Here is a 114,998-nt window from a genome sequence, read left to right on the forward strand (position 1 = left end):
CAAGTGTACAACTCCTTCCAAACTATAACTGTATTATAACGAAAGAAACTTTCTTTCGCTATTTAACGAATCCTTCCACACATAACTTGGGACAAAGCGCCACAAACTACAGGTGTCAGGATTGTGCAACCTCGCATTGAACTGGATGTACAATTCTCAATATGATCTGAATAAAGGAGGTATAACACCATGAATTTTCTGGGACATGTCGTGCGATTTATCATCGCCGCAATTGTATTGATGGTCGTCAGCTGGATCGTACCCGGGTTCTCCGTCGGTGGCTTCTGGAGCGCCCTGATGCTAGCTCTGGTTATCGCTCTGCTTGGCTGGGTTGTTGAAGGCATCTTCGGTAAAAGGGTCAATCCCTTTGGCCGCGGTATTGTCGGCTTCATCGTCAGCGCACTGGTGATCTGGATTGGTCAATATATCGTAGATCATGTGCATGTCAGCCTGCTTGGTGCTGTTCTGGCTGCATTGGTCATCGGGATTATTGATTTGTTCATCCCGGTTTCCACCCCTTTTGATGCTGGAAGAAGATCCAGAGATCACGCATAGGCTCAACCTATCTACTCTCCATAGGCTTCCCCTAAACCTCTGATGGCTTAAACGCCTGACGAGGTTTATTTTTTTGGGGTTAAATGCATACTGATGTTCAAAAAAACGACATAGGCAGCATGTACAGGCATCGTCAATTTGCGGTATGATGACTGAAGAAATCATTCAAATTTTATCCATATCACGCTTTTTAAGGAGGCACATCATGAAAAAAGGCATGGCATGGCTTGCAGCCTGTATGCTGATCCTGGTTCTTGCTGCATGTGGTGGAACTGGACAATCCGCAGGATCAAACAGCGAGTCCGAATCGGGTGTAACTGCAAGCGAAGAACTGGTAATCAAAGCAAGCAACTATGAATTTGACCAACCTGAATACCATTTGAAAAAAGGTGTCCCGGTTAAGATTGTTTATGAAAATACAAATGGTAACCATGGCGTTCTCGTGCCCGAGCTGAACCTTCAGCTGGACACCAAGAACAGTTCCAAAGTGATTACTCCTGACAAAGCAGGGGAATTTGAAATGTCCTGTTCTGTCTATTGCGGGAGTGGTCACAGCAGTATGATCTCCAAAATTATTGTTGAAGAATAGTGTTCAAGACAAGGAGCCCCCGTAGCGACGGGAGCTCTTTCTTCATTATAACAAATTGTACAAGAGTGCGCTGTCCAGGATTCCAGTTATGACGTAATCATCAGCTAGGTCTGATCCTGCTCAATCAATTCAATCCATTCGTTATATTCCGTCTGCAATTTCGTATATTCATCCCGCAATTGGCGGTAATCCGTATTCAGTTGCTCCGCCTTCTCCTGCTCCATCTCACGTTCAACTTGCAGCAAACGCAGCTGGTTAGCCGCAACTTCATACCGCTCACCGATCTCCAGCAGTTCATTCTCCATCGTCTGCTTTTCTTCGATCGCTTCTGCACGCTGCTTGTCAAGCTGCTGCCGCTCATGTTCCAGCTCTTCTACCTTCTCCACACTGGCAGCACTTTCTTTCTGCCAAAGATTCACTTCATTCTCCAGTGCAGCCCATCGTTCCTGCCAGGATTGCTCCTGAGCCGCCCATTCATCCGCACGCCGTTGCCAAACCTGCTCTTGTTGTTCCGCATGTTGTTCTGCTTGTTCTACCCTGGAGCTCAGCTCAACTTCCCGAGCAGTGAGCTCTTGCAGGCGTGAGGAAAGCTCTGCCTGTTTGGCAGACAATTCTTCATGCTTAATCTGCCACTCAAGTGCTTCTTCTTCTGTCTGAGTCAGCAAGCTGCCTTGTTTATCGATCCTCGCAGATAGCTGATTGGCATTCTGCCTGGATTCTTCAAGCGCACGCACAATTTCTTTCTTTTCTTCGCTCATTTCATTCAGTTTGCGAGTATAGTCCTCTTCACGCTGCAGTGCATCACCATAATCCTTCCGGATTTGTTTATAACTTTCCTGCAGCTTGTTCAGTTCTTCACGTGCTTCATTCAATTCACCATCAAGCTCTTTATGCTGCTGCTCCAGACGACCTGCTTGTGCAATATAATGTTCAGCTTCTTCGCTGGCGTGACGAGCTTCTTCTTTAACGACGGATAATTCATCATGAAGGGACTGTACGCCAGACTCCAGCGTTTCATTCTGTTCCGCAGCTTCGAGTACCTGCGTCTCCAGTTCACCGATTTCGATCAGGCGTTGTTCAGCCTGCTCTTTCCAGGACTGCTCGCTCTGCGTCAGTGTGCCGAGTTCATGTTGCAATGTCCGTACTGCCGCATGAGCCTGCTCAAGCACTTTTTGCAGCCTGCGCTGCTCATCCTCGGACTTCACTTCGGCTTCACGGAGTTTCTTGATCTCCTGCTCAAGCTGGCCGTGCTGTTCCTGTACTTTACGCAGCTGTGCTGTCAGAGAAGATTCACGTTCAACGGTCTCATTATACTGCTGTTTCCACTGCTGCTCCGCTTCCCGGGACTGCTCTACCTCAGCTTCTGTGTTGCGAAGCTGTTCAGTCAGCTGAGCACTATCTGCTTTTAATTGTTCCAGCTGCTGCTCCAATTCCGTAATTCGACGAAGCTGAACATCCTGCTCCTGTTTGTATACGGCTTGTTCACTGCGCAACGTTTCCGTTTGATTACGCTCGTGTTGGAGCTGTTGTTCCTGATCCACAACAACCTCTTGAGCATTCTTGAGCTGCTTACGCACCTCGGCTAATTGGCCTTCAACATCGGTTAAGCGCAATTTGGCCTGTTTACGTTCTGCTTCCAACTGCTGCTTCAGCTTGCCTCGTTCTTCTTGCAGCAAAGCCTCAGCAGTTACCAAAGCTTCATTCGCTTGAGTCTGGGCTGCCTCATGGATTTGCTGAAGCTGCTCCTCATAAGCCGCTTCTTTTTCCATCCACTCCAGTTCCGCCTGTTCGGATGACTCCTTGAACGTTGATTTCAGCTGCTCTATCTCAGCCAGTCGCTTCTGCTCTGCTTGCTGCTGCAGTGCGGCTTGTTCTTCTTTTGCCTTTTCAGTCAGCTGTTGAGCCTGATTCACGGCAGCTTGCTCAGCCTGCTGTATACGCTGTTCCATCTCGGATTGAAGTTCACGGTATTGAAGCTGGGCTTCTTCCTGAACTTGCTGCAATTGGGCCTCGGCTTGTTCCAATTCAGACAAGATTGCAGCTTCTGCTTGTTCCTTCGCCGTTTGTACTTGCTGTGCGGCCTGAACCTCAATTTTTTGACGTTCTGCCACAGCCCGTGCTTCTGCCTCTTTCAGTTGAGCTGCCGTCTTGTCCTGCAGCTCCTTATATTGTGCAGCCGCTTTGGCTTGGGCCTGCTGCAACTCATTTGCTGCACGTGTCTGTGCTTCCTTCAGCTGGGCTGCCGCCTGCGTCTGTGCATTCTTGATTTGATTCGCTGCTTTTTCTTCTGCTTCTTTCAGACGCGCCTGCGTCTTCTCTTCCGCCGCTTTCAGCTGCGCAGCAGTTTGGGCCTGAAGCTTTTGCTCACGACCTGCTGCCTGAGTGCGTTCCTGCTCCAGCAATGTATTCAGCTTGGCTATTTCTGCCTGCTGATCCTTCTGAAGCTTCGCGATGGTCTGTTCCGCCTCAGTCTTAAGCTTCGTTGCTTCAGCGATTGCTTGGTCACGACGTTCCAATTCCTGTTGATGTTCATTTTGTATGGCGTTCAACCGGTTCAATTCGTTTCTCAGTTCTGTACGTTCTCCAGTAAGCATCTTCAGTTCATTCCGAATTTCATGAGTCTGAAGAGACTGTTCAGCCATATGTACAGCCGCCAGCACCGCAATACGCGGAGTATCCAGACGGGAATTTTGCTTGGAGATCGCGCTCATACGCTCATCTACCAGGTTAGCTACTTGTTTCATATAGTCGGCACTGCTGCCAACCAGTTTATAGGAAGTCCCGTAGATCTCTACGGTGACGCGTGTACGATCAGGTGTAGTCACAGTTGTGCCCTCCTTCAAGTCTGTATGTTGATTCTAAGCTGTAATCACAAAAAAGTCACATCGATCCTCTAATGCTAAGGATTCGATGTGACTTCAAGCAATTCCTGCTAAACTTTGTTCAAAAAATTGACTTATGTTCTATTTACGCAATTCGGCTCCAAATTGCTCCTCCAGACGAGCAACAACACGAGCATGAACCTCGGTAATTTCCTCATCTGTCAATGTACGTTCACGATTGCGATAAACGAGAGCCATCGCTACACTCTTCTTGTCTTCACCCAATTTGCTGCCTGTGAATACGTCGAATACCTGTACGGTTTGCAGCAGCTCACCGGCAGATTCACGAATCGCACGGAGCATATCCCCAGCTTCGATATCTTTACTCACAACAACCGCGATATCCCGCTCAACTGCAGGGAAACGTGGAAGCTCACGATAACGGATATCCGTATCAGCGTCACCATAGATGGCTTCAAGCCCGATCTCAGCAAGGTATACATCGTTCAGATCATATTGCTGCTGCAGTTCAGGATGCAATTGCCCCATCGTACCAATCAGTTTGCCTTCTCCACCATCTTTTGCTTCCAAATATACCGATGCGGAGCGCCCAGGATGGAAACCTTCTGGACTGTTTGCCACCAGGCGAATACGCTGCTCCAGACCTACATAGGCGAACAGGTTCTCAAGTGCACCTTTCAGATCGAAGAAGTCCACTTTCTCTGCTCCCACATTCCACTGCTGGGATGCACGGTTTCCTGTGAGCAACAAGCTCAGGACCGGAATTTCATGCGGCTGCTTCGTCAGCTTCTCTTCTTCAGTGAAGAAGACACTGCCTACTTCGAATACAGCCAGTGAATCATGCTTGCGGTTCATGTTATACACCGCTGCATCCAGCATTTGCGGCAAAATGCTCTTGCGAAGCACACTGCGATCCTCACTCATTGGCATAGCCAGCTTCACAGCTTTACTGCCTTCTGTCAGAGCAGGGAACAAGGAAACTTTATCCGGGTGTACGAACGAATAGCTGATCATTTCCTGCCAGCCACTACCTGCAAACAGGCCACGAATGGTACGGCGCATCGCTTGCGAACGCGTATAAGCCCCCGGTGTCGTTGGTCCTTCAATCAATGTGGTTGGAATATTGTCGTATCCGTACAGACGGGCAACCTCTTCAAACAGATCCACATCAAGTGTAATATCCCCTCTGCGGCTTGGCACTTCAACATCCAGCAGGCCCTGCTGCGCATCACCACAAGCAAAGTGCAAACGAGCGAAAATGGTTTTCACTTCAAGCAGGGACAACTCGGTTCCCAGATAGCGATTCAGTTTCTCCAGCGACAGCTGTACAATGCGTTTATCCGCAGCAGCTGTTCCTGCTTCCACAATTCCCTGATGAACTTCGCCTTCTGCATAACGCTGGATCAACTCAGCCGCACGGTTCAATGCCGTAATGACAGCAGCCGGGTCGACTTCCTTCTCAAAACGCATGCTTGCTTCGGAACGCAGCCCCAGTTGGCGCGACGTTTTCCGAACAGTTCCGCCATCAAACTTGGCGGATTCCAACAACAGATTCACAGTGGTTTCCGTTACCTCGGAATTCTCGCCACCCATTACACCCGCGATGGCTACCGGTTTCACGCCATCGGTAATGAGCAGCATATGCGGCTCCAGCTTGCGCTCCTGGCTATCCAGCGTCACGATCGTTTCGCCTTCTTTGGCCATTCGCACTTCAATATGGCCCTTCTCCAACTTATCTGCATCAAAAGCATGCAGCGGCTGTCCGTATTCCAGCATGACATAGTTCGTGATGTCGACGATATTATTGATCGGACGGATGCCAGCAGCCATCAAACGGTTTTGCATCCACTGTGGGGAAGCTCCCAGCTTGATCCCTGTTACATAACGGGCTGCATAATGACTGCATTGTTCGCCAGCCGTAATCTCAACCGAAATATGGTTCGCAGCCGCATCACCGATTTCTACCAACTTTTGAGTCGGATCAGGCAGTTTCACTTCACGACCGAGAATGGCACCCACTTCATAAGCTGCACCAAGCATGCTCAGACAGTCGGAGCGGTTCGGTGTCAGATCCAGTTCAAGCACATGATCATCTAGACCAAGCACCTGGCTGATTGGTGTGCCAATTTCCGTTTGTGCAGGTAGAACAAGAATGCCTTCCTGTTGGTCCTTCGGCAGCAATTTGTCGTTCATGCCTAATTCTTTCGCAGAGCAGATCATGCCAAGGGATACAACACCGCGCAGCTTGGCTTTTTTGATATCAAGTCCACCAGGGAGCTTCGCTCCAACCAGGGCAACAACTACTTTTTGACCCGCATCCACATTTTTCGCACCACATACGATCTGCAGATCTTCTTCCTGTCCGGCATCAATCACACATACATTCAGCTTGTCCGCGTCAGGATGCTTCTCCTTGCTCTTCACGTAACCGACAACCACTTTATTCACGCCCTGGTTCCGGTTCTCCACTACATCAATCTCTATCCCCGCACGGGTGATTTTCTCTGCCAACTCCTGCGGTTCAACGCCTTCCAGCGCGATATAATCAGACAGCCAATCTGTCGATACTCTCATGGACGTTCACTTCCTAATCTATGAATTGGTGTTGCAAATGAAGGGCGTTCGCCCTGTATGCTACTTCGGTAATTACAAGCGTCCAAATTGTTTCAGGAACGCCATATCACTGTTGTAGAAATGACGAATATCATCAATGCCATATTTCAGCATGGCGATACGCTCTACGCCCATTCCGAATGCAAACCCACTGTATTTCTCCGGATCGTAACCGCCCATCTCAAGTACTTTCGGATGAACCATACCGCCGCCCAAAATCTCAAGCCAGCCCGTCTGTTTACATACCCGGCAGCCACTGCCACCACATTGCACGCAAGTGACATCCACTTCAGCACTCGGCTCGGTGAACGGGAAGAAGCTTGGACGGAGACGAATTTCAGTGTGTGAACCGAACATTTCGCGTACGAATTGCAGCAAGGTGCCTTTCAGGTCACTCATGCGAATATTCTCACTAATGACCAAACCCTCAACCTGATTGAACTGGAACGAATGCGTCGCATCGTCATCATCACGACGGTATACTTTACCCGGACAGATGACTTTAACTGGCACTTCACCTTTCATGCTTTGCATGGTACGAACTTGAACCGGTGACGTATGCGTACGCATCAACAGGTCTTCTGTTACATAGAAGGAATCCTGCATATCACGTGCCGGGTGATTCTTCGGCAGATTCAATGCTTCGAAGTTGTAATAATCCATCTCAACCTCAGGACCTTCTGCTACACGATATCCCATACCGATGAAAATATCTTCGATTTCCTGTACCACTTTGGTCAGTGGATGCAATCCGCCTTGACGTCCGCGACGTCCCGGCAGGGTCACATCAATTTTCTCGGATTGCAGACGTTTCGCTGTCTCTTCCTTCTGGAACTGCTCCTGCTTGCTGTCGATGACTTCTTCAATTGCGCCGCGAACATCATTGGCGACCTGACCAATCACCGGACGTTCCTCTGCACTAAGCGCACCCATACCGCGCAAAATCTCAGTCAGTGCACCCTTTTTCCCCAAATACTTTACACGCAGATCACTCAGCGTCTGTGGATCGTTCACGCCGGACAGTTGTTCCAGCGCTTCGATCTTTAATGCCTCCAAACGTTCTTTCATGTGTAAATGCCCCCTTTATGTGGTGTTAATGCAACAAAAAAAGGCCTTCTCTCCCCTGAAGGGACGAAAAGACCGTGGTACCACCCTTGTTAGACATTCAGTGCTGCCCGGCCCTTCCGGCCTGCAACATGTTTGCCTCACTCTATACGGAATAACGACCGTTAACCGTTACCCCCTACTAACTCCTGCGATGGATCGCAAGATATGGTTCAGGGAACCGCTCCGGAGTGAATTTCAGCAGCCTTGTTCTACAGAAACGCTCTCAATCTACGGCGCTTCCTCCCTGTCCAGAGGCACTGCTTACTTGTCTCCATCATCACGTTTTCATGTCAGAAAAAAACTTCAAATTTACTGATGATCGTCCATTATTATATGCAAAATCGCTCGAAATAGCAAGCCGTAAAGCCGCTTGATCCATCGTTAAGCCCAAAAGCAAAACGACAAAAGCTTAATCAATGGATTACTTGTGTTTTCTCAGCTCACGCAGCTGTTTCAAACGACGTTGAATTTCGCGAACCTCGGCAACTTCAGCCGCCCGCTCAATCACATCATCAGGATTAGTCAACACCTCATTGCTCGCACTCCTCATAGGAGATAACAACTCAGACAAACGCATTTCAAGCCGTAACCGTTCATCATCTGACTCCCGAATCTCAAGGGCGGATTCTCGCAGTTTGATGGATTGCTCCCAGTCCTCCACACCACCGTCAAACAGTGTAGCCTTTCCACCCGGCTCCAGATCAAGCAAGCGGTTGGCGAGTACTTTGGTCAGCATACGATCATGGGATACGAGTACCAGTGCTCCGGACGCCTGCTTCAATATATTCTCCATCACTTCCTGTGTGTCAATATCCAGATAATTGGTCGGTTCATCCAGCACCAGCAAGTTGGCTCCACCGAAGTACAAACGCAGGAACGCAACTCTGCACTTCTCCCCCATACTCAAATCCCCAATACGTTTGAACACATCATCTCTCGAAAATAAAAAGCATCCCAGAATGGTGCGTGCAGCACTTTGTGTCATGGATGGAAGACTGAGCAAACTGTCCAGAAGCGTCTGACTTTCCGGTAATCCCTCAAGCTCTTGCGAAAAATAACCAACCTTTAGCTGCGGATGACGTGTCACCTTGCCCTGCGAAGGCTCCAACTCCCCAATCATCAGCTTGAGCAGTGTTGTCTTACCTGTACCATTGGGACCGCGTACAGCAAGACGATCTCCGCGTTCGACCGCAATCCGGAGATTGTGAAGCAATGTCGGGCTTCCCGGATAACCAAAAGTGGCATCTTCCAGTGCAAGGAGCTGGCGGGCAGCCAGCGTGTTCACTTGCAGCTCCATGTTCAATTTCGCAGCTTCGCGAGGTTTATCCACCCGCTCTTTCTCCAGACGCTCCAGTTGCTTTTGCTTGGCATGGTAGCGGGAAATGTTCTTGTTGGCTTTGGCTTTGTAAAAGCTCTGGGTGATTTTGACCTCCACATCGGACGCTGAATTATGAGCCTGATGAAACCACTGCTGATAATTGCGGATCGTCTCTTCTAGCGCTTTCCGTTCCAGTTCCTGCTTGCGATAGGTTGCTTCCTGCTCACGCAATTCACGTTCCTTATGGCCTTTGTAATTCGTGTAACCCCCCTTATATTTGGTCAGGGCACCCGGGCTAAACTCAATCACACCCGTTGCCACCTGATCTATAAAGGTCCGGTCATGAGAGACAAACAATAATGTTCCTGCATAGGTGGACAGCCATTCTTCAAGCCAGCGCATACTCTCTTCATCCAGATGATTCGTCGGTTCATCCAAAATCAGAAATTTCGGTTTACTGACCAGTAATCCCGCGAGACGAGCCTTCGTTTTTTGACCACCACTCAAGGAATGATATGGCCTGCTCCAATGGTCCGACGATAACCCGAGACGTGTCAGTACCTTCTCTACCTCAGTCTCCCACATATACCCGTTCAGTTGCTCATATTGTTCCATCGCTATTGTATAAGCTTCAAGCAGCCGCTGCTCATCTGCCGCTCCACTCTTGCCCATACGCTGTTCCAATTCTTCCAGTTCACACTTCACCTCGTAGATCCGTCCACTTTCCTGACGGACGGCATCAAGCACATTCGTCTCCGGCTTGATCAAGGAGCGCTGACGCATGAATCCCCACTCCTGTTGCGGAACGTGGCGTTCGATTCGTCCACCGCCATCTTCTTCTCCAAGAATAATGCGTAACAAGGTGGTCTTGCCACACCCGTTGCGACCCAGAATGGCGAGCCGCTCGCCTTCATTTATTTCCAGATTCAATCCTGCGAATAATTCATTCCCGTTCCACTCTTTCGATACTTCATGTAGGCGTACCATTGTCATCATGAGGCCTCATCCTTCCTGCAATTCAAAATAAAAAAAACCGCTGGCATCAGCCGGCGGTCTGGCAATTCAGGATTGGATAAAGCGTCAAAAAACAAGCATAAGATACCCATGGCATGAACAAATAACCCTAAAAGGGTACACACAAGCCAGAACAGCCTGCCTGTTTCCATACCTGATCCCATAGCTGAATTTGGACACACGAATCCCCTCATTGCTCAGCCGCTTTGGCTGACTGCGTCAATACACTCTCTGCAGTTACTGGGGTTGAATTCATGTGTTTTACTTCATGGGACGTATGGTTACCTCTCATTCATGTGTAGTATCGATATCTCCGTTATTGTACCAGATGATGGGGAAAAAGCAAAGGTCTTGAATTTGGAGTCAGTGATACTCTCCCTCCCATTGCGACTAGGAAAACACTAACCTCGAAAAAAAAGAAAAAACCCTTGTTTCCACAAGGGTTTCAGGTGTTGCATTAGTTAAGCGGGTGATGGGAATCGAACCCACGCTATTAGCTTGGAAGGCTGATTCTGTTCACATTCCGCGATAGTCTTACACAATCAAAAGATTGCTAGATTGGCATTTTCAAAAATAAGGGGTAGTCATGAGCAGTGTGTACAATCACTGAATACACAATTAACTGCCCCATGAATGCCCCTTATTATATAGAAGGAATAATTTTAGTTGGATGATGGTAAGCAATCGATAACAGAACATTAGTTCTTGTTTCGATTTAAAATAATTTGTATGATAAGAACATCTAAATACACAGGGAAGGACATTCACCATGAACCTATATAAGTTTGAGATTACGGTAAACGGATTCTTGCTCCGTACCCATTTCAGTTCGAGCGAGGCAAGTGGACTAGCTTGGTGTAAAAGATATGCTTCGAAGTTTCAAAAAGAGGTTGCTAACCTGGAGATCAAAGTGGCCATACACAAAAGAGAGAAGCAGAAGAACAACTGGGAGTATCACGGAAAGCCCTACATATATGATCGGACGATGAAGAAGCCGCCACGTAAGCCTAAAGAGAAAAACCCACCGGAATGAGCTGGTGGGTTCAAATATTCATTCATATGGTCTATACTTCTCACGCAACTGTTCCGCCTCTCGCTTACGGTCCTCAACATCCGATTTGAGAAAGAGACGAACTGACCCGGACTCTTTTATAGGAAGCAGTTTCTTACGTTTCACCAATGAAGAAAGGTTCTGCTTTGATCCACCAAGCAGCTCCACCGCTTCGCTTGCTGTTAGTACGTTCTCTTGTATAATGCGGATCAGATCGTCCCGTTCCATCAAATCACCTCGTAATCAATATTACCATTGTAGCGACACTTAGACCCAGCGAAAGCAAACTGATGATCAAAGTCACTTTAGTTATTTTTGACATACTCATGATTATACATGCTCCCTTCTTGTCATGCTATACTAAGGGAAGAGAAGGATTAAGGAACTCACACGGTCGGCCTTTGGGATTAACCGACCGTGCTACCCTCAAGTCCCGCCTAACGGCGAAGGACTATGATGAGGTTGACTACTGCGGTAAGCAAGCTGACAATGGCCGTGAGAAGCGTAACCAGCTTGTCCACCGGGAGTTCCTTTTTCTTTCTCCTTTTTTTCTTCATCCTTGTTCTCACCTCCCATAAATAATATACCATATCTGTTTACTTTAGTCAATAGGTTATTGATTCATTGTCTTTGTCTTTATGAACGCAAAAAAGGCCCCGCCAGATTAACTGGTAGGGCCTTTGATATTTCCAAGCGATTGGGATTATTCCTGAGTTGCTTCGATTTGTTTCAAGCGTTTGTCCAGGTCGGTGACATTTACATTTGTAGTTGCAAGCAAGGCAAGGAAATTTTTCCTTAACCGATTAATGACTACCGCCGTTTCTTCCCTCGTGATCTGGGCCCCTGGACGTGTCCCGTCAAAATACCCATTGGCGGTTACCTCTGTCCATGCTGTCTCTGCCCACTTGCTGGGCACGTTGATATCACGTCCTGTCACTGGTTGTGTCACTGGATTGTCCTCCTTCACGGGTTCATTCTTCTCGGAATACTTGGCCCTCAACTCGGCAACTGTGCCGTCAAACTCATTCAGATCCACGGCACCACCGATACCGTCAACCTTCCGGTTCCCTCGTGGCAGATAGGCCCCTGCTGATCCGTCTGAATATTGCCAAAAATCCCACCGTGTCCAACCGGAAGCATCGGCAGGCGTTTGTGTGCTGTATCTCGCAATCCAGAGCGGATATGAGGACAAGCCTGTAAAGTTGCCAATGAACGCGGGGTATGTATACACCAGCGGTTTAACTCCGGTCAGCTTGTGGATCTCCTCCAGGAACGTCTTCGCAACGGCCGTAATCGTCGCTTTGCTATGGCCGTTTTTGTTTGATTCATAGTCCATGACGGGCGGCAAGTCAAATGTGCTTATCCCGCCAGCATCCTGGATAGCATTATAGAAGTTGGCTGCCTCAGCTTTTGCAGCAACCACACTGCCAGCAGAGTCATCCACGTAATGGTATGCACCGATCAGCAAGCCAGCCGCCTTGGCATCTTTGACAAATTGCAGAAACTTGGATGACCGGAATGTCTTGCCCTGAGTCGCTTTGATAAATACGAACGAAATCCCGTCCGCTGCCACTTTTTTAAAGTCTATAATTCCGTTGTGATGGGATACGTCAATCCCCTGAGCATTACCTGTTTTACGCGCTTGCATCTGCATCAGCTCCCTTTTTTGTCTGCTTAACCAACTGATTACCATAAACCGCCACAGCGCCCACTAGAACGCCCTGTACCACGCTCTCCACGCTCAGGCCAAGCATCAGGATAGAAAATACAATAGCTACACCGGAAACGATATAAATGATGGTCCAATCCTGTACCTTGGGCGTTTTCTTGAGAACGTACCCGATCACCCAGCAGGCTGCCAATACGATCAGCAGCCTGCCATCAATCAACCCTTGAATAATGTCCCATTCCACACTACATTCCCCCTAACTTGATTCCGGCCCAAACAGCCGCAATGAGAAGCCCCGTTATGCCTGTTAATGCTGCACCGTACACCGTACGTTTCAACCAAATTTGATCCGCGTCATGCTTATCTAATCGTGACAACGCATCCGCTGCATTTCGTTTGGCGTCATGAGCAACGTCAGCGACCTTCTTCAGCTCCGCTTCGACCTCAACAATACGAATGGCCATTTGCTGTGCCGTCTGCAATGCTTCTTTGGAAATTTCTCTGACCTCTGCCAAACCTGGAGCCAAAGCCGCCAGAGGTTTCAACGCTTCCTCGATCCGTGCCAGTTGAACCTTCAAATCCACAATCGTATTTACATCCTGCACCTGCATGTCCTGTACACCTCCTGGTATGGCTTCCATACGCCAATCCCCCGTCTCTATCTGAATATATTGAAAAGCCCTCTGACCACTCCAGAGGGCATAAAAATAGCGCTCCTAATTGGAACGCCCGTTACACGATATTACCGTTTTGGTCCATATCTCCTTCAGCCAGTGCAGCAGCTACTTTATCCCGGCTGCCTGCTGGTACTTGCTCCAGCTTAATCAAGCCTTTATGAATCATCATCACGTATACAACTAACATAGTCTCACCTCCCCTCATGAGTGCTACGGCCCAGCGGATCAGCAGCCTTGCAAGCTTAACTCTCATCAGGCAACACGTTCAGGAGCATCATGTGTAGTTCCATGAGTGCTAGTTGATTAGCGTTGCTTTCATCTGACAATCTTTGATTCTCTCGCTTTAAGGATTCAAATTCTTCCTGGGGTACGGTCACAAGAATGGTAGGTGACGGTGGGATTTCATCTGCAAAAACTAAAAAATTCCCATCAATTAAGTTTCGTTCTTCTAGCAAATGTCTGCCAACGTTCTCCGCTATGATCCGTTCACGCTCAGCCTGATCTTTATATTCATAGACATTATTCATCGTCAGTCCCTCCTACTCTTTAGCTATCGTAAACAAAGTAGATCCGTACGTAATCGTTTCAAGTGTGCCTGAACCTGCGCCACCTGTCCATAAATAAACCGATATGCGATCACCAGACGCAAATGTTATATCTTCGGTATACGTCGTAACTGAGGTGGAGTTGTTGCTTCTCAGTGTGCCAAACGCTACGCCGTTTTTGTATATCTGTGCTCTCCCGCCTCCGCTAGAGTCGGACCGTAATCCAAAAGATATTCGGATCGTCCCAGAAACGTTGAAGACAATACCTACAATCTCCAATGGGGTACTCTGTGAGACGGTAATATACGTAGTTCTCCGCCAGATTGGTCCTGCACCAGGAGATATTGACCCCGCGAAATTTCCCACGACACCGTATATGTTAACTCCGTTTTTAATATTGGAAGCAATCAAATCAGGATCTCCTAAAACTTCTCCGCCCAAAGTGTAGCCCTCTAAAATCGGTTGGTTGGTAGTACCCGGAGTAATGGTCCCGAGTGCACCACGATTGGGCATGGTTCCAACTTGATCCCCGTTATCATTTCCGAACGTCTCTCCTGCTAAAACTTGAGCGGGTTGAGCTGTACCGCTACTCGACCCGCTATCTGCCAAAAAATCCGTTCCTACCTTACGAAACGTATAAGGCCGTCCGGCAACCAGTTTACCAGCAGCATACGCTACACCTTTTTGGTCCTTTAGCGCAACCGCACCAAGACCGTTAACGTTGAGGGTAGGATTTGCTCCGTTTGCAACGTGCGGCACAATCGTAATTCCAAATCCATCAGGTAGAGATGCAGGCGCCGGATCAAGCGCAGCTGTGTACGCTGTTGCCGTGCCAGTAGTAGCCGCATATCCGGGCTGCCGGATATAATCCTGCACGATTGCGCTATAGTCATCTGTATTGAGGATGCGCTTGAGAATCGGCGTAAAGGATGCGCCTGCTGTTGTAGCGATTGTACCCATGTCAAACATCCAAGCGCCTTGTAAACCCGCTCCAAGCCGGAATACGATTCCCCGTGCACCCATGTTGGCGTGAGTGTTACGGTAACGATATACAACACCAGCGGCATCCAGATAACAGTTATGTCCATACAACACATATCCTCCGCTACTTGCGCTGATATCTCCCCAGCTACTTATGCGTAGCGGTCCTGTCAAAGCACCGCCTGCACGGGGCAAACTCACATCTATTGCGGCCTGTTTAGCTGCATCTGCCTTTGCTTGCGCTCCAGTTTTACTCTCGCCATCTTCACGAACAAATTTGGCATCTGACCCACTCATGAGTCCACTGGCACCGCCTGTCACGGCATCAGGGATCACGTCAGACCCACCAGTAACGTGGGATGGTGCATGAGCACCAGGAGTGGCGGTTCCCGTAGCGGTGACCGTTACCTGTTTGTTAGACGGGTTCGTTGTAACTACAATCCCGGTACCACCCACAAAAGTAACAGTATCAGTCTTGCTGGAAGCTTCCACGTCATTCACCTTGGCAAATGCGTTTTGGTTAACCTCAGCGCCTGCCTGGATGTTTTGCAGCTTGTCATGCTCAGCCTGGGTCACATGCTTAACCGTATCGGCTGCGTGGCTGTCCAGATTGGTTTGTACGGCGTCTGTCTCTGCCTTCCGGGCAATGTCATCCGTTGCTGCTGGAGCGGCTACCTTGGCGCGGCCTGCCCCATCACGTTGTAAGAGCGTGTAAGGTGTTGCTAAGCCTGTACTGGTATCAAGTTTGAGCTTGTCAGCAGCACTCATGAATCCTGCTGCATTTCCCTTTGCCGTGGGATGCTCATCAGCTCCGCGTGCCTTATGAGCTGCTAGGTCAGCAGCCGCCGCCGCAATAGCTGCCTCCTTGGCTGCATCGGCTTTAGCCTGGGCATCTGCTGGAGTACCCTTGGTATCCATTTCAGCCTGCACACGGTCAAAACCGATGTTAATATTCTGGAAATCCTCACTTATCTTTTTGCTGCCCTCCAGATTCGCGAACCGGTTCGCCATTCGTAACAACTCCCTTCAATAAATTTTCAACGTCCTGGTGAATAGTCCGAAGGAATGCCACCTGTGATTCGAGGGTGGGCAGCGTCTCCAGCATGGCACGGATTACTAATGGGCTCTCGCGGAAAATATCACTTACATCCACGGATAATTCAAGAACCTTTTTAACTCTCACCAGTCACACCCCGATTCATATTCTTGAGGATTTCAAGCATGGTGCCCTTCATCTGATCATTGACCCGAATCGTCACTGTCTCGGCTTTAATCCGTTCATCATGGGCCTTTAACTCTTCGCGGATAATCTCACGTAATCGCTGTTCGTCCATGGTGTTCACTCCTTTTTAGGCAACAAAAAAAGAGCCCATGTGTATGGACTCTCATTTGAATTATTTAATTCATTAACGGCTACGCTCGATAGCCCTAATTAACTTCTCATTCCGTTTATCTGCCTTATGAGTATGAACCACTAAGAATGCGTGAATCACACCAGGAATATAACCGAAAAATGTAAGAATGATATTTAAGATAAATGCTCCCGGTTTCCCACAAAACAAAACGGCCAATGGCGGTAAAAAGCAAAGAAAGTATAGCAACTTATATCCCCCTAAGTAAATTATAGGTATATACTACCATGATTTCACTAAGGCGGGTGATTTATTTCGCTATCGCCAAGGCTTCGTCGATTAGCTTCAGGCCTGCCTCTGCATCTGCTAGGATTTTGTCATAAGAAGCAAGTTGTTTTTCTTTATCCGCTAGAACCGGAACCGAAATTCCACTAGCCTTTGTTTCTTCAAGAGCTGCTATTTCTTTAAGCAGACTTTCTCTGCCTTCTGTTGCAGGCTTGATGGTATTGTTAATAACGCTATCTCTTAAAGACTCAAGGCTAGATTTAGATCCACCAATATATTTATTACTTGATGAAGAAGGAGAACTTGGAGTTGATTCTTCTGATACCGTAGTACCGGAACTTTCTTCTGAGGATGTAATGGTTATAATTTTACCCGTCACTTTGACATCAGCTCCTAGTGCCTCAGACAACGCTCGCGCCGGAACGTTCGCTCGGGAGTCAATCACAGCGCCCTTGTCCGACAATTTTTTTCCATCAACAATGACAGTATATTCACCTGTCACCTTTTTACCAACTAAACTCTTAACCGAGTCTGCAAAAGCGCCTCCTGCTGTCGAAACAACCACTCCAATCAAAATACCTCCTGCGATATATGCGACCTTTTTCATTATTTAACCTCCGTAATGGTGCAATTTACCTATTATGATACATTACGGTGTCGAGGTCGTAAAGGTTCCACCACCTGTATTCGGATTGTTTGCGTTATTACCGTGATTATGATGAGCAGTAGTAACAGTATGTCTATGGTTGTTGAGAGTGTAGTTTAATGAATTAATTTGATTTTGCAGAGATTGTAATTGATCCGGCAGACCATTGATTTGGCTGATTCCCAAATTTAGTCCGATTACATTCCCATTAGTGAACTGGACCACACCTTGCAGTGTAGTTACTCCCGCTGTGGAACCAAGACGCAAACCATTATTACCAATCACAGCTAATTCACTTGAGTTGGCGTAAATCAGACCTTGAGATTGACCGCTTGCGTTATAGTAGGTGTGTCCCGAAATGTTTGCCGATGGATTGGTACCCAGAGTGACCCGGCGTGCATTGCCAGAGTCATAGAATGTGAATCCGTTCGGATCTAACTCGATCCGGTCGCCACTAGCTGCTGTCCTAATTTTACTACCCAGGATGTCAGCACCTTGAATGTACGAACCAATTATCTCGCCACCCTCAACCCGTCCAGCAATCAGCGTGCCGTGGAATGTTCCATTAGCTGCCTGGAGTGTTCCGCTGAACGTCCCATTCACACCCTGCAATGTTCCGGTGAATGTACCGCCCGCCGCTCGAAGGTCTCCTGTAAAGGTACCACCTGCCGCTTGCAAGTTCCCGCTGAATACTCCATCCGTGGCTTCCAGTGTGCCAATGAATTTGTACTTGCCTGCAACCGGATCGAAGTACAACCGATCTTGACCATTGGCCTGGAAAGAGAGCTTGTCACTGTTCAGGATAACTTTGCTCTTGTGGTCCTCGCGCTCTATGATCAATCCCTCTGTACGGGTGATGGTCGCCCCATAATAGGACTTGCCTTCCTTGATGGCATCCTTATTCAGCTTATTAACTTGTTGCGTCAGGCTGCCTTCAACGACAAACTCACTACGTTGTTCGGATACAGATGGAGCTTCTAGGCTCATCTTCAAGCCGCCTGCAAAATTGAATACTTGATGCAGGATGATTGTTTTGTATCTGACAACGCCATCCCAAGGGATATTCGTATTCTGCCAGGTTGAAACCGTCTCATCCCATGTGGTGCCTTCCTGCTGTTCAAAGCCGATGACGTCACCCTGTTCAAGCTGCGGGTATCCTCTCGCATCCATCGTAAGAGGTAGATAAGAAAATCCATTCAACGTTGTCAGAAGGCCATTCGTGACCGCCTGCGTAGCAAATGGATTTTCTACGTACAATGTATGGTTCTCATCTCCGGTACCCGCTTCATATTGCAACTCGTCCTCGGTATTGTACGTGACCACGACCCGTGTATACGTCTTTACTGGATTCGTTTGTTTGACCGTCACATAATCAGCCGTTGTCATATCGAACACAGGGTTTTCGGAAGCTGTAAAACGTTTGAATTTGAGCGTACCCGCTTTATCGATATAAATGCTTGCGCTATTGGCAGAAGCAATATAAGCCAGTACCTGGCGCATGGTGTACCCCGCTGGACCAGCCTGAATTCGGTATGCTGAATTAATGACCACGCTGCTATCATACGTCCAACCCAGGCGCTTACAAATCTCATCGAACACTGCTTTCTGGGTAGTCGGGTATGTCAACGACGATATATAAGCTACATCAGCCATAACCAACTTGTCATAACAGGTGAATGTCCAAACGTCATTGACCTTTTCCCGGTCATCGACAAAGAACTCTCCCAGGGGCAACCAGTCTGTCCCTGAGCCTGTCCACGTTAGGTTCATGTCTTTCCATGGATACTGTGCTTCAAGCCACGTCAGGCCAGCCAGAGACAGGGACAGGTACGGCACGATACGGGCATTCGCTGGAATGATTTCATTTGTTCGTAGCTTAATAGTCAGTTTAGAAGGAATGGCCGTTCCGATCTCAAAACCATCGGTCAGGCTCAAACTGTTTTCTATACTGAAATCCACGATTCTACTGCTGTTGTATTCCTCACTGCCCACCAGAGCCTTGACGATAAATTCCCGGTCTGGCCGTTTTAAATAATCCTTGTAAAGTGGCGATATAGGAAACATCCAATCACCTCTCCGTCAGCGTCAATTTGAGCCCGTTCCAGTACATGACGCCGCCACTCATCACACTGAACGGTGCGGGCCGATTGCCGACATACATCCGTTTGGTTTCATGCTTACCTGTCATCGGATCAGGATAGGTGCAGTCAAAAAACACATTGGACATGGATTGGAGGATGGAGGACATTTCAGCCCAGGTCAGCATCCCCCAAGTCATGTCGATCTGCCGTTTGACCGCTATCCGGTCCCGGTTCAGCGTGCCGTTTGCTGTACGTACCGATGAATTAGCGTCATCCAAGTCAAGCACCGTCACCTGGTACGTGGAGGGATAAGCAGCAATCTCTTGACCATTAATTTTGATTTCCAATTGTCATCCCTCCTATGTCGTTAATGGCGAACGGCCTGTACGCCTTGTGATGTCGTTTATGGCAGTCACAGTAGCACGCCCCAGCTCCGTACCATTAAGCTGGATGACGGTCTGTTTATCTCCGTTTCGGATTGCGTCCAGAATCAGGAGCAAGATTTCCACCATCGGCTGATTGTTCCCGCCTATCATGTCCTGCAACTTGGACAGCGGCGTTACAACTTCCGGGTCAACAGAGGCTCCCCGGTTATCCCCGACCATGGCAAGCGTAGGCCCGTAGGCCAAACCACCTTTTGCCAACTTCGGTATCTTAGGTATCTGCGGTACCCCAATGTTGCCCCCGCCAACCTTCTGACCAAATACCTCAAACTCAGGAATGCTTACGCTCAGGCTGTTAAACCCTTCAATAACCTTGTTGATACCGTCTATGATCAGGTTCAATGGAGCTTTGACAAGGCTATACAAGGAATCGAATATCCCGCCAAAAATATCTTTTACGCCTGTCCATGCCTTCTTCCAGTCACCTGTGAAAGCACCAGCCACAAAATCAATGACCCCGCCAAGCGTTTTCAGAAGCCCTTTGATGATGCCGCCTACGCTCTCAATCACGGTGGTTACGATGTTCAGAACGATGTTGAAGCCCTTCACAAAACCAGGGGCCAACTTGTCTATCACATAGCTGATCAATGGCACAATGAACTTGTTGTAGATGTCCAGCGCCGCCGTTACCAACTTCATGACAACCTCGCCCACTTGCTTGATGATCCCCTTGAGAGTGCCGTCCCAAATTTCGTTCAACTTTTTAAGGAACGGTTCTATGATCGGTTTCAGGATGTCATCCCAAAGCTTCTGGAACAGATTCCGTGTATTGGTCATGAACTCCGTCAGCTTCGTAAGCAGTTCGGCCCCATATTTGTTCCAAAGGCCCTTAATCGTCTCCAGCGTGTCCAGAACGATTTTCTTGATCAGATCGAACACAGGCTTGAGTACCGTATTGTAAATGTCATTGATCAGTTTGACAGCCCATTCAAACGTGTTGGCTGCTTCCTTGAAAGCCCAAACCAATGTGTCTGTAAATACGGGTACCAGCGTATCAATAACCTTCGCCGCAATCGGGATAATGAAGTCATTCAAGGCATAATCCACAAACGGCTTTATCGTACCATTCAGCAAGTCAGAAAATGATTTCCCGATCTGCGGAATGATGTCCAAGAACATATCCCTGAACTTCTCCAATGCTGGATTCAACGTCCCCGACCACAAATCGTTGATATGGTTGACCGCATTCGTAAACGTCTTGGTGAACAAGTCAATGGCCCAAACCAACGTATCTGTAAAGATGGGTACCAATGTCTCAGCCAGCACCGTGGATACCGGGATAGCAAAATCATTCAGCATGAAGTCTGTAAATGGATTAAGCGTCCCATCCAGCAGGCTTTGTAAAGCTGCCGCAATTAACGGCATGTTGGTAACGAAGGCGTTCTTCACCTTCTCCAGACTAGGCAGCCATACAGTATCCCACAGCTTAATTGCCTGATCGGTGGAATTACGGAATGTCTTGTCGAACATGTCAAATGCCCAAACAATCTGCTTCGCAATAACCGGGGCAAAAGCTTTCACAAAGCCAGTAACGATGGATGGAATGAAATCGCCCAATACATATTTAGCCATGGGCACTAGAACCTTGTCTTTCAGATCCAGGAATGTCTTCCCAATGTTATCAACTGACTTCCGAATGGGAACCATCATGTCGATGAACGGTTGCAATGCTGGCCGCATCTCACCCCAGCCAGAAGAGATATACGCCCAAGCTTTTGAGAATCGGGATTTGATATCCTCCAGGAATGCAGCAACCTGTTGTTTGATCGGATCGACGTCAATCGAAGGCGTACCCAAGTCCAGGTCACCAAACCCGGCCATACTGCCTAGGCCGCCAATTCCTTTGCCAGCTCCTGCAGCTTTTGACCCTGCATCATCCAAAGCAGAAGCTGCCGATTGTGCCAGCGTATTGAGCTGGTCGAATCCGGCCAGGCTGCCCTTCATGTCTTTTCCGGCTTTCTTCGCCTTCTTGCCTGCCTTCTCAGCCGCTTTACCCGTATCCTCGACGGCAGGAGCTGCGGCAGCCGCTGCATCACCCATGCCGCCCATGGCATCGGTAGCCACGGTTATTCCGGCTCCACCAGCGTTCACTGCGTCACCAAAGACCAATTCTGTGAATGCCTTAAAATAGGCTGCTGCAACCTGTAACTTGGCTATGATCCAATTGAGCCCTTTTAGGATCGGCGTCAGAATGTTAATGAATCCCGCACCCATCGTGCCCTTGAAGATGTTCCATTGTTCCGACATCATACGGACTTGGTTGGCCCAAGATTGGCCGTTACGTGCAAAGTCACCCTGAGCATCGGCGGTTACCTGTAGCAAATAGCCATACCGGAGCATGGCCTGTTCTGATTGTGTCATGGCTAACCATGATTTTGTGATGCCCTGTGACATAGCGTATGCTTCCATGTTGACCACGGACATGTTAACGCCCAATTGTTTCAATGGCTCAGTCTCACCGACCATACCGGAGAAAACTTTGTAATACGCTTCGTCATTCGTGATGTTATAAAAAGAAGCCATGTCAGCAGACAATTCCGTCAACCTGACGGACATCTGTTTCATGGCTTCACCGGAAATACCGGATGATTTCAGCATGGCACCCATAGTGGATGCATATCGTTTACCGGACAACTCGGACAGACCGAACGACTCAATCAGGTTCGATGACCAGTTGTTAATCTGGTTTGTCATTGATCCGAACGTGACGTTAACCACGTTCTGGACCTCTGCCAAGTCGGATGCCAGGTTAATGGCTTCCTTACCAAACTCTTTTAAGCTATTGACAGCAAAGGCTGCGGCAACGATCCCGCCCAGCTTCTTAAAGGCCCCACCCACCAGGTTGGTAGCGGTACTGGAGATACCGTTGAGCTGCTGTTGAAAGGCTCCGTAGTTCAAGCCCAAGTCTAAATCTACGCGGCCTGCGCTTGACATCTACTCACCCCCAAACGCCCGGGCCATTACGGCTTCCAGACTCTTCATGTCCTGTGCGTATTTCAGAGGGTCTTCTAATTGTTTATCTGACTGCCGCTTTCGCCACTCGTTATAGATGCGGCGCTGATCGGAGTTGAACCCCTTAATGGTCTTGGGGTCTTGCTCCGCCCGGATCGACACAATACTCCCCAGCGGTGTATCTGGCATAAGGCCCCCGACCAGAGTACAGAACTCTTCCCACGGCATATCCCCGTGTTGTCGGATGCGGATTCCATATTGCTTGGCAAGACTGGCTTCGATTAGCCCCCAATCTTCGTACAGGTCATACCATCCATCAGGACTGGACTTCCCGCTGAAATCGCGCATTCGCTTCCTCGTAGGTGATGTTCATCATTGCCGCAAGAACTGCCGATGCCAGAACCATGATATTCCCCATGCTCATGTCCTCTACTCCCATTTCCTTAAATGCCTTTTTGCCAAACGCACCTTCCAAGGCTTTCAGGATGCCAGCAATTCCACCCGTTGACGCTTCTTCAAACGCCAACATGGCTGAAATACCGTTATTGACCGGATACAACTTCTCGCCAAGCTGAATTGATGGTAGATCATTAGAAAACTTATCTGTGATATTAATAACTTTTGACATGGATGAATCCCCCTTGGTTTATGAATTATGGTGTAGTTGGTGCTTTCTCAAATTTCGGCTTACCGTCAGACAACAACTCAAATTCCAGACCGTCAATGTTCGTCGAATCTCCACCCGCTGGCGTGGTCAAATTAATGACGCAATCCATAGTCAGCTTCGCGCCGGATGGCATCGTCCATTCGAAAATCGTTTCCACTTCTTGCCCCGTTCCAAGCAGCAAACCCGCAACATAATCGTTACCTGGATCGCCATAGTTCCGTTTACCTGAAAAGCTGAAAGACAGGGATTTACCCGTTACCGCACGTCTCGTCCAGCCCCCTTGGTCCATCGAACTCCATTCCTCAGTATTACCGTCGATAGCTGGCGCGAAATTCTCCAGATCCTTGATCATCATCATTTCTGAATCCTTGGAAGCGCGGCCCTTGATACCAACTTTAAAAATATTGTTATGAACCGGAAAAACACCTGTTGTCGCCATTCCATTCCCCTACCTCTCGTAATAAATCGTTGTCTCAATCACATATTCGTATATCCCTGCATCATCGGTACCAACATCAATAGGCCATGGTGTCCGCATCTCAAAAGCAATGACACGGTGCCCTGCTATCTCGCCATCAGAACGACCAAATAGCGCAGCATAGACCTCATGGGCCTTACGCTCCGCTGTATCTGCATTCTTGGACCAGTGAACCAGGATGGATATCGACTTGCTGGCATAGCTGGTGTTCTCCAGCCCTCCGATGGCAATGTAAGGTTGTCCAGTGTTCAGGTTGTAAATCCCAATGGACTGTTCCTTCTTCCCATCGATATTGCCGATGTACCAATTTGGGGAATCGATCTGCGTTTTCAGCCAATCCCGAATCTCGGACAGCATCATTTGATGAACCCACCCCCAAACTTCTTGACCAGCTTTTCAAACGTCTTACGTATCCAGCCCTTCTGTTCCTTCTGCCAGGCTTCCAGCCACAACCCCTGAGCATTAGCATTCTTGTCCCTACGGAAGTTGTATTCTGGGTGCCAGTACAAGCGGCGGGCATATGGCGTGTCATAGACAATCTTCACCTGGCCTTTTTTCAGCCCTGTTTTGTCTACCCAGGCGCTTCGCTCCAACTCTCCTGTCTGTTTCGGAACAACACCAGCATTGGCAATCTCGGTCAAGATACTCTGTTCCTTCCCGTTCACCACAACTTCAAGCGCTTCGATGGGTGCTTTGGACAGCTTTTGCATGGCCCTGGGATCCATCGTCACTTTAACCTTCATGTCAGCTCAGCTCCAATTCCGTAGAAAAGACGCTGCCGTCTGGATGCTGCGGCCGCGATGCGCTGAATATGATCCGATCCGAACCGCCAACCCGGACAAAGCCCTCAATCAGTTCTCCAGGCAAAATGTCACCCCGGATAATCACCTTGCCGGACAGAGTAACCAAACGGCGCTCCTTATCCAGCTTCTGACGCATCTTCTCGTCATAACAAGCAAGCCCGTCAAAGATTAATTCCTCGACAGGCTCCCCGTCTTCTGACAGCTTGGTGTGAAACACTTGAACCGGTGTCTTCAATATCCAATGTGGAAACGGAAACTTACCCCGCATCAGCGCAGCCCCCTATTCATCAACCCTGTGGCTCTCAGCAGGCTTGTAACACCTTCGGTAGTCTTGACCCCTCCGGGACCGTCAACGGCCTTAAATGACACGCTGACGCTGCCTGCGGAGTATCCAGAGAGAGGGAAGTCCAAGTAATCCCCATATTGGAACTGAAAATCCGCTTGCTGGCATACTGCCTTAACCACGTTCCCTCGCTGGAAGGCTGTCAGACCGTCCAGATTGCGTTGTACGATGCGATTATAGGTCAGGGCGTCTATTTGGTCGGATGCCCGACTGAGAGCCTTATTCAAGTCCTCAGCCGGAATCATGCCGTCCCCATACAGTTCATATTCTTCTGCCGTTACGTATGACATGCCATCACCTACTTGTCATCAGGTGTAGTCGTGGTCGCAAGCTGCTTTTTAAGTGATTTAATTTCCTTGTTCGCGTCATCCAACTGGGTTTTCAGCCCTGTCAGTGCTTCCGGTGTACCAGACCCGGATTCCGCAATCTGATTCCTCAACTCTTCGTTCTCTCTCACCAAGGCTTCATATTCCTTCCAGGCCACTTTTTTGCTTGAAGAATTCTCAACCACCTCAAGTGTATTTCCCGACTGTTCAGCGATATCGTAGCCGAGTTTAAGATAGGTATCCCGGTCAGCATCGTCAATCTTCAATTGTGTATTTCCCTTTACTGCAATCAACATGTGATTTGCCCCTCTCTATTGGCTGTTATGTTTAGGCTTGAACGTTCATTTGGATTGCTGCAGCTTTGCGCTCGATCAAGAACAGATCCGTGTAACGGCGGTTTTGGTACAGATACCCATCACCTTGTGTATGGCTACCTGGCTCCCACAGATAAACCGCACTGTGTTTGATCGGTGCCAACACGCACTCAGGATGAACAAGGATCAAGTTAATCTGTTTTGCACCCACACCCGCCACAGCACCGTTTGTGAAGTCATATACCGTCTTCATGCGGCTGGAAGGTACGGATTTCAACACAACCTCATCCAAGCTTCGTACTGCCCGGTCAATCACGCCGCTGTTCTGACCCACGGTGACGATCTGGCGAAGCTTCTCAGCGGATTTCAGCAGCTTCATATAGGTTGGCGTTACATACATGATTCGGCCTTCCTGCGGTACCTCTGCCTCGTCCATGTTCATCATCATTTCGTCGAACACTTCCAAGGCATTAGCAGCATCCAAAACGGTTGTATCAGGTGTGTAGCCCATCGCCACATAGTCTGCATACATTTTGGAGAAGCGATATTTATCAAGCTCAGGAATGGCCTGTTCCTTCTCAAATGTGGCAGTCAGATTAGCAGCAGCCACGACTTGATTCGTTTCATCTACGTTCATCGCGTCAACGAAGAACTCGACGTCACGGTCAAAATCCAAGGTCAGGTTCACGAAGCTATTGCTCACTGCCTGACGGTTCCAACCCCCAGAACGGTTGTGGTTCTTATAACCCGCTACATCCAAACTCGGCACCTGAATTGTTTTGGTGTTCACCCAGATCGCATTTTGCGTGGTCAGGGCATCGGAAGCCAACTCTTTCGTATACTTTTGCTGCAATGTGGTCAAAAAACTTTCTACATAGTTGAACGCCATGTGTTCATCTCTCCCTTAAATTAGTAAAATGGTTTATTACTTCGTTTCAGCAACGCCGAAAATACTTGCCAGTTGATCATTCGTGGCTTGCCCGGTTCCTTGCCCTGGATTACCAACACGGAAACCACCAGCACCTCCACCGTTCCCCCCCCCTGCTTCATCAGGCTTGAACAAGTAGGCATCCGATGTTTGGAGCCCCTTCAATTGCTCATCCAGCCCAACCACCTTGCCGTCATCACCAATGACCAACTTGGCTTTATCGATCATGCCCGTAACCACCTTCTCGTTATGGACTTTTCCGTTAAGCGCAGCAGAAATCGCATTGTTCATCTGAATATCCTTCAAATCCGCTTCGTACTGCTGCTTGGCTGCGGTATTCTCCCCCTGAAGGCGGGCAATCTCAGCCTTGAGTGTCTCGGAAGCACCTGCATCCTTACTGAGCGTTTCAAGCTGTGTGTCTCGATCGGTGATATCCTTTTCCAGCTTCTTCTTCACGTCCGATAAATCGTTATACTGTGATTTGGGAACAAAATGTTTTGGAAGCTCCTTGCCAGCATCCGTTACGATCCCGTCAATCTTTGAATCATCCAATCCCGCATTCTTCAACAACGTTTTCAGCCAATCCATATATCATCAACCTCCATAGATTTGTATAGCTGCTCTCCAGCTAAGGGAGTTAACCGATATGCTCCGGTTACTGAGCGGTGAGCCCCAAAAGTCTCATTTGGAGCCCATAGAAAAAGCACCCTCTGTGTAAGAAGGTGCTAATTAGGCGGTATTCTGAGTTTTTCACGTTTGGAATCCCTACGTAAGTAATCATGTTCTCTCAGGTGCATCCGCAATTGGGCTTGCCACTGTCTAACCTTGGCCTTGTAGTTCGCTTGATTCTCTTCATCCACGCTACCCGCTTCCAGACGCTTGTATTTGCGTATCTGGCGTTCCATGTACCGTTGCTTCTGTTCTGCTTGATAGTTGGATAGGGCTTTCTCATCGTCAACTGGCTTAGGCAATGAGCTGGTTCCCACAATGAAGGTCGTCATGTTATGACGACAGTTCGGATGGAATAACCCCCCAGCAATGGCGGTACTCAGCAGCGGATACTTCCCATCTGCAGCCGTTCCACCAGAATACACATCGTCAATGAACACCTTGCCCTGATATGGCAGGCATAGCTTTGAACAGTTGCCGTGTGAAGATATGACCACGGTTCGAATGCCGAGTTGATCCCGCTTGGCACCCTCTCCAGCAAACACCGCACGCTGGGAAGAGGTACGCAACGCCATTTCTGCATAAGAAGCAATGTTCACTCGCCGTCCATTGGCATAAGTGATATTGTCAAACCCCTTTTCCAGAAACTCCTTCGTCGCCATATCTATAGCCTGATTCAGCGAAACAGCACCACTGTTTAGATACACCTGGGACTTGTAGATAGTCTGTCTGTACACGTCATCCGCTTGTCTTAGCATGGCATGACGGGCAATTTGCAAATTGTTCTGTGCTGCATCTGCCAGAGCGTTAACCCGCTTCTCGTTGAGTTTGAAGAAGCTGCGGTCTGAACCATCCTCAGGCTGTATATCCGGCTTTTTGCCCGTGATCTTGTTCCACAGGCTCTTTACCGTGTCCTTCACCCGATCAGCCCCACGCCGCCAGGAGCCTTTAACCTCTTCCTCGGCTGCCTTCTTCACTTCTGGCTCATACTTCTTGGATATCTGGCGCGTCTCCTTGCGGTATTGCTGGATGTCTTGCAGCTTGCGTTGCTGCCACTGCTCCCAATCCTTGCCTTCCTCTTCTTCGGCAAGCTCATGACGTTTCAGGTTACGCTTCATGGACTTGATCAGATCCATTTCCATGTCAGAAAAGATTTGACGGATGTCGTATTTCTTCATTCGTCATCAACTTCTGGCTCTTCATCGTCCTCGTCATCAGGATCAGGCGGGGCATCACGATTTAGAGCCGGTTCATTTAAAATGTATCCTTGTTCTGCCTTCAAGCGTGCTACCTCAGCAGCCTTTTCTTCATCCGTCCAGGTATCACCGTACATTTCTTCAATCGCACGTTCTACGCTCATCACACCGAACGTCCGGGCCTTGCCCACCGTCTCTACCACGGCGTCAAAGGATGGACTAGCGTATTCACCGAACTTAACCGATACTTCATATTCGCCTGCTGCCCGACTCTGCATCGTGTCATGCACCTTCAATACCGTTTCCACCAGACGGGGCAACACCTCATTCAGCGCATCAATGATCTTGCCACGGGTGTATAGTGTGGCTTTCTCCTTCTCCCGCTGCGCTTCTGCGTTGTCGGTCTTCTTCAAGTCAATGCCCAGCGTGGATGGCGACATAACGCCCTGCAAGCACATATCCAGAGCGCTGGCATAGGACCCCACGAATGCTTCATACAGGATTTGCGGTTGCAACATGGTGATTTGGTCTTTACCGTCCTCAGCCATGGAGCTGCCAACCTTGATGAACTGATTATCAAATGGGTTGGCACGCATTGGCGCCCCAGTCTCAGGATTCTTAGGAACCAAGTCATCTGGAATGTACTTCTGCACCCGTCCAGCCCGAATCGCATCCCACCATTGACTGACCACCTCATCCAATGCGTCAAAGTTGTCTGACTTGCTATCAAACAAGGATTTCCCTCGTCCCTCCCACTTGGAGCTGCGGAAGAACATCAGCGGCACGGCCATAATAAACTTGCCATCGTATTCAATGTTCGCCAGTGCTGCCGTCTCAGGCAATACAGTAAGCGGCACGCCTTTCCCGTAAGAATCATAAAGCTGATACCGGATGTAACCAAGCCCATAGGTTTCTTCCAAGCGGTAATCCTTGCCCTTTAGCGTGTAATCCGTAAAGAAGACAACCTCCTGCAGCCTGCCGCGATTCCGTATGTACTCCACCTGATCCCCACTGTAGAACTCAATGATCGGGTATTTGGTAACATCAGTATCCACGGTGATTTTATATGCTCCATCCCCGGCCACCAAAGCGTCTATGATGTTTTGACCAAGCAACTCAGCAAAATCATTGTCCTCACTGATATCATCCCATGCGGTTTCCTTATCCACCTCAACGGCTTCCAGATCAGCAACGACGATATCCGATAGACGCTCTGCAATCATGGCGGGCATACCAGAATGAATTTTCCTAATCGTCATGTTCTGACTGGGTACCGCTGCCCAGAACCTTGCCTTGCCCACTGCATCTGTCCCTGTCTGCTTGTAAAACTGATCCAGCTCAGAAGCATCACCACGGAACCATAAGCGGTTACGCAATACATTCGTCCGATATGATAGCGGCTCAGTGATGTTTACAATTCGATTCTCCGGCGCTGGGTTAATACGCAGCATTTTCATGACCATATTCTTGATCCACCCCATTTCTATACCTCCAGTCTCTTCTTGAACGGCTGTACGGCGTATTCGCTACTATCCAAGCAGTCCACTGGGTAACTTCCGTCATCCGTCCGCACCCATTCACCCTTCTGGCGTTCTGTCTCGTCCCAAGTGGCGTTCTCTATGGCTTCAATCCAATGTTTAAGATGGGCCATGATTTTGTACCGCCCTTGGTTAATTAGGACGTTCGTCAATCTGATCCGGTCAACAATGCCCTCTTTCTTATAAGCAGGCACCACAGGAATGTGTATCCCCCTGCGTTTAAGCTCATTTGTCAGCGCCTGCCGGAACAGCTTGTCAGCAGATTCAGCAAAGATATGAGCACACGACAAAAAGGCCGGATAAGTTTCCGACCACTGGACTATCTTCTCAACGATTTCCTTTGCGTAACGGTCATGTGTATAGCCGTTCTCCTTGCCCTGCTTGTGGTAGAAACCATCCAGCAGCATAACCGATCCATATCGCGGCGTAAATCCAGTGAGCGTGGCAACCGTGGCGTCAGTGCCCCCGACGTCTATGCCAATCGAAAACTCAATGAACCGTTCAGCCCTTATCTGCTCCCGAGTGACGATGACATCCTTGACGGTGTAACCCGTGTATATCCGTCCTGTAGCTGCCGTCCGCTCACCCTTGATTTCTGACTTGTACCACAGACTGGACTTGTCATACGTCAATAGCAACGTCTTGAGCCGATCGTCAGGTATGCTCAGATTATCGAAAACGGTGAAGTGCTGATAATTGTACCCTGCGTTCTGCCCTTGCTTTAACAACTCATCCTGAAAGTCCAGAATGTCCGCATAGAACCAATGGGCTGGCGGCTTGGGGTTGAGGTCGAAGAACAATTGCCGCTTCGTGGATGCCAACGTCCGGTCAAATACTTCCTTCACGAACGATGGATGGCACTCGTTGACCTCTGTTACATAAGCGGTGCCGTAAGAGTTACCTTTGATCAGTGCGGCGTTGTTTGCCTTACCGCCGCCTGCAATAATAACGATCTTCTCACCTGTCTTAGTCTGAATGAAGAGCGCTGCACGGTCCTTGTATTCGCCTTCACGGCAACGGCCCTTGAACAGCCATTGCAGCCCGAATCCATTGGAGTCTATGGCGTTCATCTTCGTGGCTGCCATACTCACACCAGCAACCAAATGGAGCTTGTCCGGGTGAACCTCCAAGCACATGGCATAGGCAATCAGGTTAATGATATTCTTGCCTGCACGCTTGCCGCCCTCAGCCACGTTCAACCAGGAGTCCTGGCAACGCCGGATATATTCCGACTGCTTCGTATTAAATGGAGCATATGGAATCAAGGCTGTGTCAGTCATGGTTAATAAGGATAGTTGCCGGGCCTTCTATGGAAACAGGAAGATCGAACAATCCTGTTAAACTTGCCTTTGCTTCAGGCGTAAGGGCAATTTTCCTTACCCCCTCACGCTTCTCCAATTCTGCTGATAAAGCCTTTGTTGAAACTTTGCTCAAATCCATATCACTCACCCCCTATTCATCATCTATTACTCTTTCCGGCACAGGGTTGTTAATCAAATCAGCTAATGCGGTAATTTGCTGGTTTAGATCAAGCTTACTGTTATCTGGAACCTTGCCACGCATCACGGCAATGCTGGCCTTAATCTGCTCCAGACGCTGCTTCTGGACTTCGTTCACCTCATCGGGAGAAGCCAACCGCAAAACATCCTCATACTTCTTAATGGAGCCGACCAGCGCCGTCCAAGCAGCAGCCATGGCTTTCATGCTATTCGCGGATCGTTCCCACGCAAACTGGAATTCATATTCCTGTTCGGTTATGATTTGCTCAAGGTTGGGTTCCTTCTTGGTTCCCGTGTTATGGACTTCGAATTTCTGCTTTTTGATCTCTTTAATCATTTCATCCTTGCCCGTTACGTGCTGGATCTTCAAGGCATGTATGATATTCGTGAGCTGGATGCGTATGCCTTCCCACATAATGTCCGCCGTGGAAAGGTCCGCTGTTGTGTCGTAAATCTCTCGCGTTTCTTCATCATCTGGCAGGAACTTGCGGAATAGACCATGCTTGACGGCTTTGTCATTGCCGTATGGTCCGCCGTGCCCACCTCTATTGCCTATCGCATTCTGATTGCCCTTGGGCGCTCCTGGACGTGGCTCAGGCAGTTCGTCCCATTTCTCCATGCTCTTCCACTTCCGAACCATTCCGGCGCTGATTCCAAGCTTCTCGGCAATCTCGGCTGGCTTCATTTCCCTACCACTGGCGAACCACATCGCTAATGCTTTCTTGCGGTCCGGGCTTCTCTCTCTCGCCATTACATAATACACCTCACCCCTGACATCGTTTATGCAATATTTATGCAAAGACATGTGTTCAAAACCCGGTCTTTTGTACATATGTACTTTCCCACAACCACGCCGAAAACCCTGATTTGACGGGCTTTTTGATAGCTAACTGAATTGTGCGAATATACATAGTTTATGCATAAACCCGAAAACCCGCGTCATTACTGGATTTTTCGATTTTGCCGATTTTGATTATTTCCCGGCTTATTGCCCTCAAATGGGGCGTTTATTCATCGGTTATACAGCCATAATTGAGTCGGTTTTCTTAGAATCAGTCTAAATAGACAAACTTCTAATTCTTTTTCTTCAAATCAAGCCCAAAATAAAAACCATTTTTGATCCATTTCGAACCAAATTAAGTAAGTAGAGTGAAACATAACTCTATTTCTGTTGCACTGGAGAAAGTTAAAGAATCTGATAAGATCAAGCTTTGTCCCATCCCCACGTTTGAGTGCAACATTAGCCGGATTGTGTAAAACTCAAACGGCGTATTGCATCATCCATGGCGTCCTGGGTGATACCCAAATACATCAGCGTGGTTGCCATATCCTCATGCCCGAACATCTCCATTAGTAACGCCAGATTGCGTGGATCGTCGTTATAAAGGTGATAACCCCACGTCTTCCTGAGTGAATGGACACCGATGTCTGTGAGCCCAAAGCGCTTGGCTATGCCACTAATCATTTTATAGGCTGTTATCCTATGGATTGGCTCTCCCACGGCTCCTGTGAGCGTCTTCCTTTGCCTACTGGGGAACAAATAGTCATCATCGTCCATATCTGCAATGTAAATCATTAGATCATCGTAGATATCAGGGTGAATGATGAACTTTTTCCGCTTACGCTTCTTGCGTTTCCGGTTCTTCGTTTTCTGAGCCACATAATTGATGTGCTCCTGATCACGAACCGCAACCACCTTGAGCTGCAACAAGTCGGATACACGTAATCCACTATGAACGCCCATACTAAAGAAAATGTAATTACGGAAACTGGTTACCTTCAGGTAATTTTTGATCTGTTCAACAACCGCTTTGTCCCGGATCGGTTGAACCTCATTCATGTCACCACCTCACATTTTAGACATATAAAAAGCACCCCGAAGGATGCTTATTTGTTCTCTTTTTCTTGCCAAACTTTTGTAACTTTCAGATCAATTTCGCCCTCTTCACCTTTGTTATCTACTTTGATACGAATTTCATTAACACTAGATTCTGTTAAACGCTTGTAGTTCTCAACCAATTTAATATCTGATCCATCCAGTTTCAACACCTCCTCTCGACAATATCTTTGACACATAGGAAGGATTTCCCTCTTTTGGTGTCGAAAGTACTAGGACGGAAGGAGGTGTCATCTATGGCGACGTACATCGTTAACACCGGACCCAACAAAGAGGTCCATAGATCTGCTCATGTTGTATCTGCTTGCAACATCGCACTGATTAGCAAAGAAAATCGAGTAGATACCGATCAGGACTGGACTGTTCTTTATCCAGCTACTTATGACGGTTGTAAACACTGCTATACCTCAAAACACCGTAAATAGCTTTTAGAGAGGAGTTCGCAGCTCCTCTCGTTTATCCCAATCTGCGCAATCTAATTCTGTTAAACATCCGGTTTGCAGGTACATCTTCCACACCCCGTGTTGCTCTCCATCAGCATAAATATACGGGAACGGTCGGTACCCTATAGCTTCAGCTCTTTTCTTGCTACCTTCTGTAATAAGTACGTGCGGCGGATCCACATAACCCTTCCATCGACCGAATCCATTTTCCCATTCGGCAATTTGCCCGGCTCTGCCATGTCCACAACAACAACTGAGTGTTACTATGCCGGACATGTTAAGGTGCTGTACTTCTACAGCGATACAAGCATCCACAGGGACGATCTTGCGTCCTGATTCATTAGCCTTGCATAGTCTCACATCAATGGTTTGTTCTTTACACATGGGCTTCCCACCTCACTTTGGTACAAGTCTATGCCAATTTATCCGCATTTAATACTCCTCAGCAACGGCTTCGTGCCACCTGAAGAACAGGCTTTCGATTCAGAACCTGGTGTCTCATCGGCAGTGCCTTCGGTAGATCGCGCAAGCGAAGCGGCTTCGTCTTGACTGGCTGCTCATCATATGACTCGATTAGTTCCAGCAATTCGACGACTCCCTGACGCTCCTGGATCGCATGGGCCATGATTGCGAAAGCTTCGCTTAAGCGCACAAATGCTTGGCGCATTGTTTCAAACATGTGCTTATGCCGATCATTGATCCGATCCATATCGCTATTCATTCCGTGCTATCGCAGCATTAGCCCAAAACACAGCCTGTTCTAAATTCGTCATCGCAAGCGACTGCTCACGAGACTTAGGCGTCTGCTTGTCAATCAAAACGGCCAGTTCCTTTGCTTTGGCTCGAATAGCTTCATACTTGGCTGGTTGGCCCTCTTTAGGTGAATGATAGCTAAAGTTATTTTCGATTTGCTGATTCATGAAATCGACCTCCTTAATAGTGTTTTGAAACATAAAAAAGGACCAGCATCATGTGCCAGCCCTTTTTTTATGGTAAGGAAATGTTTCCTGCTCTGTTTAACTACTCGCTTGCTGTCCTCCAATTTCCACAATACAAATATATCATGCCTAAACCAAAACGGCGTGCCAATTTGCGGCCAAAATCCTGCCAATTATGTTTCACTTAGCGGCCACTTTTTTTTCTTCGAATCCAGTTGTTTCTAATGGATCAATTAGCACTTCAAGGCGAAGGGATAGCGATAGCTTATATATAGCCCTGGCTTTCATTCGACGGAAGGAACGTTCTCCCATATTCATTTCCCCGCATACATTATAATCAAATACGTCCTCGTCTTCTAAAAAGCGCCGTTCAATCAGTTCCCTTTCTTTCCGGCTCAACTTCTGGAGAGCACGATCCAACATAATTGAATGTTCCTCCAGCTCAGCTTCCTTATCTACATTCCAAATGGCCGTGTCCTGGGTAGCCATGCTAATTTGATTGGTGCCCCCGTGTTCTCTTGGAGAATAGTTCGGGGTGGTCCCAATTTCTCTGCGTGTCATGCCGATCTGCCGATAGATGCGAACAGTTTCTAAACGGTCCTCCACATTGCGGCGGGTTTGTTCACTATCCAGTGCCGGCAGACCCAAAGTTAATTGTACGGTTTTCTTTGTCATATAATCCCCTCACCTGTGGTATAATTTGGTGAGATATGTATAACAACTCCCCCGCCTGGCCGCCAAGCTTGTGGGGGAGTTGTTATTTTATTGGTTGTTTATAGTAAAAGGTAATTTCATCCCAGCAGGCAGCACCCAAAGATGATACATATTAGCTTCATCCACAAGTTCAGTAGCAGCAGGGAATACCTCAATGGCTGTCCGATCCCTCCCTAATAACTCATCCTTAATCCGTTGTTTCTCTGCCCAAGGAATGTCTGTACCTTCCACATTCCGAATGCAGGCGTGAATTAATTGGCCCCATTCGGTTGCTACTGGACGTGTCATAACGGCATACTGACCATCCTCACTGCTGTACACCCGATCCAATTCCTTAAACCAACCATTGCCCATTTTCATGCTTTTTGGAGATGGTCGTCCGATCCACTTTCCCACTGGCATTTCCTCCCTCACATTCCGACTATGAACCTGTCTGAACATTTAACGAATTTCTTAATTTAGCTCTATCAAAATAACATTGAAGGTCAGAGCGGTTCTTAACTGTATATTGTCGTGAATACTGCGTCTTAATTATGGATCTCACTTCACGTTTAGCCTGGCTAAATTCATGTAGCAATCCGAGTTTTACGACTACTTCATACAAGGAGCGCCACTGCTCATTCTCTTCTTTTGCCTGTCTCCGTCTTCTCCTGTTGTCCTGGTACTGCCAAAGAAGTTCTGTAGGGTCAATCTCTTCCGGACCTAATAATTCAATGGCGTGTGTCAAATCCATTGCTTCTCCATCACAGAAGCCGATCGTTCCCGCCGTTTCGTCAAACCCAGCTTTGATATACTTAACAATCTCATGAAGATTATTAGCAGCTTCTTTGGGAGTCATATCAAGCGCCTGCTTTCTCCAGTTTGATAAAATAAATTCCATGCGTTTCATCGAATTGAAGCAGATACCTCTTCCGAGCAACTTCTTTACTTTCAAGCCACCGTCCCAAACGCTTATTATTTAAACAAACATTCCCTCTGCTGCCGTATGCCTGAGAAAGTTTTTGTCCTTCTTCGCTTTTGAATATGATCAAACAAAACTTTTCTGGATTGAATCCAACTTTTAAACGATCACCTTTGACAACCGAAATCATTTTAGATGCAGAGACATTCAAATGTATGCCTGTGGCATTCACTCCGACGCTGGCTTCAGCAGCGCTGACGGCAGTGTACCACTCTATCCCATCCATTAAAGTTTTAATCCCATGTTGCTTAGCTTCTTCTTGGCTTACTTTCCGTGTAGTCACATTGCTTGTCATTGATTTTTCCTCACTTTCGGGAATCCCCAAGTATTGTTTATAGTTTCTTCCAATTTTCATCGTCATCCGAGATACGTATGATTGAGTGACACCCAACACCTCTGCTATGGAGTACTGTGTAGTTCCGGTTAGAATCATACGAATTAGTTTTTGTTCTCTTGGCTTTAAAGTATTGATAAACTCTTCCACAAATAAATAAGTAGCGTCATCTTCTGTAGGGATCAGTCCAAGTAGTGTATTGGATTCAGATTGATCAGATGTTACGAAATCAAGAGAGGATACTTGCTGGTTATCCTTATAAATTTGTGCTTGCTTTACTCTTTTCAGTGAATATCCGGTCTTCTCCACAATTTCAGATTCAGGAGCGTCCCATAAGTCCAGTTCGCTGATTTTCCGTGCCACCGTTATGACACTCCTTGGCGTCCGAACCGTTGCTCCTTTTGTCGATAGAAATGTTTGAATGTACCCTTGAATCATCCGAGCGGCATACGTCGAAAATTTAATATCTCCTTCAACCTTTGTGGGGTCAAAATATTCAAAAGCTTTTATTAAACCGATGGAACCTTCCGATACCAAATCGTCATAACCTGAGCTGGCGTTGATCCTTCCTCGGAATTTCTTGGCAATGTGGTGAACCAGCCCTAAATTGTCATTGACCACATCACTCAAATACCCTAAATGCGGGTTATAATCGGGCGTCATGTCCTGCCCTCGCTTTCTTTGAGCTGCATACACAGCCCATCGTATTTTTCCATGGCAGGCATTCGGCGTGGATCATCAGGAGCAAGGGAATCAATGAACTCAGCACCCTTCACAATCCTTTCTCGCAACCGATCTTGGTAGTAAGTGACCAGTTCCCGGAAGATACCTTCGAAGTGGTCCAAGATTTCATCTCTTGTTAGATAAATGCAACCTTGACTCTTTAAGCGAGCAGCCGTATGTTCGTCCACCTGTCCGTTGTTCAAAGATGTTTCAATATGTCTGACCAAAATTGTTTGGTACTGCATAATGAGTCTCACGTTGTTCTCTAACTCCAGATGTTCTGACGAACCCGACATTTTATCCCGCCTTTCTCGTCAATAATTGATTCGTGCTAAGTTCGTAAACTTGCTAAAGTTCTTCAAGTACGCCATTTCAACAAGTCCGGTACCTGTATTCCGTCCCTTGGCTACGATGATTTCAACAATATTTCTCTTTTCCGTCTCGGCGTTGTAGTAATCGTCCCTGTAAAGAAAATCAATTTCGTCCGCATCCTGTTCAATGGAACCGGACTCACGTAGATCAGACATCATCGGACGCTTGTCCTGACGCTGTTCTACGCCCCTGCTGAGCTGGGAAAGAACTTCTACAGGACAATCATTGTCTCGGGCAATCTGCTTTAAGTAGCGGCTGATATAGGCGATTTCCTGTTCACGACTTGAAAACTTTTTGCCAGAGCTGATCAACTGCAGATAATCAATCTGAATGAATATTTCGCCGTATTCCTTTTTGAGTTGTTTGGTCTTAGCAGCTATCTGCTGGATGGTGATCCCCGGTGTATCATCGATGACAATGGGTAAGCCGCTCAGAAGCAAACGAGCGTTTGTGTAGTCCCCCCATTTTTCTGGGCTTAAAAGACCTGTACGAAGCATTGTTCCATCAATGTTCCCTATATTTGCAATCAATCGTTCGCCTAATTTCTTGCCGGGCATTTCCAAGCTAAATATTCCTGTGGTTACACCGTGACTTGCAGCAGCCTTGGAGTTATTCAACATAAAAGCTGTTTTACCAACCGATGGCCTTGCAGCTACAATGATTAAATCTTGCTTCTGTCGTCCGCCTGTGAGCTTGTTCAGATCATCCCCGCAAGTGGGCACCCCTGTAATCCCTTTGGATTTACTCCGCATGTCCAAATCATCGTCATGACCGTCCATCACTTCGCTAATTTTGATCATCCCACGTTCAGAAGGAGAGCGGCCGGATAACTCTTCAGCCCCAGCTTTTATATTCGCCATTACTTCAAGGGGGTCGGACGTTTCTTCAAGTTGTTTCCTTTGCTCATCCAAGAGAAGAATTGCCTGACGCTTCGTTCCAAGAGTCTGGACAATAGAAATGTATTCCTTAGCATTTGCTGCGGTCGGTACTGAGTTAACCAAATTGCCGAGATAGTCAATTCCACCGATGTCTTCTGCGACACCTCTCTTCTCCAAATCCGCGTAGAGTGTAACCAGGTCAATAGGCTTCTCAGATTCATGTAACACGATTACCGATTCAAATATAATCCGGTGCTGTGAAGAAAAGTCTTGAGGGGTCAGAAGCGCTACCGACAATGTTGTGTTGTCTTCTGATCGATCTAGAAGCAGGCTACCTAACACAGCTTGTTCAGCTTGCAGGTTGTAAAGGTTATTCATTTGCTTCACCGTCTTTCAGAAGCGGCACAACGCTTTTCTCCCACGATTCCATTAGGGCAAAGCACTGTTGCGTTTCTATCCGAAGCCGATCCGTGTTCGACGCTGTTGGGTTTCCGTATATCTGTGAAATGGCTGGTGGGAAATGTGATGTCTTGATGTGGTGCGATAAGTTTTGTTCAGCTTGTGCAAAAGGAACATCGTGAAGCATTCGTTCCCAAAGCGTGACCATTTCTTCAGTGAGTTCCACTATGGGGTAAGCTGTAGCCACCACCGCCAGAATGCGTATTACCTCTTGTCTGTTCATTCTGCTTGTCCTCCATTTGCAGTTGTTGTAAAAGTTGTTTGTTCCTGCTGAACCGACTATTGCTTGATCCGTTTGGCAACGGGACAATTGCTGTCTGCTTTGGAGCTTCTTCGAAATCGGCATACCGTTCGTTTTTCGGGTTTAAAAAGGTTGAACCATGAAGGATAAATTCGTCATCTGCTGCCTTGGCCTTGCAGTATGTCGCATAGTTCGCAGCGCAGCGGGTAAGGAGATTGGGATCAACCTTGGCCTTTAATGCTTTATCCCACATGTTCTGTGCAGCCTTCTTTCCAACCTTGCGTGGGTAAGCCGTCCAAAAATCGTCGAATGAGCATATGCTTTTAAAATCTTTTAAATTTTTAAGATCTTTAGAATCTTTAAAGCTTTTTAAAATAATATGCTCATCGTCAAATGTCAAACTTCCCATTTCGGTAACAACTTCCCCTTGCGAAATTACCGTTTCAGTAACTTTTGAATGTCCGGAATTACTGTTTTGGTAACTTCCGTTTATCTCTACATCCAAAACTTCCTGTTTCGGTAATTTTTCCTCATCAGAAGTTACCGTTTCAGTAATTCCAAAATCCTGTTTCAGTAACTTTTTATCGTTTGAAAAGTTACTGTTTCGGTAACTTTCGTCATGTGTTTTCAGATCTGGTTTAGTTACCGTTTCAGTAACTTTTTTGATGCCTTTGGTCTTACCATTTCGGTTCATTAGTACTAACTCTTCGAACCGATCTATATCCCATCCCCGATTGGGGGTTACTTGCCATGAACTATGATCCTCGTTAAAACAATACTCTGTGCCTGCCCTGCTGATCACCTGGCACGTTTCCAAGAGTTTTAGCTCCACTCCTATGTGACCAGCTCCAACGCCGCACAGGGCAAAATCCTTCTGTTTAGGAATGATAGCAACTGACTGGTCACAGCCGTAGGACAAGCGCCAGATAAAGAACAAAATGTCCTTCTGGCGCTTACTGAAATCCCGACGAATGACCTCATCCCATATCTCGTTAGCAATAGTAATGAATCCTTTTCTTCTGCGAGAATCGGTCACCCGTCTCACCTACTCTTTCTTTCCATGCTTATTCAATCGGATTTAGTTCCGAACGCTGTATCAAGAAACTTGAATAAATCATATTCACTTGAACCTTTTCCAAGCCAACGATACAAACATTGGGCCGCAAACCTTAAATAGTCTTCCTTTGGTATTTGCCCTTTTAATTCGCACAAAACGACTTCTAATACTTCGAACGAATCGGTTGACCGTGATTTCCATTGATCATAATTTAAATTGCTGAATTCCCCTGCGAATTCGCTATCTGGGCGCCTTGGATTCCTACCAAGAAGTTCAAGCATTTCCTGAGGCGTTGTTAACACAGAGCATCCCTCCCGTCCTCATACCATCCACAGGTCACTTCTGTTACCATTCGACCATGATGTTCTACTGGACGCGCAAACCACATTGCGTAATGATCCTGTTCCTCTGATGAAGCAAGTATAAAAGGAATGTCCGTTCCTGGTTCAATACCGGCAGACGCGGAAATTTCAACACCTGCAAAATGGGGTATATTCTGAACTACTATCGCTGTAGCGTTAAGAAGGAAATGAAGATATCTCTCTTTCTCGTCACTTGAAATGTCACTTTGGACTTCAACGGCTTTCTCCCAGGATTGCAACGTATAGGAAACACCATGTTTCGTAATCAATTCTTTCGCGCATATCGCCAGTTCACGAAGGGTTTTATTACTTACATCGGTTGACATTTGTATCTCTCCCTTATGGAGAGCCCTTGCGCTTTTTGAAAATATGATGTTATAATGTGCGCGAAGGGACTTCTCCCTTTGATTTTGGTTGCCTTAACGCCCTCGACCAAAAGATTGTTAAGGCCAACTATGAGTGATTATCTAAGATGACTGACAGAAGCTGTGTACGCCGCTGTAATGGCTGACATGGCTTCTTTTTCGCGTACATCGACAAGAGTAAGGATTTGAGCGAGATCGTTGTTGATCCGGTCACGGGGGTAATATTCTTCATTCGAAATCGTAAAGATGATGTCCAACAGTTGCTTTTTCATTTCCCAATATGCCATGAGTTCCGTGTGTTGCTCACCTGTTACCAATGGGGTTACATCCCTTGAACTAAGTTTTACTCCAACAAACGTAGCGTACATCGGTGCGAATTCATCGGCTGAAACATCTGCCGTATCTTCATACCCACGAAGACGTTCCACAGGCATTGCTAATCTGGACGCCACTTCCTCAAGCGAGAAACCAAAATTCTCACGAAAATCTTTAAACGTTAATTTTTTTCCTGTGTTCATTTCTTAGCAGCTCCTTCTTCTTGTTTTTGAATGTTCCGTACAATGATGGCATGTTGCAGCGGGTTCCCAAACCACAGTCGGGCCAGTTCTGGAAGAGTCATGAACTCACCTTCCCAACGTAACCTACCGTCAGTATTTGATTTCCGTCTCCCAACACTTTCACGCTCTTAATGACACGACCTTCGCGGATCAAGTTCGTTAAGAACTGGAAAGCATCCTCGAAGTCATCAGAGGTAATTTCCATATGAATGATCTTGTCATCAAATTCAGAATCATACTCCCGTGCTGAATCCAGTGCTTCCTTCGTCATGGCTGCTGTGCTGAACCAAGCTGCATGGGTTTCTGAGGAAATGCAAATGTCGATTTGGTGATCGGAAAATACATAATCAAAACGATGCCCTTTCAATTCGAATGCGAATTCCGCTTCCCCAAGATTCACGATTAACGATTGATCTTCAGGAGCGCAATCAAGGATACGATCCACCTTCACTGGCTGGTAACTGATTCCCATCAATGGATCTGCTTGTCCTCCTTTCAATTCCAAGCTGCACAATACGTTATGTGATTGCATTACATTGAACAGGTGAAAAGCAAATGCGGGGGTTGTAGGCAATAATGTTGACATTTTAGACATTTCTCCTTTTTAAGGGCGTATTTTTTGAAGGAAGTTAAAATACCTGTCATACTCATAAATTCGTAATACATGAAGATGAGCCAACGTATTGTCTACGGCCATCCACCAGTTATGTTCATAACGTTTATAGAAACTGTCTGATCCCATTGTCAGGGCATCAAACATCAACTTTTCGCAATCATGTCCATCCTCATAAAGAAACTCGAACCACTGAGACAGCCTTTCAATTCTGCTTGGTTTAGGCAGTATGTTAAGCACAAGCCATTCCACACCGTCTATACCCTGAGACAGCTTATCCGCAATAATCTGATTTTCCATTTCAAATGCCGCCCTGTTATCTTGATACCAATCAGTAAAACTTTTGATCATGTTGAGTCTCCTTTCTCATAGCTTCGTTCCAATACATTGTTGCGGTGAATTTTCGTTACATAGTTCCAGTACGCTGTTGCCTAAAAGATCCTATCCCGTAGAACTGGATTTCTCCTTCACTTCCAACCATTTGTCTAATGCAATCTGGCGGAAGTGAATTAATGTTCGATTCCTAATGAACGGAATCTCACCATTTTTGACCATGCGCCGTAAAGTGGAGTCCGAAACTTTCAGATACCTGCAGGCTTCTGAAAAGTCGAACACGTTGGCGTATAAGAGACGTTCAATGTCTGGTTTAATCTCAGCCATGATTTCATCTCGTAGTTCCTGCTTAATATCCACCCGAAGGGCTTCAATGAAATCTGTGGTAGATGCCATCATGATACAACCTCACTTCCCAGTAATATCCACTCAACTTCACTAAAGGAAATAATCTACAGATACCCCGAAGTAGTCTGCCAAAACCTTTAGTTTGTTAACTTTTGGCGTGTACTTCCCTTTTTTCCAACTTGTCAATGTGGCAGTAGTTACACCTGTGTCTTTAGCGACACGGTAGGCCGTTTTTTGCTCCCTGTCCAATAAGACTTGGAATTTTTCATACATTTTCCATACCTCCCCCCAACAAAAAAAGGTAATAGCGTTGACACAAGCTAAGTTTTCTTATATATTATAAGTGTCAGTTAAGTTATAAAAGAAAACAGAGCTTTTTTTGTAACTCGCTAAGTTTTCTAGCTATGCTTGTATAATAGCACAGCTTTTTAAGCGAGTCAACGAAAAATAGCTTAATTAATTAAACTATTTTTTTGAGGTGGGTAACCTATGTACGAAATATTAGAAAGATTGTTAAAGGAACACGATATGACAGCTTATCGACTAGCTCAGGAAACCGGCGTCTCTACTGCAACACTTACAGGCTGGAAGCAAGGAAAATACACGCCAAAAAGAGACAAATTGCAGAAAATCGCTGATTATTTCGGCGTAAAGGTTGGCTATTTAACAGGAGAAGAGAACAGAGAAACTGAGACTAACAGTGATGCTCCATACCACGAACTGAATACGAAAGATGAAATTGACATTGCAAAAGACCTGGAACGTATCATGAATAATCTGGAAAGCAATCACGCTTTGGCTTTTTATGGTGAAGAGGCCGAATTTGATGATGAGGCAAAGGAACTTCTTCGCATCCAGCTCGAACAGACTATGCGCATGGCAAAACAAATGGCAAAGAAAAAATTCACACCTAAGAAATATCGCAACGATTAAGCCAGTTGGAGGTTCCATATGACAATTAAGCACAAAGTCAGCAGACTTACTCGAAAATATAAAACAAACGATCCGATACACATTGCTACTCAGATGGGAATCCAGATTGAATATCGCAATCTTGTTGGAATGTTAGGATTCTTTCAAATTTACTGCCGTATACCGTTTATACATGTCCATCAGAATCTTCCTGAATCAATGATTCGTTATGTAATTGCTCATGAGTTGGGACATAGAATCTTACACCCTAAAGAAAATGTTCCTTTTTTAACGACATATACACTTCTGTCCATAGATAAGATTGAAAGACAAGCAAATGAGTTCGCTGTAGAACTCCTGATACCTGATGAATTAATTCTGAACGGTCTTACTATCTTCGAAGCTGCTTTACATTGCGGCGTTCCAAAAGAAGTGGCACATCTAAAAAGAGTGCATACGAAGTAAAACTCATAATAATTATTCATACCTCATGCAATAGCAATGTAGGATAGCTTTGTGTACATAAAAAAAGAACATACGTTCCTTTTATGGGGGGGGGTGATTTACATGTAAATGGAAATTGTTGTATCCGGATCAAAACTCAGAGAGGAAGATAAGCATGGCTTGGAGTGAGCATTTAGGAGGTAACAAGTATAAGATCGTCGAGCGAGATCCCTCAAAGGCATCCAAACCCAAAAGGTCTGTTACCGTATATATGCCAGAAGAGATTGCACGTTTGAAGTCGGATAAGAAGAAAGAAGCCTGGCTGATAGTCCAAGAAGATAAATGGAGCGAAGCCGTCACAACGGGTAAGTACGAAGACAAAGGCAAAAACCGCAGCAGAGCAAATAAAAAAACATTCGCTGAGTTTATACCCACGTGGAAACAGATCTACGCTGTTGAGAATATGAGCGGCGGGACAATATTCTTTACAGAGAACATTTTGAATAGCCGGATCATACCGGAATTTGGTGACTACTGGATTGATGAAATTACCACTCTCCAATTAGTCCAATGGTTCTCAGCGCAAAAGAACAAGAAAACTGGAGAAGCTTTGGCTACCAACTCCAAACTAAATATTTACAAAGCGCTAAAGTCCATCTTTGATAAAGCCCATGACTGGGGCGTAATTAAAGTTAATCCAATGGATGGATTTGAACGCCCGTCTGCAAAGAAGCAGGAAAAAAAGCGGATGAAGGATGTCAAACAGAACTACACCAAAACTGAGGTCGCTGAGCTACTGAATGCCATGTATGAACTGCCAACAAGATGGCGGCTATACTTTACGGGTGTAATGCTTGGCGGATATCGACGTGGGGAATTCTTAGCTATTGAATTGACTGATTTAGATTATGATCAATCCATGATTTACATTGAAAAACAAATCACTGTAGATCAAGATGGCCAGAAAGTGGAGACAGAGGTTAAGACCATTGAGTCCGAGGGATGGGTGCCTATGCCGAGGTGGTATATGGATGAGCTCAAACATTATGAGCGACAATGGAAGAAGGAAAAGCTGCTCTGTAAAAAATGGCTGGGTGAAGATAAGCAATACCTCTTCCATGGAGGTAAAGGCGTGATGTACTTCCCAAGTACAGCGACAAACACCTGGTCTAAGTTTCTGAAAAAACATGGATTCCCCCATGTGAAGCTTCACGGGCTTCGTCATACTGCAGCTACATTGCTTAGGGAACATGGAGCTGATCAGCGAAGCATACAGATGTTCCTTCGGCACTCTAAGCTCGAGACGACAAACCGCTACACTCATGAAGGAGTCTCAGTCAATCGCGGTCTGATAGACCATCTCGAGGACTTAAATCCAAAAGTGAAGAAATTTGCCCCATGACTGCCCCATGGAGCAAAAGTCACCTGTCTCATGTCGAATTATATACAAAGAAAAAACCCCGCAGGAACGGGGCTTAAAGGTAACACATCATACTAAGCGGGTGATGGGAATCGAACCCACGCTATTAGCTTGGAAGGCTAAAGTTCTACCATTGAACTACACCCGCGCGAATGACGATCGGGACGACACGATTGGAACATGCGACCCCCTGGTCCCAAACCAGGTGCTCTACCAAGCTGAGCTACGTCCCGTCAAGTTCCGGGGAACATTAACATGAATTTTACAAAATTAATATACCATGATCATCCAACGCTTGCAACTTCTTTTTACTATTTCTCCCTCCCCGTTTCGGAAAATCAAAAAGACAGAAGCGTGTCTGCGCCCCTGCCTATCCTTAACCTGTGGGTTTATCCACATCTCTCAAAAACTTTTTTTCAAAATCGGCTGCCAAAATCGGTTTGCTGAAAAAGTACCCTTGAGCCTCATGACAATGCTGATCACGAAGGAACGAAAGCTGGTCCTCATTTTCAACGCCCTCAGCCGTTACCTTCAACTGCAAGTGATGCGCCATCGATGTTATGGTCGATACAATCGCCGCGTTGTTACTGTCCTCCATCACTTCATTGACAAAGGAACGGTCAATCTTGAGGCGGTCAATCGGCAGATCTTTCAGATAATGCAGCGAGCTGTACCCGGTGCCAAAATCATCAATACTGATGTGCACACCAATTTCTTTAATTTTACGCAACTGTTCAAAGGCCCGATCTTTATCAAACGTCATGCTCTCGGTAATCTCCAGTTCAAGCCACACCGGTTCCAAGCCCGTTTCCTTGAGAATGCCGCTGATGTTATCCAGCAGATGGGAGTGTCTGAACTGCCTCATGGACAAGTTAACCGACACACACAGCTTGCGGTAACCCGCTTCCTGCCACCGTTTATTCTGAGCACATGCCTCACGCAGTACCCATTCTCCAAGCGGTACGATCAGCCCACTCTCCTCAGCAAGAGGAATAAATTCCGCAGGGGATACTGACCCTCTTAGCGGATGCTGCCAGCGCACCAAAGCCTCCATACCTACAATCAAGCCACTCTCCAGATTGACCTGCGGCTGATACACCAGATAGAATTGCCCGCGATCCAGCGCTTTGCGCAAATCATTCTCAAGCTGCAACCGTTCCTGGGCTTTCATCTGCATCGCATGGGCATATCGGTTTAGCTCCATTCCCTGCTCTTTGGCATTATGCAGTGCCGTATCCGCATTCTGAATGATCTCCTCCGGTGAGTCCCCGTCATGCGGGAATATTGCCATACCAATACCCAGCGTGAGATGATACTCGTTTCCATCTACAGTTACAGGCTTTTCGAACAGCTGCAAGATTGATCTTGTCCGCCGCAATGCCGTATCTGTTGTGCTGAAATCTGTCATTGTGAGTACGAATTCATCTCTTCCCAGTCCGAATACTTCCTCTCCCGGGAGCGAAGAATGCTTCAAGCGCTGTCCTACCTGACGAAGTACACGGTTAGCCGCCTGTTGGCCCAATGAATCATTAATTGTTTTGAATCGGTTAATATTTAATACTAACACCCCGACAAGCTGCTCCTCTACCATAGCTGCATCCATCATCACTTTCAGTCGTTGAGAAAGGCGACGGCGATTGGGCAGCCCTGTCACATCATCATGGTGAGCAATAAAGTTCATTTTTGCCTCAGCCACCTGCTGCTTGAGGAAAGGCGTATCCACCACAGACGAATACAGCCCCTTCTGGATGAAGAAATAGCCAAAACAATTACTTAATAGACCCAGCAACAGATTGAGATCATTAATTTTCGTAGCCGAAACAAAGTAACATTCTCCATAGAAAAAACAGAGGATGGCGCAAAGGACGGTAGATAGATCACGATCTTTTCCTTTTTTCCATTGAATGAATAACACGACCGCAGTCACGCCATACAGAATGCCGACCAGGAAATGAAATCGGGTAAACATGCCACCAAGCACATTCCCCTCCAGCAAGTTCGGAAGTACAGCCCATTCCTGAATAGCAAATGTATACAAAACAATAAAAATACCCAGCGTTCCCCCGAACAGTAAAAATTTGCGTGGTAACGCAATTTTCCTCTCGCTGACTGCATATATGAACAGCAAACCAGCCGCACAAACAAGAGATCCAAGCGACATCATCTTCAGCGAGAACTCCGACTCCACCATCGCACCATTCGGCATCTCTTCCGCAAAAGAAACAATGTGAACCAATTCAAATAAACCAATCAATAAAAACAACGTTGTCATAAGGACCCTTCGGAGGGTCAGTCTTTGAATCTGAAATAACCAGCTTTGATTATAAATGCCGATACAGGCCGCTGCCGCAGCGAACCCACCCAAGAGTGTCAAAACCGGGTAACCCGATATGATCAGATCAGAGCTTGCAGAGGAACGAAACCATTGATTTGCGAGGAAACACAATAAGCCGCCTATCGCGACCCAACCTATTTTTCTCTGATCTTGCTGATTAGCCTTCATGCCGTGTTTTTCCTTCCCGGGATCACCTATCCTGAAATAACATTAACGATATAAATCTACTTTGTTACAATTTTCGACATTTTATTATATCTACCAACGTTCAATTCACATGTGAATACATGCTATCTGGTACATAATAACATTTATTTCCGCAGACGTGAACAAAAAAATGAGCACTCCTAGGAATATTTATTCATAGATATGTAGAAAAACAAGGCAATAAGAACTAAAAAAACATGAACCCCCCATCGGAGTTCATGCTTTTTTTGAATTTGCAACTGTATTTTAGACTATTTTTCGTCTTACGTGCACCATTCGACTTAAAACGCTAATGCGCTAAAGTTATAGACGTATTAGATCCAACTCTAGTTCACTGGAACTCCAATTCAACAATGATGCAACCTGTTTATTTGTCAAAATTCACTTCTGGTGTTGTCAATTTATCATAGAAATCAACAACTTTGTCTTTGTCTTCGGACGAACGCAGTGCCATAGCCGAGCGAGGATGCTCGTCCAACGTACCTGTAATCATGTAAGGCAAAATGTAACCCCATTCTTCCTTCTCACGGAGAGGGACCATCAATTGCTCCAACACACCAAGGACTGGACGCAGATTGTATTTCGTGCCTTTCAGATGAGCAACGAGCAGTTCAGTCGGGCAGTTCCCTGCAGCACGTCCCATGCCATATACGGAAGCATCCAGCAGTTCAACGCCAAGCTCTGCTGCTACCAATGTGTTGGAGAAGGCGAGCTGCATGTTATTGTGTGTATGAACACCAAGACGTTTGTTCGGCAGATGAGTCTTGAACTTCTCCACCAGGTATTTCACATCGTTATGATCCAGGCTACCGTAGGAGTCTACTATGTATACAACATCCACAGCGCTTTCCTTAATCAGTTCAAATGCTTCCAGCAGTTCATTTTCCATTACATTAGACAATGCCATAATATTCAGCGTTGTTTCATATCCACGATCATGGAACGTTTGAACCAGAGCTAGAGCCTTATCTACATCTTTGCTGTAGCAGGCTACACGGATCAGATCCAGCATGCTTTCGCTGCGTGGCAGAATGTCATTCTCGTCCACACGTCCAACGTCAACCAGTGCAGACAATTTGGTGTTGCCTTTTTGAGGAATAACTTTGCGCAGGAAATCATCATTCAGAAAACGCCATGGTCCTGCTTCTTCCGCACCTTTCAAGAGCTTAGGTGAGTTTTTGTATCCAATTTCCATATAATCAACGCCAGCTTCATTCAATCCAGCATAGAGCTGTTGAACAAAGTCCACGCTAAAGTCCCAGTTATTTACCAATCCGCCATCACGGATTGTACAATCTACTATTTTGCAATGATTTGTCTTCATTAATGTCTGCTCCTTTTCTGACCAACTTGTGTATTCCTCTCATGATACTTGAACGTAACAAGAAAAGTAAAGGGATTCCCGACTTATTTACTTCGATAAGATTTCCATATCCGATCCATCTCACTCATCTCGGAATCTTCTGGAGATTTCTTTCCATAGCGCACAGCGTTATAGGTATCTGGCAGCATCGCAGAGAGCCTCTGTTCATCTTCTCTAGCTCCGTGCTGAACAATCGTCTCCGCAGCCTCCAGTGGCGTATGTGCACGCTGTATATCCACACCCCGATGTGCAGCTCTGTCGATCCACTTCCGATAATAATATCGAATACGTTCAGCTTCCTGGGAGGGCAGCGGCTCCTTCTTGCGGAACCAGGATTTGCGTGTTTTTGCCGGCGCCTCTAACGTTTCGCTGATGTCCACATACTCCGTCCTGGGTTCTACCTTCTTCTGACCTGGCTGCAGCAGCCCTTTGAAACGCTCCAAAAGTTTATTTATGGCCTTTTGCCCCAGACGCAGGATAAGCCACAGAATAACAACGGCAACAGCCCCCATGACGACCCAACCCAGGATATCCCAGAAAATAGAGGGCTCCCCTGGTTGTTCCATTCCTTCAGGTAGCATCGGCGGTTCATTTGGAGCTGCAGGCGGAGTAGGAGGCTCCTGATTGGAACTCGAACCTATTAATCCTCTGATCCATGCAAGCAGACGGTCACGCAGTGGACCTAGCCAGGCAACAAGACTGGGAAAAGCGCCGATCCCTGCGATCACAAACAGCATCCATAACAGACGTTGGTGATTCGTCCGGGCAAACTCACGCAGCACAATCCTTCTTGAGCCATCATTTAATGTCGCCCGATCCAGCTGCACACTGTACTGACCTACCAACCATCCAGCAAAACTGATGACTCCCGCTGTATATATGGTTCCAGTGTACATCAGGAGGGGTTGCATGAATTCAATCCCATTGGCTGCCCCACTGAGCACAATTGCACTGACCACACCCCAAATCTGCAAGCGCCAAATTAAAATCGAACGAAAGACCGGTTGAAAATTCAATCCAATATAGGATGAGATCACACCCCATACCACTGCCGTGAGCAAATCTGGTAAAGGAAGAACGCCTACTATTGCAATAACCAATGAGACCAGCAGCCCCATAACCAGCGCTGCACCCCATCGAATAAAAGTGTTTTTTTCGCTAATGGTTGGTAACCTGTGCTGAACCCATTGACCTAACCAACCAGCTACAACAAAGATACTCATTAGTGTATACGGCAAAGGTCCGGTTGCATAAAGGGCTGTTAGGGTCAGAAGCGGATAAAGATATAAGCCGATCAACAGAACGGCCGACATGGATAAAAGCACTCTTTCTTTGGTACTGGTACTGTTGGCATCATTCATGCACTCACCGCCTTAGCATCGCTTTTCCCACCCTCTACCGGGAGTATGGTCACACGGTGGCCTTGCTCATGCAAACGCGCAATTTCATGCTCCATGGCTGGAGATACATAGGACGTAATTAAGAGATAACTGCGAACCTGCTGGGCTTCTTCATTACGTTCTACTTCATCACTCAGAAACTGCTCCATAGGAACCATGCATTTTAACTCCGTCTCCGCCATAGCTTCCAGCAGCATTTCCAGATGTGGACTGCCGTAATCCGGCTCAATTCGTAATGGTTCACGCCCTCCACTTACACGGTAGCCATTATGAGCAAATCCTGCGGGCAACCCTCTTCCAATCGCATCTACCGCTGCAGTTGCCGCATAACGGAGTGCCCGTTCGATCATCTCCGGACGGGTCACGACGCTCCACATATCCGCGGACTCCTGAATGTTGACCACAATCCAGGATTGAGGGTCCGCAGTCCATCCTTGCTTGTACACCTGCAATTCACCCGTACGTGCACTCGCTTTCCAGTGAATACGATTCATTGGGTCGCCTGAACCATACGGACGAACGCCAAGAATGAGAAAGGGATCTTCAACAATCCAACGGGATACCTCAACCTCACCCTGCCATACCTGATAGATCGCAGGCAGATCCTCCGCATGAACAAGTGATGGATATACAACCATGGACAGATGAACGGGGATTGGCTTCGAGGTACGCCAGAGGCCAAACAGATCCCCTCCGGTCATTGTCACGGTGTTCAACGTATATATCCCACGTCTGCTGCATACAAAAGGATGCTTGCGGGTAATACGAGTAAACGGTTTCAAAGTGAAGATACTTTTATGATTCTGATAGATATCTCCCTGGCTGATATCCATACCCGAGCCGGAACGAAATACAAATGATACTGGCATCATAGCTTCAAGTCTAAGCCATGGAACCGAAATTCGTTTTTCATTCGCAATGGTCTCTACCATCTCCAGCTCATCTCCGGCGTAACAGCGCGTTTTGCTGAACTGTCGGGTATACTTCAGCTTGCGTAAAGCGGGACGTCCAAACCATATGCCGTGTACTCCAATAACAATACCTCCAACAATGACAAGCCATAGTAATGCCATAAGTTATCGCCCGTTGCCTGCAGCAAGATTCTCCGTTGGCACTTCAATCTGACTCAAAAGTTCCTGAATAATGCGTTCCGCCAAGCCTTCTTGCTGCCTCACCCGGTTGCGGAATACAAGTCGATGGGCGAGGACAGGCTCTGCCAATATTTTAATATCATCAGGGAGCACAAAGTCTCTGCCATGTAATGCAGCCCAAGCCTGACTTGCCTTGAGCAATGCCTGAGCTCCACGTGGACTTACGCCAAGTGAAAGCTCGGGATGCTGCCTCGTAGCTTCTGTCAGATGAATAATATAGCGCAACAGATCTTCGTCAATCTGGACCGATGTATACGTGTTCTGCGCCTCAAGCAGCTGCTCACGACTAATGATCGCGGACAGATCAGCAACAGAACGGCTCGCTACCGTACGTCTCAGAATCTCCACACTTTCTTCACTGCTTGGATAGCCCATTCGAATCTTCATCATGAAACGATCCATCTGTGCCTCCGGTAATGGAAAGGTTCCCTGGTTATCTACCGGGTTTTGCGTAGCAATGACGATAAATGGTCGCTCCAGCTGTCTGGTCGAACCATCAATACTAATCTGCCGTTCCTCCATACACTCCAGCAAACTCGACTGAGTACGCGGTGTAGCCCGGTTGATCTCATCGGCCAGCACCAAATTGGCAAACAGAGGGCCAGGTCTGAACTCAAAGTCACCTTCCTTTTGGTTGAAGAAATGAATACCCGTCAAATCGGAGGGCAACAGATCCGGTGTGAACTGAATACGCTGAAAGGTGCAATCCAATGAAGAGGCTACCGATTTTGCCAACATGGTTTTCCCCGTACCTGGCACGTCCTCCAGCAGAACATGTCCTGAAGCAATGATGGCTGTCATCACAAGCTCAATCGTTTGGTCTTTCCCCACAATGATCTTCCCTACATGATCCATTAGCTGCTTGTTCATTTGTTCCAATCCCTGGATATTCATAATTGGTTTTTCCTCCCGTGAATTGAGCATATGTATTCGCATTCATTCTAACTATAACCCTAATCGTCCCAACAAAAAACAACAGGAACCGGCGGGTAGCCAATTCCTGTTCGTTCTGCTTTTGCCTTTACACCAAGGGAAGCATAATGATGAACCGGGTACCTTCCCCTTTTTTGCTATCCACTGAGATGTTGCCTCCGTGATTCTTAATAATGCGATAACTCACGGAAAGTCCCAGCCCTGTTCCGCTCTCCTTAGTGGTGAAAAATGGGTCAAACAAGCGTACAAGCGTGTTGTTGTCCATTCCCTGTCCATTGTCGGCAATGGAGATCTGCACATACTTGTTCTCGGTTCCTGTGGAGATCCGAATCAGACCTGTGTGCTCTTCGCCCACATCCTCGATGGCATCCATCGCATTTTTGACCATATTCAAAATTACCTGCTTAATCTGTTTGACATCAATGGACACATTTAACGGGACTTCTGCTTCATCCAGGGTAATCTCGCATCCCTTCATTAATCCTTCGCTTTCTGTCAGCAGGACCACCTCTTTGAGCAAAGAGTTAACAGACATAATGGTCTTCTGAGGAGCTGACGGTTTCGAGGAATTCAGAAATTCGTAGATAATGTCGTTCGCCCTGTCAATCTCCGTTAGAATGATTCGAGCGTACTCGTCTTTCCCCAATTGCAACAAATGGGGCCGAAGCAACTGGATAAATCCGCGGATAGCCGTCAAAGGATTGCGAATTTCATGAGCAATAGATGCCGAAATCCGCCCCAACATTGCAAGTTTGTCATTTTGATAAGCGGTCTGCTCAATCTGTTTATAATCGGAAACATCCTTCACACTGAATAGGAAGTCTCCATCCATCTGATCCCCGTACGTTACTGTAACTAACCAATGCCTGCCATACTCGTCAATCAATTCATGATAGCGCTTACGATGAAAGATGGTTTCCCGATAAATCCGTAAAATTTTCTTTTTCTTGAATCGGCTCATCTGTGGATGATGCAGCATTTGCATCAGGGTGCAGCCGCTCAACAGACTTCTAGGAAGCTCCAACAATTTTGCCATCTGAACGTTAATAAACGTCAGTACACCATTACTGTCAAACAACATAATACCGCTATCCAGATGCTCCAGGACATTCTCATACTTGTTGTTATCCAGATGTACAGGCGGGAATCCATTCGTTGGTCGAGGCACTGTATCCTGAAATTCACTAATCATGTCAGGTTCCTCCTTTTCACGTAAATGATAAACTTGCCATTCGGACATCATATCATCACAGAAACAGGAAGGGCCGATTTTTATTCATTACCGGTGCCCTTTCATTAGGGGGCTGAGCCGAAAATATGGATGGCATGTCCGGAACCCAAGCTGGTCTATTCCGGGTAACCAAGAGTCGATCCGGAAAACATTATACGTCTGTTCCATTCTAAGCTTCTCCTATTCCCAAACACGAACATTTTTTGCTCCGCCTCCTTTTGCAAGTCTGTTTTTATCATAGACAAGTTTATAGAAGGGAGTCAATCGGAGAAAGTGTCGAATGGAAATTATTTTAAGAAAAACCGTGAATTAGTTTCTCCACACAACAAAAACGAAGCTTTTTCGCTTTATTGGCGAATCAGCTTCGTTCGTATAGTTTAAATTTTAAATAATTCAATTCAATCTATAGTCCACTCTTGTTATGCTGAATTTTGAGTCTGCGCTGACTCATGACGGCTAACCGACGCTTGAGTTCGCTTTCCCATTTCTCATCCTTCATTTCCTTGGCAAGCCGAAGTAGATCCAGAGACATGTCGATCTGACGCTGTACAATGACCATACCATCCTCGCTTTCACGATTCACGCAATTTTCAAAAATCGCATCTTCATCTTCCGTCACGTAATCTTGAAAATCAATCTCCGACGCACCATCTCCATGCGCATATTCAGCCAGAATTTCATATTCATTTTCCACTTTATAATGCACTTCTACCCGGTGACATACCGGACAAAACAGCAGGGGAACATTATGAACCTGGGTGCGGTAATGCTTCAGCGTGCCCTTTGTTCCCACCATACTTGCCCCACAACAGTAACTCATTTTTGTTCACCCTCCTTATAACGTGCCGAGACTTTTTAATGGACAGCAGTCCCGTACACTTCAAGCACTTCCAAAAAAGGAATAGTTCCATCAGTGTATCACATTCATGTACAAATTATAAATGCAGAGCACCGGAATATTTACCGGGTTTCCATACCCTATTCGCCTTAAGGCCCTTCGATTCCTCTTTCCAAAGATAAAATGAAGGCATTCTTCTATTACATCATTACCACGTTTACGTCCCTGCTTAAACACTTTTCTTCCTTTAGGGCTTATATTCTGGCAAAAGGGTGCAAAAAGCCCTCAATCCCATGAGGGATGAGGGCTTGAACTATAAATGCTCAAGTTAAATCAGGCTTACAGGTTGTTGTCGCCTGGTTTCCAGTTCATTGCACACAATCCACCGGATTGCAGAGCTTGCAGTACGCGAAGTGTTTCTTCAACACTGCGGCCTACATCATTGTGGTTAACTACTTGATATTTCAGTTCGCCTTCTGGATCAATGATGAACAGGCCGCGCAGTGCAACGCCTTCTTCTTCGATCAGAATGCCATAATCTTTAGCAACTTGTTTCGTGATGTCGGACGCCAATGGGAAGTTCAATTGACCCAGGCCATTGCTGTCTTTAGGTGTGTTGATCCAAGCTTTGTGGCTGTGTACGGAGTCAACGCTCACGCCAAGAACTTCAGTATCCAAAGCTTTGAATTGCTCAGCAGCATCACTCAAAGCTGTAATTTCAGTTGGGCACACAAAAGTGAAATCCAAAGGATAAAAGAAAAATACGAGCCATTTGCCACGATAATCGGACAGTTTTACGGAACCAAAGTCTTGTCCATCTCCCGATACTGTTTCCATTGCAAAATCCGGTGCGGGTCTACCAACCAAACGTTCTGCCATAACTAACAATTCCTCCTTTGGGATTATGTAAGCACTCAAGTTGAATGCTCATCATTAAGAAAAACGTGAACGTTTTTCTTCTAATTAAAGTAATATTGTTACTTGATAACAAGTACAAGTAAAATGTTATCATCCGGACTTCTCAAAGTCAAGATTATAATCGTTGTTTTTTTATAATAATTATAAATAAGGATTTTTCGTGGCAAAAATCATAAAGGAACAGCCCTCTGCAATTCCGGATCGGAGCAAAGAGCTGTTCTGTTATTCCTATTATTAAGCCTGTTTCTGAATTGCCGCGACGATCAGATCGCCCATTTCCGTCGTGCTGATCGCTTTGCTCTTGTCTACAGCGATGTCACTCGTACGATGTCCTGCATTCAGCACATCAGACACAGCTGCTTCAATTGCGTCAGCACCTTCCGCATAACCAAAGGTTGTACGGAACATCAACGCCAGTGAAAGGATTGTTGCGATCGGGTTCGCCAGTCCTTGACCTGCGATATCCGGTGCTGAACCGTGTACTGGCTCATACAAACCAAAGCTGCCTTCACCCAGCGATGCGGATGCCAGCATGCCGATTGAACCTGTCAGCATCGCTGCTTCATCACTAAGGATATCCCCGAACATATTTTCAGTCACGATTACGTCAAAGCTGGATGGACGACGCAGCAACTGCATTGCACAGTTGTCAACAAGTACATGTTCCACTTCAACATCCGGATATTCCGGTGCTACACGGTTAACGACTTCTCTCCAAAGACGGGAAGTTTCGAGCACGTTGGCTTTATCTACAGAAGCCAGCCTTTTGCTGCGTCCTTGAGCAATTACAAACGCCTGACGAACGATGCGCTCCACTTCGGTTACATTATATACACAGGTATCCACGGCTTCCTCGCCTTGTGCACCTTCACGTCTGAACTTTTCACCAAAGTAGATTCCTCCGGTCAACTCACGCACGACCATCAGATCCGTACCTTCCAGCACTTCCGGTTTCAAGGTGGAAGCATCCTTCAAGCAATCAAATACGACTGCCGGACGCAGGTTCGAGAACAGTCCGAGTGCTTTACGAATGCCAAGCAAGCCTGTTTCCGGACGCAATTCCTTGCTGTTGTTATCCCATTTTGGACCGCCAACGGCTCCAAGCAGCACAGCATCCGCACCTTTACATACGGTCAGTGTTTCTTCAGGAAGCGGTGTACCTTTCTCATCAATGGCGATTCCACCAAACAGTGCATGCTCTGTCTCAAAACGGTATCCGAACACTTCCTCCGTACGTTTGAGAACTTTTTCTGCCTCGGCTACAACTTCAGGACCGATTCCGTCGCCTGCGATTACTGCAATTTTTTTCACGTCTGCCATGGGTTGTCCACTCCTTATATCGATTCATTCGATTGTTCGCTTCAATAATTAACGTGTCATTTTTAACTCTCTCTTTTGTATCATATTCAGAGGTCATTTGACCAAGATATACAATCTATGACTTTAATAGTTTTTGCCTATAAGTGGTTTTGAATTGGTTGTTCTGTACCTCTGACTGAGTTAAAATAAAGCCTGAAGACAAATTCAGGTAACTCAGGAGGGATTGCAATCATGCAATACACGTACTTGGGAAAATCAGGTCTTAAAGTCAGCCGGATCTGTCTCGGCACGATGAATTTTGGACCTGCTACAGACGAAAAAGAGGCATTCCGTATCATGGATGCGGCACTCGATGCCGGTGTGAACTTTTTTGATACCGCTAACATTTATGGCTGGGGCGAAAATTCGGGTCTCACCGAGGAGATCATTGGACGCTGGTTTAAACAGGGCGGCGGCAGACGTGAAAAAGTCGTTCTGGCGACCAAAGTCTATGGCTCCATGCACGATGATACAGACGGTCCAAACAACGATGCCGGTCTCTCCGCTTACAAAATCAGACGTCATCTGGAAGGTTCCCTCCGCCGCCTGCAAACCGATCATGTTGAACTCTACCAGATGCACCATGTTGATCCTGCTATTTCGTGGGACGAGCTGTGGGGCGCATTTGAGAACGCTGTTCATCAGGGCAAAATTGGTTATGTAGGTTCAAGCAACTTTGCTGGATGGCAGATTGCCATTGCTCAAAGTGAAGCCAAGAATCGTCATTTCCTCGGGCTTGTATCCGAGCAGCATAAGTACAGTCTCAACTGCCGTTTGCCTGAGCTCGAAGTGCTGCCCGCAGCGAAAGAGCTGGGCCTTGGTGTTATTCCGTGGAGTCCGCTTGATGGTGGGTTACTTGGACGTAATGCGCTCCAAAAGCTGGAAGGTACACGCAGTGGTGGCATTGCTGAACGGATTGAGTCCCACCAAACGCAGCTGGAACAATTCGCGGCACTTTGCCGTGAACTCGGCGAACCACAGGATACCATAGCTTTGGCCTGGGTTGCCGCTAATCCGGCAGTTACCGCACCCATTATTGGGCCGCGTACGCTGGAGCAGTTTGAAACGGCACTCAAATGTTTGGATGTTACTTTGGATGAAGCGGTCCTCAAACGTTTGGATGAAATCTTTCCGGGTCCGGGAGGACAAGCTCCGAATGCATATGCTTGGTAAAAGCTTAACGGCTTAAACTGAATGCATCTTTTTAACGAAAAATGCTCTATATATAAATCAATTATCCTATGATATGACAACAAAAAAAGTCCGACCTTCACATGTTGAGGGTCAGACTTTTTATGTACCTCACTGCACTGACATACCCCGGCTGGGAACTCCATCTCAGCTTCTCCAGCCAGACGAATTTCAGTCCAATGAAGAGCTTTGCTTGCTGCAAATGATATGTTACAGGTTCACATTAACGCGATTCGTGTAAGTCTTGCGTTTCTCTATCAATTTGTTCAAGCCATCTACATAAGCACGTGCACTGGCACCCAGAATATCGGTACTTACGCCACGTCCTTGTACAGATATTTCGTTTTGAGTAAGTACGACATGAACCTCACCCAATGCATCCTTACCATGCGTAACCGATTTGATCGAGTAGTCGGATAGCGTTACCTCTTCTCCGCTCACTTGGTCAATCGCATTATAAATGGCATCAACAGACCCATTACCTTCAGCTTTTTGTTCCACCGTATCACCCTCAAGTGTAGCAATACGAACTTTAGCCGTTGGAATGGATTCATCACCATACGTCACAAAGATGGATTCCAGTTTAAACACTTCAGGTGCATCCTGCAATTTCTCTTCGATGACCGCCAGCAAATCCTCATCTGTCACTTCTTTTTTCTTATCAGCCAGATCTTTGAATTGGGCAAAAGCACGGTTCAATGCTTCATCTTCCAGTTCATAACCAAGCTCAATCAAGCGCTCACGGAAGGCATGACGTCCCGAGTGTTTACCCAAAACGAGCTTGCTTTCCTTCAGACCGATGGTCTCTGGCGTCATAATTTCGTAGGTTGTTTTCTCCTTCAGCATGCCATCCTGGTGAATTCCGGATTCGTGTGCAAACGCATTCGCACCAACAATCGCTTTATTCCCAGGCACAACCATACCCGTCAAACGACTCACGAGACGACTGGTCCGAGCAATTTCAGAAAGCTGCAGCGAAGTTTTCGCCTGGAAAAATTCCTGACGTGTCTCCAGTGCCATGGCAATTTCTTCAATCGCGGTATTACCTGCACGTTCACCAATGCCGTTGATGGTGCCCTCAATCTGATCGGCTCCGTTCAGAATCGCTGCGAGTGTGTTGGCAGTTGCCATCCCCAGGTCGTTATGACAGTGTGCACTCAGCTGCACCTTATCAATGTTGTGTACGTTTTCCTTGAGATGTTTGAAAATATTTCCGTATTCGTATGGGCTCAGATAGCCAACGGTATCCGGGATATTTACAACAGCTGCGCCTTCTTCCACAGCCATATTCACCATCTCAACGAGGAAATCATACTCGGTCCGACCTGCATCCTCCAAAGAGAATTCAATCTTCGAAAAAGTATTCTTTGCATAGCGAATGGCTGACCGAGCTGTATCAAGAACTTGAGCTCTGTCCATGCGCAATTTATGCTGGCGATGAATGGGTGAAGTTGCCAAAAAGATGTGGATACACGGGTCTTGAGCGCCCTTCAACGCCTCTTTCACCGCATCGATATCCTGCTCTCTGGAGCGGGATAAGCCAATAACAGTAACATTTTTGACCGCTTTGGCTACTGCATTAACTGCCGCCAAGTCGCCTGGAGAGGCCGCGGGGAAACCGGCTTCCATCCGGTCAATACCAAGCCGCTCGAGCTGGTGCGCAATTTCCACCTTTTCACGAGTGTTCAGATTGACCCCCGGGGATTGTTCTCCATCACGCAGCGTTGTGTCAAATACATAGATTTTACGCACGCCTCGCACCTCCTAGACTTGTATTTTATGTTCCTCTAAACCAGTAATAGCGGCACACGCATATGCACGGCCGCTATTCCCGGTTAAAGCTGTAAGTTTACTTGATTACCTTAAAGCCGATGCTTACTTCTTGATCCAGTGCATCATCTCACGCAATTGTCCGCCAACCACTTCGATTGGGTGTTCAGCTTCATTGCGACGAGTTGCTGTCAGGAACGCACGGCCGGATTGGTTTTCCAGGATGAAGTCACGTGCAAATTTACCTTGTTGGATATCTGTCAGGACTTCTTTCATTGCTTTCTTCGTATCTTCAGTTACCACACGAGGTCCAGTTACATAGTCACCGTACTCTGCTGTGTTACTGATGGAATCACGCATGCTTGCAAGTCCACCTTCATACATCAGGTCAACGATCAGTTTCAATTCGTGCAGACACTCGAAGTATGCCATTTCAGGAGCATAACCCGCTTCTGTCAACGTTTCGAATCCAGCTTTTACCAGGGCACTTACACCGCCACACAGAACAGCTTGCTCACCGAACAGGTCTGTTTCTGTTTCTTCACGGAAGGAAGTTTCGATAACCCCTGCACGCGTGCAACCGATACCTTTGGCATAAGCCAGACCGATATCTTTTGCTTTACCTGTTGCATCTTGCTCAATTGCGATCAGGCCCGGTACACCGAATCCTTCCACGTAGGTACGACGTACCATGTGGCCAGGGGACTTAGGAGCTACCAGCAATACATCGCTGTCTTTTGGAGCAACGATTTGACCGAAATGAACGTTGAAACCGTGGGAGAAGAGCAATGCTGCGCCTTTTTTCAGGTTTGGTTCGATTTCGTTTTTGTATACAGATGCTTGTGTTTCGTCAGGGAGCAGAATTTGAACTACATCTGCACGGCTAGTTGCTTCAGCCGGGGACAGAACTTCAAATCCGTCATTTTTTGCAGTGTCAAAAGATTTACCTTCACGAAGTCCGATGACTACGTTCAATCCACTGTCACGCAGGTTTTGAGCTTGGGCATGGCCCTGGCTACCGTAACCGATGACCGCAATCGTTTTTCCTTTCAATACGCTAAGATCTGCATCCTGTTCATAATAAGTAGTTACTGGCATGTTTATAAGTCCTCCTTTGTATTGTAAAGAACCCTTCATTAATGAGCGGGTGTCTCAAGGGACCGGTACGCTTTTCCTGCTATAGCGTCTCTGGTCTGATCCGATCCGTTCAGACACCCGCCCATTAATGCGGGTGTGTGGCTATATTGTCAAGCGTTACATCACTAAAATGTTAAATTGCAACTTGTACGGGACTGGTACCTCATCTAAGAATAACGGTATATTTCAACTCCGTGCTGCTAACATACCTTTGTCGTTCCATTGATAAGCATCAGACCATCGCTTTTTTAATATGACTGTTTAAACGTTACCTCGTACCAATGCAGTTATTCCTGTACGTGACAGTTCGCGAATGCCATAGGGCTTAAGCAATTCTATCATCGCATCAATTTTATCCGTATCTCCGACCACCTGTACAATCAGGCTGCCTGGACCAACATCTACAACAGAGGCGCGGAACGTCTCCACCACACCCAGAATTTCTGGACGTTCGGATGGCTCTGCCTTTACCTTGATCAATGCAAGTTCACGGGCAACCATCGGTTTTAGACTAAAATCAACCACTTTGATGACATCAATGATTTTGTACAGTTGCTTTTCAATCTGTTCCAGCGTTTTGTCATCACCGATCGTCACAATGACCATCCGTGACAAACCCGGTTCCTCGGATTGACCCACCGTGATGCTCTCAATGTTGAATCCCCGTCGACCGAACAACCCTGATACCCGCTGCAGGACGCCAGGCTGATCGTTGACCAATATCGAAATCGTATGTCTAATCATTCCTCAGCATCCCCCATCAGCATTTGATCGATTGTCGCTCCTTGCGGAACCATTGGATAAACATTTTCTTCCTTGCGAACTACGAATTCAACAACGACCGGTCCTGGTGTATCCAGGGCTTCTTGCCAAGCACGCTCGGCTTCTTCCTTGTTGGTTGCACGCAATCCTTTTACCCCATAAGCTTCAGCAAGTTTCACAAAATCAGGGCTTCCTGCCAGATCAATATGACTGTAACGGTTCTCATAGATGATCTCTTGCCACTGACGTACCATTCCAAGCACCTGATTGTTGATAATAACAATCTTTACCGGGATGTTGTTAATGGCACAAATCGCAAGCTCCTGAGAACACATCTGCATGCCGCCGTCACCGTTAATGGAAATAACAAGTCTGTCCGGGTTAGCCATTTGAGCACCGATTGCTGAAGGGAATCCAAAACCCATCGTTCCCAGTCCACCGGAGGTTACCCATGAACGCGGTTTGTTGAATTTATAATATTGAGCTGCCCACATTTGATGCTGTCCAACGTCTGTAGTCACGATTGCTTCGCCCTTGGTTGTATCATTCAGCATTTCCACAACCCACTGTGGTTTCAATACTTCCTCTGAATCTGTGTAGCTGTAAGGCTTCTCTTGTTTCCATTGTTTGATCTGGTCTCTCCATGCGTCTGCACGTTCAGCGCGTTGAACCTCTTTGTTTGTTATTTCCAGAACCGTCTTCACATCACCAACGATTGGAATGTCCGTTGCAATGTTTTTGCCAATCTCAGCCGGATCAATGTCAATGTGCACAATTTTGGCATGTGGAGCGAATCCGTCCAGTTTGCCTGTTACCCGGTCATCGAAGCGTGCTCCGATGTTAATCAGCAAATCCGATTTTTGAATCGCCTGATTGGAAGTGTATGTTCCATGCATCCCCGGCATCCCGGTCCACAATTCGTGACCACTCGGGAATGCTCCAAGTCCGAGAAGTGTTGTCGTGATTGGAATGCCTGTCTTTTCCACAAATTCGAACAGCGCTTCGTGTCCACCGGAGTAAACTACACCGCCGCCTGCCAGAATCATCGGACGCTCTGCTTCCTGAATCGCCTGAGCCAGACGATCAACCTGAAGTTTGTTCGGTACTGTCCGTGGGTTGTACCCTCTCAATATAACAGGTTCAGTCACGGGTTCAAACAACGTTTTGTTAGCCGATACATCCTTCGGAATGTCGATCAATACGGGACCTTTACGTCCTGTATTCGCAATATGAAATGCCTCATGAATGACACGTGACAAATCTTTTACGTCTTTTACCAGATAACTGTGTTTGGTAATTGGCATCGTGATTCCGGTAATATCCGCTTCCTGGAAAGCATCAGAGCCAATCAGACTGGAAATGACATTTCCCGTAATGACTACGAGTGGTACGGAATCCATATACGCTGTTGCAATACCCGTAACCAGATTCGTTGCTCCAGGTCCGGAGGTAGCGATACAGACACCCACTTTTCCGCTCGCCCGTGCATATCCGTCAGCTGCATGAATGGCGCCTTGTTCGTGACGGGTTAACACGTGCTTGAAATCCTCGAAACCATACATCGCATCGTAAATGTACAATACTGCGCCGCCCGGGTAACCAAAAACACACTCTACACCTTCCAGCAACAAGCTTCTCAGCAGAATTTCGGAACCGCTAATGACCTCCGGCTTCATCCATTTTTCACGTAATTCATCTGTCGATCGTACTTCTGGAATTTGAGCTCCCATCAGTCATCCTCCTCTCGGAATTTACATCATTCTGACATTTAAAGTTACAAAAAAAACCTTCCATCCCTGCAAACAAGTTCATGCTTGCGAGGGACGAAAGGTTATTGCTTCCGTGGTACCACCCAACTTTGTCCGAAATTTCGCAATAACGGACCTTACCAGGTACAAAAAATGATAGACCAAACGGACATACCCGTTCTCCATACCTGTTGTCTGTAACGCAGACATACGATTTTCCCTAATAACCCAATGGAGTGACATCCAATGCTTTTCAGGAAAACAGCTCCGAGGTGAGCTCGTATATAAGGGATAATGGTGGTGGTTTCAGCAATTCCAGCCACTCTCTGAGCAAAAGAGCCCTTAAAACTTCGTCCTCTTCATAGCCGATGAAATATTCTCGTTAAATGTTAGGAACATTATATGATTCCTCCAACCGATAAGTCAATACCCCTTTTGTATAAAAATTCAGAACATCCCTAATCCTTCATCCTGAATCTTTAACGTTACCCCAATCCCTGCGCTTCATTCAGTCACCTTTCAACTTCCCTCAGGCATAGGATATACGAGCAGCACGACTGGTCCTGAAAGGAGGCTTCCGATGGTGCTTCGGCAACGTAAATCCAAGCTGGATGATGCCGCCATAATGAGGCTGATTGACTCTCAACTTGTTCCTCTATCTCATATGAGTGAAAGTGAAATCAATAAAATACGCAAAGAACTACCCCTGCGAATGAACAGGGGCATGACCTTTGTTGTCTCACCGAATCCTGACAACGAAGCTGTCGCATTCATCCATTTTCTCATGCACGGCGAACTGCTGTATGTGGATATGATGGCTGTTGCCCCAAAAGAACAGCGAAAGAGGTACGGTCAGACTTTGCTTCTCAAAGCGGAAAACTTTGCGGCATCTCGAGGTTGCAAAAGATCCAAAGTGATGGTTGACGAAGGCAATACAAAAGGACTTCGATTTTACCAAAAAAATGGATATAGCACGATTCGATACATTATGTTAAGCCGCTGCTACGAGTTGGAAAAAACATTATAAATCGGTTTAGAAAAAGCCTGGTGGCCGTGGTCCGTAGGGTCCATATCCAGGTCCTGGTCCATATCCACCACCAAATCCCGGTCCGTACCCTGGGCCTGGTTTTGGTCCCGGCCCATACCCCGGACCAGCACCTGGACCAAAACCGAATCCAGGACCAGCGCCGTAAGCATAAGGCAGCGTACCGATGGCGAGCAGATCAAATAATACCAATGGCAAAATGGCTTTGGTGCGTACTTTTTTGCCAACTGAGCGTTTCAGCACCAATTTATTGCCCGATACTTTCAACAGCCTCCCGGTCACCAAGTACCGTCTTTTTTGATCGCAACAATATTTTTGCCTATTAATTTCATCGCTTCATCACGCGTAACTTGTTGTTTCATACTTTCCCCTCCTCCTCGGATCGTTCAAAACAGTGTATTCGTCCAGAGCCGGCTTCGCTTGTTTCTTTGTCCCTAAATGAAAATATGGGTGTCTTCCCCATCACCGTCAAGCATCTTGGCAGTTCGCTTTTTTTCTTATAAAAACACAAAAAGGCTCGCACGAGGCGAACCTTTTAAAGTAAAGAATGAGGTAGGAAACATCATTTCTGTCGTTACCTTTTCCCCGGATCATACGGTTCCCCGAGTGCAGACGGAGCAGACGAGCGCCCGACAGCTGCAACGAGCACGATGATGGTGAGCAGGTATGGCAGCATATAAATAATTTCCTGGGGAATACTTTGAGACCATTCGAACAGCTGTACATAGTTCCGAATCGCTTGCGAGAAACCAAAGAACACAGCGGCCCCAAAGGCACCAATCGGATTCCACTTACCAAAGATCATCGCTGCAATCGCAATGTAACCTTGACCGGAAACCGTATTATGAGAGAATGTGCCTGTCGTAGTCAGCGTAATTGCCGCTCCACCGATAGCAGCCAGCGCACCACTGATCATCACCGCAACATAACGGTAACGACGCACTTTAACACCCACGGTATCCGCCGCACTTGGGTGTTCACCAACAGAGCGAAGACGAAGGCCGAATGGGGTTTTATACATAATGTAATAAGTCAGAAAAACGAACAGAATAGCCAGATATGTTGTCGGGTACACATTCTTGAAGAAAGCTTCCCCAAGCAAAGGAATATCCTTCAACAGTGGCACATCAAACTTGCTAAAACCTTGTACCAGTGGCGAATCGCCTGATCCTTCAAACAGCAGTTTTACCAAATAAAGTGTGCTTCCTGCTGCCAGGAAGTTGATTACGATACCGCTTATAATTTGGTCCGCCTTAAATGTAATCGAGGCAACCGCATGGATCAACGAAACCACTACGCCCAGCACAACCGCGAACAAAATCCCCATCCAGGCAGATGTCGTTCCTCCCATACCGGCTTCTTGAGCATAGTGCGCAGCAATTCCCGCTGCAAAGGCACCAAATACCATGAAACCTTCAAGTCCAAGGTTGGTCACACCTGATTTTTCCGAAAAGATTCCGCCCAGTGATGCAAAAATCAATGCCGTGGCAAAGACAAGCGTCGTATTGATAATTTGCCCAATTGTCAACAAGTCCATCTACAACACCTTCTCTTTCTTGCGCTTGGAATAGAACGGTTTAAGTACCCAGCGCACGATGCCTTGTGCCGCAATGAAGAAGATAATCGAACCGATAACAATCCGAATAATCTCGGGCGGTACATCCGCAGCAAAGCTCATTCCCGCAGATCCATAAGTGAGCGTACCGAACAACAACGCGCCCAGCAACACACCAAACGGATGATTCAAACCAATCAGTGCAACCGCGATGCCGTCAAAACCTGTTCCTGGTGAGCCCGACATAACGGTCTGGTATTGGAACACTCCAAGTACCTGGAATGCACCGCCAAGACCTGCAAGCATACCACTGATAAACATGGCTTTTACAATATTGCGATTGACATGCATACCCGCATACTCTGCCGCATTCGGGTTGTATCCTACGGCACGAATCTCGTACCCTTGTTTGGTTTTCCACATGTAAATATAAAAGAGCACAGCCATGACAAGAGCAATCAATGTTCCCATGTGAACACGAGAGTTGCCCATCAGTTCAGAAAGCCATGTCAAACTAATCGATGCAGTATCGCTGATATCGACCGAACGATTTTCCCCTTTTAACAGCAGGAATTGGCGCACGATCAGGTTGGCCAGATACAGACCAATCCAGTTCAGCATGATACTACTGATAACTTCGTTAACTCCGCGCGCTGCTTTCAGGTAACCGGCAATTGCTGCCCACAGACCACCAAATACCGCACCGGCAATCAAGGCCAGTGGAGCATGAATGTAGATTGGCAGACCTGCAAACTTTACGCCTACAAAAGTCGCGGCAGTCATACCGACGAGAAATTGTCCTTCTCCCCCGATATTAAACAGCCCTGCACGAGACGCAAATGCAAATGCAAGTCCTGTCATAATCAGCGGTGTCATTTCCCGAACTGCTTCACCAAAGTTGTACATGTCTCCGAAAACCTTCGTAAACAGTGCACTGTAGGCTTCAATCGGGTTGTATCCGCCGATCAGCATGACAATACCACCCAGGATCAAACCCATAATGATGGCTACAATAGGTAATATAAATGAATCACGGGTAAACCATTTCAATACGTTACTCATGCACAGTACCTCTCTTTTGGGTGCTGCCCGCCATCATCAAGCCGAGCTCCCTGTCATTGGTTTCTTCCGGCAGCACCTCGCCCACGATCTGTCCTTCATAGATGACAGCAATTCGGTCGGATACGTTGATAATTTCATCCAGCTCGAATGAGATCAGCAGTACCGCTTTGCCCTGATCACGTTGTGCAATCAATTGTTTTTGAACAAACTCAATAGCACCTACGTCCAGACCACGAGTTGGCTGGGCAGCAATAAGCAGTTCAGGGTTCTTATCAACCTCACGTGCGATAATGGCTTTCTGCTGGTTCCCTCCCGATAAGGAGCGGGCTTTTGTTTCAATGCTTGGTGTACGCACATCAAATGCCTCTACAAGACGCTTCGCTTGCTTCTTGATTGCTTCGAAGTTAAGGAATCCTTTACGGGTATAAGGAGATTTATAATACGATTCCAGGACGATATTTTCACTCACAGAAAAATCAAGGACAAGTCCATGTTTGTGTCGGTCTTCCGGAATATGGGCTACACCCGACTCCGAAATATGGCGCGGAGAATGATTAGACAGTTCTTTACCCTCAAGGCGAATCGAACCGCTATCTACTTTACGCAGTCCGGTAAGAGCCTCAATCAGTTCGCTCTGTCCATTACCATCAACACCTGCGATTCCAACAATCTCTCCTGCACGTACATTCAGGTTGAGTTCGTTCAGAACCGAGATACCCTCTTTATTTTTGGCGGTCAATTTGCTGACTTCCAGTACATTGTTTCCTGGTGTAGCCGGCTTTTTGTCCACTTTAAAAGTGACATTGCGACCAACCATTTTTTCTGCCAACTCATTCGGATTCGTTTCTGATGTTGTAACGGAGTCAATCACTTTACCACGACGAATGATCGTCACCGTATCGGAAATTTCCATGATTTCTTTCAGTTTGTGTGTGATCAGAATAATGGATTTGCCTTCGGCCACCAACTTTTTCATGATCACCATCAGTTCTTTGATCTCCTGAGGTGTTAATACAGCAGTAGGCTCGTCAAAGATCAGAATGTCTGCACCACGATACAACGTCTTCACAATTTCCACACGTTGCTGCATACCGACGGAAATGTCATGAATTTTGGCATGCGGGTTCACTTTGAGTCCATACTGTTCAGACAGTCGCTGCACTTCAGCAGCAGCTTTTTTATAATTAATGTTGAGACCCTTCCTTGGTTCAGATCCCAAAATAATGTTCTCTGTTACCGTGAACGGCTGTACAAGCTTAAAGTGCTGATGCACCATGCCGATGCCAAGATCGATTGCTTTGTTAGGGCTGTCGATGATGACAGGCTTGCCATTCACTTCAATGGAACCTTCATCCGGCTGATAGAGACCAAAGACAATATTCATCAACGTTGATTTACCAGCGCCGTTTTCGCCCAGTAGAGCATGGATCTCGCCTTTACGAAGCTGAAGGCTGATGGCGTCGTTGGCAACAATGCCTGGGAAACGCTTCGTGATTTGTTTCAACTCAACGACGGGGGTTGCTGCACCCATGTAATCACCCTTATACCTGATATAGTGTGGTTCCGCAAACGTAAGAAAAACGTCTATCGACGTTTATTCAAGGAAGATGACCGCTTCTTAGCGGTACTTTTTCTTAGGATGATCGAATCCTTCAGTTTCACTGAAACTTATGCATTCCATAATCTTAAGAAAAGCTCCTACCGGAGCGTTGATACGAAGTCTTCTTGCTTTTGCTATGGGATTTCCCCAAAGCTCGTCTTGCATGCTTGTACAATTGTTATGGTGACTTGAGCAAATTTTCCTACTCTGACAATCATAAGGCCGGTCAAGACCGGCCTCGATGATTATTCTTTTTACAGGCTAAATCAATTACTCTGTAGGAACTTTGATTTCGCCGTTGATGATTTTTTCTTTGTACTCGTCCACTTTAGCAAGTGTATCAGCAGAAACATTTTTCGTGGAAGTATCAGCGATGCCTACACCGTTTTCTTTCAAAGTCAGATTCTCAGCTCCACCTTTGAATGTTCCATCAATAACTTCTGCGTTTACGCGCTTAACAGCTTCGTCAACTTTTTTGATCATAGAAGTCAGTGTTACATCATCACCAAACTCCAGGGATTGGTCTTTATCTACACCGATAACCCAAACATCTTGACCTTGTTTCTTACGAGCGATTGCTTCGTTGAACACACCATTACCCGTTGCACCGGAAGCGTGGAAAATGATATCTACGCCTTGGTTGTACATTGTAGCAGCTGCTGCTTTACCCAGGTCAGGCTTATCAAAAGCACCTGTGTAGTTAGAAATGAACTCAGCTTTAGGGTTAACAGCTTTAACCCCTTCTCTGAAACCTACTTCAAACTTTTTGATCAGCGGGCTGTCCATACCACCAACGAAACCTACTTTGTTGGATTTAGTTGTCAGACCAGCTACAACACCTACCAGGTAAGAACCTTCTTCTTCAGCAAATGTTACCGATTTAACGTTAGGAGCATCAACAACACTGTCAATGATCGCGAGTTTGGAATCAGGATTTTGTTCAGCTACAGTCTTGATTGCATCAGCCAATTGGAAACCGATACCCCAAGTCAAATCATATCCACCTTTAACGAACTCGTTCAGGTTTGGAATGTACTCTTCATCGGATTTACTTTGCAGGTATTTAACAGCTACACCTGTTTCAGTTTCAGTTGCTTGCAGAGCTTCCCAAGCGGATTGGTTAAACGATTTGTCGTTAACTCCACCTACGTCAGTAACCATACCGATTTTCAAATCGGATTTAGCTTCAGTGTTTTCGCCACCTGTAGTTCCTCCGGCATTTGTTTCCTCTTTCGGCTTGCTACCGCAACCTGCGAGCATAACCGATACTGCCAGCAACATGACCAAAGACAAGCTGAGCATCTTTTTCATTTCTCTTGTTCCCCCTTAATGATATATACCTAATTCCTGTCCAGGCCAAAACGGAACGGATCAACAGATTGATAATATGGCTTTTATGCGGAATGTATGGTTTCTTCGACATTAAAAGCGCATTCTTACCCTGAAACGATTGTGTCACCTGTCGAAAAACCGAACATTATGACATGAAGAGAAAATTTTAGGACTAGCCTACTAGAGGTGATTATACATTCAACCCGTGGTAAAATCCAGATGTTTCATCACCAAATATCACTTATTTTTGCTCTTTTTTTATTGAAAGCGCTTAATATTTTAGCGATTTAACACACTAACGTTACAACGATGTGATGTTATGTAACAAAAGCATATCACATTCTATAGTAAGAAATGGATTTCACCAGTTTTCATTTGCATTATTTCACCGTTCGTATTTTATGTATTATCACGGCCTGTTATTCGCAAGTTATATGCTTTCAGTGTGTCCTTACAGACTGCAGCATATTCGTTTCGCACAACGGCCCTTTTAGCAATATCATTCTTTAAGCCGTAAAAAAAGCCGCCATAGGTACGGCGGCTTGAATAAGCAATTTTAAGCGTTGATTTTGCCTTTAGCTACAGTAGCCAAAGAGTTGAACGCATTGATGTCGTTAACGGCCAGATCAGCCAACATTTTGCGGTTCATGTCTACACCAGCAAGTTTCAATCCATGGATCAGTTTGTTGTAAGACAAACCATTCATACGTGCTGCAGCATTGATACGAACGATCCACAGTCTGCGGAAGTTACGTTTCGTGTTGCGACGGTCACGATATGCGTATACCAGGGATTTCATTACTTGCTCGTTAGCTGTTTTAAAAATACGGTGTTTGGAACCGAAGTAACCTCTTGCCAGTTTCAAAACCTTTTTATGACGACGACGTACTACAAAACCGCCTTTTACTCTTGCCATATTAAAGAACCTCCCAATAAATATTAAATGTATCCGTGGTATGTGTACGGCCTAGGCCGATCCCCCATACGGAATGTACTATTTCAAGTTAGCCTTTCAAGTTAGCCAAACCTTGTTTCAAACGTCTTACGTCCCCGGCAGCCATAACTGGGTTACCGTTCAAAACGCGCTTAGCACGTTTTGATTTGTGGGAAAGCAAGTGGTTTTTGTGAGCTTTGTAACGCAGGACTTTACCGGAACCGGTAATTTTGAAGCGTCCTTTCAAACTGCTGTGTGTTTTCATTTTAGGCATTTTGTGTTTCCTCCTTCAATGTTATCAGGCTTTAGGAGCCAGAATCATGATCATACTGCGGCCTTCCAATTTTGGTTGACGTTCGATGGTGCAGAGTTCTGCAACTTCCACTTTAACGCGCTCCAAAATCCGTTGACCAATAGCGGCATGCGCAATTTCACGTCCGCGGTAACGAACGGAACATTTTACCTTGTCGCCTTCTTTCAAAAACTTAACTACATTACGAAGCTTCGTTTGATAATCATGCTCCTCAATATTGGAACGGAACCATACTTCTTTAATGTCAACAATTTTCTGGTTCTTACGGGCTTCTTTGTCTTTCTTTTGTTGCTCATAGCGGAATTTGCCATAGTCCATGATGCGGCATACCGGCGGTTTAGCCTGTGGTGCCACATTGACCAGGTCCAAGTTCAGGTCAATCGCCATTTGCAGTGCTTCCCGAATCGGCGTGATCCCAATTTGTTCTCCTTCAGCTCCGACAAGGCGTACTTCCTTCGCCCGAATCTCATCATTAATCATGTGATCTTTACTAATAACCGTCCACCTCCAGGTCATTTTGAATATCCAGTTACACAAAAAAATAAAAGGGATGCCGGTTAAGCTACCGACATCCCTGTAATCAACACAATTCTTCATGAGTAAACACTTCATAAATTATTGGGATCGTTGACCAGCCAACATGTTTGTTGATCAGGTGAGAAGTCGGACTTCTACTTGTGATTCCATAGCTATTCATTTAACGCACTTGAATACTATAACATCCTGCAAAACGATTGTCAACATATCTACAATGTTTTTTACAGAGAGGCTTTCGTCCAAGTCAATAATTCATTATCCCTGCTTGCTCTGCACCTCATCCAAACGTACAACACGTGTATGTTGAGTATGGCTCCATTGTTTGTTGTTCTGCGTGAAGAACGCGTAGAACGTAATTGGATACCAAGAAAGAAGGTAAATCGGGAACAAGATCAGGTACAGATACACTTTGGCAAAAGTAACCTTTTCCAGCGCCATGGACAACAGGAATGTCAGGATGTTCAGACCAATCGCTACGAATCCTACCCAAAGCGGGAAGTACCCGTATATGTTTGCGATATGCGGACCACTGAATATCGCTGTATCCACCCACAAGACAGCTGTCATCAGGAACGTAAGCAAAACAACGTACACGTTTGCGCCATACACAGCAAGGTCAAATTTCACCAAGCTTCTTTCCTTGATACTTTGCCACAGCAGCGGGAAGAAATATCTACGCGCGACGGTAAAGTGACCTTGCATCCAGCGAAGGCGTTGTCGTGCGGAAGCCTTAAATGTTAACGGCTTCTCATCAAATACTTTGGCATCGTAGTTAAAGACAGGATACACATTACGTTGAACACTGCGCATTGTAAACTCCAGATCCTCAACCAGACTTGTAGCGCCCCAGCCAATTTCCTTGAGCAAGTTCGTCTCGAAGCACATTCCAGTACCTCCAAGGAAATTCGCCATATTCAAATTGTGGCGGGACAGCTGCCACAAACGGTTGATGTACCAGTACGATACACCATATGCTGCAGTGATCCAGGAATCCTCCGGATTTTTCGTATCAATGTATCCCTGAATAACACGCGAACCATTGCACAAGTCGTCGTTCATCTCAAGCAAGAAGTTACGGTCAACCAGGTTATCCGCATCAAACATAACGACTGCATCATATTGACGTGGCAATTTCCACAGGTATTTAAGCATCCATTCGATGGCATACCCTTTACCTCTGAGATCAGCATTGGTACGTACACAAGCATTCAGTCCATGCTGTCTTACAATTTGAGCCGTTCCATCAGTACAGTTGTCGCAAATGACAAACACATCATACATATCTTCCGGGTAATCGAGTTGTTTCAAGTTCTCCATCAACGCACCAATAACTTGTTCCTCATTGTGCGCTGCGACGAGTACAGCGAATGACTTTGTCGCCGGATAGTGTTTCTTTTTCTTTTTCTTAATCAGACCGAACAGCGAAAACGTGAATTGGTACACGGCTAGCAGTGCCAGAATGACCTGCATCGTGACGAATATAGCGTCCAACATCGTTCTCTGTTACCCCCTTTTTTTCAAAACCAGATTACTTTAAATCATTTCTCTTCCTGGATTCTGCACTTTTATTTTTTTGTGACGCACAGAATATGACCCTGTTCTTTTGTTTACTACGCAAATATTTCAGACAATGTTTCAAGCATGGTTGATTGCCAGTTGGCTGCTTTATCGATTTTGTATTCTTTTCAGCCATTTGTCAAAACCGCAATTCCACTTCCTGAAGCAGAAATGTGAACTTTAAACGCTGAATAGGCACTTTGTGATACTCCAACCTCGCATTCATGCCTGTTATATCTTATTTTCAGCCGTTTACTTGATTTTTATTTCTAAAGTCCCTGCTTTTTTCATCAGGCTGATCCATATCGACAGAGGCTCTATATCAAATAACGTAAACAGACCGCAAAAAGTTCAGTCTTAAACTCACAATTTTTTAACCGCATTTCAGCCATGTTGAATCATTGTATCTTTTTTAGATCGTCCAAGTCAAAAAGTTAAGTTGGGTTCTTAACCACTCTTTAACATGAATTTTACCTTCTTCACATGTGTTCTTCTTGAAAAGGACAACATTTAAAAATATGATAAACATATACCTGAAATAACCTCAAGTTCACGAAAAACGGTTATATACTAAATCAGGACGAAACCGGACACAGCAATTTACCGGAAATACTGCCGCCAACACGGGGCCTGACTGGCAGGAGGCCAATATGAGCCGTTTATTCGTAAAGTTTCAAGAGTATGATCGAAATGTATTTATGTGGATTAATGGTCGACTTCATAATCGATTTATGAATTTTTGGCTGTATTATTTCACCCATCTGGGAGGAGCAACTTCTTCTATCGCAGTATCCTTACTGATCTGGCTGCTGGCTCCAGCTCCTTGGAGCACAACAGGACTTCAGGCATGTATCGCTCTGGCGGTTAGTCACATTCCCGTAGCCATCGCCAAAAAGCTGTATCCACGCATTCGGCCTTATCTGGCCTTGCCGGATACGATTACGTTCCGCAATCCCCTGACGGACCATTCGTTCCCTTCAGGGCATACTACCGCCATATTCTCGGTGACGGTCCCTTTTATGACAATGGAGCCGTTCCTGTTGCTGATGTTACTCCCTGTTGCATTAATTGTCGGATTTTCTCGAATTTACCTGGGATTGCACTATCCCTCAGATGTGCTTGCAGGTGCTACGATCGGTACTTTAGTCGCACTTGCAACAGTTGCTTTATGGACATAACGTGAATATGTTAGACTAAGGAAAACCTAGCAGGAACAGGTGAAGCAAGCGTGGAGAAAAAAAGAGTATTACTATTATCTGAAGGCTTTGGCGCAGGTCATACTCAAGCCGCTTATGCACTGTCCAGCAGTTTGCGAAAACTTTCGCCGAATGTGCAGACCAAAGTGCTTGAGTTGGGAAGTTTTCTGAACCCTAGAGTTGCGCCACTCATTATTACAGCGTACAAAAAAACGGTCATTAATCAGCCCAAGCTCATCGGGTATGTATACAGGCATCAATATAAAAAATCCTTAAACCGGCTGACCACACTCGCGCTGCATAAATTGTTTTATACCCATACACGCAGTATTGTGCGTCAGCTTCGTCCGAATGTTATCGTATGCACACACCCTATTCCCAGTGCCGTCATTTCCAGACTGAAACGTCTGGGGGTACAGGTTCCACTCTGTACAGTCATCACCGATTATGACGCGCATGGGACATGGATTAGTCCAGAAGTAGACCTGTATCTTGTTTCTACAGATGAGGTAAAGTCCAAATTAATGCTGCGCGGTGTATCTTTAGACAAAATTCGGGTTACCGGTATCCCAATCCACCCCAATTTCTGGGAACATCCCGGACGGGATGAAATCCGTGGCAAATTCAATTTGAAAAACATGCCTACGGTGCTTGTAATGGGCGGGGGCTGGGGAATGCTCAGCGATGAAGTAGTCAACCAATTATTGACACGCTGGCATGCGGATGTTCAGATCATTTTCTGCCTTGGCCGCAATGACAAAAGCCGAATCAGCATGGAGCAAAATCCGTTGTATCAAAAAGAGAATATCCATATCATCGGGTACACCAATGAGGTGGACAAATTAATGGAAGTATCCGATCTCCTGATCACCAAACCGGGAGGAATGACATGCAGCGAGGGTTTGGCAAAGGGAATTCCGATGTTGTTCCATAATCCCATACCAGGCCAGGAAGAAGAGAACGTTCAGTATTTCACCGCACGAGGTTTGGGGGAGCCTATTACTTCGCTTGACGTTGTTGTAAAATGGATGAACAAACTGCTTCATAACTATCCTGAGATTGTTCGTAAACGCAAACGCCACATGGCGCAGATTGCCAAGTATCACCCAATGCAGAGCGCACAGAGTATTATCGACCTTCTGGACCTGCGTCCCTACTCGGCAGACCAAGCCAGACTGTAACGGCTTCAAACAAGCCTGCATGTACACAGTAAAGGTGCCTTCGAATCGAAGGCACCTTTTTTAATATGAAGAAAAGTACAAACTATTGAATACCAGCAGATTTCAAGTATTCCTGCCACTGTTTGGTGTACTCACTCTGGATCTTCTCAAGGCCTGCCTGTTTGGCTTTTTCCATAAATGTATTCAACCCTGCTTCTACATCCTCCACCAATCCCACATTCAGCGGATACAGATACTGCTTCTCTACCTGCTCCAGGGCAGCCTTCTCGGCTTGGTATGGCGTCCAATCTTCAGCAAATCCGGTGTAAATATCCGGCTTTTTCATTTTGTCCAGCTCATTGAAAATAGCCAGCACATCATCAAAGCTCTTATCATAGAGCATGAATTCCGGATTACGCCAAGCCCAGCCATTCATGCCTTCACGCGGGAATCCATTGCTCTGTGCATCGCCCACCATTTTATAGTAACCGTCCTGCACTTCAAAGTTTTTACCTTCCACGCCATATTCGGTCAGCCAGTTATAACGTTTGTCGGTAACCAGTTTCTCATAGAATGCGAGTGCTTTCTCCGGGTTTTTGCTGCTGCGTGGAATTGCAAAACCATTGTGAATCGGGTGAACGGGTTGTGCAAATCCTTTCGCATTCGGATAAGGGAAATAACCGAGCTTCCAATCCGGGTGAGTGGACTGGACCTTAATCACATCCGCATTAAATTTGTTCGGGTTCTCTCCCGACAGAACAACAGCCGATTTGCCATTTTGCAGCAAGGAGTTGGACGTATCCTTTACATTCAGCACGTTTTTCGGGAAAAATCCTTTGTCCATCCAGCGTTTGTACGTTTTCAGATCTTCCAGATGCTGTGCAGATCCCCAATAGGAAGTGATATCGGATGGTGTATCATACATGATGTCCAGACCATAAGGGAGCTGACCTGCTGTATTCACCAGCTTGGATGTCAATTGACGAATACCATGGGTATGATTTGCATTGCTATCCGCGATTGGAATCATAGTTGGTTCATTGGCTTTGATTCCCTCCAGATAGGCTTCGAGGGTCTCCAGAGATTCCGGTTTGGGCAAATTGTACTTCTCCCGCAAATCCTCACGGTACGCAATACCCTCCGTCACATATTCAGTCCATGTAGAGGGCACAGTATAGATCTTGTCATTGACTGTTACCGCTTTCCACATATCCTCAGGTACATAAGCCTTAAGCGTTGGTGCTGCCTTAGGCAACAGTTCATCCAGTGGCAGGAATGCTCCTTTTTTTGCATAGGACTGATAAAACGTCCAATCCGCTGTAAAGATCAGGTCAATCGGTTGACCGGAAGACAGCAGCAGTTTGTATTTTTGATCCCAGTCTGTCCAGGACGTATAGTTGAATTTTACATTAACGTTCAGATCAGCCTCAGCCAGCTTGTTAATTTCCGACTCAATCACAGGCAGATCCTTGGGTGCGTCACCAAGCATATAAAATTGCAGCGTTACCTTCTCCCCTTTGTTTTCAGAAGAGCCTCCCTGCTCACTTCCTTGCGTCGATCCCCCCGAACCGTTATTACATGCGGCAAGCACCCCGGCGAACAGCATCAGGGCAAGTACCATCGACAGGTGCCGAATTGTTTTGTTACGCATACGCATCCTCCCTTTTTGTGGTCAACCTTATATGTTAGCGCAGACTCGCCGTGGTTCAGACAGGCAGACAACTATTTCAGCGATCTGCCCTCACAGCGCGTGCACGTTCTAACCTTTTACCGCACCAATGGTAAGCCCTTTAACAAAGTAGCGCTGCACAAATGGATACAGGAACAAGATGGGGCCAGTAACCACAATAGCCATGGCCATTTTCGTCGATTCGGTAGGTACATCCTGGCTGAGTGTTATTCCGGTACCGATCGCCATCTGGTCAATGAAGGTAATCGTGTTCATCGTGTTATACAAGTAGAATTGCAGCTGGTACATGTCTGGGTTGTTAATGAACAAGGATGATGTGAACCAGTCATTCCAGTATCCCAGTGCCAGAAATAACCCCACAGTGGCAATGCCGGGCATCGCCAGTTTCAACACTACGCTAAAATAAATACGGAAGTCATTCGCCCCATCGATTTTGGCGGACTCAATCAGCTCATCCGGAACGGCTGAACGAATGAAGTTTTTCATCAGGATAATGAGAAATGGTGTCATCAGTCCCGGAAAAATCAACACCGTATACGTATCCGTAAGATTGAAATAATTTGCCAGCATGATGTACCAAGGTACCAATCCCCCACCAAAGAGGGTTGTGAAGTAGATGAAAAACGAGAAGGCGTTCCGGTATTTGAAATCTTTGCGCTGCAGTACAAATCCCGCCATCGTAATGAGAAACAGTCCAAGGGCCGTACCCACAACAGTTGTAAAGACCGTCACGCCATAGGCTTTGAGCACCTGAGTCGGAAATTCGAACACCATCTTGTAACCTTCCAAGGAAAAATCGGTGGGAAAGAGGTGATAACCATCTCTCACAATGGATTCATTGCTGCTGAAGGAGCCGGATAAAATCAAAAGAAATGGAATGATACAGATTAAGGAAAGAATCAGGATCACACTGTAAGCGATGACTTGAAACAACAAGGTGAATTCGGAATCTCTGGCACGAGTATGCATGGTGGTTCTCCCTTCTGCCCTGCGGGCGTCCTAGAACAAAGCGTAGTCCTCATTGACTTTGCGGATGATATAGTTCACGGTCATGATCAGGATAAAACCAAACAGCGATTGATACAGACCCGCCGCGGTAGCCATTCCGATATCAAACGTTACTTTCAGGGAACGGTACACATACGTATCGATGATGTCTGTAGCGTTATATAAGACCCCGTTATTTCCAATGAGTTGGTAAAAGAGATCAAACTGCCCCTTCATAATGCTCCCAAGCGAGAATAACAACAGGATTACAAAGGTCGGTTTTAGCATCGGTACTGTGATGTACCAAATGCGCTGAAAGATGTTAGCTCCGTCAATGCGAGCCGCCTCGTAATACTCATCGCTGATGCCTGTAATGGCTGCAAGGTAGATGACCATGCTGTACCCGAGATTTTTCCACAGATAAAAAATGATGATCAGAAACACCCAGATCCAGGGTGTGTTGTAAATATCGATTGGACCTGCTTCAAAACGTTTGAGTACGGTGTTCACAAAACCGGATTCATAGTTGAACATGTTGTAAGCGATTACACTTAATAGTACAAACGAGATGAAATACGGTAAAAACATGACCGACTGCGATATTTTTTTAAACACTTTCCCCCGAATTTCACTGAGCAAAATCGCACAGAAGATCGCTAGCCCGTTTCCCAATATAATGAAGGCCAGATTGTACCCCACGGTGTTGGTTGTCAGCTTCAGCAGCATTCCTGATTGCCACAGAAACTTGAAGTTCTCCAGGCCCACAAATGGACTGCCGAACAAACCACCTTCAAAATCATAACGGGTAAACGCATAATAGATGCCGACCATCGGAAAATACGAGTTAATCAGAAAAAAGATCAGTGTAGGCAGCAGCATCAGGAACATGATTTTGTTTTTGTTCAATTCTTTGAGCATGGCTCGATCCCTCCCGAATTTCTTACGGCGCGGCGCGCAGTGGAGCTCTGTTTTTATTGTAGATGCCCTAAGCGCTACCGGATACTGAATCATTCGGCCGGATCATGAACGATTCTGCGAAATGGAATATGAACAATATGAACGAACACTGAAATGAATGTCTGAGCGTTCACAAAAGTTGATATCGTGCATAGGTTGAACCTAGTGAACAATACAGCGAAAGTTGAACTTTAGCTAAGGAAATCGGGTATAGCATGCCGTCTGTCGTTGATGTAAACGCATACATACTATATAATTCTAGATACATCCGTGATTCACTACGCCCGAATATGAAATCTTATCCTTCGCTATGAAGTCTAACTTTGTTCATCCAAAACTGGAGGTCCACGGGAGGAAAGGTCATGCGTAAACGTTCAGAGGACAGCCAGAAGGTTTTTGCACGGATTCTCATCGGCATTATTGTTAGCACCGTTGCCACCTTACTTGTGGCTTCTACCATTTTGTACGTCAACTATAATCGTATTGCCCTTCGTCAGGTCTACCGCACAGATATGAATGGTCTCACCCAGACCAGTCGCGAAGTCTCCAAGATGACCGAGACCGCCAAATCACTGTCTTATCAGATTTATCAGGATTACACCATCTCTGCTCTGCTGCTCTATGCGAATCCGAGTATCTATGAAATTACGCCAGCGATGGAACAACTCGATAACTATCGCATGTCCCTCCCTTTTATCGAATCGATCTATGTATATAACTCCAAAAATGATGAGTTCTTTATCAGTTCCAATGAAGTTCGCAATGGACAACAGTCCATCTCGGAAATTGACGATAAGGGGATTACAAACATCCTCAACCGGTTCCATGATTATAAGCCTTTTGTCCCCATTCCGCGTACATACCAAGTGGGCTCGACCGAGGAAACTCAGGTCAGCAGCTATACATACCTCTGTTATGACACGATCAATGACAATGCCACACTGAATTATGCGGTTGTTGTAAATATCAAGGACGACTGGCTCAGCCCTAATATGAACTCAGTCGATCAGCCAGGGAAAACGTTTATTATCAATGAACAGGGACAGTTATTGTCCGATTTCAGTGATCGGGCGTTGATGAAAGACCTGTCCAATGAAACATTTATACAGCCAATCCTGCAAAATACGGAGCAGTCCGCCTACTTTACCACAGAGGTTGATGGGGAGAAGTCTCTCATTACTTACACCGCTCCTGACAACCTTGGATGGCGCTATGTACGAATCACGCCCTATGACCTGATTACCACAGATATTCGACATATGCGAACACACACCGTTCTTTTTTGTCTTGGGCTATTAATTGCGGGAGTGCTGCTATCCTACCTCGTTTCACGGAAGCTATATCATCCCATCGATAAAGTGCTTGTCCGTATGCGTGTGATGGAAGCGGAGCGTCGCGGCAGTCTGCATCTTTTGCGACAGGATTTTTTGCGGGGGGCTTTGCAAGGACGGGAAACGGTAACAGGAGGCATGCTGGAGGAACGAATGAAGTTCTACGGCTCTGCTGTTGATGTTCATCATCTAACCAGACTGGTACTGCTGCGGATTGATCATTTTACCGACTTCAGTGATACCTACCGGGATGAAGTCCAACTTGTAAAATACGCGATGATGAACATTTGCACCGAAACGGCTGACCTCTACTATCACACCGAAGCGGTGGATATGGGCGGCGATCTGATTACTCTTATCTTTAATGATAAAATTCAGAATGAAGCTAATGATGACCATGGCTCCATTGAGGAGCTCCTGCGCATGATGCAGGCTGCCGTAATGACACATCTGAGATGCTCCATTTCTTTTACTATCGGACCAGCGGAAGATTCATTGGAAAACAGTATTGCTTCTTATACCCGATCGGCAGAGGCTTCGCTTCACCGTTTGTTCATGGGTCCTGGATGCCTGATCTATACCTCGGACATTATGGCGTATCATGCCAAAGAGTATGCTTTCCCTGTTGGAAAAGAAAGACAGCTGATTGATTGCCTGATGACAGGCAAAACAGGAGAAGCCAAGCAGGTCTATGCAGATATCGTGAGTGAAACGGCAACCTATCCGTTTACCGTATTTCAACTGGCTCTGTCTCATCTGACCATGACTCTGAATCATGTACGAAACACACTCAAAAAGAACAATCAGCTCACACTTGAATCCATCTCCGACCGTTCGATGCTGCCGATTCATGATGCAGAGGATCTCAGCGAAGTTCACGCACACTTTTATCGCATGTTCGACGAACTTGGATCCAAAGTAGAGGAAAAGCGAACGCTCAAACATGAAGAACTCATTCGCAAAATCAACTGCATTATTGAACGAGATTACGCAGACACCAATCTTTGTCTGACCTCGATTGCGGATGAACTAGCCATGTCACCCATATATGTCAGCAGACTCTATAAACAACTAACGTTAAAAGGACTCACTGATGTCATTAACGAAACCCGCATAGCCAAAGCGCAATATCTGCTCATTGAGACGGAAAACTCTGTGGCTGATATCGCCGAGCAAACCGGATTCACCAACAGTTCTTATTTCTATCGGATGTTTAAGAAATTCAACGGGGTTACTCCCAACGATTATCGCCGCAAGGATCTTCATTCGGAGCTTTAGTAGCAGTAAAACAAAGAGCCACAGCGTTTTCATAAGGTTTAGTTCGGTCAAAATAGCAAAAAAAGCGTGATATGAGAGTCTGGTAGCCAGATCCATATCACGCTTTTTTATAATATATTACTCTTGATCTTCGCCAGACTCGTCCGTAGCTTCCCGAACTTTATACTTGTCCAAACGGATTTGTTGATACTCGCGCAATGCCTCTTCACCAACGATGACTTCAACCCGGTGAATGTTCATGCCTTTGCCCATGAATTTCTGCTCATACTCTGTCATGACATGCTCTTCATTCAATCCATCGCGGTGCAGATTCAGGGACAAATTGGTCATTTGCAAACCAAAATCAGCAATCGCATTGAGAGAGAAGTCAAACAATGTCTCCGAATCTGTTTTGAAATGGATTTGTCCTTTTGTGTTAAGCAGCTCTGTGTATTTCTTGAGGAAGCGCGGATGTGTCAAACGGCGACGTGCATGCTTGGCTTTTGGCCAAGGATCGCTGAAGTTCAGATAAATCCGTTCCAATTCCGCCTCTTCGAATACTTCCTCGATCTGTTCGATATTGGCCAGAGCGAGCTTCAGGTTGGGAGGTGTCTCCACTTCCTCCTGACTCCATGCTTTCCGAGCCTTCTCGCTGGCACGACGCACCAGTTCATCATACATATCAATACCGATAAAATTATATTCCGGATATTTATAACTCATTTGGCTGATAAATTGACCTTTACCCATACCAAATTCCACAAAAATCGGATGGTCATTACCAAACAGTTCAGACCATTTTCCTTTGTACTGTTTGGGATCAAGAACAACGAGATCGACTTGTTGCTCCAGATTTTCACGAATCCCTTTTCTGCCACGTAAACGCATCTTATTCCTCCGTTTATCCATACTTGTCTCAGAATCATTTTGCCGAAGAACCGGCGAATTGTAAAGAGCAATGAAAAAGGAATCTTCGGATCTGCCACTTTGGGGCAAATCTCAAAGATTCCCTCTTCGATTTATTTGGAATTGGGGTCCAACTACTTTAATAGTTCATAGTCTACCTTATCTTGGTGTGAAAAATCAAATGTCTTTTCGAAAGCATCGCGAACTTTTTGTCTTGCAGCCGCTTTCACTTTCGGATTGCCATTGAAACGAACACCTGTCAAAGCCAGAGCTTCTTCTGCCGTCAGTTCTACAGAAACATTATTTTTGACTTGGGAATTCATTCATATCACCTCACGGTATAGTATGGTCCATGACGTCAACATTGATTCAAATGCTATGATGAATAGTACCCATTAGATGGTGTCTGACGTTGGTTTAAATATAACATAATGTGTAAACTATAGCAAGGATAAAACCACGTTTCTACGGCCTATTTTTGCGACTAGATTCCCCTTTTTTTGAGTTTTTTGATACAATGGTAAAGGTTCAAAAAGAGTCGAATTAGGTATATAATAAGCAAGCCATTAGGTAAGTCAAAGGAGTACCCTGAAGATGAATGCACCTTCACTACAGCCTCCTCTTCTATGGGGAGATAAACGATTCCATACGTGGAATTACGAAATGAGAGACGAGTTTAACAATAAGGTTTTCAAAGTGATGCTGGATGCCGGTTTCACCTGCCCGAACCGAGATGGTTCCATCGCCAAAGGTGGTTGTACATTTTGCAGCGCTCGTGGATCGGGTGATTTCGCCGGTAGCAGACGAGATGATTTGGTCACCCAATTTAATACCATTCGGGATAAACAGCATCTGAAATGGCCTACAGCCCATTACATTGGCTATTTTCAAGCCTATACCAACACATACGCTCCTGTTGAGGAACTGCGTGAATACTTTGAAGAAATTTTGAAACAGCCCGGTGTAGTCGGTCTATCCATAGCCACTCGCCCTGACTGTTTACCGGATGACGTCGTTGATTACTTGGCTGAATTGAATGAACGCACATACCTATGGGTTGAGATGGGGCTGCAAACGATTCACGAGTCCACGTCAACCCTAATTAACCGTGCGCATGATACGCAATGTTATGAAGAAGCCGTTGCGAAGCTGCGCAAACGGAATATTCGGGTGTGTACACATATCATTTATGGACTGCCGCAGGAAACCCATGAAATGATGCTGGATACCGGACGCGCTGTTGCCAACATGGATGTGCAGGGTATCAAGATTCATCTGCTTCATCTGATGCGCAAAACACCAATGGTGAAGCAGTATGAAGCCGGGCTTCTTCGTTTCCTGGAGCAGGACGAGTATATTAAACTGATCGTCGATACGCTGGAGATGCTGCCACCCGAAATGATTGTACACCGCCTTACAGGGGATGCGCCGCGTGATTTGCTGATAGGACCGATGTGGTCCATGAACAAATGGGAAGTATTGAATTCCATTGATCGTGAACTGCGTGAGCGAGATTCATGGCAAGGAAAATACTGGAGGGGGGCATAAGATGGGCTTTCTTTCGGTTTTAAGCTGTGCTCAGCAGTGGATTTCTTTCCGTCTACAGCCTGGAGATTTGGCCATTGATGCAACGGTAGGGACAGGGGCGGATACTCTGTTTCTGGCACAAAAGGTGGGTAAACGTGGTCAAGTCATTGGTTTCGATATTCAGAGCGAGGCACTTACCCTGGCACAAGCCCGTATTCGCAAACAAGAGGACAGTACTCAATTAGGCTCTATCTCCCTGCTTCAACTAAGCCATGATCGAATGGCTGAAGCCGTTCCTGATACATGGCAGGGTAATGTCGGTGCTGTCATGTTCAACTTGGGCTACCTGCCTTCGGAAGGTGCGGACTCCACCATTATCACGAAAACAGACAGTACATTGCCGCACTCCAGTCCGCCCTGGAATTGCTCCGTCCGCGGGGCATTATTACCGTTGTGCTGTATCCAGGTCATGATGGAGGATCAGAGGAAGCAGATGCGGTAATGGAATGGTCCTCTGCTCTGCCTGTAGAGCAGGCACAGGTAGTCATCTATCGCCAATTGCAGCGTAAGGCTTCCCCTTTTTTGATTGGCATCGAGAAAAAATAATTTCCTTTACTCCCCAAATACAATAAACTAGACACAATCGCAACAAAGTAATCTTGGATGGATTTATGCGATTTGTGTTCTACATAAAGACGTGCAACCGTATTCACTGTTACATTCATGCCAGCTACGCGGTCATGATTGATTAAAGCGATCCACCATTTCATATACTAGAGGAGAGATTAGGAATGTCTACGCCATACCCACTGCAATTTCAACCAGAGTTCAAAGAACGTGTATGGGGAGGCCGTGCGCTGGAGCAATTCGGCCTGACGCCGCCTGAAGGACATATTGGAGAAGGCTGGATGATCGCAGATCATCCCAATGGTACAACCAAAGTACTAAATGGAGCACTTGCTGGAAAAGGCCTCGATGAAGTTCGTGAACAACTGGGCACAGCATGGCTTGGAACCAAAGGTGTATCGGAAAAGGGCGGACGTTTCCCCCTTCTGATTAAACTGCTTGACTGCAACGACGATCTGTCTGTACAAGTTCATCCAACTGATGATTACGAGGCTCTGCCTCCCGGCGAACTTGGCAAAACGGAGATGTGGTATGTGCTGGACGCCAAACCGGGAGCACACATCATTTATGGATTGAATGAGGGCGTTGATCGTGCCGTACTGAAGGAAGCCCTGGAGAATGGTACAGTGATGGATACCCTTCGTCAAGTTCCTGTTGAAGCTGGAGATACATTCTTTATCCCTGCCGGAACGGTACATGCTCTCTGTGCAGGTGTCGTTGTTGCTGAAATCCAGCAAAACTCGGATACAACCTACCGGATTTACGATTACAATCGTCCGGGTCTGGATGGCAAACCACGTGAGCTGCATGTTGAGGATTCGCTTAATGTAACAGCTTATGAGGGCGCTGGTGCCACAACGATGAAAACCAACGACGCGACTCCAGGTGAGTGGCTGAAGCTTGCGGAATGCCCTTATTTTGTAGTGGAAAAAGGGATTGTCACAGAACGTTGGGAGCTCTCTACAAGTGCGGAAAGCTTCACTATTCTTGTGGTCTGTGAAGGTAGTGGAACGCTGGAGTGGGATAACGCAGCATCGGATAAGATTGAACTGAAAGCAGGACAATGCTACTTACTACCTGCCAACCTGGGCTCCTATACGCTGGATGGCAACACCACTGTTCTTCGCTCTTATTTGCCTTAATTCAAATAATTAAATATCTTCTATTCAAGGTTATTTCCTTGAACTGAATTGGCTTTAATGTGACTTGTGAAGGAGGTTTTACACGAGATGCAGGAATCTGCCTTTAGCCTGGTTGGCGATGAAGGTACCCGTATTCATGTGTACCGCTGGCTTCCCGATTCGGAGTGCAACGTTAAAGGTGTGGTCCAGATTGCACATGGCATGAGCGAAACCGCTGCCCGATATGCTGAATTTGCCCAACAACTCACCTCTCACGGCTTCGCTGTGTACGCGAATGATCATCGTGGTCATGGCAAAACGGTAGAAAACTTGAATTTATTGGGTAATGCCGGCACCGATGCTTTCCGCTGGATGGCGAGTGACATGATGAATCTGGGCGAAGTTGCCGCCAAAGAAAACCCTGATGTGCCCCTCTTTCTAATGGGGCATAGCATGGGGTCGTTTTTGGTACAGCATCTCATGTATGCTGGCCACGAGCGTTACCATGCATTTATTTTGTCCGGTACCAATGGCAAACGTGGTCTGCTTCGGATTGGAGAGAGATTGGCCCTCTTGCAATGTAGCGTTCAAGGGGCTAGTCATCCAAGTATGCTGCTCAATGCGCTCGTATTTGGTGGTTTTAACCGCTCTTTTCGTCCGGCAACAACACCGTTTGATTGGCTGTCTCGGGACTCTGAAGAGGTCAAGCGATTCATCGATGACCCTTTGTGTGGAGCCGTCTGCTCCGCAGGGTTTTTCCGTGACTTTTTCAAACTGCTGCTGGACATTCACTTGCCAAGCAACATGAAACGTATTCCCAAGGATAAATCTGTATATCTCTTCTCGGGTGAACAAGATCCAGTTGGCCTTCATGGTAAAGGAGTGCTTAACCTGGTCTCCCAATATCGGGAGCTTCAGCTAGAAGATGTCGAATACCGCCTTTATCCAGGTGGACGCCACGAAATGCTGCACGAGACGAATCGGACTGAAGTAGCCCAACATGTCGTGGAGTGGCTTGAAAGGCATATGCCTGAACAGAGTCCCCATCATTCTACAACAAATGCCTAGAACGCCGGTCCTATCTAATATGATGCGATTTTTACAATGACAAAAGCCCCTGAACGGGAGCACAGCGTACACTGTGCTCCGCGTTCAGGGGCTTTTCTGTTAGATATATGAAAATGGCAAGTAAGCTTGGATTGTTAATGGATTACCCTTCGATCAGCAAAGACTCTGGATCTTCAAGCAATTCTTTCACCGTCACGAGGAAACGTACGGCTTCGCTACCATCGATTATACGGTGATCATAAGACAGGGCGATATACATCATCGGACGGTTCTCCATCCGCTCTGCATCAATCGCTACTGGACGAAGTTGAATTTTGTGCATACCCAGAATACCCACTTGAGGTGTATTCAAAATTGGTGTGGACAACAGGGAACCAAACGTTCCGCCATTGGTAATGGTGAAGGTTCCTCCTTGCAGATCAGACAACGCCAGCGTGTTGGAACGAGCTTTGGACGCCAGGTCAGCGATGCTTTTCTCGATCTCAGCGAAGCCAAGACGATCTGCATCACGTACAACCGGTACGACAAGGCCTTCTTTGGCAGATACCGCAATACCGATATCATAGTACTTTTTAAGTACAACATCTTCGCCATCAATTTCCGCGTTAATGGTTGGGAACTTTTTCAATGCGCCTACAACCGCTTTGGTGAAGAAGGACATGAAGCCGAGATTGATTTCATGTTTCTCTTTGAACTTGTCCTTACGGCGTTTACGAACATCCATAATGGCCGTCATATCCACTTCATTAAAAGTAGTCAACATCGCTGCAGTCTGTTGCGCTTCTACCAGACGTTTCGCAATGGTAGCACGGCGGCGAGACATGCGTTGACGTTCCACTGGTTTGGTAAAAGTGGAACCTCCAGCTGCAGGAGCACTAGGTGCTGCCGCAGGCGCTTTGGCAGGAGGCGCTGAAGGACCGGCAGCCTGAGTGCTGTGGGTTTTCACATCATCCTGATAAACCCTGCCAATTGGATCCTTGCTCTGTACCTGATCCAGCTCAATGCCACGCTCACGTGCAAGTTTGCGTGCAGACGGTGAAGCTGTCTTCGAGCTGCTATCTGAAGATTCCGGTGCCGCAGCAACGGGTGCTGGTGGCGGTGTTGGAGCTTCCGGTGCAGGGGCCGCTTGTTTCTGCTCGGATGCGGCCGGTTGGGAAGCGGACGCGCCGCTTCCTCCTCCTGCTCCTGCCGAGAGTGTTCCGATCGTTTCACCGATCTCTACTGTCTCGCCTTCCTGACGAATAATTTTCTCAAGCACACCGCTCTCTTCAGCACTAATCTCAATATTTACTTTATCCGTTTCCAGCTCCAGAAGAACATCACCCTGATTAACGGTTTCGCCTTCTTTGACCAGCCATCTGGACACGGTTCCTTCGGTTATCGACTCGCCCATTGCAGGTACTTTAATTTCACTCACAGCTGTTACCTCCCCAGTGGAATATTATTCTTCGTCGTTTGCTTCAACGCGGATGTAATGATCTGTTGCTGTTCCATGCCATGCACAAGCTGATAACCGCTGGAAGGACTCGCATGTTCCGGGCGACCTTCATATTTAACGGTTGTGCCTTCTGGCGCGATTTCACGAAGACGAGGCTCCATGTATGTCCAGGCACCCATGTTTTTGTTTTCTTCCTGTACCCACACCAGCTCTTTCAACTTGCTGAAACGTGCGAGTACACGCTTGATTTCTTCCGCCGGGAACGGATACAGCTGTTCAACACGAATAATGTGAAGCCAAGACCAATCCGTTTTATCTTTCTCAAAAGCATCTTCCAGATCGATAGCGATTTTACCACTGCACAAAATAATGCGCTCTACGCGATCCGGCTTCGTGCCCAATCCTGCTTGCTCCAGCACCGGCTCAAACTTGCCTTCGCTGAATTCTGTAGCAGGTGAAGCAACACGTGGATTACGAATGAGACTTTTTGGCGACATCATAACCAGCGGACGGGCATCCTCTGTCTCGGTCAAGGAAGCCTGACGACGCAGCAGATGGAAATACTGCGATGCGCTCGACAAGTTCGCAACCGTCATATTGTCTTCTGCACAAAGCTGCAGGAAACGCTCCAGGCGAGCACTTGTATGCTCAGGTCCCTGACCTTCGTTCGCGTGCGGAAGCAACATGACCAGACTGGATTTCTGAGACCATTTGGCACGGCCTGCAGATACGAACTGGTCAAAAATAACCTGTGCACAGTTAGCAAAATCCCCGAATTGAGCTTCCCAAATTACAAGCGTATCTGGTGAATATACGTTATATCCGTATTCGAAACCAACTACAGACTCCTCAGACAACGGACTATTGTAGATGGCAAAGGATGCTCTTGCCTGCGGCAGATTATGCAATGGGCAGAATTTCGCTCCGTTCTCTGAATCATGCAACACCAGATTCCGATGGGCAAACGTTGCACGTTCTGCATCCTGTCCACTGATCCGGATTGGTTTGCCATCCGCAAGAATAGTAGCGAACGCAAGCGTCTCCGCAAGACTCCAGTCTACTTTCTCACCTTTGTTCAGAGATGTGCTTCTGCGCTGCAAAATGCGCTGCAACTTCGGATACACATTAAAATTCTCTGGCCATTTCAGCAAGTCTGCGTTAATTGCCCGCAGATTTTCCAATGGTACCGCAGTTGGAATAACCGAAACTGCTTCTGGCTCGCTGATTTGACGTTGGTAATATTCATGTACTTCATTATTCTTCATCTGCTCGTAAGCTTCTTTTAAGCGGTTCGTCACAGCCTCACGAATGCTGTTGATAGAAGCATCATCGATTACAGATTCCTCTTTCAGATGATCCTGATACAAGTGGCTAACCGTTGGATGAGCTTTCACTTTTTCATACACTGTCGGCTGTGTTGTTTCCGGATCATCCGTTTCGTTATGACCATAACGACGGTAACCGATCAAGTCAATCAGGAAGTCCTTTTTGAACAGATTACGGTATTCTGCTGCCATACGAATAGCTGCGATACATGCATCCGGATTGTCTGCATTGACATGCACAATGGGAATCTCATATCCTTTGGCAAGGTCACTCGCATAGTACGTTGAGCGTGAATCGCTGCTATCTGTTGTGAATCCAAGACGGTTGTTCACGATAATATGAATCGTTCCGCCATTTTGGTAACCAGGCAATGCTTTGAAATTGAGTGTTTCTGCTACAATACCTTCCCCAGGGAAAGCCGCATCACCATGCATCAGAATGGTTGCCGCTTTGGTTACATCCTGCTTCGGATATCCCGGATCACGGCGGTCATCCTGTGCTGCACGTGCAAAGCCCTGTACAACCGGGTTTACATATTCCAAGTGACTTGGGTTATTGGCAAGGGTAAGGCGCGCTTGTACTGTTTCACCGTCTTTAACATAACGGTTTGCACCCAGATGATATTTGACATCCCCCGTCCAACCGTAATTGATTCCTGTTGACCCTTCGGAAGGAACCAAATCTTTGTTCGGAGAATGATGGAATTCAGAGAAAATTTTGCTATACGGCTTGCCCAGTACATGAGCAAGTACGTTCAATCGACCACGGTGAGCCATCCCCATCAGAATATGGCTTGAACCTGCGTGTGCCATAATTCGAACTGCTTCATCCAGCATAGGAACTAGCACATCGTTACCTTCAATGGAGAAACGTTTTTGCCCAACAAATGTTTTGTGAAGGAAATCTTCAAATTGCTCTACTTCAACCAAACGTTCCAGCAAAGCCTTACGCTCCTCTGGATTAAGTGGTGCCGGCGAAGTACGAGATTCTGCACGGCGGTTCAGCCACTCCCGCTCATGAACTTCATGCACATGGCTAAATTCATAAGCGATAGGACCCGTATATATTTGCCGCAGGCGCTGGATGGCATCCAATCCTGTCACTGTCTGTCCATCTGCACCTTCCCAGATCAGGGAAGCGGGCAGAGCTTTCAAATCTTCTTCATTTAATTCAAAATGCTTCGGTTCAAGCAGGGACGTATCTGAATCTTCACTGATCCCAAGTGGATCAATATCGGCCGCAAGGTGACCATACGTACGAATATTCATTACCAGCTTCCCAGCTGTAACCGCTTTCTGTAATAATTTAATATCCACGCTTCCGGAAGCCTTTTGGGCGTTGCCAGAATACGAGGCTGTATGTGCATCCCTGCCAGACATCGGCGGTGCACCCCATTGTTCAAATAATTCCCGATAAGCCGGTGTAACTGCACCCGGGTCTTGGGAGTATAATTCATATTGTTCCTGTACGTATCCCATATTCGGGCCATAGTAACTTTCCCAGGGTTTCTTGTTGCCTTCCTCGATCGTCATCGACGTTCCCTCCGTCTTGATTTAGTCATAAGTTTTTGACGGAAATCATTGACTAAGCCGTAATTTGCGTTCGTTCAACATTTTAAGCTAAATTTTTCATGAAGTCCAATAATCGTGCTGTTGGTGGTAGTAACGTTGTTCCGACGCTCCCGTCAAGGTTTGTCTGCGTTTTCAAAATCATAGTAAACTGATGATTATATATACCGTCGCACAGATGTCGAATACTGTCCTGATCCGTTCGAGGGTTTCACCTTCCTCAACTTTATGAATTGAAGTCCGTGTTCTAATATCTATTCTATAAACTTTTTCGCTCAGGAGCATTTCCTATTTTTAGTTCAATTGATGCATAAATTAGATGAATCGAATAATTAGAACATTTGCGACCCACAAATGTACCCTCAGATCCTCCTTTATATAGAATTGTGGTCCATAATGTTCAAAAACAAACCGTCAAGTTAAATATTAACCAATTGGTTTGGTATTCAACAAAAAAATGGGCATTTATTGCAATTCATTGTTATAAGCCAAAAGCCGCCTGTAATGCGTAAATGCATCCGGGCGGCTTCTTTTTTGATTTATTGTTTTTAGGCGGACAAACTTTAGATTTGTTGAATGTTCCAATCAGCACTGATGTCAGTCGTCTAATGTGGCACTTGAGACTGAAAATCGTTCCGGCTGGACTGATCGGCGTGGTAAAAGACCACATCGCCATCCTTCAGAGGCCAAGTTCTGCCCTGACTGTCTACAGGACTTTTGTTGAAACCTTCCATCTGCCACTGATTCATTAGTGGTGCATAAATATATTGTAGGTGTGGAGCTTCTGTATTTCCATCCCGAAGTGTCTCGATATTGAAGTTGACCACGATATATCCGTCCTTCAGAAATACAGAAGCCTTTTCATCCAGTTGATTTTGTCTGGCGAGCGATTCGAGATTGGTTCCCTTTGGCACGACGTATACATCTGCAGGCAGGCTGTATTCCCCGTACCAACGCTGGATCGCCGCATTCGCTCGGTCCACATTAACACCGGAAGGAATGTCCTCCTTTGGTCCAATCAGTGTACGAATGGAGGCGGGCAGAATCATCCAATCATAGCGGCCTACCCACGTCTTCTGGTGAGAGGTTTGATCTACAAGCCGAACCATATAGTCAGCGAGCGAATTTTGGTTGCGCTCATCTGCGGTCAGTTCATAAGTATACTGATAACGCGCCGTATCCCCCAATTCCGTACCGGGTACATTACGCAACCTCGAGTTCAGGACAACAAACCGTTTCTCCAGATCCTCTTCCGATCCTATCCGGATAAGTCGCTCTTGACCGCGGTGATAGTATAAATCGACTTCTTGTCTGGAAGAGCCATCTTTGCTCACAAAATAGAACGTTGGTGTAATCCGAACACCATCCTGTTTGCCAAACATATTGCCCTTTGTTTTCAGGTCGAATTTGACATGGTAACCTGTTTTCACGGCTACATTACTGAAACCCTGCACAGGATGACTGCCTGGGCGAACAGGTAACACAAACGGTGCCAGATTACCTCTCGGGTCACCATCAATACTGTTAAGTCCTGTCCAGTAGCTTGCCCCTGTCGGCTCCGAACTCCCCACCTGTTTACGGAAAACGTTCTCCCAATTAAAATCGGCGATATCCGTAACGTGAAAATCATACAATCGCCCAATAACCTCTACCGGAACCGTGTCTGACGCAACATGATGAGTCAGATTCGTATTGGCATCCTGCTGTTCCGTGAATGTCGAAGGAGCATTTTCTGCAATATTGCGAAATTCAATTCGGTAATGTCCTTCATCCACCCATACTGGAAGATAGAAAACGGTATCCAGTTGATTGACTGGAATGTCCACCCAGGTCTTGGCTGGAATGAACTGACTCCTATCGGCGTTATAGACATCAAAGGGGAAACGAATCTGCTTGATGCGAAAATACTTGGCGTAGTCCCTATTGCCATACCCCGGGTAACTGCTTACGTCCAGATGCTGTCCTGAGGTCGGAATGCGTACAATAAACGGTCGTTCCAAAATGAGCGCTGAACTGGTCGGATCAGGCACCGTTTTTTGGTTATGCGGCTGATCATCAGACACCCATGCGTAGTTAACGACAGGTGTATGCACCGTGACAGAATTGATCCCTTGAATAGAAAACTTCTGATCCTGCCCGCCTTTAATGTTGCCAGGAATCAAGCCATATGCGATCTCGCCCGTTGTCGATTGGTTCGCCATGTTGACCAGTGTATTCTGTACAGTTAAACGATTTTGGTACAGCACGTTGTCACCGATCATGCTAGGCTGAGGGATTGTCCCAGGTCGGGGAGCAGTCTTATCCATCGGAGCAGGATCCATCACAGTGGCACCGTTAAACACGACCTTGTCATTATTTACAGTGTTCTCTTTGACCTCAGCCTCCGCTTTGGATTGGAACAATGATGTTTCGACTGGTGTAGCCGGTTCAGTGGAACCGCCTGGAACAGTTTCAGTGCCAAGATCGATTTCCTTGCAAGGTGCAGGTTTCACATGTGCGGTAATGGCATCATCATTAGCCGATTGTAAGGTCGGCGGTGTATATCCGTTTGGAGTCAGCGTTACTGTACCACCGTAGCCACCAAGTGCATAATTGGATATCGTAGCTTGATTTAACTGATAGACTTCCAAATTATCAATCTGCCAATAACTATATTGTCGGATGACCTGCATTGGTTTGTCCCCAGGAACGTCTAGTTCCTTAGGTTCTGGAGGTGTGCCTGGATCATTCGGTCCTGTCGAGGCTCTGCCCGGAATCGTCCATGTTTTGTGATACTTCTTTTTTACGTTGACCGTATAAGTTACTGTGCCCGTCATGTTCACCCAACGGTGCTGGAACAAGTATCCTTTAGCCATGACATTTGCATAGAGATCTTCAGAAGTCGGGATGCCTCGGGTGACATCAAACTTCTCAGACCCCCGCTCATCAGCCTTCAGCACGCCCCGGACGGAGGGGTCCATGGCAGCCGATTCGATCAACGCTCCTTTATTAGGTGGACTGATGGTCACGGGGCAACCCACAACACCACCACCGTTACCTGGATCAGTCCCCCCGTCTCCTCCGTTGCCTGTGCAATCCTTTACATCTAACACCTGCGTCCCTTGTTCATCCAACTGCTGGGCAGGGTCCAAAAATCGCGCGGTGATAGTGGTACTGCCGACGATGCCCTTGATCGTCATTTTCCCATCTGTACCTATGGTCGCTACTGCCGGATTGGAGCTTTGCCAGGTCAGTTTGGAATGAGCGGTAAGCTCATGAACAGAAAGATCTGATTTGGTCAGGATAGCTTTAGCTTGCAGCGGTGTAGCTGTGTCTGCTTTACAGGCGTTTGGCAGGTTCACTGTAAGTCCCGGCTCGGACGTTACCGTGATGTCCGCAGTGTCCGAGATGAGATATGTACCGTTGTTCCAAATTGCACGTACAAAGGCAGTACCCGGCTTTTCAGCCTTAACCATTCCTGTTTTGGGTTCAATGCTCACAATACTCGGATCAGATGACCACCAGGTGGTCTCAGCTTCGCGCCGACTTACGTCGATGCCTTCACTATATTTCGTTGCACCGTAGTTTTTCGTCTCAACTTTGGCTTCCATCTGTTTGGTTTGTCCAACCGTTAGTGTGGAATTTGGTGTTACGTCAATTTGCTTTTCTTCTTCTAGATCGCCTTCCCAGATGATATCCATCGGAGTGAAATAGGCAACTTTATGTTTAATACAACCTGCATTTGTTTTTCCGCCATTTTCAAATGGATCATTCTGAGTCCACTCGTGATTTCCACCAGTTAAAGTTCGAATGCCAACAATTGTGCTTGGAGGTGCTATAACCGTTCTTCCTACCCCTGTATAAGATTCTTGTTCAGGTTTTGTTTGATACTCTACACTTTTAATTTTAACTTCCTTGAAACTCGAGGCCGATAAATTATTGCCATTATATTGGGGCCAAGAAACCGCTGGCCATCGTGAGAAGTCAACACTATCTGGAACCTCTTTTAAAGCGGGATAGGGAGTAGTACAACCCCCATCATTATTAGAATATGTGGGACCACCACTGTGGTCTGCTCTAAATCTCCCATCATCGGTTTGATACCAGTAAACGCCGGGGGTGCCGATTGTTTTTTCAGCTTGAATAGATTTTAAAACAGGACTCTTCATTGACTTTGGACCGTACGTATCGCTTGCAGCATAAACAGAATTATTCATCGATAGCCCTGCCACGCCAAAACTTATGACCAAGAATACAATCAATGTGTTGAACCAATTGAATACGGACAACCGCATTCGTTTTTTCATAAGAGTACAATCACCTCACTAATAGTACATATTTTGTATTTTCATTTCTCCTATATTCTCAGAAGTGATATGATACGTCCCATTTTTGAAATCTAAAGATGATCTAGTCCAAAACCTAACCTTTTTGCCCTTAGTAATGAGTTCTTTAGGGCTGTTAGGAATGGTAGTGAATCCGTTCTTTGTTGCATAGTCTAAATCTAATCTTCTAAACTTTAATAATCCATTATTCAGACCACTACTATAGGTTATCAAATCTGTTTTTTCAGTGTTTGATATAAAAGATAGGTCAGCAAATGTTAAATAGTAGTTGCCACTTGAAATTTGGGGTTCCACAAAAAGTTTAGTATATACTCCTTGAGGCTTACCATTTTGAACCTTCACTACTATAAACCTATGAAACGTGAGTACTCCTGAATTGTTAGATAATTTTATATCTCCCTTAGATAGTTCACTAACCGTAACAGAATTTTTAGTATAAAAATAATTACTAACCGTCGTTAAATTCGTCCCCGTCGTGCCAACCTCACGCATTTCATTCAGATCACTGTACTTCCCTGCATCCGTACCTTCCACATCCATATAACGCAGCAAAATGGCAGACACTTCAGCTCGCGTTGTTGGATCAGCAGGCTTCAGAGAACCGTCTTCAAATCCACCGACAATGCCGGTCCCGCGAACAAGTGCGAGATAAGGAATTTGCTCTGCACGAATCGTTCCCCGATTCACTTCAGGGGTAGGTAGCAGCGTATCTCGAGTGTCGTCAAAAGCATCCTGGAAACTGGTTCCCGATTTGATCAGTCCGTTCGCAATCCATTTCATCATCTCGTAGCGTGTCAGCTCGGCATTCGGATTGAATCCTTTCGGATAATCACCAGCATCAATGAAGCCTTGACCAACCAACTGTGTCACAGCTGATTCAGACCAGTGTCCCTTGAGATCAGCAAAAGGGTTCTCTCCTTGTACCTTTTCCCAGCTGGTTGCACGGCTGAGAAGTGTAGCATACTCACCACGGGTGATTTTGGCATTGGGGCGGAATGTACCATCCTGATAGCCGGAAATCAGATTTTTATCATAGGCTTTGACAATGGTAGCTTGCGCCCAGTGCCCTTTGATATCTTTGAACTTCGTAAGCGCAGAAGCCGTTGTGCCCCCTCCACTCGTGCCTGCAGCAGCATCCACAGTAGATACCAGACCCACGGTTCCATTGTTCAGCAGCGCTCCTGCCATCAAAGCCGTCGTCAACAAACCGACGATCAATACGTTCCTTTTTGATTTCCTACCAATTAATCCCATCTGTTTCTTCAATCTACTCACTCTCCTATGTACCTTAGTATGGGGCAAACTTCTGCTTCTTCAGCGCTCGTACTACTTTTCAAACCAAAACCTAAATTTGTCATAATCATCAATATTCTACCATGCAAATCTAGGCTTTTGGTATTATTTTTCAGCAATCCCCATCACTACAAGGCATGCAACCTCCCCTTCCAAAGACCCAATTCACCTGTAAAAACACAAAAAAAGGCCACGAATCCGCAGATTCATAGCCTTATGCTTTAAGGTGTCAGTCCTATTCAATTGAAAAATTTGTAATCTTCTATCACAGAATAAACGATTCTGTTCCATTTGACCAGTCCTAAAATTCAAATCAAAATAAATTTCTATCAAAATTTTTAATCATACTCTCTGCAAATGGTGTCAACGATAACGCTCCGACCTCTTCCAAAGTAAACCATTGTGCGCCCTGTGAATCTTCGCCATCCGGTTCCCTTTTGATCTCAGAGGGTCTACTTTCACTTGTCAAATATACATCGTACAGAATCCCAATATGGTGCAGCTCTTCCGGCTCGCCTTCGTCCGTCCACTCTAGTACATTCGACTCCGCAGAATGAATCACCAATTGTAGATCGGAAAGGCCCGTCTCCTCTTCGATCTCACGATGTAGGGCGAACTCCGGTTGCTCACCAAACTCCAACCTTCCTCCAGGCAAATCCCATTTCCCCATATAGGCTCCTCTTGCCTTACGTATTAACAGGACCTTTTGCTCCCAAGTGACTAAACCGTATACCCCCATGTGTGTGTACCGATCCACTTAAAGGTTCTTCCTCTCGTCTGAAAGATGCCTGACTTGCTCTTCCAATCTACGAATGCGCTTATTCATCTGATAGAACGAGGGAGCAAATACCGCTCCCATAATAACAATGACCCATACACTCAAATCATCAGCCCCTATCTTCAGAGTCTCCCGACTCTAGCGATAACCGAACAATTAGTTCTTCACCCTCAATCAACAATGCAGTTAACCCTGTCTCCGAGCCGGATTGGTGATTCTCTCCATTCGTCCAGTACGCGGCTTCTCCCGATCGGACTACTACCCGTTCGCCCGTCTCGCCTTCCACCCAACCTTCCCCTTCAAGCACCAGAAACAACTGCTCACCCACCGCTGGATGCAAACCCACACTTCCACCTGCAGACAGTTTCAATTGGGCTACGTGACAAGCTGATGTGCTTCGGAGTATCGGCGTAATCTCCGCTCCCTTACTACCATAAGCGGTGATGCTGCGACAATCTTCTGATTTCAGTCGAACTATTTTCACTTCTTGTTCTCCTCCGCAACGGTTTCCAGATCCAGCGCCAAACGGATCATATCCACGCAGCGAATGCCATCTTCTATAATCTCTTCTTCATAATGTTTCACAAAGAAATCCCGATCGACCCCTATAATGCGAAACCCACAGCGTTGATACAGCTTCAACTGATGAAAGCTTGAGTTGCCTGTCCCAATTTCTACTGTTCGACAACCGAGCCTGCGGGCGGCCTCTATCGCTTCCTTGATCATGTGTTTGCCAACGCCCTGTCCCTGTAATTCTTCCTGTACGGCAATATTAACGATCTCTGCTGTCTCTGGACGCGTCTTCAGCAAGACAAACTCTCCTACCATTTCTCCTTCATATTCAGCGATAAAACAAACACCGCGACTCAGATATTCGTCAACTATGGCTTTGGACGGATCAGCCATTAATAAAAGCCCATAAGGTTTTTCTTCTTCCCAGTCCAAAATCCGGAACGACAATTTCACACCAATCTCCACCTTTTCCTTGTACATATTCATTTACGTCCCGTTTGCAGAAGCCTATGTATGGCTAGATCACCAAATATATAACAACATTCCGTCTATAAAGGTTTGGGTCTAAATTGATATTTTTCGCTTTTTATAACCTCGGGTTACTTCGAAACCATTTGTAGACTTTATATCACCCATCTAGTTCACCTAAATCTATTAGCTATTCAATTCACCACTCCAGCTTGATTGTGATAATGACGAATCACCATACCAGATGCTTTTTGCATACCTTGTTTCTCATAGAAATCCTGAAGTTCGTTATCGCACAAAAGATCAATCATATAGAGATCACCCAGACGATTGAACATACGCTTGATGAGATCTGACCCGATCCCCTTACCCTGATACTCCGGAAGCACTTCCAACAGAGGAATGTATGCACTAAGAATTCCGTCTGAGATCGCTTGAATAAAGCCCACTACATTCCCAGTAGCTTCATCAACAGCCAGTTCAACAGCATAGGATTGTTCCAGCATCTTCAGGAACGTAGGCGTAGACGGAGGGCTGGGCCAACCTTCGAAAAAATTCCCGCTAAGTTGGTCGATACCTATTCCCTCCAGCGATTCACGAAATGTAATCCCCATAATAGCAAGTTATCTCCTTTTAAAAAGTAAACTTCATTATATCATAATATCTGGATATAAATATACAAAATTGGCTGATAACATATGAGACAAGATTCAAATACAGCCTCATTTTTCTTCTTATTCAAGTCATCTGTAATAAAAACACAGCGTTCTATTCCGCTTCCACACGTTACTCACCCGTGCTTAAATGCTCATGGATTAATTTCCATTCTCCGTTGATGTCTGTAACAAATACATTGGTAGCCCGACCTTTTCCAGATGCCGGCTCCCCTTGATACATTCCTTTCCAGTGATAGGTATAAATACAGACCGCATGCTCTTCGCCTGTCGTAATCCACATGACATCTTCTGCACGATATACCTCTTCCTTAACGGTCTCCCAAGCGTTTTCAAAATAAACCCGAATGTCGTCAGGCGTAGTACAAGATGTTCCCGTAAACCAATATACGGCATCCGGTGATAACCATTTGGTTACCTCATCAAACTGATGTGTATTTGTCGCTGCAATGTATCTTTCTAATGCATGCTGGTATCCCATCATTTTTTCCGCCTCCTGAACGTTTTGAATTATTTCACTTTACTCTGTTCAAGAACCGAATCGCCATACACCATAAATGTCTCTTTCAGTGTCAGCCCCGTTGATTTCTCCCAGATCACACTCCGCTCAAACGTCCCTGCTTGAAAAAAACGCGGCAAACGTTCCGCAAACCAATCCTGCATGGGTAGCTCTAGCGCTTGCCCTAAAGACACCCACAACAGTTCGCCTTCCGGCGGTTCGCTCAGTAGCTCCCCTTCAAAAGAAGTAGCCAGGTAGTTGAACACCATATAACGCAATCCTTGCTCCGGATCACAGAATTCATCAAGACCCTTATATGTAATTTCTTTCACCACAAGCCCTGTTTCCTCTTTAACTTCTCGCACGGCACCATCCACAATGCTTTCCGGAAAATCGACTTTTCCTCCTGGAGCAATATATCCCGGAAATCCTTTCCGGTCCGGTCGATTCATTAATAATACCTGATCATTCTGTTTGTCCCACACCATACACATCGTTAGAATTTCAGTTCTAGTATCCATGTTCATCCCCCCGCTTGCCTGATATAAACCTAATCCCTTGAAATTTATTTCTGGTATGAAGATAGATTTTCCTGCTTCAATGATAAACACATACGAAAGACGGACACCGGAAAAGTTCGGGAGCCCGCCTCATTAAACATAGCGCTATTTTGTTTAAACCGGATATGGAATAGGCGATATTCAGCTCATGCCTGTAATTAACACTCGACGTTCTTTCCACTCGGCACGGCGATAAGCCTGCAGCAGACCGAATTTACGGATACTCCCTTTCGGCACCGATTTGTAAGGCATATTAACCGTAAATTCCTCATCAAACGGCACAAAAGATAATCCCACTTTCTCATTGGAGAGCCACTCGGCATGAATGGGTTGCCTTGAACAGGCATCGAATGTACAGCCGAGTCCTTCGGCGAAAAAATCATAACGTGCAGCAGGTGTGCCCGGCTCCTCCATACAGAGAAACAGACTGAGTTGATCACAGAAAAGCATGATTTCCACATCATTTTTCAGCCTAAGCTTCAACGCCTCACCACCACCAAGCTGCTGTTCCCAACGTAACTGGTGCTCCCGTTCATCATTCAGATACTCCCTGATGTCTTCATCGTCATTGGTGTTAGCACCCAGATTGTTTTGAAACAATTCTGTGTACATCATGCTGCACAGCAGCCCGGCATACAGGTTTTTCTCACGAACCTCTTCAATACCTTTACGGTAAAATACAAATCGCGGACGTAGCGGAAAATCACGAAAAGAATATGGGATCTGACTATAATCATTCCAGAATGGCGCCGCATCCAGTTCAATCCATCCCCGATCATGCTCTCTTGCGGCAAGAATCAGATCTTCCCGATGCGCTTCATCCGTTAACAATTCCGTTTTCCAATGGGAAGCCATTTCTCCGGCTACTAGTCCATGCTCATGCTGTGCGGTCAAAACAAAATCATGCTCTCTCTCATATACGATCATTTGCTGTCACCCTCCCGCATGGTATACGTTGACTTTAACATAATTTGGTTTACAATTTCCTATAAGTTGCTTTTCATTCAACTTTCAGGGAATATACAAAGGAAGCATCAAATGTAAAGGTGTTGTCAGTTCCCTGAAATTTGGTACACTAAAGATTGTGCCAACATAACACTACATACAGAAAGCGGGATCTCATGAATTTATACTCTCCTTACACCGAGTTTAACCGCAAGGAATGGGCTGACTTGAAGAAACATCAGACCACTCTTCCACTAACGAAAGCGGAATTGGAACAGCTAAAGGGATTAAATGAAGAGGTATCCATTCAAGAAGTTGAGGATATTTATCTACCTCTTACCCACTTTATTGACTTATATGCAGGAGCTTCACGAGAGCTAAACCGCTTAACGGCATCTTTTTTGAAAAAAGAAGCACATCACGCTCCCTACATTATCGGTATTGGGGGCAGTGTTGCCGTCGGCAAAAGTACAACGGCCCGTCTGCTTCAGGCTATGCTGGCCAGAGGTAAAGGGAATCCCAAGGTGGATCTGGTCACAACGGATGGTTTCCTGTATCCCAATGCCGTGCTGCAAGAGAAAGGTATCATGAACCGGAAGGGATTCCCGGAAAGCTACGATATCAAGTCACTGATTCAATTTATGGGTGATGTCAAATCAGGCAAACCTGAAGTGATGGCTCCCGTCTACTCCCATCTTGCCTATGACGTCATTGCAGGTGAGGAGAAGGCCATCTGTCAGCCGGATATCCTCATTATTGAAGGAATTAATGTGCTCCAGGTCAAAAAGGAAACTCCACTGCTGGTCAGTGATTTTTTTGACTTCTCCATCTATATCGATGCGGAAGAGGAGCATATCCGTCACTGGTACATTGAGCGTTTCAAGCTGCTGCGCAATACAGCGTTTCAGAATGAGAATTCCTTCTTCCACAGTCGTTTCGCCAATCTGGAAGAAGATGAGGCTGTTCTTACGGCAAGTCAGATCTGGAAAGATATCAATGCCAAAAATCTGCACGAAAACATCCTGCCAACCAAAGGACGAGCCAGACTGATTTTGAAAAAGGAAGCCGACCATTCCATTCAGCGCATCCAATTGCGCAAACTGTAAACGTAACAACAATTTGGCTGCAAATTCTGTTGTACTGCTTAATACCCATTTAAAAGGAGACAAGACACATGCAGACCCTGGTTATACTCGGAAGTATCATGATGTTTCTTGCTGTTGCCCTCGGAGCATTCGGTGCGCACGCGCTCAAACGCAGATTGTCTGCTGATATGATCAAAATATACGAGACCGGTGTCCAGTATCATCTTGCTCACGGACTCGGAATCATCCTGCTTGGACTGCTCGCTGATCAGCTGGAGCAATCTTCTCTTGTTATACTGGCCGGATGGCTGCTATTCGCCGGCATTCTCTTGTTCTCGGGCAGCCTGTATGCCCTAAGTGTAACTGGAGTTCGAAAACTGGGTGCGATCACACCGCTGGGCGGAGTAGCATTCTTGGCCGGTTGGATCATGTTATTAATTGCCGCTTTGTAGAACCAACATCGTAAACGGAAAAGAGTGTTCTAGCCGATCTTACAAATCGCTGGAGCACTCTCTTTATGTTTATCTTCGCCATATACGGCGAATGCTGTGTGTGACTTCATCACCCTGCTGTTTCTCTAGAACATATACATCAGGATTAGTTAGACTTTTCCACTCTTCGAATCCAAAGGATGCATCATGGCTTCGAATGAGCAGAGACAGCATATTGCCGTGTGTAATCACAGCCGCGCCATGCTCAGGTCGACGCCACAACTCGTCCAATACTTCAAGACCCCGAGCTGTTGCAAAACGTGAAGATTCGCCCCCTTCTTCCATCCAGTCTTCGTCCTTGTATGTACGTTCAAGCACATCCATCCAGTTATCCAGATGAAGGGTACTAAGCACCCTCTCTTGAAGACGTTCATCCGTATGTATATGTTGCAGGACGGTTTTGCCCAGTGGCGCTGCGGTCTGAAGCGCCCTTCTCCACGGACTCGACACAATGTATTGTATAGGGTGGTCCGCCAACATCTCAGCAAGTTCTTCTGCCTGACGAAGTCCTTCATCTGTAAGCTCGGCATCCGGTTCTTGCCCGGTTGCTTGGGCATGACGGATGAGATAAATTGACTGCATCGACCCTCACCTCCTGTTGATTCAACTTACATTCGATGCTTCTCCAGATATTGGAGTGCAATATGCATGTTCTCCCGGTCTTCCAAACGGCCAGACGAACTAAGAAAAGTAACGTTATCCTCGGCCCACATGCCCTGTTGATCTGCCAACCCAAGAAGCTGTTTCAAGCGGTTAACCGTTCCCGTACTGCCATCAATAATCTGAATATGATCTGGCAGAACCGTACGAAGAATGGATGTGTAGAACGGATAATGCGTGCAGCCAAGTACCACTGTACCGTATAAGTCCAGATCAAGATCAGCCAGCTTGAGACGGAAGTACGACGCAATTTTCTGTGGATCAAAATCCAGCTGCTCACACCATTCCACCAGTTCAGGCAATGGAATGGAATCGACACTGTGGTGATCATCCACACGGGATACCAGCTCATGATATTTGGTTTGACTCAAGGTCAGGGCAGTAGCAAATACAAGCACCCTTTTGCCGCTTTTTCGATTCATCTCCACAGCCGGTTTCACAGCAGGCTCCATCCCGATAACGGGGATATCATACCTGGCACGCAAATCCTTCACGGTCAGACTGGTCGCTGTATTGCAGGCAATCACGATCGCTTGCACATTTTCCTGAACAATAGCCTCCACACAATTGAAAATATGTCCTCTAACCTCATCCGCTGACTTGGTCCCATATGGAACATGCAATGTATCGGCATAATACAAAAACGATTCTTCAGGGAATTGATGCAAAGCCTTATGCAAGACGGTTAAACCACCGATTCCCGAGTCAAAAAATGCAATTTTCTTCTTCAAGGGTTTCACCTCTATAACGTATTCTTTCAGGTTCCTGGAACCTCTCATTCCTGCTCATGATGACTGGGAGGTGAGTTATGTTATTCCGGGTCATCACAGTCGTTAACGCTTGACGACCTGCGGTGATCGTTTCGGTTACGGATCGTTCTTTCGATCGCTGTTGTCTCCAAATTTTTTTGATATATTTTATAAATGTGCAAATTCGGAGACAAAGGCGAACGCTACCGCTTCTTCAGAATCGATTCCGTTCCCTCCACTACTTTCGCTGTAAATCATACACTAACGATGATGAGTCATTATCATTATTCTACATTCATATTATACTGTCTGAGCCAGTCTTTGCCACTTTTCCAGTGCTCAACGGGATTACGTTCTCCGAGCAGCTCAGTACTTGCCTGAGCCATGATCCATTCCTTAAGCCCGTCGTGCGAACTTGACTCCAATTGCTGAATTAGAACGTTCAGTCCCTCTTCACCCGTATCCAGAATTTGAACATATGCCTCTGTGTTAGCACCAATATAATCACCTGGATTACTGCTGGTCAGAATCATCTCAGGACCATTCAGGATTTGCTGAAGGTTGCTATCAATCTTCAAGCTTACGTCCTGACTTTCCGTCTGATTCGAGCAAGCTACCAACATCCATGCAATACATAGCAATACCGTGCCGCTCGCAATACGTTTGCGAATCATGGAATCACTCCTGCCTTTGTTCCAGAATCAATTTCCATTTTTGTTCCGTTAGCTCCTGTCCTGACAGGACCTGTTTTCGGATTTCAACCACTTCGAACCCAAATGATTGATACAATCTACGTGCCCCCGACAGAGACTCGTTGGTCCATAAGATGATGGATGCATAACCTTTTTCTCTTGCAAAATGGACAGCCTGCTCGATAAGCTGGCGTCCCCAGCCGCAATTACGGGCTTCAGGTTCAATGAGGAACCAACGCAATTGAGCTGTCTGTTCATCCAATTGAGTCAGACCAATGCAGCCAGAAGCTGTCTGATTCAGCTCAATAATCCATACCATTTCTCTCGCGTAATTGCCGGAGCGTTTAAACTCATTTACGGCATCTTTAATAAACTCGGCAAAGCTATGATCATAATTATACTCATCTCGATAGATACGGATATGCGCTTCAATGACATATTCCAGGTCCTTTTGTACAAAGGTCCTAATCATTGCTGCAGCACCTCCTCATAATTCCGGGTTTCAACGCAGCAGATTGCCGCCATTCATTTAACATACATGAATTCATCCTTTATGACGAAGTCGTGATGCTGAAATCCACACCAAACTGGGTTAGTCCCAGCTTACGGGCAACAGTCTGTGAAGCTACATTGTCCCAAGATGTACTATAGAGCGGAATGCGCCCATCCTTTTTAACATGATGCTGCCAGCACTTCACCGCCTCCACTGCATAACCATGCCCTCTGAAACCAGGCGCGGTATAGAGACTTGCCTCGGCACCCCGTTTGGATACACGGGCTGAACAACATACAGCAACTGCTGAATCCTCCATGACATAAGCGGCAACGGGCGTTTTTTCATGTAGACATTCTATTAATTCAGGAAAATGCTCTGCCAGCAGAAAAGAACAATGACTATCTATAATCTGAACATTTGGATGCCATTCGCCACACTTCTCGGGAAAGACATAAGCCGGGCCCATCCATACACTCTTCACGGGCTTAAATGTCTCAACTCTCCGAATCAGCTTCGCAATATCGAGCGAAAGCTCAGTGTCACAGCCTAGCTCCTCAATCAGAGTGAACGGCAACTGCTCATGAAAATAGGAGCATTGCCCGATAGAAGTTATCCCGATAAATAAGGCTGGAGCCTGCCCGCCATCCGGTTCATTAATACTTACCAGGCGTTTCTGATCGTCCATCGTATACAGTGTATCTGCCTGGATTTTCATCATATCCATGGGTGAAAGGTTCGATATAGGATTCATACTTGCGGAACAAGTTTCTGCAATAATGGTTCACCTACACTTCTTTTTCCAGCTTCATGCTGCTGAAATTCAGGTATTATTCCTGACATCGTATATTTGCACATTGCCAATACCCCCTCATTAATTTCCATTATACGGTATATTACATGCAGTTACGAATCCAATGTGCACAATTGCGTATGGGTATTATACGAGAGGATTTTACGAGTGAGACAACTATTCCGTGTATCTTATTTATCCTTCAGAACGGCTTTTTTCCATGCAGCACCTAATTCAGCAACCGACGCATAACGACTTGCCCGCTCAGGGTCTACCGCACGCATAACCACCTGGTACAGCGCTTCTCCACCATCCCACCTGGCATACGAACGATCCAACTCGCCCCCAAGCAATGAGAAAGCCATTGCTCCCATATTAAACACATTCGTGACTCCATCTATTGGCGCACCCAACTCAAATTCCTCAGGAGACATAAAGCGGGATGAACCCCACATCCGTCCCATCGTATTCACAAAAGAACCCTTGCGATACAAATCAATATCGCATATTTTCATCGCTTGCTTGTCAAAATCATAGATCAGACTGCCATCGTAAAAATCAACAGCCACATAACCTCTCCGCTGCACTTCGATATGAAAATCCAAAATCTGCTCCATCGCCTGAATGCGCGTCTTTACCGGAAGCTGTTTGAATCGATAATAAGGGGAACGCGGGTCCTCATATTTGGCCGGGGGTGGAAAGTCCCAATGGGAATGCAGGCAATCCCCTTCCACCCAATTGAATACACAGGCGTAACCATGTTCCGTTGCAAAATGATCCTTTAATTGAATCAATGTGTCGTGTGCCAAATCTTCGTATATTGAAACGGACGATTTCAGATAATTAATCGCTTCGGCAGGCGTCCCTGTATCCCCCGCATGGATCGTGCGTGCTCCAGCATATTTCACGAATTTCCGCTCTCCGTCCTGACCCAGAACACCAAAGGACAAATTACCGGAATCCTGCTGATCAAACACACGAAATACGGTACCCAGGCGCGCAAGCCACTCAAATGAATGAGGTTCTTTTAATTCAAAAGAAATGCCGTCAAGTTCAAGCTGAACTGCTTCCGTCATATGTCACCACCTGTTTTAACATGCTCATCGCCTAAATTCAAACGTTCAGCATAAAAGTACGTCATATGAGCCTCATCGTAACCCTTTCCCTGAACGACCAGCGCATTACGCTCAATGCCATAGGTTTCAAATCCAGACTGCTCATACAATCGTCGGGCTGACTCGTTCGTGGTAACCACACTGAGATTGATTTGCTCAATGCCTTCCAGTTCCCTTCCCCGATCCAACACTTCGCGGAGCAATCGGGACGCAAGCCCACATCCACGATATGGCGGTGAGACATAGACTCCCCAGATATAACCTTTGTGCTGTAGCTTAATCCCATGTTCCCGTTTGAATCCCATCGTTGCTGCGAGGATGCCTTCTTCTGTGTATGCCCCCAGAATGTAATCATCAGCTTCATTATGTATACGTTCCTGTACTTCACTCATGGGAAGCTGAATCGACATTTCAAACGAAGCGCCGAAGGCTTCCGGATGATTTTTCAGCGCCTCCAGCCGCAAAGGCCAATACTGCTCTGCCTCATCTCTGCGTATATTGCGAAGGATGAACATGTCCTCCTTTTGACCTTCCTTCATTCTTCAACCACTCCCTGCATGTCATAAGGATAATCGATCTGGAGCTTTACATTCGCTGCGGCTTCCTCTCCTGCAAGCAGAGCTACGACATAGATTCCAAGATCAATGGACGTCGCTACTCCTCCGGCTGTAATCACATTGCCGTCTTTTACAATGCGGGTTTGAATCACCTCGGCAACATAAGGCTGAAGCAAATCGTAGACATTAGGATGCGTCGTTGCTTTTTTACCTGTTAAAAACCCCGCCGCTCCCATCAGCAAAGAACCTGTGCACACGGATACTTTCAACGGAACATTCTCGGCCTGCCTCAGCCAGCCCACAAAAGCCTCATCAAATCGAAGCTTGCGCGTTCCCATGCCACCAGGCACAAACACGAGATCATATTCCGCCAAATTAGGATTCACCCGGTCCACCTTCAACGTTAAACCCGATTCGTCCGTAACCTGATCAGTCATCGCACATGTTTCCCATGTCGTACCTTTGGTTTGTTCAAAAAAATTCAACCGATTGATGACATCATAAAATCCTGCAAAATCAAGGAAAGTCAAACCATCAAACAAAACAAAAGCGATTTTCATATGAAAGACCTCCAGTGTTTTTATTTCGACGCATCCCGCTCCATCGCTTCTTTTACCCAATCTCGTTCAGGCAGCTTGCTGTTAATACGGAAGAGAAGTCCTACAATCGACAAAAGTAAAATGACGACGATAATTTCGAACATGGAAAAATCCCCCCGGCGTTGATTTTCATGTTTAGCTCCTATTTCAGTCCACGCGCGATAATCCACTCCAGCCATTTCCATGGCAGCAGCAATTTGCTGATGATAAGCAAACGGGAGCCTTTGCCCAGCGCATAACGAAGCTTTGGTGCACGCATCCGTGCGATACGGGCAATCAGATCGGCCACTTCCTGCGGATCAGGTACTGTCTCTCCAGCCTGCTGGGAATAACGGAGAATCGCATCCAGCTTCTCTTAATATGGAGAGCCATCGCTCCTTTGGATTTCACCCAAACCTTTATTCCAGATAGGCGTGCGATACGCACCTGGCTCTACCAACACAACCCGAACGCCGAAAGAAGACATTTCGTGACGCAAGCTTTCGGTGAAACCTTCCACAGCAAATTTGGATGCAGCATACGGCGCATAACCCGGAAAACCGGACAATCCACTCACGCTGGACAAGTTGATGATCAATCCCTGCTTTTGCTCACGCATGACAGGCAGGACCGCACGCGTAACGGCAACCAAGCCAAAGAGATTCGTTTCATGGCAGAAGGGGCTGTCCCATCAGTCATGAGCATGACGGGGGACATCCCTTTTTAAGGTTATTTTGGTTTAATGAATCTAGCACACGCTATTCGCCCTATTTTGTACAGGTCTGAGGTGTAACGAATGTAGAGATGCTATTTCGCTGATTTGATCTATTTTTAGATTCTGAAGCCCGTTTTGTAACGGAATAAAGTTGCTGTGGTTCGTTAAAAACTTGGCATTTCTTAATCATTCGCCTTTTAAGACGTTGAGGGTTCGTTAGCGCTTATTCTCGTACCCTCACTCAGACCGAATGCCACCTCTATAGATGAGCACACTATTTCCCCTGCTTCAAAATCTCGGCCAGTGCAAGATCAAGCGTATCGTATTTGAACGTAAATCCTTCCCGTTCAAGCCTTTCGGGAATAACCCAGCGACTTTTGAGAACCAGTTCTGTTTCGGTCCGAATGAATCGTGCCCCCAGTTCAAGCATCCAGCGAGGCGAAGGAAGTCCGATCTGAACTCCCATCTGCCGCCTCAGACTCTCCATAAGCTGGCGGTTCGTTACAGGATGTGGAGAAGAAGCATTAAATACGCCTTCCAGTTGCGGACGCTGCTGAACATAGAGCACCATGCGGAACAAATCCTCTATATGAATCCAGCTAAACTGCTGGGTTCCCGGTCCTTGTGATCCACCCAGGCCAAAACGGACCAGATTGGTCAGTGGCTCCATGACGCCGCCTTCTCCCAGCACAATGGCAATCCGTAATGCGATCTGACGCGTAGACGGCAGACTGAATTCAAAAAAAGCCTTTTCCCACGCTTTGGCGACATCCACCGAGAACCCGGAGCCAATCTCGCCCTCCTTCTCCGTCATGGGGCGATCTTCTGCATGTCTATATATTGTGGCCGTGCTCGAATTAATCCATAGTTCAGGAGGGTAGCTACAGGCCAGAACAGACTCGCCCAAAATGCGGGTTGTCTGGGTTCTGGATTCCAGAATGATTTTGCGGTTCTCGTCCGTGTAACGGCAGTTTACGGATTTTCCGGCCAGGTTAATCAGCAATTCTGCACCTTCAAGTGCCTGATTGATTTCAGCCTGGTTTTCCCAGGCTATATGACCGGGCTGACGTGAGATAATGAGCACCTCATAACCAAGCTTCATGAATCTTTGGGCAAAATCCTGTCCAACAAACCCTGTTCCACCCGCCAACACAACCTTTTTCACGGTATCCCCTCATTTCCCCATACTGGGTAAAGCAAGTACGCTATATATGGACTAACACTGTCTGCGACCGTTTTGTTTGATTTTAATTTGCGCCCAATGCTGCGTATAAGCGATTGCGTTCTTCGATCGCCCATGCGTTTGTTGGGTTTTGCTCCAACTGATACCGAAGCTCGTCATGGAAATCATGAATCATGAACCCTTCGGGCAGATTCCCCAGCATGGCTGTAAAATTGTATTCTGGCAGTTTTCTTTGTCCTTTACCGATCTGCTCCAACCATTCCATCCATTCAGCAAGCGTCAGTACTTCTTCCTGCCATAGCTCGGCCTGTAGTCCGAGTGCATCCTGAAGTTGCTCATAGGCAAATGGCTCAGAGAAGGGGCGGCATGCTTGCACAGCCAGTTCATACAACTCGATTACAGCGAGTCGTACCTCATGCTCAAGCTCGATTTCCAATCCTTCCATGAAGTCCTGAACCTGGATGCTCAGTCCGTCATCATATAATAATGGTGCCTGTGCCAACAAACGTACAATCTCTTCCATGTCATGCGCTGAAATTTTCTTTTGCTCATAGAGAGCAGGTAACCTATATGCTGTAATGATCATTCACTCCTACATCGTTCTTCTATTAATGACGTATATTATATCATGCTTTGGCGTTGAAATATTTGAATACTAGAATCGTTTCTTCCAGATCTTCAGGGCCTGTATATATATTCATAACTTTACCGATTTCAATTCCAAAATCCACATAAGCATTCGCCTTGGCTGTAATAATATGTCCATCAACAACAACACCTTGATTCACATATTCCCCTTGTGCCGTGACTGCTCTCATCTCCGATTCAGCATTGGTTGTAAATGTTTTGCTCTCCAATACTTGGGCTTGGCCCAACAACAATGTTCCTGCACAAATCGCTGCAATGGGAGTTTTACGCTCATTAAGTTCTTTGAGCAAGTTCATCAAGTCCGGACGTTGCAGCACTGCCGTAACATTTCCTCCGGGAATTATGAAAAGATCCACTTCGGACGGATCAATCTCATTTAATAGAGCAGAGGGATTAACTGAAAATCCCTCATATGACTGTAACATTCCCTTTTCCACGGCTACCGTCATTATGTCTCCTTGGGTTTTCATAAAATAGCAGGCTAACATAATCTCAAATGATACGTATCCTTCAAATAATAGTATGTATGTTTTCAAATCAGTTGCACTCCTTCTTTACCAGTCCGCAAACGTTGTAAAGCAGTCTGATGGTTATTTCTGATCAGATGATCATGGGTCTCATTCTCATAAATTCGTTATGGTCATCATTTGAATCCCACAGCAGGATAAAATGTTTTTTGATCCTGCTCTTCTATTTCACATAAAATGATCTTGATTAGTATCTAGTACACCCTCCCACATATATTCCCCATTTATGTTTCGATTCCCCAACTTCTTCATTGTACAAGATTCTTTCGAGTGATGGTGTTTTTCAACAAAAAACAGCCCCTTGTACACCGTTTTGGGTACGGAAGCTGTCACATTCAAACAAAACATTTTAAAAATTCTCAGCAATTAAAAAAATTATATAGGTTGAGAGTTTGGTTCACTGAGAATTCGGACGGATAGTTCACTCAACACTTGTTCTGTTCGTTCAAGCAGTTTGTCAATGTTGAATGGCTCTGCAAGAAAAGAGTCTGGGCTGTTTTCTATTGAAGATATATATTGTATCGTGCCGATGAATAAGACAATATCCAGTCCGGGATTCTTATCTGTATGCACAAAAGAAAGAATTTCAGTCATAGTCCATTCGTCAGGTAAGATTGTTGTTTGGTTCTCATAGATATACAAAGCCTTGAGCATGGCAGTCAAAGCCCATTCACAGAGGATTAGGCAAACTTTGCTTTGGTTATGGTTATGCATCATTAAAGCCAATTTCATATGATACCCAGCAAGTTTTTGATAATTGAGCACATCTCTTTTCAAATTGGAACTCATATCAGTTAAGTACAATAAAGGTTCATTGATCTGCCGATTCATGAAGGAGTACATTTCATTCAAATCCATCAACTCCTTTATCCATTTTTACTCTCTGTACAAAACAAACTGGTGTGTATTGTTTATGTTTTGGGCAAGATATAGATAAAATATTACTATATAGTAGTTTTTTAATCAAATTACTTATTAAGTATTGGTTAATCAACCTCTATTCTTTCTCTACACTTCTAATTAAAGAGAGGTGTACCCATGTCAGAACTTTTGGAGTTAGTTGGTGCAAGAATAAGAGATCTTCGGAAATCCAGGGATCTATCACAAGAAGCTCTAGCTGAGAAGGCAGGATTTAATACAAGCTATATCGGATTCATTGAACGGGCAGAGCGTAACATCTCTTTAAAAAATTTGGATAGAATCGCAGTTGCTCTTGATGTCAGCGTTAATCAATTATTTACATATGCGAATGAAAACGAGGCACTCTCCCATGAAGATACTAACATCCAGAAACTGATTACCATTCTGAGAACCCATGAACCACATGAAGTAGCTATGGCTCTCAATGTAATCACTGAAATTTTCAAAACGTACGATAAGAAATAACAAAAAGGCAACGTTCACTCGATTAGGAGTTGTTCGTTGCCTTTTGTTGGATCTGTATATCTTAAGGGATTGTAATATATTTGTGAATTCGCACATTCTCCATTAGATAAACGCTTTAACTGCTGCAAAATACTCACGGATCATATTAATCGGTTTCAGATAGCCCGGTGAAGGAGCCGAGATGCCGTATTCGGCGGCGTAACCGTTCTTTGCAGCCAGATACTTGGATCTGAACATATGGTAGTCACTTGTGACAATCATGATCTCGGGATGCTCCAGCCCGGATGCATCGATGATTTTTTTGGAAAAAGCCATATTCTCCTGGGTGCTCGTTGATTGATCTTCCATAATGACTTGTGCAGGGCTAATTCCCTGATCAACAAGGTAGTTTTTCATGGCAAGTGCTTCCGGAATCGATTCTCCAGGCCCCTGCCCGCCGGACACAATCACTGGCGTCTCAGGATGACTGCGAATATAGTCCAGACTGGCATCCAGCCTTTGTTTCAAGGTCAAAGACAATTCCGTTCCCTTGATGCCCGACCCGAGAATAATGACATAATCCGCTTCTTCCGGATCATTTGCACGAAGCTGAGTAAACACAAGCGCTTCGATAATGACAAATGAAACCGCAGCGATCCCGAACCCTATAAGCAGGATGCGTTTTAGCAGGATATGCTTTTGATAATCAATCCGCCTTAACACGATAAAAGCTACAGTGATCATGCCAAAAAACTTCACCGCGAAGTTCCAGCCCCAGAAGACCAGAAAGAACACCAAACATGCAATGAAAATAAGATCAAGAATCAGGCCTTTTTCTTGTATAAACTTTTTCATAAATCCAGTAACACTCCTTCTCGGGCCTTCACTTCCGTCATATGCCCTTGATTCAGGATCTTATAATCGTAAGCTTGGGCCACTGTTGTTGCCAGCACTTCTTCTCTACACGCTGATTATAATAGTCTGCATCCGTGAAAAACGGAC

At 46.2% G+C, this 114,998-nt stretch carries 122 protein-coding genes, 3 tRNA genes and 3 pseudogenes (2 of these 128 running past the window's edge); 18 read left to right on the forward strand and 110 right to left on the reverse strand.

The genetic code is table 11. The annotated features are described in order from the left end of the window. Positions 1-3, reverse strand: partial view of an endonuclease MutS2 gene (locus QP794_RS02450; protein WP_285074742.1) — the 5' portion only. 2,367 nt of this gene lie to the left of the window's left edge; only the first 3 of its 2,370 coding nucleotides appear in the window; the start codon lies at positions 1-3; its stop codon lies off the left edge, out of view. Between the two features lie 186 nt (positions 4-189). Here QP794_RS02450 and QP794_RS02455 point away from each other — a divergent pair, with 186 nt between their 5' ends. Both QP794_RS02455 and QP794_RS02460 read left to right on the forward strand, forming a co-directional pair. Then, on the forward strand, positions 190-555 hold the full coding sequence (locus QP794_RS02455; protein ID WP_285074743.1) for a phage holin family protein: 366 nt from the start codon (positions 190-192) through the stop codon (positions 553-555). Between the two features lie 205 nt (positions 556-760). Next, positions 761-1,144, forward strand: a complete 384-nt coding sequence (locus QP794_RS02460; RefSeq protein ID WP_285074744.1) for a cupredoxin domain-containing protein — start codon at positions 761-763, stop codon at positions 1,142-1,144. A 104-nt stretch (positions 1,145-1,248) separates the two neighbouring features. On the opposite strand, the gene QP794_RS02465 is transcribed toward QP794_RS02460, so the two are convergent. The 5 genes from QP794_RS02465 to QP794_RS02485 form a co-directional block, all read right to left on the reverse strand. Then, positions 1,249-3,969 carry a cell division protein ZapA gene (locus tag QP794_RS02465; RefSeq protein WP_285074745.1) on the reverse strand — a complete coding sequence of 907 codons (2,721 nt, stop codon included), beginning with the start codon at positions 3,967-3,969 and terminating at the stop codon, positions 1,249-1,251. Positions 3,970-4,107: 138 nt separating this feature from the next. Further along, positions 4,108-6,561 carry a phenylalanine--tRNA ligase subunit beta gene (gene pheT, locus QP794_RS02470; RefSeq protein ID WP_285074746.1) on the reverse strand — a complete coding sequence of 818 codons (2,454 nt, stop codon included), beginning with the start codon at positions 6,559-6,561 and terminating at the stop codon, positions 4,108-4,110. A 72-nt stretch (positions 6,562-6,633) separates the two neighbouring features. Beyond that, complete coding sequence (gene pheS / locus QP794_RS02475) at positions 6,634-7,668, reverse strand: phenylalanine--tRNA ligase subunit alpha (protein WP_024628331.1); 1,035 nt, start codon at positions 7,666-7,668, stop codon at positions 6,634-6,636. A gap of 460 nt (positions 7,669-8,128) precedes the next feature. Continuing rightward, positions 8,129-10,021: a ribosomal protection-like ABC-F family protein gene (gene abc-f, locus QP794_RS02480; RefSeq protein ID WP_285074747.1), complete on the reverse strand. Its 1,893-nt coding sequence runs from the start codon at positions 10,019-10,021 to the stop codon at positions 8,129-8,131. 482 nt (positions 10,022-10,503) lie between these two features. Continuing rightward, a tRNA-Ser gene (locus QP794_RS02485) sits at positions 10,504-10,566 on the reverse strand. A gap of 242 nt (positions 10,567-10,808) precedes the next feature. Between QP794_RS02485 and QP794_RS02490 the strand changes: the two genes are divergently transcribed. Beyond that, positions 10,809-11,072 carry a hypothetical protein gene (locus QP794_RS02490; RefSeq protein ID WP_285074748.1) on the forward strand — a complete coding sequence of 88 codons (264 nt, stop codon included), beginning with the start codon at positions 10,809-10,811 and terminating at the stop codon, positions 11,070-11,072. Positions 11,073-11,090: 18 nt separating this feature from the next. On the opposite strand, the gene QP794_RS02495 is transcribed toward QP794_RS02490, so the two are convergent. The 48 genes from QP794_RS02495 to QP794_RS02730 all read right to left on the reverse strand — a co-directional run bounded on the left by QP794_RS02495 (position 11,091) and on the right by QP794_RS02730 (position 43,350). Continuing rightward, a complete protein-coding gene (locus QP794_RS02495) occupies positions 11,091-11,318 on the reverse strand; it encodes a helix-turn-helix domain-containing protein (RefSeq protein WP_285074749.1) in 228 nt (75 codons plus the stop codon). A 475-nt stretch (positions 11,319-11,793) separates the two neighbouring features. Next, on the reverse strand, positions 11,794-12,738 hold the full coding sequence (locus QP794_RS02500) for a glycoside hydrolase family 25 protein (RefSeq protein WP_285074750.1): 945 nt from the start codon (positions 12,736-12,738) through the stop codon (positions 11,794-11,796). Further along, the gene (locus QP794_RS02505; RefSeq protein ID WP_285074751.1) at positions 12,725-13,003 is read right to left on the reverse strand and encodes a phage holin family protein; all 279 of its coding nucleotides are present in this window, start codon (positions 13,001-13,003) and stop codon (positions 12,725-12,727) included. Before QP794_RS02505 ends, QP794_RS02500 begins: the two co-directional genes overlap by 14 nt. A gap of 1 nt (position 13,004) precedes the next feature. Continuing rightward, positions 13,005-13,400 carry a hypothetical protein gene (locus QP794_RS02510; RefSeq protein WP_285074752.1) on the reverse strand — a complete coding sequence of 132 codons (396 nt, stop codon included), beginning with the start codon at positions 13,398-13,400 and terminating at the stop codon, positions 13,005-13,007. A gap of 91 nt (positions 13,401-13,491) precedes the next feature. Continuing rightward, positions 13,492-13,623, reverse strand: a complete 132-nt coding sequence (locus tag QP794_RS02515; protein ID WP_285074753.1) for a hypothetical protein — start codon at positions 13,621-13,623, stop codon at positions 13,492-13,494. Between the two features lie 55 nt (positions 13,624-13,678). Continuing rightward, the gene (locus QP794_RS02520; protein WP_285074754.1) at positions 13,679-13,963 is read right to left on the reverse strand and encodes a hypothetical protein; all 285 of its coding nucleotides are present in this window, start codon (positions 13,961-13,963) and stop codon (positions 13,679-13,681) included. 12 nt (positions 13,964-13,975) lie between these two features. Continuing rightward, positions 13,976-15,973 (reverse strand): hypothetical protein, encoded by a 1,998-nt coding sequence (locus tag QP794_RS02525; RefSeq protein WP_285074755.1) that lies wholly within the window; start codon positions 15,971-15,973, stop codon positions 13,976-13,978. Continuing rightward, positions 15,927-16,145, reverse strand: a complete 219-nt coding sequence (locus QP794_RS02530) for a hypothetical protein (RefSeq protein ID WP_285074756.1) — start codon at positions 16,143-16,145, stop codon at positions 15,927-15,929. The genes QP794_RS02525 and QP794_RS02530 overlap by 47 nt, the downstream gene beginning before the upstream one ends. Further along, positions 16,135-16,296, reverse strand: coding sequence for a hypothetical protein (locus tag QP794_RS02535; protein ID WP_285074757.1), 162 nt, complete (start codon positions 16,294-16,296; stop codon positions 16,135-16,137). The genes QP794_RS02530 and QP794_RS02535 overlap by 11 nt, the downstream gene beginning before the upstream one ends. Before the next feature lie 72 nt (positions 16,297-16,368). After that, entirely contained in the window at positions 16,369-16,563 is a 195-nt protein-coding gene (locus tag QP794_RS02540) for a YqaE/Pmp3 family membrane protein (protein ID WP_285074758.1), read from the reverse strand. 61 nt (positions 16,564-16,624) lie between these two features. Then, positions 16,625-17,206 carry a stalk domain-containing protein gene (locus QP794_RS02545; RefSeq protein ID WP_285074759.1) on the reverse strand — a complete coding sequence of 194 codons (582 nt, stop codon included), beginning with the start codon at positions 17,204-17,206 and terminating at the stop codon, positions 16,625-16,627. A 42-nt stretch (positions 17,207-17,248) separates the two neighbouring features. Continuing rightward, positions 17,249-19,309 (reverse strand): bactofilin family protein, encoded by a 2,061-nt coding sequence (locus QP794_RS02550; protein ID WP_285074760.1) that lies wholly within the window; start codon positions 19,307-19,309, stop codon positions 17,249-17,251. 4 nt (positions 19,310-19,313) lie between these two features. Continuing rightward, positions 19,314-19,673, reverse strand: coding sequence for a DUF6711 family protein (locus QP794_RS02555; RefSeq protein WP_285074761.1), 360 nt, complete (start codon positions 19,671-19,673; stop codon positions 19,314-19,316). A 12-nt stretch (positions 19,674-19,685) separates the two neighbouring features. Beyond that, the gene (locus QP794_RS02560; RefSeq protein WP_285074762.1) at positions 19,686-22,703 is read right to left on the reverse strand and encodes a phage tail protein; all 3,018 of its coding nucleotides are present in this window, start codon (positions 22,701-22,703) and stop codon (positions 19,686-19,688) included. Beyond that, positions 22,704-23,069 (reverse strand): Gp15 family bacteriophage protein, encoded by a 366-nt coding sequence (locus QP794_RS02565; RefSeq protein ID WP_285074763.1) that lies wholly within the window; start codon positions 23,067-23,069, stop codon positions 22,704-22,706. Continuing rightward, positions 23,038-23,349: a hypothetical protein gene (locus tag QP794_RS02570; RefSeq protein ID WP_285074764.1), complete on the reverse strand. Its 312-nt coding sequence runs from the start codon at positions 23,347-23,349 to the stop codon at positions 23,038-23,040. Before QP794_RS02570 ends, QP794_RS02565 begins: the two co-directional genes overlap by 32 nt. Before the next feature lie 25 nt (positions 23,350-23,374). Beyond that, complete coding sequence (locus QP794_RS02575; protein WP_285074765.1) at positions 23,375-23,827, reverse strand: phage tail tube protein; 453 nt, start codon at positions 23,825-23,827, stop codon at positions 23,375-23,377. A 9-nt stretch (positions 23,828-23,836) separates the two neighbouring features. Next, the gene (locus QP794_RS02580; RefSeq protein ID WP_285074766.1) at positions 23,837-24,226 is read right to left on the reverse strand and encodes a minor capsid protein; all 390 of its coding nucleotides are present in this window, start codon (positions 24,224-24,226) and stop codon (positions 23,837-23,839) included. Beyond that, positions 24,223-24,609 (reverse strand): hypothetical protein, encoded by a 387-nt coding sequence (locus tag QP794_RS02585; RefSeq protein WP_285074767.1) that lies wholly within the window; start codon positions 24,607-24,609, stop codon positions 24,223-24,225. The genes QP794_RS02580 and QP794_RS02585 overlap by 4 nt, the downstream gene beginning before the upstream one ends. 1 nt (position 24,610) lies before the next feature. Beyond that, on the reverse strand, positions 24,611-24,937 hold the full coding sequence (locus QP794_RS02590; protein WP_285074768.1) for a hypothetical protein: 327 nt from the start codon (positions 24,935-24,937) through the stop codon (positions 24,611-24,613). After that, positions 24,937-25,302 (reverse strand): head-tail connector protein, encoded by a 366-nt coding sequence (locus tag QP794_RS02595; protein WP_285074769.1) that lies wholly within the window; start codon positions 25,300-25,302, stop codon positions 24,937-24,939. Before QP794_RS02595 ends, QP794_RS02590 begins: the two co-directional genes overlap by 1 nt. A gap of 8 nt (positions 25,303-25,310) precedes the next feature. After that, positions 25,311-25,634, reverse strand: a complete 324-nt coding sequence (locus tag QP794_RS02600) for a hypothetical protein (RefSeq protein WP_285074770.1) — start codon at positions 25,632-25,634, stop codon at positions 25,311-25,313. 31 nt (positions 25,635-25,665) lie between these two features. After that, complete coding sequence (locus QP794_RS02605) at positions 25,666-26,541, reverse strand: capsid protein (RefSeq protein ID WP_285074771.1); 876 nt, start codon at positions 26,539-26,541, stop codon at positions 25,666-25,668. Between the two features lie 36 nt (positions 26,542-26,577). Next, the gene (locus QP794_RS02610; protein ID WP_285074772.1) at positions 26,578-27,168 is read right to left on the reverse strand and encodes a phage scaffolding protein; all 591 of its coding nucleotides are present in this window, start codon (positions 27,166-27,168) and stop codon (positions 26,578-26,580) included. Positions 27,169-27,305: 137 nt separating this feature from the next. Next, complete coding sequence (locus tag QP794_RS02615; RefSeq protein ID WP_285074773.1) at positions 27,306-28,427, reverse strand: phage minor capsid protein; 1,122 nt, start codon at positions 28,425-28,427, stop codon at positions 27,306-27,308. Further along, on the reverse strand, positions 28,424-29,926 hold the full coding sequence (locus QP794_RS02620) for a capsid protein (RefSeq protein WP_285074774.1): 1,503 nt from the start codon (positions 29,924-29,926) through the stop codon (positions 28,424-28,426). Before QP794_RS02620 ends, QP794_RS02615 begins: the two co-directional genes overlap by 4 nt. 2 nt (positions 29,927-29,928) lie before the next feature. Beyond that, positions 29,929-31,263: a terminase large subunit domain-containing protein gene (locus tag QP794_RS02625; RefSeq protein WP_285074775.1), complete on the reverse strand. Its 1,335-nt coding sequence runs from the start codon at positions 31,261-31,263 to the stop codon at positions 29,929-29,931. Beyond that, positions 31,256-31,423, reverse strand: coding sequence for a BC1881 family protein (locus QP794_RS02630; RefSeq protein ID WP_285074776.1), 168 nt, complete (start codon positions 31,421-31,423; stop codon positions 31,256-31,258). The genes QP794_RS02625 and QP794_RS02630 overlap by 8 nt, the downstream gene beginning before the upstream one ends. A gap of 12 nt (positions 31,424-31,435) precedes the next feature. Beyond that, entirely contained in the window at positions 31,436-32,233 is a 798-nt protein-coding gene (gene terS / locus QP794_RS02635; RefSeq protein WP_285074777.1) for a phage terminase small subunit, read from the reverse strand. 489 nt (positions 32,234-32,722) lie between these two features. Beyond that, the gene (locus QP794_RS02640) at positions 32,723-33,322 is read right to left on the reverse strand and encodes a tyrosine-type recombinase/integrase (RefSeq protein ID WP_285074778.1); all 600 of its coding nucleotides are present in this window, start codon (positions 33,320-33,322) and stop codon (positions 32,723-32,725) included. 47 nt (positions 33,323-33,369) lie between these two features. Continuing rightward, positions 33,370-33,528: a hypothetical protein gene (locus tag QP794_RS02645; protein ID WP_285074779.1), complete on the reverse strand. Its 159-nt coding sequence runs from the start codon at positions 33,526-33,528 to the stop codon at positions 33,370-33,372. A gap of 279 nt (positions 33,529-33,807) precedes the next feature. Beyond that, positions 33,808-34,206, reverse strand: coding sequence for a hypothetical protein (locus QP794_RS02650; protein ID WP_285074780.1), 399 nt, complete (start codon positions 34,204-34,206; stop codon positions 33,808-33,810). A 58-nt stretch (positions 34,207-34,264) separates the two neighbouring features. Next, on the reverse strand, positions 34,265-34,543 hold the full coding sequence (locus QP794_RS02655; protein ID WP_285074781.1) for a hypothetical protein: 279 nt from the start codon (positions 34,541-34,543) through the stop codon (positions 34,265-34,267). After that, positions 34,536-34,742: an Acb2/Tad1 domain-containing protein gene (locus QP794_RS02660; protein WP_285074782.1), complete on the reverse strand. Its 207-nt coding sequence runs from the start codon at positions 34,740-34,742 to the stop codon at positions 34,536-34,538. The genes QP794_RS02655 and QP794_RS02660 overlap by 8 nt, the downstream gene beginning before the upstream one ends. A gap of 198 nt (positions 34,743-34,940) precedes the next feature. Then, the gene (locus tag QP794_RS02665) at positions 34,941-35,435 is read right to left on the reverse strand and encodes an ArpU family phage packaging/lysis transcriptional regulator (protein WP_285074783.1); all 495 of its coding nucleotides are present in this window, start codon (positions 35,433-35,435) and stop codon (positions 34,941-34,943) included. Positions 35,436-35,522: 87 nt separating this feature from the next. Beyond that, the gene (locus QP794_RS02670; protein ID WP_285074784.1) at positions 35,523-35,870 is read right to left on the reverse strand and encodes a DUF7694 domain-containing protein; all 348 of its coding nucleotides are present in this window, start codon (positions 35,868-35,870) and stop codon (positions 35,523-35,525) included. A gap of 25 nt (positions 35,871-35,895) precedes the next feature. Next, a complete protein-coding gene (locus tag QP794_RS02675; RefSeq protein ID WP_285074785.1) occupies positions 35,896-36,363 on the reverse strand; it encodes a hypothetical protein in 468 nt (155 codons plus the stop codon). Continuing rightward, the gene (locus QP794_RS02680) at positions 36,314-37,432 is read right to left on the reverse strand and encodes a sigma-70 family RNA polymerase sigma factor (protein ID WP_285074786.1); all 1,119 of its coding nucleotides are present in this window, start codon (positions 37,430-37,432) and stop codon (positions 36,314-36,316) included. The genes QP794_RS02675 and QP794_RS02680 overlap by 50 nt, the downstream gene beginning before the upstream one ends. After that, a complete protein-coding gene (locus tag QP794_RS02685; protein ID WP_285074787.1) occupies positions 37,429-37,788 on the reverse strand; it encodes a hypothetical protein in 360 nt (119 codons plus the stop codon). Before QP794_RS02685 ends, QP794_RS02680 begins: the two co-directional genes overlap by 4 nt. Before the next feature lie 18 nt (positions 37,789-37,806). Beyond that, positions 37,807-39,120, reverse strand: coding sequence for a replicative DNA helicase (gene dnaB, locus QP794_RS02690; protein ID WP_285075195.1), 1,314 nt, complete (start codon positions 39,118-39,120; stop codon positions 37,807-37,809). Positions 39,121-39,353: 233 nt separating this feature from the next. Further along, positions 39,354-40,478, reverse strand: a complete 1,125-nt coding sequence (locus QP794_RS02695) for a replication protein (protein WP_285074788.1) — start codon at positions 40,476-40,478, stop codon at positions 39,354-39,356. A gap of 32 nt (positions 40,479-40,510) precedes the next feature. Continuing rightward, on the reverse strand, positions 40,511-40,801 hold the full coding sequence (locus QP794_RS02700) for a hypothetical protein (protein WP_285074789.1): 291 nt from the start codon (positions 40,799-40,801) through the stop codon (positions 40,511-40,513). Beyond that, positions 40,795-41,187, reverse strand: coding sequence for a hypothetical protein (locus QP794_RS02705; protein WP_285074790.1), 393 nt, complete (start codon positions 41,185-41,187; stop codon positions 40,795-40,797). Before QP794_RS02705 ends, QP794_RS02700 begins: the two co-directional genes overlap by 7 nt. Before the next feature lie 137 nt (positions 41,188-41,324). Further along, entirely contained in the window at positions 41,325-41,744 is a 420-nt protein-coding gene (locus tag QP794_RS02710) for a hypothetical protein (RefSeq protein WP_285074791.1), read from the reverse strand. 97 nt (positions 41,745-41,841) lie between these two features. Continuing rightward, on the reverse strand, positions 41,842-42,369 hold the full coding sequence (locus QP794_RS02715; RefSeq protein ID WP_285074792.1) for a hypothetical protein: 528 nt from the start codon (positions 42,367-42,369) through the stop codon (positions 41,842-41,844). 18 nt (positions 42,370-42,387) lie between these two features. Beyond that, positions 42,388-42,747 carry a hypothetical protein gene (locus QP794_RS02720; protein WP_285074793.1) on the reverse strand — a complete coding sequence of 120 codons (360 nt, stop codon included), beginning with the start codon at positions 42,745-42,747 and terminating at the stop codon, positions 42,388-42,390. Between the two features lie 90 nt (positions 42,748-42,837). After that, entirely contained in the window at positions 42,838-43,128 is a 291-nt protein-coding gene (locus QP794_RS02725; protein WP_285074794.1) for a helix-turn-helix domain-containing protein, read from the reverse strand. 39 nt (positions 43,129-43,167) lie between these two features. Then, on the reverse strand, positions 43,168-43,350 hold the full coding sequence (locus QP794_RS02730) for a helix-turn-helix domain-containing protein (RefSeq protein WP_285074795.1): 183 nt from the start codon (positions 43,348-43,350) through the stop codon (positions 43,168-43,170). 216 nt (positions 43,351-43,566) lie between these two features. Here QP794_RS02730 and QP794_RS02735 point away from each other — a divergent pair, with 216 nt between their 5' ends. From QP794_RS02735 to QP794_RS02745, 3 genes are all read left to right on the forward strand, one after another. After that, the gene (locus QP794_RS02735; protein ID WP_285074796.1) at positions 43,567-44,010 is read left to right on the forward strand and encodes a helix-turn-helix domain-containing protein; all 444 of its coding nucleotides are present in this window, start codon (positions 43,567-43,569) and stop codon (positions 44,008-44,010) included. A gap of 18 nt (positions 44,011-44,028) precedes the next feature. After that, positions 44,029-44,454: an ImmA/IrrE family metallo-endopeptidase gene (locus tag QP794_RS02740; RefSeq protein ID WP_285074797.1), complete on the forward strand. Its 426-nt coding sequence runs from the start codon at positions 44,029-44,031 to the stop codon at positions 44,452-44,454. 154 nt (positions 44,455-44,608) lie between these two features. Further along, on the forward strand, positions 44,609-45,835 hold the full coding sequence (locus tag QP794_RS02745) for a tyrosine-type recombinase/integrase (RefSeq protein WP_285074798.1): 1,227 nt from the start codon (positions 44,609-44,611) through the stop codon (positions 45,833-45,835). Between the two features lie 95 nt (positions 45,836-45,930). On the opposite strand, the gene QP794_RS02750 is transcribed toward QP794_RS02745, so the two are convergent. The 11 genes from QP794_RS02750 to leuB all read right to left on the reverse strand — a co-directional run bounded on the left by QP794_RS02750 (position 45,931) and on the right by leuB (position 57,549). Beyond that, positions 45,931-46,001, reverse strand: a tRNA-Gly gene (locus QP794_RS02750). 11 nt (positions 46,002-46,012) lie between these two features. Beyond that, positions 46,013-46,086: transfer RNA gene (locus QP794_RS02755), tRNA-Pro, on the reverse strand. A 143-nt stretch (positions 46,087-46,229) separates the two neighbouring features. Next, a complete protein-coding gene (locus tag QP794_RS02760) occupies positions 46,230-48,356 on the reverse strand; it encodes a bifunctional diguanylate cyclase/phosphodiesterase (protein ID WP_285074799.1) in 2,127 nt (708 codons plus the stop codon). A gap of 406 nt (positions 48,357-48,762) precedes the next feature. Continuing rightward, positions 48,763-49,719 carry an aldolase catalytic domain-containing protein gene (locus tag QP794_RS02765; RefSeq protein ID WP_053780435.1) on the reverse strand — a complete coding sequence of 319 codons (957 nt, stop codon included), beginning with the start codon at positions 49,717-49,719 and terminating at the stop codon, positions 48,763-48,765. Between the two features lie 83 nt (positions 49,720-49,802). Beyond that, entirely contained in the window at positions 49,803-51,119 is a 1,317-nt protein-coding gene (locus QP794_RS02770) for a DUF4129 domain-containing protein (RefSeq protein WP_285074800.1), read from the reverse strand. After that, positions 51,116-52,231 (reverse strand): DUF58 domain-containing protein, encoded by a 1,116-nt coding sequence (locus QP794_RS02775; RefSeq protein ID WP_285074801.1) that lies wholly within the window; start codon positions 52,229-52,231, stop codon positions 51,116-51,118. The genes QP794_RS02770 and QP794_RS02775 overlap by 4 nt, the downstream gene beginning before the upstream one ends. A gap of 3 nt (positions 52,232-52,234) precedes the next feature. After that, entirely contained in the window at positions 52,235-53,203 is a 969-nt protein-coding gene (locus QP794_RS02780; RefSeq protein WP_285074802.1) for an AAA family ATPase, read from the reverse strand. Positions 53,204-53,330: 127 nt separating this feature from the next. Further along, positions 53,331-54,434: an ATP-binding protein gene (locus QP794_RS02785; protein ID WP_285074803.1), complete on the reverse strand. Its 1,104-nt coding sequence runs from the start codon at positions 54,432-54,434 to the stop codon at positions 53,331-53,333. Between the two features lie 442 nt (positions 54,435-54,876). Next, positions 54,877-55,293, reverse strand: coding sequence for a hypothetical protein (locus QP794_RS02790; protein WP_285074804.1), 417 nt, complete (start codon positions 55,291-55,293; stop codon positions 54,877-54,879). 357 nt (positions 55,294-55,650) lie between these two features. After that, on the reverse strand, positions 55,651-56,190 hold the full coding sequence (locus QP794_RS02795; protein WP_024628322.1) for a peroxiredoxin: 540 nt from the start codon (positions 56,188-56,190) through the stop codon (positions 55,651-55,653). A 273-nt stretch (positions 56,191-56,463) separates the two neighbouring features. Further along, complete coding sequence (gene leuB, locus QP794_RS02800) at positions 56,464-57,549, reverse strand: 3-isopropylmalate dehydrogenase (protein WP_285074805.1); 1,086 nt, start codon at positions 57,547-57,549, stop codon at positions 56,464-56,466. Between the two features lie 231 nt (positions 57,550-57,780). Between leuB and QP794_RS02805 the strand changes: the two genes are divergently transcribed. Beyond that, complete coding sequence (locus tag QP794_RS02805; protein ID WP_285074806.1) at positions 57,781-58,761, forward strand: aldo/keto reductase; 981 nt, start codon at positions 57,781-57,783, stop codon at positions 58,759-58,761. Between the two features lie 228 nt (positions 58,762-58,989). Here the strand turns inward: QP794_RS02805 and QP794_RS02810 are convergent, their stop codons facing one another. From QP794_RS02810 to ilvB, 4 genes are all read right to left on the reverse strand, one after another. Beyond that, complete coding sequence (locus QP794_RS02810; protein WP_079346238.1) at positions 58,990-60,531, reverse strand: 2-isopropylmalate synthase; 1,542 nt, start codon at positions 60,529-60,531, stop codon at positions 58,990-58,992. A gap of 123 nt (positions 60,532-60,654) precedes the next feature. Beyond that, positions 60,655-61,647 (reverse strand): ketol-acid reductoisomerase, encoded by a 993-nt coding sequence (ilvC, locus tag QP794_RS02815; RefSeq protein ID WP_285074807.1) that lies wholly within the window; start codon positions 61,645-61,647, stop codon positions 60,655-60,657. Between the two features lie 300 nt (positions 61,648-61,947). After that, complete coding sequence (gene ilvN / locus QP794_RS02820) at positions 61,948-62,430, reverse strand: acetolactate synthase small subunit (protein ID WP_024628317.1); 483 nt, start codon at positions 62,428-62,430, stop codon at positions 61,948-61,950. Continuing rightward, on the reverse strand, positions 62,427-64,178 hold the full coding sequence (gene ilvB, locus QP794_RS02825; protein WP_285074808.1) for a biosynthetic-type acetolactate synthase large subunit: 1,752 nt from the start codon (positions 64,176-64,178) through the stop codon (positions 62,427-62,429). The genes ilvN and ilvB overlap by 4 nt, the downstream gene beginning before the upstream one ends. Positions 64,179-64,776: 598 nt before the next feature. Between ilvB and QP794_RS02830 the strand changes: the two genes are divergently transcribed. After that, complete coding sequence (locus QP794_RS02830; protein WP_483311862.1) at positions 64,777-65,223, forward strand: GNAT family N-acetyltransferase; 447 nt, start codon at positions 64,777-64,779, stop codon at positions 65,221-65,223. A 6-nt stretch (positions 65,224-65,229) separates the two neighbouring features. Here the strand turns inward: QP794_RS02830 and QP794_RS02835 are convergent. The 9 genes and pseudogenes from QP794_RS02835 to QP794_RS02875 form a co-directional block, all read right to left on the reverse strand. Then, positions 65,230-65,603 (reverse strand): annotated as a pseudogene (locus QP794_RS02835) (hypothetical protein). Positions 65,604-65,815: 212 nt separating this feature from the next. Continuing rightward, complete coding sequence (locus tag QP794_RS02840; RefSeq protein WP_063564195.1) at positions 65,816-66,778, reverse strand: ABC transporter permease; 963 nt, start codon at positions 66,776-66,778, stop codon at positions 65,816-65,818. Next, positions 66,779-67,858, reverse strand: coding sequence for an ABC transporter permease (locus QP794_RS02845; protein WP_024628312.1), 1,080 nt, complete (start codon positions 67,856-67,858; stop codon positions 66,779-66,781). It lies immediately after the preceding gene. Beyond that, on the reverse strand, positions 67,851-69,389 hold the full coding sequence (locus tag QP794_RS02850; protein ID WP_285074809.1) for an ABC transporter ATP-binding protein: 1,539 nt from the start codon (positions 69,387-69,389) through the stop codon (positions 67,851-67,853). The genes QP794_RS02845 and QP794_RS02850 overlap by 8 nt, the downstream gene beginning before the upstream one ends. A gap of 339 nt (positions 69,390-69,728) precedes the next feature. Then, positions 69,729-70,769, reverse strand: coding sequence for a BMP family lipoprotein (locus QP794_RS02855; RefSeq protein ID WP_079346244.1), 1,041 nt, complete (start codon positions 70,767-70,769; stop codon positions 69,729-69,731). Between the two features lie 577 nt (positions 70,770-71,346). Beyond that, entirely contained in the window at positions 71,347-71,706 is a 360-nt protein-coding gene (rplT, locus tag QP794_RS02860; RefSeq protein WP_017689664.1) for a 50S ribosomal protein L20, read from the reverse strand. A gap of 88 nt (positions 71,707-71,794) precedes the next feature. Further along, positions 71,795-71,998, reverse strand: coding sequence for a 50S ribosomal protein L35 (gene rpmI / locus QP794_RS02865; protein ID WP_017689665.1), 204 nt, complete (start codon positions 71,996-71,998; stop codon positions 71,795-71,797). A gap of 24 nt (positions 71,999-72,022) precedes the next feature. Continuing rightward, complete coding sequence (gene infC / locus QP794_RS02870; protein WP_024628309.1) at positions 72,023-72,517, reverse strand: translation initiation factor IF-3; 495 nt, start codon at positions 72,515-72,517, stop codon at positions 72,023-72,025. A gap of 312 nt (positions 72,518-72,829) precedes the next feature. Beyond that, a complete protein-coding gene (locus QP794_RS02875) occupies positions 72,830-74,068 on the reverse strand; it encodes a glycosyltransferase family 2 protein (RefSeq protein ID WP_285074810.1) in 1,239 nt (412 codons plus the stop codon). A 713-nt stretch (positions 74,069-74,781) separates the two neighbouring features. Here QP794_RS02875 and QP794_RS02880 point away from each other — a divergent pair. Next, entirely contained in the window at positions 74,782-75,309 is a 528-nt protein-coding gene (locus QP794_RS02880) for a phosphatase PAP2 family protein (protein ID WP_024628307.1), read from the forward strand. Positions 75,310-75,359: 50 nt separating this feature from the next. Then, positions 75,360-76,508, forward strand: coding sequence for an MGDG synthase family glycosyltransferase (locus QP794_RS02885; protein ID WP_285074811.1), 1,149 nt, complete (start codon positions 75,360-75,362; stop codon positions 76,506-76,508). 82 nt (positions 76,509-76,590) lie between these two features. Here QP794_RS02885 and QP794_RS02890 read toward each other — a convergent pair whose 3' ends face one another. The 3 genes from QP794_RS02890 to QP794_RS02900 all read right to left on the reverse strand — a co-directional run bounded on the left by QP794_RS02890 (position 76,591) and on the right by QP794_RS02900 (position 80,082). Next, the gene (locus QP794_RS02890) at positions 76,591-78,144 is read right to left on the reverse strand and encodes an ABC transporter substrate-binding protein (RefSeq protein ID WP_483311863.1); all 1,554 of its coding nucleotides are present in this window, start codon (positions 78,142-78,144) and stop codon (positions 76,591-76,593) included. A gap of 102 nt (positions 78,145-78,246) precedes the next feature. Then, positions 78,247-79,146 (reverse strand): carbohydrate ABC transporter permease, encoded by a 900-nt coding sequence (locus tag QP794_RS02895; protein ID WP_285074813.1) that lies wholly within the window; start codon positions 79,144-79,146, stop codon positions 78,247-78,249. A 30-nt stretch (positions 79,147-79,176) separates the two neighbouring features. Beyond that, on the reverse strand, positions 79,177-80,082 hold the full coding sequence (locus tag QP794_RS02900; protein ID WP_024628303.1) for an ABC transporter permease: 906 nt from the start codon (positions 80,080-80,082) through the stop codon (positions 79,177-79,179). A gap of 401 nt (positions 80,083-80,483) precedes the next feature. On the opposite strand from QP794_RS02900, the gene QP794_RS02905 reads away from it, so the two are divergent. Further along, positions 80,484-82,730: an AraC family transcriptional regulator gene (locus QP794_RS02905; protein ID WP_285074814.1), complete on the forward strand. Its 2,247-nt coding sequence runs from the start codon at positions 80,484-80,486 to the stop codon at positions 82,728-82,730. 117 nt (positions 82,731-82,847) lie between these two features. Here the strand turns inward: QP794_RS02905 and trmB are convergent, their stop codons facing one another. Then, positions 82,848-83,597 carry a tRNA (guanosine(46)-N7)-methyltransferase TrmB gene (gene trmB, locus QP794_RS02910; protein WP_285074815.1) on the reverse strand — a complete coding sequence of 250 codons (750 nt, stop codon included), beginning with the start codon at positions 83,595-83,597 and terminating at the stop codon, positions 82,848-82,850. Between the two features lie 152 nt (positions 83,598-83,749). Beyond that, positions 83,750-83,938 (reverse strand): hypothetical protein, encoded by a 189-nt coding sequence (locus QP794_RS02915; protein ID WP_024628298.1) that lies wholly within the window; start codon positions 83,936-83,938, stop codon positions 83,750-83,752. 271 nt (positions 83,939-84,209) lie between these two features. Here QP794_RS02915 and mnmL point away from each other — a divergent pair, with 271 nt between their 5' ends. From mnmL to QP794_RS02935, 4 genes and pseudogenes are all read left to right on the forward strand, one after another. After that, entirely contained in the window at positions 84,210-85,163 is a 954-nt protein-coding gene (mnmL, locus tag QP794_RS02920; RefSeq protein WP_024628297.1) for a tRNA modification radical SAM protein MnmL/YtqA, read from the forward strand. 1 nt (position 85,164) lies between these two features. Further along, positions 85,165-85,748, forward strand: a pseudogene (gene mnmM, locus QP794_RS02925) (tRNA 5-(aminomethyl)-2-thiouridylate-methyltransferase MnmM). A 185-nt stretch (positions 85,749-85,933) separates the two neighbouring features. Then, the gene (locus tag QP794_RS02930; RefSeq protein WP_285074816.1) at positions 85,934-86,911 is read left to right on the forward strand and encodes a type I phosphomannose isomerase catalytic subunit; all 978 of its coding nucleotides are present in this window, start codon (positions 85,934-85,936) and stop codon (positions 86,909-86,911) included. 87 nt (positions 86,912-86,998) lie between these two features. Continuing rightward, positions 86,999-87,958 (forward strand): alpha/beta fold hydrolase, encoded by a 960-nt coding sequence (locus QP794_RS02935; RefSeq protein WP_285074817.1) that lies wholly within the window; start codon positions 86,999-87,001, stop codon positions 87,956-87,958. Positions 87,959-88,100: 142 nt separating this feature from the next. Here QP794_RS02935 and odhB read toward each other — a convergent pair whose 3' ends face one another. The 11 genes from odhB to QP794_RS02990 all read right to left on the reverse strand — a co-directional run bounded on the left by odhB (position 88,101) and on the right by QP794_RS02990 (position 102,327). Further along, positions 88,101-89,375 carry a 2-oxoglutarate dehydrogenase complex dihydrolipoyllysine-residue succinyltransferase gene (odhB, locus tag QP794_RS02940; protein ID WP_285074818.1) on the reverse strand — a complete coding sequence of 425 codons (1,275 nt, stop codon included), beginning with the start codon at positions 89,373-89,375 and terminating at the stop codon, positions 88,101-88,103. A 5-nt stretch (positions 89,376-89,380) separates the two neighbouring features. Next, the gene (locus tag QP794_RS02945) at positions 89,381-92,254 is read right to left on the reverse strand and encodes a 2-oxoglutarate dehydrogenase E1 component (protein ID WP_285074820.1); all 2,874 of its coding nucleotides are present in this window, start codon (positions 92,252-92,254) and stop codon (positions 89,381-89,383) included. A gap of 641 nt (positions 92,255-92,895) precedes the next feature. Then, positions 92,896-95,970 (reverse strand): DUF5704 domain-containing protein, encoded by a 3,075-nt coding sequence (locus QP794_RS02950; protein WP_285074821.1) that lies wholly within the window; start codon positions 95,968-95,970, stop codon positions 92,896-92,898. A 624-nt stretch (positions 95,971-96,594) separates the two neighbouring features. Beyond that, on the reverse strand, positions 96,595-97,881 hold the full coding sequence (locus QP794_RS02955) for an S-layer homology domain-containing protein (RefSeq protein WP_285074822.1): 1,287 nt from the start codon (positions 97,879-97,881) through the stop codon (positions 96,595-96,597). Positions 97,882-98,221: 340 nt separating this feature from the next. Beyond that, positions 98,222-98,665 (reverse strand): NUDIX domain-containing protein, encoded by a 444-nt coding sequence (locus tag QP794_RS02960; RefSeq protein ID WP_024628289.1) that lies wholly within the window; start codon positions 98,663-98,665, stop codon positions 98,222-98,224. Positions 98,666-98,795: 130 nt separating this feature from the next. Further along, positions 98,796-99,170, reverse strand: a complete 375-nt coding sequence (locus tag QP794_RS02965) for a cupin domain-containing protein (protein WP_024628288.1) — start codon at positions 99,168-99,170, stop codon at positions 98,796-98,798. After that, positions 99,167-99,685, reverse strand: a complete 519-nt coding sequence (locus QP794_RS02970; protein WP_285074823.1) for a GNAT family N-acetyltransferase — start codon at positions 99,683-99,685, stop codon at positions 99,167-99,169. The genes QP794_RS02965 and QP794_RS02970 overlap by 4 nt, the downstream gene beginning before the upstream one ends. A 176-nt stretch (positions 99,686-99,861) precedes the next feature. Beyond that, complete coding sequence (locus tag QP794_RS02975) at positions 99,862-100,281, reverse strand: GNAT family N-acetyltransferase (RefSeq protein ID WP_350338838.1); 420 nt, start codon at positions 100,279-100,281, stop codon at positions 99,862-99,864. Between the two features lie 172 nt (positions 100,282-100,453). Further along, the gene (locus QP794_RS02980; protein ID WP_285075198.1) at positions 100,454-100,822 is read right to left on the reverse strand and encodes a YybH family protein; all 369 of its coding nucleotides are present in this window, start codon (positions 100,820-100,822) and stop codon (positions 100,454-100,456) included. 29 nt (positions 100,823-100,851) lie between these two features. Next, positions 100,852-101,367, reverse strand: a complete 516-nt coding sequence (locus QP794_RS02985) for an NUDIX domain-containing protein (protein WP_483311864.1) — start codon at positions 101,365-101,367, stop codon at positions 100,852-100,854. 174 nt (positions 101,368-101,541) lie between these two features. Further along, positions 101,542-102,327, reverse strand: a complete 786-nt coding sequence (locus QP794_RS02990; RefSeq protein ID WP_285074825.1) for a DUF3891 family protein — start codon at positions 102,325-102,327, stop codon at positions 101,542-101,544. A 194-nt stretch (positions 102,328-102,521) separates the two neighbouring features. On the opposite strand from QP794_RS02990, the gene coaA reads away from it, so the two are divergent. Then, positions 102,522-103,451 (forward strand): type I pantothenate kinase, encoded by a 930-nt coding sequence (gene coaA, locus QP794_RS02995; protein WP_285074826.1) that lies wholly within the window; start codon positions 102,522-102,524, stop codon positions 103,449-103,451. A 68-nt stretch (positions 103,452-103,519) separates the two neighbouring features. Next, a complete protein-coding gene (locus QP794_RS03000) occupies positions 103,520-103,882 on the forward strand; it encodes a DUF423 domain-containing protein (protein WP_024628282.1) in 363 nt (120 codons plus the stop codon). A 69-nt stretch (positions 103,883-103,951) separates the two neighbouring features. Here the strand turns inward: QP794_RS03000 and QP794_RS03005 are convergent, their stop codons facing one another. The 14 genes and pseudogenes from QP794_RS03005 to QP794_RS03070 all read right to left on the reverse strand — a co-directional run bounded on the left by QP794_RS03005 (position 103,952) and on the right by QP794_RS03070 (position 113,462). Beyond that, on the reverse strand, positions 103,952-104,503 hold the full coding sequence (locus QP794_RS03005; protein WP_285074827.1) for a histidine phosphatase family protein: 552 nt from the start codon (positions 104,501-104,503) through the stop codon (positions 103,952-103,954). A gap of 26 nt (positions 104,504-104,529) precedes the next feature. Next, positions 104,530-105,360: a glutamate racemase gene (gene murI / locus QP794_RS03010; protein ID WP_285074828.1), complete on the reverse strand. Its 831-nt coding sequence runs from the start codon at positions 105,358-105,360 to the stop codon at positions 104,530-104,532. Between the two features lie 254 nt (positions 105,361-105,614). Continuing rightward, the gene (locus tag QP794_RS03015) at positions 105,615-106,004 is read right to left on the reverse strand and encodes a hypothetical protein (protein ID WP_285074830.1); all 390 of its coding nucleotides are present in this window, start codon (positions 106,002-106,004) and stop codon (positions 105,615-105,617) included. Between the two features lie 4 nt (positions 106,005-106,008). Continuing rightward, positions 106,009-106,494 carry a GNAT family N-acetyltransferase gene (locus tag QP794_RS03020; RefSeq protein WP_285074831.1) on the reverse strand — a complete coding sequence of 162 codons (486 nt, stop codon included), beginning with the start codon at positions 106,492-106,494 and terminating at the stop codon, positions 106,009-106,011. Between the two features lie 79 nt (positions 106,495-106,573). Next, positions 106,574-107,242: a GNAT family N-acetyltransferase gene (locus tag QP794_RS03025; protein WP_285074832.1), complete on the reverse strand. Its 669-nt coding sequence runs from the start codon at positions 107,240-107,242 to the stop codon at positions 106,574-106,576. 257 nt (positions 107,243-107,499) lie between these two features. Next, positions 107,500-108,384: a serine/threonine-protein kinase gene (locus tag QP794_RS03030; RefSeq protein WP_285074833.1), complete on the reverse strand. Its 885-nt coding sequence runs from the start codon at positions 108,382-108,384 to the stop codon at positions 107,500-107,502. Beyond that, the gene (locus QP794_RS03035) at positions 108,381-108,962 is read right to left on the reverse strand and encodes a GNAT family N-acetyltransferase (RefSeq protein ID WP_285074834.1); all 582 of its coding nucleotides are present in this window, start codon (positions 108,960-108,962) and stop codon (positions 108,381-108,383) included. The genes QP794_RS03030 and QP794_RS03035 overlap by 4 nt, the downstream gene beginning before the upstream one ends. Then, entirely contained in the window at positions 108,959-109,540 is a 582-nt protein-coding gene (locus QP794_RS03040) for a DJ-1/PfpI family protein (RefSeq protein WP_285074835.1), read from the reverse strand. The genes QP794_RS03035 and QP794_RS03040 overlap by 4 nt, the downstream gene beginning before the upstream one ends. Positions 109,541-109,560: 20 nt before the next feature. Beyond that, on the reverse strand, positions 109,561-109,683 hold the full coding sequence (locus QP794_RS03045; RefSeq protein WP_256984806.1) for a hypothetical protein: 123 nt from the start codon (positions 109,681-109,683) through the stop codon (positions 109,561-109,563). Between the two features lie 38 nt (positions 109,684-109,721). After that, a pseudogene (locus QP794_RS03050) lies at positions 109,722-110,228 on the reverse strand (SDR family NAD(P)-dependent oxidoreductase); the annotation flags it as partial. 319 nt (positions 110,229-110,547) lie between these two features. Continuing rightward, on the reverse strand, positions 110,548-111,438 hold the full coding sequence (locus tag QP794_RS03055) for a TIGR01777 family oxidoreductase (protein WP_285074836.1): 891 nt from the start codon (positions 111,436-111,438) through the stop codon (positions 110,548-110,550). A gap of 82 nt (positions 111,439-111,520) precedes the next feature. After that, a complete protein-coding gene (locus QP794_RS03060) occupies positions 111,521-112,042 on the reverse strand; it encodes a hypothetical protein (RefSeq protein ID WP_285074837.1) in 522 nt (173 codons plus the stop codon). A gap of 40 nt (positions 112,043-112,082) precedes the next feature. After that, positions 112,083-112,640, reverse strand: coding sequence for a DJ-1/PfpI family protein (locus QP794_RS03065; RefSeq protein ID WP_285074839.1), 558 nt, complete (start codon positions 112,638-112,640; stop codon positions 112,083-112,085). Between the two features lie 366 nt (positions 112,641-113,006). Next, positions 113,007-113,462, reverse strand: a complete 456-nt coding sequence (locus QP794_RS03070; RefSeq protein WP_285074840.1) for a hypothetical protein — start codon at positions 113,460-113,462, stop codon at positions 113,007-113,009. A gap of 207 nt (positions 113,463-113,669) precedes the next feature. Here QP794_RS03070 and QP794_RS03075 point away from each other — a divergent pair, with 207 nt between their 5' ends. Then, positions 113,670-114,017, forward strand: a complete 348-nt coding sequence (locus tag QP794_RS03075; protein ID WP_285074841.1) for a helix-turn-helix domain-containing protein — start codon at positions 113,670-113,672, stop codon at positions 114,015-114,017. A gap of 102 nt (positions 114,018-114,119) precedes the next feature. On the opposite strand, the gene QP794_RS03080 is transcribed toward QP794_RS03075, so the two are convergent. Continuing rightward, positions 114,120-114,851 carry a YdcF family protein gene (locus QP794_RS03080; RefSeq protein WP_285074842.1) on the reverse strand — a complete coding sequence of 244 codons (732 nt, stop codon included), beginning with the start codon at positions 114,849-114,851 and terminating at the stop codon, positions 114,120-114,122. Positions 114,852-114,903: 52 nt separating this feature from the next. Beyond that, on the reverse strand, positions 114,904-114,998 hold the final stretch of the coding sequence (locus tag QP794_RS03085; RefSeq protein WP_350338839.1) for a nucleotidyltransferase family protein. The gene runs 457 nt beyond the window's last position; 95 of the gene's 552 nt are visible here — the last part of the coding sequence; the start codon falls outside the window, past its right edge — the gene reads right to left on this strand; the stop codon is at positions 114,904-114,906.

This window comes from Paenibacillus sp. UMB7766-LJ446, from assembly GCF_030226665.1.
Taxonomy (GTDB): domain Bacteria; phylum Bacillota; class Bacilli; order Paenibacillales; family Paenibacillaceae; genus Paenibacillus; species Paenibacillus vandeheii.

What these genes read in the sequence shown, in the direction of transcription:
- QP794_RS03035 (WP_285074834.1), bottom strand. Translation starts at nt 108,962, where the DNA reads ATGAAGGAAGGTCAAAAGGAGGACATGTTCATCCTTCGCAATATACGC.
- QP794_RS02720 (WP_285074793.1), bottom strand. Translation starts at nt 42,747, where the DNA reads ATGATCAAAAGTTTTACTGATTGGTATCAAGATAACAGGGCGGCATTT.
- QP794_RS02935 (WP_285074817.1), top strand. Translation starts at nt 86,999, where the DNA reads ATGCAGGAATCTGCCTTTAGCCTGGTTGGCGATGAAGGTACCCGTATT.
- QP794_RS02620 (WP_285074774.1), bottom strand. Translation starts at nt 29,926, where the DNA reads ATGGGGTGGATCAAGAATATGGTCATGAAAATGCTGCGTATTAACCCA.
- terS (WP_285074777.1), bottom strand. Translation starts at nt 32,233, where the DNA reads ATGGCGAGAGAGAGAAGCCCGGACCGCAAGAAAGCATTAGCGATGTGG.
- pheT (WP_285074746.1), bottom strand. Translation starts at nt 6,561, where the DNA reads ATGAGAGTATCGACAGATTGGCTGTCTGATTATATCGCGCTGGAAGGC.
- QP794_RS03020 (WP_285074831.1), bottom strand. Translation starts at nt 106,494, where the DNA reads ATGATTAGGACCTTTGTACAAAAGGACCTGGAATATGTCATTGAAGCG.
- QP794_RS03030 (WP_285074833.1), bottom strand. Translation starts at nt 108,384, where the DNA reads ATGACGGAAGCAGTTCAGCTTGAACTTGACGGCATTTCTTTTGAATTA.
- pheS (WP_024628331.1), bottom strand. Translation starts at nt 7,668, where the DNA reads ATGAAAGAACGTTTGGAGGCATTAAAGATCGAAGCGCTGGAACAACTG.
- QP794_RS02525 (WP_285074755.1), bottom strand. Translation starts at nt 15,973, where the DNA reads ATGGCGAACCGGTTCGCGAATCTGGAGGGCAGCAAAAAGATAAGTGAG.
- QP794_RS02575 (WP_285074765.1), bottom strand. Translation starts at nt 23,827, where the DNA reads ATGGCGACAACAGGTGTTTTTCCGGTTCATAACAATATTTTTAAAGTT.
- QP794_RS02570 (WP_285074764.1), bottom strand. Translation starts at nt 23,349, where the DNA reads ATGTCAAAAGTTATTAATATCACAGATAAGTTTTCTAATGATCTACCA.
- QP794_RS02615 (WP_285074773.1), bottom strand. Translation starts at nt 28,427, where the DNA reads ATGAAGAAATACGACATCCGTCAAATCTTTTCTGACATGGAAATGGAT.
- QP794_RS02675 (WP_285074785.1), bottom strand. Translation starts at nt 36,363, where the DNA reads ATGAAACGCATGGAATTTATTTTATCAAACTGGAGAAAGCAGGCGCTT.
- murI (WP_285074828.1), bottom strand. Translation starts at nt 105,360, where the DNA reads ATGAGAGGTTCCAGGAACCTGAAAGAATACGTTATAGAGGTGAAACCC.
- QP794_RS02630 (WP_285074776.1), bottom strand. Translation starts at nt 31,423, where the DNA reads ATGGATTTGAGCAAAGTTTCAACAAAGGCTTTATCAGCAGAATTGGAG.
- QP794_RS02765 (WP_053780435.1), bottom strand. Translation starts at nt 49,719, where the DNA reads ATGAAGACAAATCATTGCAAAATAGTAGATTGTACAATCCGTGATGGC.
- ilvC (WP_285074807.1), bottom strand. Translation starts at nt 61,647, where the DNA reads ATGCCAGTAACTACTTATTATGAACAGGATGCAGATCTTAGCGTATTG.
- QP794_RS02650 (WP_285074780.1), bottom strand. Translation starts at nt 34,206, where the DNA reads ATGTGTAAAGAACAAACCATTGATGTGAGACTATGCAAGGCTAATGAA.
- QP794_RS02715 (WP_285074792.1), bottom strand. Translation starts at nt 42,369, where the DNA reads ATGTCAACATTATTGCCTACAACCCCCGCATTTGCTTTTCACCTGTTC.
- QP794_RS02610 (WP_285074772.1), bottom strand. Translation starts at nt 27,168, where the DNA reads ATGGATTGGCTGAAAACGTTGTTGAAGAATGCGGGATTGGATGATTCA.
- QP794_RS02565 (WP_285074763.1), bottom strand. Translation starts at nt 23,069, where the DNA reads ATGCGCGATTTCAGCGGGAAGTCCAGTCCTGATGGATGGTATGACCTG.
- QP794_RS02510 (WP_285074752.1), bottom strand. Translation starts at nt 13,400, where the DNA reads ATGGAAGCCATACCAGGAGGTGTACAGGACATGCAGGTGCAGGATGTA.
- QP794_RS03075 (WP_285074841.1), top strand. Translation starts at nt 113,670, where the DNA reads ATGTCAGAACTTTTGGAGTTAGTTGGTGCAAGAATAAGAGATCTTCGG.
- QP794_RS02905 (WP_285074814.1), top strand. Translation starts at nt 80,484, where the DNA reads ATGCGTAAACGTTCAGAGGACAGCCAGAAGGTTTTTGCACGGATTCTC.
- QP794_RS02785 (WP_285074803.1), bottom strand. Translation starts at nt 54,434, where the DNA reads ATGATTAGTGAATTTCAGGATACAGTGCCTCGACCAACGAATGGATTC.
- QP794_RS02655 (WP_285074781.1), bottom strand. Translation starts at nt 34,543, where the DNA reads ATGAATAGCGATATGGATCGGATCAATGATCGGCATAAGCACATGTTT.
- ilvB (WP_285074808.1), bottom strand. Translation starts at nt 64,178, where the DNA reads ATGGGAGCTCAAATTCCAGAAGTACGATCGACAGATGAATTACGTGAA.
- QP794_RS02840 (WP_063564195.1), bottom strand. Translation starts at nt 66,778, where the DNA reads ATGGACTTGTTGACAATTGGGCAAATTATCAATACGACGCTTGTCTTT.
- QP794_RS02595 (WP_285074769.1), bottom strand. Translation starts at nt 25,302, where the DNA reads ATGTCATACGTAACGGCAGAAGAATATGAACTGTATGGGGACGGCATG.
- QP794_RS03060 (WP_285074837.1), bottom strand. Translation starts at nt 112,042, where the DNA reads ATGATCATTACAGCATATAGGTTACCTGCTCTCTATGAGCAAAAGAAA.
- infC (WP_024628309.1), bottom strand. Translation starts at nt 72,517, where the DNA reads ATGATTAATGATGAGATTCGGGCGAAGGAAGTACGCCTTGTCGGAGCT.
- QP794_RS02900 (WP_024628303.1), bottom strand. Translation starts at nt 80,082, where the DNA reads ATGCTCAAAGAATTGAACAAAAACAAAATCATGTTCCTGATGCTGCTG.
- rpmI (WP_017689665.1), bottom strand. Translation starts at nt 71,998, where the DNA reads ATGCCTAAAATGAAAACACACAGCAGTTTGAAAGGACGCTTCAAAATT.
- QP794_RS02520 (WP_285074754.1), bottom strand. Translation starts at nt 13,963, where the DNA reads ATGAATAATGTCTATGAATATAAAGATCAGGCTGAGCGTGAACGGATC.
- QP794_RS02985 (WP_483311864.1), bottom strand. Translation starts at nt 101,367, where the DNA reads ATGAACATGGATACTAGAACTGAAATTCTAACGATGTGTATGGTGTGG.
- QP794_RS02490 (WP_285074748.1), top strand. Translation starts at nt 10,809, where the DNA reads ATGAACCTATATAAGTTTGAGATTACGGTAAACGGATTCTTGCTCCGT.
- QP794_RS02990 (WP_285074825.1), bottom strand. Translation starts at nt 102,327, where the DNA reads ATGATCGTATATGAGAGAGAGCATGATTTTGTTTTGACCGCACAGCAT.
- QP794_RS02780 (WP_285074802.1), bottom strand. Translation starts at nt 53,203, where the DNA reads ATGAATATCCAGGGATTGGAACAAATGAACAAGCAGCTAATGGATCAT.
- QP794_RS02640 (WP_285074778.1), bottom strand. Translation starts at nt 33,322, where the DNA reads ATGAATGAGGTTCAACCGATCCGGGACAAAGCGGTTGTTGAACAGATC.
- QP794_RS02745 (WP_285074798.1), top strand. Translation starts at nt 44,609, where the DNA reads ATGGCTTGGAGTGAGCATTTAGGAGGTAACAAGTATAAGATCGTCGAG.
- QP794_RS02500 (WP_285074750.1), bottom strand. Translation starts at nt 12,738, where the DNA reads ATGCAAGCGCGTAAAACAGGTAATGCTCAGGGGATTGACGTATCCCAT.
- QP794_RS03015 (WP_285074830.1), bottom strand. Translation starts at nt 106,004, where the DNA reads ATGATTCGCAAACGTATTGCGAGCGGCACGGTATTGCTATGTATTGCA.
- coaA (WP_285074826.1), top strand. Translation starts at nt 102,522, where the DNA reads ATGAATTTATACTCTCCTTACACCGAGTTTAACCGCAAGGAATGGGCT.
- QP794_RS02975 (WP_350338838.1), bottom strand. Translation starts at nt 100,281, where the DNA reads ATGGGGATTACATTTCGTGAATCGCTGGAGGGAATAGGTATCGACCAA.
- QP794_RS02790 (WP_285074804.1), bottom strand. Translation starts at nt 55,293, where the DNA reads ATGAGTTACTGTTGTGGGGCAAGTATGGTGGGAACAAAGGGCACGCTG.
- QP794_RS02845 (WP_024628312.1), bottom strand. Translation starts at nt 67,858, where the DNA reads ATGAGTAACGTATTGAAATGGTTTACCCGTGATTCATTTATATTACCT.
- QP794_RS03070 (WP_285074840.1), bottom strand. Translation starts at nt 113,462, where the DNA reads ATGAATCGGCAGATCAATGAACCTTTATTGTACTTAACTGATATGAGT.
- QP794_RS03005 (WP_285074827.1), bottom strand. Translation starts at nt 104,503, where the DNA reads ATGCAGTCAATTTATCTCATCCGTCATGCCCAAGCAACCGGGCAAGAA.
- QP794_RS02875 (WP_285074810.1), bottom strand. Translation starts at nt 74,068, where the DNA reads ATGTTGGACGCTATATTCGTCACGATGCAGGTCATTCTGGCACTGCTA.
- QP794_RS02895 (WP_285074813.1), bottom strand. Translation starts at nt 79,146, where the DNA reads ATGCATACTCGTGCCAGAGATTCCGAATTCACCTTGTTGTTTCAAGTC.
- leuB (WP_285074805.1), bottom strand. Translation starts at nt 57,549, where the DNA reads ATGGCAGACGTGAAAAAAATTGCAGTAATCGCAGGCGACGGAATCGGT.
- ilvN (WP_024628317.1), bottom strand. Translation starts at nt 62,430, where the DNA reads ATGATTAGACATACGATTTCGATATTGGTCAACGATCAGCCTGGCGTC.
- QP794_RS02680 (WP_285074786.1), bottom strand. Translation starts at nt 37,432, where the DNA reads ATGACGCCCGATTATAACCCGCATTTAGGGTATTTGAGTGATGTGGTC.
- QP794_RS02545 (WP_285074759.1), bottom strand. Translation starts at nt 17,206, where the DNA reads ATGAAAAAGGTCGCATATATCGCAGGAGGTATTTTGATTGGAGTGGTT.
- QP794_RS02795 (WP_024628322.1), bottom strand. Translation starts at nt 56,190, where the DNA reads ATGGCAGAACGTTTGGTTGGTAGACCCGCACCGGATTTTGCAATGGAA.
- QP794_RS02805 (WP_285074806.1), top strand. Translation starts at nt 57,781, where the DNA reads ATGCAATACACGTACTTGGGAAAATCAGGTCTTAAAGTCAGCCGGATC.
- QP794_RS02625 (WP_285074775.1), bottom strand. Translation starts at nt 31,263, where the DNA reads ATGACTGACACAGCCTTGATTCCATATGCTCCATTTAATACGAAGCAG.
- QP794_RS02705 (WP_285074790.1), bottom strand. Translation starts at nt 41,187, where the DNA reads ATGTCAACCGATGTAAGTAATAAAACCCTTCGTGAACTGGCGATATGC.
- QP794_RS02580 (WP_285074766.1), bottom strand. Translation starts at nt 24,226, where the DNA reads ATGATGCTGTCCGAGATTCGGGATTGGCTGAAAACGCAGATCGATTCC.
- QP794_RS02460 (WP_285074744.1), top strand. Translation starts at nt 761, where the DNA reads ATGAAAAAAGGCATGGCATGGCTTGCAGCCTGTATGCTGATCCTGGTT.
- QP794_RS03080 (WP_285074842.1), bottom strand. Translation starts at nt 114,851, where the DNA reads ATGAAAAAGTTTATACAAGAAAAAGGCCTGATTCTTGATCTTATTTTC.
- QP794_RS02710 (WP_285074791.1), bottom strand. Translation starts at nt 41,744, where the DNA reads ATGAACACAGGAAAAAAATTAACGTTTAAAGATTTTCGTGAGAATTTT.
- QP794_RS02535 (WP_285074757.1), bottom strand. Translation starts at nt 16,296, where the DNA reads ATGGACGAACAGCGATTACGTGAGATTATCCGCGAAGAGTTAAAGGCC.
- QP794_RS02880 (WP_024628307.1), top strand. Translation starts at nt 74,782, where the DNA reads ATGAGCCGTTTATTCGTAAAGTTTCAAGAGTATGATCGAAATGTATTT.
- QP794_RS02770 (WP_285074800.1), bottom strand. Translation starts at nt 51,119, where the DNA reads ATGAATGATGCCAACAGTACCAGTACCAAAGAAAGAGTGCTTTTATCC.
- QP794_RS02760 (WP_285074799.1), bottom strand. Translation starts at nt 48,356, where the DNA reads ATGAAGGCTAATCAGCAAGATCAGAGAAAAATAGGTTGGGTCGCGATA.
- QP794_RS02970 (WP_285074823.1), bottom strand. Translation starts at nt 99,685, where the DNA reads ATGAATATGTACAAGGAAAAGGTGGAGATTGGTGTGAAATTGTCGTTC.
- QP794_RS02890 (WP_483311863.1), bottom strand. Translation starts at nt 78,144, where the DNA reads ATGCGTATGCGTAACAAAACAATTCGGCACCTGTCGATGGTACTTGCC.
- QP794_RS02830 (WP_483311862.1), top strand. Translation starts at nt 64,777, where the DNA reads ATGGTGCTTCGGCAACGTAAATCCAAGCTGGATGATGCCGCCATAATG.
- QP794_RS02855 (WP_079346244.1), bottom strand. Translation starts at nt 70,769, where the DNA reads ATGAAAAAGATGCTCAGCTTGTCTTTGGTCATGTTGCTGGCAGTATCG.
- QP794_RS02950 (WP_285074821.1), bottom strand. Translation starts at nt 95,970, where the DNA reads ATGGATATCATCTGGGAAGGCGATCTAGAAGAAGAAAAGCAAATTGAC.
- trmB (WP_285074815.1), bottom strand. Translation starts at nt 83,597, where the DNA reads ATGCGTTTACGTGGCAGAAAAGGGATTCGTGAAAATCTGGAGCAACAA.
- rplT (WP_017689664.1), bottom strand. Translation starts at nt 71,706, where the DNA reads ATGGCAAGAGTAAAAGGCGGTTTTGTAGTACGTCGTCGTCATAAAAAG.
- QP794_RS02605 (WP_285074771.1), bottom strand. Translation starts at nt 26,541, where the DNA reads ATGGCGTTCAACTATGTAGAAAGTTTTTTGACCACATTGCAGCAAAAG.
- dnaB (WP_285075195.1), bottom strand. Translation starts at nt 39,120, where the DNA reads ATGAATAACCTTTACAACCTGCAAGCTGAACAAGCTGTGTTAGGTAGC.
- QP794_RS02455 (WP_285074743.1), top strand. Translation starts at nt 190, where the DNA reads ATGAATTTTCTGGGACATGTCGTGCGATTTATCATCGCCGCAATTGTA.
- QP794_RS02495 (WP_285074749.1), bottom strand. Translation starts at nt 11,318, where the DNA reads ATGGAACGGGACGATCTGATCCGCATTATACAAGAGAACGTACTAACA.
- QP794_RS02980 (WP_285075198.1), bottom strand. Translation starts at nt 100,822, where the DNA reads ATGGGATACCAGCATGCATTAGAAAGATACATTGCAGCGACAAATACA.
- QP794_RS02585 (WP_285074767.1), bottom strand. Translation starts at nt 24,609, where the DNA reads ATGAAGGTTAAAGTGACGATGGATCCCAGGGCCATGCAAAAGCTGTCC.
- QP794_RS02735 (WP_285074796.1), top strand. Translation starts at nt 43,567, where the DNA reads ATGTACGAAATATTAGAAAGATTGTTAAAGGAACACGATATGACAGCT.
- QP794_RS02775 (WP_285074801.1), bottom strand. Translation starts at nt 52,231, where the DNA reads ATGGCATTACTATGGCTTGTCATTGTTGGAGGTATTGTTATTGGAGTA.
- QP794_RS02515 (WP_285074753.1), bottom strand. Translation starts at nt 13,623, where the DNA reads ATGTTAGTTGTATACGTGATGATGATTCATAAAGGCTTGATTAAGCTG.
- abc-f (WP_285074747.1), bottom strand. Translation starts at nt 10,021, where the DNA reads ATGATGACAATGGTACGCCTACATGAAGTATCGAAAGAGTGGAACGGG.
- QP794_RS02930 (WP_285074816.1), top strand. Translation starts at nt 85,934, where the DNA reads ATGTCTACGCCATACCCACTGCAATTTCAACCAGAGTTCAAAGAACGT.
- QP794_RS02590 (WP_285074768.1), bottom strand. Translation starts at nt 24,937, where the DNA reads ATGCGGGGTAAGTTTCCGTTTCCACATTGGATATTGAAGACACCGGTT.
- QP794_RS02550 (WP_285074760.1), bottom strand. Translation starts at nt 19,309, where the DNA reads ATGTTTCCTATATCGCCACTTTACAAGGATTATTTAAAACGGCCAGAC.
- QP794_RS02560 (WP_285074762.1), bottom strand. Translation starts at nt 22,703, where the DNA reads ATGTCAAGCGCAGGCCGCGTAGATTTAGACTTGGGCTTGAACTACGGA.
- QP794_RS02730 (WP_285074795.1), bottom strand. Translation starts at nt 43,350, where the DNA reads ATGTATGAAAAATTCCAAGTCTTATTGGACAGGGAGCAAAAAACGGCC.
- QP794_RS02915 (WP_024628298.1), bottom strand. Translation starts at nt 83,938, where the DNA reads ATGAATTCCCAAGTCAAAAATAATGTTTCTGTAGAACTGACGGCAGAA.
- QP794_RS02725 (WP_285074794.1), bottom strand. Translation starts at nt 43,128, where the DNA reads ATGATGGCATCTACCACAGATTTCATTGAAGCCCTTCGGGTGGATATT.
- QP794_RS02685 (WP_285074787.1), bottom strand. Translation starts at nt 37,788, where the DNA reads ATGTCGGGTTCGTCAGAACATCTGGAGTTAGAGAACAACGTGAGACTC.
- QP794_RS03045 (WP_256984806.1), bottom strand. Translation starts at nt 109,683, where the DNA reads ATGTTCGAAATTATCGTCGTCATTTTACTTTTGTCGATTGTAGGACTT.
- QP794_RS02600 (WP_285074770.1), bottom strand. Translation starts at nt 25,634, where the DNA reads ATGTTGATTGCAGTAAAGGGAAATACACAATTGAAGATTGACGATGCT.
- QP794_RS02665 (WP_285074783.1), bottom strand. Translation starts at nt 35,435, where the DNA reads ATGACAAAGAAAACCGTACAATTAACTTTGGGTCTGCCGGCACTGGAT.
- QP794_RS03025 (WP_285074832.1), bottom strand. Translation starts at nt 107,242, where the DNA reads ATGGATATGATGAAAATCCAGGCAGATACACTGTATACGATGGACGAT.
- QP794_RS02945 (WP_285074820.1), bottom strand. Translation starts at nt 92,254, where the DNA reads ATGACGATCGAGGAAGGCAACAAGAAACCCTGGGAAAGTTACTATGGC.
- QP794_RS03000 (WP_024628282.1), top strand. Translation starts at nt 103,520, where the DNA reads ATGCAGACCCTGGTTATACTCGGAAGTATCATGATGTTTCTTGCTGTT.
- QP794_RS02740 (WP_285074797.1), top strand. Translation starts at nt 44,029, where the DNA reads ATGACAATTAAGCACAAAGTCAGCAGACTTACTCGAAAATATAAAACA.
- QP794_RS03040 (WP_285074835.1), bottom strand. Translation starts at nt 109,540, where the DNA reads ATGAAAATCGCTTTTGTTTTGTTTGATGGTTTGACTTTCCTTGATTTT.
- mnmL (WP_024628297.1), top strand. Translation starts at nt 84,210, where the DNA reads ATGAATGCACCTTCACTACAGCCTCCTCTTCTATGGGGAGATAAACGA.
- QP794_RS02850 (WP_285074809.1), bottom strand. Translation starts at nt 69,389, where the DNA reads ATGGGTGCAGCAACCCCCGTCGTTGAGTTGAAACAAATCACGAAGCGT.
- QP794_RS02660 (WP_285074782.1), bottom strand. Translation starts at nt 34,742, where the DNA reads ATGAATCAGCAAATCGAAAATAACTTTAGCTATCATTCACCTAAAGAG.